Origin of the sequence: Pelagerythrobacter marensis, assembly GCF_001028625.1 — a bacterium.
GTDB lineage: Bacteria > Pseudomonadota > Alphaproteobacteria > Sphingomonadales > Sphingomonadaceae > Pelagerythrobacter > Pelagerythrobacter marensis.
Genome location: NZ_CP011805.1, coordinates 2469208 through 2584550 on the forward strand (window position 1 = coordinate 2469208; position 115343 = coordinate 2584550).

Genomic DNA, 115343 nt, shown 5'->3' on the forward strand with positions numbered 1-115343 from the left:
CTATCTGGGCGTGACCGCCGCGCCGGTGTTCTGCACCAAGATCGCGAGCAAGCTGACGCGGACGTATACCGACCGACACGGGCTCAAGAATCTGGTGCAGGAACTGCTCGGCGCCGATATTTCCAAGGCGCAGCAAAGCTCCGACTGGGGCGCCAGCGAAATCAACGAGGCGCAGCGCGACTATGCCGCGTCGGATGTGCGTTTCCTTCACCGGCTGCACGAAGTGTTCGTGACCCGGCTGGCGCGCGAAGGGCGCAGCGAACTGGCGCAGGCCTGTTTCGATTTCCTGCCCACGCGCGCGCGGCTCGACCTTGCCGGCTGGGCCGAACAGGACATATTCAGCCATGCTTAGGGTACGCGGTGGCAGGCGCGGTCGATGGTTATCAAACGACGCATAGAGACCAGCGAGGCGGCGCAGCTGAGGAGCAAGCGCCAGCATTTCGCCGCCCCCGGCGGGTCGCACGATCGGCTGGTCGGCTTCCTGGTCAAGGTGCTGCCGATGGGGGTGGGCGTGATTGCGGCGCTGATGGTCATCACCCCGCTCAGCCCGCGCGGCGAAGTCAGCTTCCTGCTCGATCGCAACAAAGTGGCGGTGATCGACGAGCGGCTGCGCGTCGATAATGCCATGTACCGGGGGCAGGACGACAAGGGGCGGCCATTCTCGCTGACCGCGGGCGAGGCGGTCCAGCGCTCCAGCGCGGAAGGGATCGTGCGGATGAACGATCTCGTCGCCCGCCTGGCGATGACCGAAGGCCCCGCGCGCCTTTCCGCGCAGGCCGGCGCTTACGACATCAGCGACGACCTCGTCACCGTGTTCGGCCCTGTGCGTCTGACTGCTGCGGATGGCTATCGCATGGTCGCACGCGGCGTCTCGGTCGATCTGGCGACCAAGCGGATGGTCGGCAGCGGCGGGGTGGAAGGGGAAATTCCCGCCGGAACGTTCTCTTCCGACAAACTGGTCGCGGACCTGCAGGCCCGCACTGTCGCGCTTGACGGCAATGCCCGTCTGCGCATGGTGCCCGGCGAATTGAGGATGCCCTGATGATTTCGCACCTTTCCACTGCCTCGCGCTGGGCGCTTGCCGGCTTTATCGGCACGGCGGCCATATTTGCCGGCATTCAGGCCGGCGCGCAGGCGATTGCGGGGCACAATTCCAACGCCCCGGTCAACTATGCGGCCGACCGGATCGAGCTGCAGGACCGGCAGAACCGCGTCGTCCTGTCGGGTAATGTCGATATTACCCAGGCCGGCCTGCGAGTGCGGGCGGCGCGCACGCTGGTCAATTACTCCGATGCCGGATCGCTGCAGATACAGCGCATCACGGCGACGGGCGGGGTGCAGGTGACGCGCGGCAGCGAATCGGCAACCGGCGATGTCGCAGTGTACGATTTCAACCGCCGGATCATCACCATGGCCGGCAATGTCCGCCTGCGCCGGGGCACCGATACGCTGAACGGCGGACGGCTGGTGATCGACCTGGCCAGCGGCGTTTCCAGCGTGGATGGCAGTGCATCGGGCTCTTCGGGCGTAACCGGCCAGACGACGAATTCCAGCGGGCGTGTATCGGGAACTTTCCAGGTCCCCGAAAACTAGGCCTGCGCCGGGCTGGGCTGGGCTGGGAGCTGGCTTTCCGGATCGTCAGCGACGGGCGGCGCGCCGGGCGATTTCGGCCAGTCCCTGGGCCAGCAGCAGTTCGGCCGACTGGCTGTTGGCCAGCAGCGCACGGTGCAGCGCGACGAGCTTCGCCACCAGCCGATCCAGCTCGCGCCCGCGCCAGCGTTGCAGCTGGGCGGCAATGTCGCGTTCGTCCTTCCAGAAGATCCCCAGCCGGGCCTTCGCCCCGCGATCGAGATCGGTCAGCCGGCGCGATCCGAGCGTGGCCGCCAGCCGGGCAAGCTGCGCCGCGCGGCGTTCGATCGCGAGCAGGACACCCACGGGGTTGAGCGACAGTTCGCGCAGCCGGTGGATCTCGCCCGGGATTTTGCGCACCTCGCCCGCCAGAACCGCGTTGACCAGCGCCATGAACCCGTCTTCCTCGGTCGTCGCCCCGATCGCTTCCAGCGCTTCGGCATCGGCGGTGCGCGGGGCCGCGGGCGACGCGTCGAGATAGAGCGAGAGCTTTTCCACTTCCGAACGCGCTAGCCGCACGTCGAGCCCGGCGGCACGCGCGATCCGTTCGGCGATGTCGCCGTTGAGCCGCAGGCCTGCCGCATCGGCCATTGTCCGCACGCTGGCGGTGACGGAGGCGAGATCGGGCGGCCAGAACATCGCAACCAGGGCGTCGTCGCGCTTCTCCAGCAGCTTGGCGGTGCGCGACTTGTCGGTGGCGGACGTGGCGACGATCAGGACCGGGCAGGCATCGCCGGTCCCGTCGAGCAGGTTGGCAACCGCGTCGTGCGCTTCGTCGCCGTTGGCGCGGACATAGATATGGCGCGCACCGCCGAACAGCGAGGACGAGCGCGCCTCGTCACCCAGCAGGACCGGGTCCTTGCGCAAGGCGGCGCCGGCCATTTCGACCCGTTCGCCGGGATCGTCCAGCAGCGCGACGATCCGGTCGGCGGCGGCGGAGGCGCCGGCTTCGTCGGGGCCGCAGAAGAAGAACACGCCGCATTGCTGCGCTGCGCGCTGCGCGGTGCCCGCAAAGTCGCGCTGGGTCGCCTTCACCGGTCCTGCTGGCGCAGCGTCAGCGACAGCTGGGTAACGATCCGGTCGGCCACGTCCTGCGCCAGGTTTTCCAGCGCGGTCTGTTCGGCGGCGATGGTCGCATATTCGCTGGAAACGACGTCGATCCCCGCGTCGGAGCCGGCCGTGGCGTCGAGCAGGATCGTATCGTCGGCAGTGTCGACGAGCTGATAGCGTGCGCGCAGCGTGCGCCGTTCACGCCCGACGGTATCGTCGCTCAGCACGCCCAGCCCTTCCAGCCGGTCGTCGAGCCGCACGTCCAGGCGATAGCGCGGGCTTTCCGGTCCTGCCGCGCCCAGCCGGTCGCGCAGGGCATTGCGCACCAGCCACCCGCCGCGCCCTTCGATCGGGGCGACTTCGACTGCGGCCAGTCCGCGCGCGACTGCGCCGCTGCCCCCGCCGGCGTACATCGGCTGCAGCCCGCAGCCGGCAAGCGCGAACAGCGCCGCGGCGAGGGCGAGGGCGCGAATCATGTAACGATGTTCACCAGCCGGTCGGGCACCACGATCACCTTGCGCACGGTTGCTCCGTCGATCGAACGCTGCACTTTCTCGCTCGCGAGGGCAAGCGCTTCGAGATCTTCGCGGGCCATGCCCTTCGGAGCGGTCAGGGTATCGCGCAGCTTGCCCATGTGCTGAACGGCGATGGTCACTTCGTCTTCCACCAGCAGCGCCGGATCGACGGTGGGCCAGGGCGCATTGGCGATCAGCCCCTCGCCGCCGATAGCGGCCCAGCCTTCTTCGGCCAGGTGCGGCATCATCGGGCTGGAAAGCAGCAGGATGGTACGGATCGCCTCGCTGCGCGTGGCCGAAGGCGCGGCCTTTTCCGCCGCACCGGTCAGCTCGTAAATCCGGGCGACCGCCTTGTTGAAAGACAGCGCCTCGACGTCTTCGGCCACCGCGGCGATGGTCTGGTGGATCTTGCGCAGCAGCGCCTTGTCCTCACCCTCGGCGGCGGCATCGTATTGCCCGAACAGGCGCCACAACCGCTGGACGAAACGCCAGCAGCCTTCGATCCCCGCTTCGGACCAGGGCAGGTCGCGCTCGGGCGGGCTGTCGGACAGCATGAACCAGCGCACCGCGTCGGCGCCGTACTGGGCAATGATCTGGTCCGGGTCGACGGTGTTCTTCTTCGACTTGGACATCTTGATCACGCGGCCGATCGCAACTTCGCCCCCGTCGGCGTTGAGCAGGGCGCGATCGGCCTCGCGGCTGATTTCGTCCGGCGCGTAATAGACCGTCTTGCCGCCTTGCTCGCGGCTATAGGTTTCGTGCGTCACCATCCCTTGCGTGAACAGGCTGGCGAACGGTTCGGCGAAGTCGAGCTGGCCCATGCGTTGCAGCGCGCGGGTCCAGAACCGGGCATAGAGCAGATGCAGGATCGCGTGCTCGATCCCGCCGATATACTGTTCCACCGGCAGCCACTTCGCCGCTTCCTCGCGGTCGAAGGGCCGGTCCGCCGGCTGGCTGGCGAAGCGCAGGAAATACCAGCTCGAATCGACGAAAGTGTCGAGCGTGTCGGTCTCCCGCTCCGCCTTGCCGCCGCATTTGGGGCAATCGACGTGCTTCCAGGTCGGGTGCCGCACCAGCGGGTTGCCCGGCGTCTGGAAATCGACGTCTTCGGGCAGGGTGATCGGCAGGCTTTCCTTGGGCGCGGGCACGACGCCGCAGGTCCGGCAATGGATGAAGGGGATCGGCGTGCCCCAGTACCGCTGGCGCGACACGCCCCAGTCGCGCAGGCGCCAGACGGTCTTGCCCTCGCCGCGCCCTTCGCCTTCGATCCGGCGGATCACTTCGCGCTTGGCGGCTTCGACTTCCATCCCGTCGAGGAAATCGGAATTGACGATCACGCCCTCGCCCGCCTCGGCCTCGCCCTCGAAGACCTTGCCGGCATCTTCCACGCTCGGGGCGACAACGCGCGGGATCGGCAGGCCGTACTTGGTCGCGAATTCGAAATCGCGCTGGTCATGGCCGGGCACGGCCATGATCGCGCCGGTGCCGTAATCCATCAGCACGAAATTGGCGATGAAGACGGGCAGATGCTCCCCGGTGAACGGGTGCCGGGCGCCGATCCCGGTATCGAAGCCGAGCTTCTCCGCCGTTTCCAGCTCCGCCGCGGTCGTGCCCCCGCGCTTGCACCGCTCGATGAACTTCGCCGCGTCGCAGTTCTGCGCGGCAACCCCCTGGGCCAGCGGGTGATCGGGCGCGACCGCCACGAAAGTCGCGCCGAAGATCGTGTCGGGCCGGGTGGTATAGACGGGCAGTGTATCCCCGTTCGAAAGGTCGAAGGCGAACTGCAGCCCGCGCGACTTGCCGATCCAGTTTTCCTGCATCAGGCGGACTTTCTCGGGCCAGTCGTCGAGCGTGCCGAGCCCTTCCAGCAGATCCTCGGCAAAGTCGGTGATCTTCAGGAACCACTGGTTGAGCTTGCGCTTCTCCACCTCGGCGCCCGAACGCCAGCCCTTGCCGTCGATCACCTGTTCGTTGGCGAGCACGGTCATGTCGACCGGGTCCCAGTTTACCTCGCTCTCCTTGCGATAAACGAGGCCTGCCTCGTACAGGTCGATGAACAGCGCCTGCTCGTGGCCGTAATATTCGGGATCGCAGGTGGCGAGTTCGCGGCTCCAGTCGAGCGCGAAGCCGATCCGCCTGAGCTGGGCCTTCATGTTGGCGATATTGTCGCGCGTCCAGCCGCCGGGGTGGACGCCCTTTTCCATCGCCGCGTTTTCCGCCGGCATTCCGAAGGCGTCCCACCCCATCGGGTGGAGCACCTCGTGCCCGGTCATCCGCTTGTAGCGCGCCAGGACGTCGCCCATCGTGTAATTGCGCACGTGGCCGATATGGATGCGCCCCGAAGGATAGGGAAACATCTCGAGCACGTAGCTCTTCGGCTTGTCGGACTGGCTGTCGGCTTCGAAGCAGCGGGCTTCGTCCCACGCGCGCTGCCAGCGCGCATCGGCTTCGGCGGGATTGAAACGGTTATCGGTCATCGCACGCCCTGTTAGGCGATTTGCGCGCTATTGGAAGGCGCGAGTTGGGACGGATCGCCGCGCTGGCGATGGCACCGGGCGCTGGTGCGCGCCGGTGCCGCAGATCAGTTGACGGTCTGGCGGCGCAAGTCGCGCGCCTTGGTCAGAATGATGCTTTCCAGCTTCTGCACGGTTGCTGCCTGAACCGGGGCATCGACCCATCCGCCGTTCTGCGCGACCTGACGGCTGGCGGCGACGCGCACCGCATCGGCGCGCAGATCCTGGTCGAGGATCGAGACGGTCAGCTTGACCCGCTCTGCCGGATTGCTCGGGTTCGCGTACCAGTCGGTCACGATCACGCCGCCGGCGCTGTCGGCCTGGAGCAGGGGGGCAAAGCTGACCGTGTCCAGCGCGGCGCGCCAGAGGTAGGAATTGACGCCGATCGTCGTCACCTGGCTGGCGGCGAGATCTGCCGTCGGACGGTCGCGACCGCCGCAGGCCGCAAGGCTTGCCAGCGCCAGCGTGGCGAAAACGGCGCGGGACGCGATCGGGGTTAGGCGGGTGACGTTCATGATAATCCGGTGATGTCCTGTCGCTATGCTCGTCGGTCTCTATAACCGCCCGCACGCGGGCGGCAAGCGCAGCGTGGAATGCCGCCGCCGCGCCCGATTGAGCTTCGCGCGCTTGAACAACGCCTTAATCGCGCCGGCGCTCTGTGTGCGGCGCGCAACAGTCGGCAGGGATTCGCGCGGCGCCGCTTGTGGAAAAGCTGGCCAAGCGCGCAGATAGATCCTAGTTTACGATTCGAAGAGTGCTTGCGATTCCCGCTTGATCATCGCGCCGAAGGCGTCGAGAGCAATCCGGGGGCGCTGCGGGCGGGAAACCGCTGGCACGGCACGCGAAGTCAGGAACGGTTCAGGCGCTTTCGCGTCTGAATGGTGGGGAAGGGCAGGAAAGAGCATGGCTCGATCAGGCAGAAAGGCAGACAAGGGCGGGATCGTCCCCCTTCTGCTGTCTGCTGCGTGTCTTGCGCTTGCGCTTCCGTCCGCCGGGCTCGCGGTTGCCGGGCTCGATGGCAACAGCGCCGTTTCCGATCTCGGGCGTTTTGCCCCTTTCACTCCGGCTTCGGTCGATCCCGATCTTGCCCACCGCGTGGCGGAAATGACCGCCGCACGCGGGCAGACGCTGCGTTTCACGCCCGCCGGCCCGGCCCGTCCGCTCGATCGCACGGTGACGGTCGCGGTTCGCGTCAACGGGGATACGGCCAAGGCGATTTCCTTCCGTTCGACGCTGGCCGCCGTGGCCGGGGATGCCGGGAAGGCGCCTGCGCTCGCCTCTACACGCTACAATCTCGGCGTATCCCGCGGATATCAGAGCTTCGCGAAGACGCCCGCGCTCCCCGCCGGTGTGCGCGAGATGGAAGTTCCCGATCTGGCCAGCTTCAAGCCGTCGGAAGGCGCGCCGGACAAGCCGAGCCGCCTGCAGCCGCGCATTTCTTTCGAGCAGGATCGCAACCCCGGCCGTTCGCCCCGCACGCTGGAAGGGCTGGGCGATCAGTCGGTCGATCTTGGCGGCGCCTATCGCGTGACGCGCAATCTGGATGTCACCGCCGGTGTGCGCCTGTCGCAGGATCGCGATCGTCTCGCTCCGCTGACCGATATGGAAGAAGACAGCCAGGCGGTTTACGTCGGCACCCAGTTCCGCTTCTGATTCGTCAATGGCGGGGCGACATCGCTTCGTAACATCATTGTTCTTCGGCAAACCCCGCCCCGGACGATCCGGTGACGGGGTTTTACTTTGTAGCGGCACCCGCTTGGCATAGACTGACGCAGGGGCAGAGGAAGCTGACACTTCGGGAGAGGCAGATATGACAAAAGTGGCAATCGTGACCGGCGGCACGCGCGGTATCGGGGAGGCGATCAGCCTTGCCCTGAAGGCGCAGGGGCGCACCGTCGTGGCCAACTACGCCGGCAATGAAGAACGGGCGAAAAGCTTTTCCGAAACCCACGGGATCGCGGTCTACCGGTGGGACGTGGGCGATCACGAAGCCTGCATCGAAGGGTGCAAGCGCATCACTGCCGAGGTCGGAGATGTCGATATCGTGGTCAACAACGCCGGGATCACGCGCGACGGCACTTTACACAAGATGAGCTTCGACGACTGGAACGAAGTGATGCGGATCAACCTGGGTGGTTGCTTCAACATGGCGAAGGCCTGTTTCCCCGGCATGCGCGAACGCGGCTGGGGCCGGATCGTCAACATCGGTTCGATCAATGGCCAGGCGGGGCAATATGGCCAGGTCAATTACGCCGCGGCGAAAAGCGGCATTCACGGCTTTACCAAGGCGCTGGCGCAGGAAGGCGCACGTTGCGGGGTGACGGTGAACGCGATTGCGCCCGGCTATATCGATACCGACATGGTCGCCGCGGTGCCCGAACCGGTGCTGGAAAAGATCGTCGCCAAGATCCCCGTCGGCCGGCTGGGTCAGGCGGAGGAAATCGCGCGCGGCGTGGCCTTCCTCACCAGCGACCAGGGCGGTTTCGTCACCGGCTCGACCATGAGCATCAACGGCGGCCAGCACATGTATTGACCGGGGCCGATCGCTGCCTGTCCCCTATCATCCGCCAGTAAAGCGTTCGGTCGAAATCGCCGGGCACAAGACCTCGATCAGCCTGGAGCCGCTGTTCTGGACCATGCTGCGCGATGCCGCCGCGCGCGAAGGGGTGCCGGTCAACGCCCTGGTCGCGCGGATCGACGAAGAACGCATCCGGGCCGAGGTTCCGCCCGGGCTGGCGGGCGCGATCCGCCTGTGGCTGGTCGCCCATGCCCCCGCGCCGGACGGCTAGCGTCGCTGTCATCGAGACGGCGCCGGCCCGCTTCACCCTCGCAGGGAAACGCGTCTAGCGCACCGGCGCCGGGTCGCCCGGGGCATCGCCGGTCGCCTCGATATCGGCGATCAGCGTGTTCATCTCGCCGATTTCCTTCACCTGCGCCTCGATGATGCGGTTGGCCAGATCGCGTACGCGGGGGTCGGATATCTCCGCCCGGCGGCTGGTCATGATCGCGATCGAATGGTGCGGGATCATCGCTTTCATATAGCTGACGTCGCCCACCGTCGCCTGGCTCCGCACGAGCCAGAGCGAGCCGGCGAAGCCCGCTATGGCAAGGCCAAGGATCATCAGGTTGATCTGCAGCCGGCCATACATGCGCCACATGAAGCCGAGCATGATCACCGCCATCGTCGCGCCCATCAGCAGCGCCATCCACGCGCGCGTCTGGCTGAAGCGGACGTGATCCCATTCGTAGGTGTTGAGATACATGAGGCCGTACATCACCACCGTCCCCGTCGCGATCATGGCGAGGAAGCGGATGTAGCTCATGCCGGAATCGTTCGATGTCTGGGTCATGCACGAAAAAGCGGGCGAAACCGCGATCGGTTCCGCCCGCCTTCAGCGCCGGTTTCAGATCCGGTTTTCAGGCCTGCTCAGTAATTGGCCGGCGGGTCGCTGGCGGGGAAGCTCTGGTCGCTGGCCTCGTCGGCCTTGCTCCACCCGCGCTTGGGCTTGTCACGCATCGATTCGGGCCCGGCGTCGCGAACGTCCGCTTCGCCCTGGTTGTCCGCAAAGGCTGCGTGGTCGGCCTTCTGCTTCTCGTAGAACTTGTACCCGACGTAGCCGAGCGCGCCGAGCGCGGCGAGTTTGATCAGTGCCATGGAAACGGTCTCCTTCTTGCGCATTTGCCCGGTCAACGCCGGACAGCGCGGAAAGGTCCGCAGCGGCGTGGGCGCGCCGCCTATTCGTCGCCCACCCGTTCCACTTGCGCGCCGACCAGCGCCAGCTTTTCCTCCAGCCGCTCGTACCCCCGGTCGAGGTGGTAGAGGCGGCGCACTTCGGTCTGCCCTTCGGCGGCGAGGCCGGCGATCACCAGGCTCATCGAAGCGCGCAGGTCGGTCGCCATCACTTCGGCCCCGGTCAGCCCGCCGACCCCGTGAACGATCGCGGTGCGGCCCGATGTTTCGATATGCGCGCCCATCCGGTTCAGTTCCGGCACGTGCATGTACCGGTTTTCGAAGATCGTTTCGGTCAGCACGCTCGTCCCTTCCGCGCGGGTGAGCAGCGCCATCAATTGCGCCTGCATGTCGGTGGCGAGGCCGGGGTAGGGCGCGGTCGATAGGTTCGCCGCCTTCAGCGTGCCGTTCGCCGCGACGCGCACGCCCTTGCCTTCGCCTTCCGCATGGACGCCGATCGTGCGCAGGGCGTGGAGCGTGGCCTGCATCTCGTCCGCCTTCGCCCCGTCGAGCAGGACCTCGCCCCCGGTGATCGCCGCGGCGCAGGCGTAGGAGCCGGCCTCGATCCGGTCAGGCATGACGCGGTAAGTCGCGCCGTGCAGCCGCTTGACCCCGTGCACGGTGAGGTCGGACGTGCCGATCCCCTCGATCTCCGCCCCCATCGCCACCAGCAGGTTGCACAGGTCCACGATCTCCGGCTCGCGCGCGGCGTTGAACAGGCGGCAGGTCCCGTTTGCCAGCGCGGCGGCCATCAGCGCGTTTTCGGTCGCCCCGACCGAGACGACGGGAAAGTCGAACTCCCCGCCCGGCAGCCCGCCGTCGGGCGCATGGGCGCGGACATAGCCCTGGGCCAGCTCGATCTCCGCGCCGAAGGCTTCCAGCGCCTTCAGATGCAGGTCGATCGGGCGGTTGCCGATCGCGCAGCCGCCCGGCAGCGAGACGGTCGCTTCCCCCATCCGCGCCAGCATCGGGCCGAGCACGAGGATCGAGGCGCGCATCTTGCGCACCAGTTCGTAAGGCGCGACGGTGCCGGTGATCCGCGGCGCTTCCAGCGTCATGACCCGCCCGAAATCCTCCGGCCGCGAACCCTGGATCGAGGTGGTGACCCCGAATTGGTTCATCAGGTGCTGGAACCCGTCGATATCGGCCAGCCGCGGCAGGTTGCGCAGCGTCAGCGGCTCTTCGGTCAACAGGGCGCAGGGGATCAGGGTGAGCGCGGCGTTCTTCGCGCCCGAAATCGGAATTGTGCCGGAAAGGCGCTTGCCGCCTTCGATGATGATCTTGTCCATGGGCGAGCGTTTAGCGTGAATCGGTGCGCCCGCAAGCCGTTGCCCGCATTGCGCCCGCTGCCACACGGACGCTTGCGCCCGGCCCGCCCGCTACCTATCCACAGGGGATGACCACGCGCAAACCGATCCGCAAGGCCGTTTTCCCCGTCGCGGGGCTGGGCACCCGTTTCCTCCCCGCCACCAAGGCCATCCCCAAGGAACTGCTGCCGATCGTCGATCGCCCGCTGATCCAGTACGCGGTGGACGAAGCGCGCGAGGCGGGGATCGAACAGATGATCTTCGTCACCGGGCGCGGCAAATCGGCGATCGTCGAACATTTCGACGTCGCTTACGAACTGGAAGCGACGATGAGCGAGAGGGGCAAGGATCTCTCGATCCTCGATTCGACCCGCTTCACCCCCGGCGACATCATCACCGTGCGCCAGCAGGTGCCGCTCGGCCTCGGCCACGCGATCTGGTGCGCGCGCGCGATCGTGGGCGACGAGCCTTTCGCCATCCTCCTGCCGGACGAGCTGATGGTCGGCAACCAGGGTGCCGGTTCGGGCACCGGCGGCACCGGCTGCATGAAACAGATGGTGGAAGCTTACGAGCAAGTGGGCGGCAACCTCGTCTCCGTGCTCGAGGTCCCGCGCGAGGACGTGTCGAGTTACGGCGTGATCACCCCGGGCGAAAGCCGCGGCACGCTGACCGAAGTGCGCGGCCTGGTGGAAAAACCGCCGGTGGAACAAGCGCCCTCGAACAAGATCGTCTCGGGCCGCTACATCCTCCAGCCCGAAGTCATGCGCACGCTGGAAGGGCAGGAGAAAGGCGCGGGCGGCGAAATCCAGCTGACCGACGCCATGGCCCGCATGATCGGCACCCAGCCGTTCCACGCCGTAACCTTCAACGGCCGCCGCTTCGACTGCGGCAGCAAGACCGGCTTCGTCGAAGCCACCCTGGCCCTGGCGCTGGAGCGCGAGGACATGGGCGAAGAAGTGCGGGCGATGGCGCGGAGGTTGCTGGGGTAGGGCGGTTGTTGGGGGTCAAGTCGGCGCCGCGATCAGCGGACCGTCCTCGATCTCTTCCAGCAGCTTTGCCTGCTCGGGCTCCAGCTCGATCAGCATGGCAAGCACGTTGAGCACGTTAATCAGCTCGCTGGTATATTCGGGCAGCCAGTGGTCCGGTTGTATTTTCGTCAGCTCGGATGGCGGACGCTTGTCGCCGATCAGCGGGCGGCTGCGGTCTTTCTTGCGATAGCTGAACCACTGGCGCAGCACGTTCTTGCCCGAAACCTCGTATTCCCACACCGCCAGCGGGACATTCTCGATCCGGCCCGTGCCGATCTTGAGCGTCTGCGTGTCGGCATCGTAATCGAGCGTATCGGGGAAATTGTCGGGATCGGTCGGGATCGGATGCGCGGGCGGAATGGTGGGCTGGCGATCCTTCGGCAGGCGCGGCTCGCCCGCAGGCTTGCCCTCGTTCATCCGCTCCCCGAACGTGTGGAGCCAGATGACTTCGCGGCCCAGCTTGGTAGCGCGCTCGAACAGCGCCTTGTCGGCGGTCAGCGGCACGCGCAGGCCGGGGCGGACCAGATCGTCGCGATGGCTCGCGGTGAAGGCCGGATGCGCGAGGACGCCCGCGACATAGGCGAACAGATCGACCGGATCGACCGGCGCACCATAGGCAGTCGAGAGCGCCTTGACCGCAGCGGGCGAGACATTGGACTCGGTCCCGGCGGCGTCCTTGTAGAGGGCGAAGACGTGGCCACCGCGTCCATTATAGTGGTGCAAGTCAGGTATCAGAGAGGTCATGGATACGGCAGGCCCAGAAGTTTGCGGCTGGTCCATTACCCCTGTTATGAAGACTTGCTTTGGACCGAGTGTTGGCCAAAGAGAGGGGCGATAATCGTTGATTAGACGGATATCCGTAGGGAGATACTGCCTGTCGAATGAGCGAAATCCGAAGCGAATGACGCCAAGGAGGGACTCTTTGTCATCTATTACTGCCACTTTCCTTGTAGGGAGATCGCCCAGACTTTCGTAGACAACTTTTCTAATATGGCGAGCGGCCACCTTTCCTTTTCGTAGCTGCGGATGGAAAAGAAGTTCTTTGGTTGTCTCGTTGCTTTCACTGACTAGCTTAGTCCAGCGAGCCTCTAAAGTACGAGCATCAGGCGAAATAACCCAAGTCCGACCGGTCATTATTCCCGAACCTAAGTTCCCGACCACCTTGTCGAGAGGCCAGAAATCCCCCCAGCTACCGCCACGCGCGGGCAGGAACGGCGCGCGCCAGTTGGGCGAGCAGTCCGCCCAACCCTTTCCGCCTAGCGTAACCTTGGCCAATTCCTCAAACTTGGCTTCCCGTCGCCCCTTGCCCAGCGCCCGATAGCGGACCGTCGCAGGCACCGCCTCGTCCGTATCGGGGGAGCGCGAGGCGATCACGATGCAGACAGGCTGCTGCACGCCCTGAAAAATACGCGTCGCCACCTCCGGCTGATGCCCCTCGGGCGAACAGTCGATCACCCAGATCTCGTCGCACTTGGCGCGAAGGTCCGCGCGCATCTTCTGAAAGCCGGGGCCGTTCAGGAAACCGGCCACGGTAATATAGCTGACGATCCCGTCGGGCTCGCCCGCGTTGCCTGCACCCTGTTCGAAAACCTTCCATGCCGCCCAGCGCCAGAAATAGACGTAGAGATTGCGCAGGTGTTTCGTATGCGCACCGACGCCCCAGTCCGCCGGAGGCTGCCAATCGTCGAGCTTGGCGGCGTCGTTTGCGCTGCCGTTCTCGATCCACGCGCCTTTGCCATTCGCCTTGTCCTTGTAGGGCGGATTGCCGATGACCACGGTGATCGGGGCTTCGCGCTTGATCTTGGCGGCCGCGAGCCGGGACTTGCTGATTTCCTTGTAGATGCCCTGCCCGGTCTCCTTGTCGGCGAAGGGATCGGCCAGCGTATCGGTGACGAACAGCTGCGGAGAACCGCTCGCGCCCAGCGCCTGCATTTCCGCCAGCAGCCGCAGCTGCGCCACGGCATAGGGGCCGAACTGCAGTTCGAAGCCGTAGAGCCGCTTCGCCGCCTCGGTGATCGCGCCGCCCACCGCGCCCGCCGTATCGAAGTGCTCGACCGTCTCGGCGATGTTTCTCAGGATCGCGAGCGGGAAAGTGCCCGACCCCACCGCCGGATCGGCGATATGCACCTTGGGATCGGCCAGACCGCGCGCGAGGCCATAGCGGCCCGGCGCTTTCAGCGCTTCGTCGGTCAGCCGGACCATTGCCTGCACCACTTCGGGCGGGGTGTAATACGATCCGGTTTTGCGCCGCAGGGCCTTGTCGTAGACCTGCAGAAAATTCTCGTAGAAATTGATCCACGCCTCGGCATCGCCTTTCGATACCTGTGCCCACGATACCGCGTCGAGCACGCGTGCCAGGGTCTTGAGCGCGGGGCTGTTGCGCAGCGTCTGTTCGGTCAGCAGCCGCAGCGCGGTGCCGATCAGCGTGGCCGACTGGCTCAGTTCCTTGGCCGCATCGTCGAGATCGGGCGTCAGCGCGATGTCCTTCGATCGCGCCATCAGCAGGCCGAACGTCACCGCCTGGGCATAGCCGTCGGCAAAGGTGGGATCGTCGGCATCGGGGAACAGCAAGGTGCGCCAGTCTTCTCTCAGGCTGGCGAGCGCCGCATTGTCCTGGTCCAGTTGCTCGACCACTTCGTCGCGTAAAAAGCGGCACAGGCGCGCGGCGGTTTCGGCCAGTTGCCCCGGGGTCTTCGGAGCGATCGGCTCCCACGACAGGAAGTCGCCGAGAAGGGGTAGCAGGGTGGATGGGGCCGCCAGCTTGGCGCCGGACGTTTCGACATCGCCGTCAAGCCGGACCAGTGGCCCTTCGCGTTCTCCGTTGCGATAGAGGCCGAAGCTGTTGCCGTCGGTATAGAGCAGGTTGGGCAGCGATTTGAGCCGTTCCCATTGCTCCTTGTCGTGCCTGTCCGAAAAGTGACGCGGATCGGCGCCCTTGCCCGGCGCCTTGACCTCGATAAATCCGATCAGCGCATTGTGCAGCGAGACCGCGTAATCGGGCCGGGTCCGCAAGTCGGCGAGCGATTTTTCGCCCGTCAGGGTGAGCGCGCCCCTGGCCTTGCCCGTGGCCTGAGCGATCCCATGCAGCAGGTTTTCCAGCGGGCCCCGCAACTGGTCTTCCGGTTGTCCGCCGCCCGCCAGCTTCGGCTTTACCGCAGCGCCGAATTCGCCCACAAGTTTCTGCACAGTCACGACTTGAGTAACGCCCCCTCGTTCGAATACCACTCTGGTATCGCGGTTGTCCGGCAATGCAAATGCCGTTGCCTCCGAACGGGATGGTCATGGTCGAAAACTCAACATCTTCGGGACAGCTGGGCTTCGGGTTCGTTGACGAAGCCCCCGTCGAAAGCTGGACTCCCGATCCCGACGAAGTGCGCGAGGATGCGCAGGCGATTCTCGCCTCGGCGCGCGCGGTGACGGCGGGGAACCTGTGGGACACGCGCACCTATCGCTACAACAAGGTCGTGTTTCCGCAGATGACCCGCTGGCTGCCCGACGACGAGCGCGACCAGTTGTGCTTCGAATTCTTTCGCGAGCTCGAGCGGATCGAACACCTGATGGCGGCGTAGCTGTGCTCGCTTGCCACGGCAGTGGCGTGAACCTTGCGAATTTCGTCCAGATAAGCGGCGATATCCATCGTCGTGCCGGTTCCCCCTGTCGCCGCTTCCTATCGCCCGGCGGGGCGCGGTTGCGCAAATGATTTTCCTACACCTGCCCCCTTGTGCTTCAATGCCCGCCATGCGCGGATTTGCGGGGCATTGCTGGCGGCCTGGGGGCGGGTTTCGGGCCTGTGGGGGCGCGGGCGGGTGTGGAAGGTCACGAGGGGTGGTGGCGGTGAAAGGTCACACTCGCGCGGTGCGGAGCCGCGTGGCGCGGGCGGACCGGGCGATGGTATGACGGCGGTGGTTGTGCGGATTGGTGCAGCGGTTTCAGTGGGTTGTGCCCGCACGCCGGCAGTGGCGGCGTGGCCGCCCGGCGGTGCGGGGGCGCGGAAGGTCACGCTTTCAACCCGTGCGGCAAGCGTAACGGGCCGGCGTGACCTTTGGCGGAGCGGCGAGTGGGCCGGCGGCGGTCAGGCCTCGGCCCGGGCGCGGGCGGCGAACTCCTCGCGCAGCTCGCGCTTGTACAGCTTGCCGTTCGCCTCGCGCGGCAGCTCGGGGCGGAAGTCGAACAGGCGCGGCATCTTGATCCGCGCGAGCTGGGGGGCGAGGAAATCGCGCAGCTCCTGCTCCAGCGCGGCGGCGCCCTCGCCCCGTGCCGCGTCCATGTCGCGCGGCTGGACGACCGCGACGACCTGTTCGCCCAGGTCCGGTTCGGGCGCGCCGATGACCGCCGCGTCCATCACTTTCTCGTGGGTGATCAGCAGGTTCTCGATCTCCTGCGGGTAGATGTTGACCCCGCCGGAGATGATCATGTGGCTCTTGCGGTCGGTCAGGTAGAGGAAGCCGTCCTCGTCCACGTGGCCGATGTCGCCCAGGGTCATCCAGCCTTGCGGATGCATCGCCTCCGCCGTCTTGGCCGGATCGTTGTGATAGGTGGGGATCGTGTCGTTCTCGAAGTAGATCAGCCCGTCGGCGCCTGCGGGCAGCTCCTCCCCCTCGGGCCCGCAGACGTGGACCTTGCCGTGGATCGCCGGGCCGACGGAGCCGGGGTGGGTCAGCCACTGATCGCTGCGGATCAGGGTCATCCCCACGCCTTCGGAGCCGGCGTAGTATTCGGTGACGATCGGCCCCCACCAGTCGATCATCGCCTGCTTGACCGGGATCGGGCAGGGCGCGGCGGCGTGGATCGCGCGCTGGTGGCTGGACAGGTCGTGGCGGCTGCGCGCCGCCTCGTCCAGCTTGAGCATGCGGACGAAATGGGTCGGGACCCACTGGCTGTCGGTCACGCGGTAGCGCTCGATCGCGGCGAGCGCGCCTTCGGGATCGAACTTCTCCATCACCACGACCGTGCCGCCGAGCCGGTGGACCGTGCAGCACCAGCCAAGCGGCGCGGCGTGGTAGAGCGGGGCAGGGGAGAGATAGACCATCTCGCCGTCGGCCGGCATCCCGGCGCCCATCGTGGCGAGCATGACCAGCGGATTGCTGGCCTGAACGTCCGGCTCCTTCGGCGGGGCCGGGCGAATGCCCTTCGGCCGGCCGGTCGTGCCGGAGGAATAGAGCATGTAGAGGCCCGGCCAGGGATCGTCGATCGGTCCGTCCGGCAGCGCGGCCAGCGCAGCCTCCAGCCCGCCATCGGCATCGGTATCGTCGCCGACGATGTGCACGGCGAGATCGGGCCGCTCGCGGCGCAGCGCCTCCACCACCCCGGCATAGCGGGTCGAGGCGACGAGGCACTTCGCCCCGCTGTCTTCCAGGATATAGGCGATCTCGGGCGCGGTCAGGCGGGTGGAAACGGGCACCATCATCGTGCCCGCCCGCTGCGAGCCCCAGACGAGCTGGAGATAGAGCGCGTTGTTCTCCATCAGCAGGGCGAAGGCATCGTCACGGCCCAGCCCCTGCGCGCGCAGGAACCGGGCGAAGCGGTTGGCCGTGCGGTCGAGCTGGGCATATGTGACGGACTCGCCCGACCCGGCCATGACGATGGCGGGGCGGTCGGGGCGCGTCTGGGCATGGGTTATCGGATGCATTGCCGGTCTCTCTCCACTCGCTGCGCCCCCTTGTGTTGCGCCGGCCCGGATCTGTCCGGTGCCGGCGGGGGCGTCTGGTTGTGATTAGAAACCTAGCTTGCGCAGCCCTTGCGGCAAGCAAAAAGGCGGCAGGTCGAAACCCGCCGCCTTCTCAGGCATCCTCCCCGAATGCCGGCCCCGCCCGAAGGCGAGGCGCGAAAGGGTTATTCGTCCCCGCCGCCCTGGCCACCTTCGCCGGTAGCGAGCGCGAAGGCCTGCTGCGCTTCGCTCTCGATCATATAGGGCATCGGGTTCACGGCCTTGCCGTCCACGCGCACTTCGTAATGGAGGTGCGGGCCGGTCGAACGGCCGGTCGAGCCGACGTAGCCGATAAGGTCGCCCTTCTTCACCCGCTGGCCATCGGCCACGGCGAGCTTGGACAAGTGGGCGTAGCGCGTCTGCAGGTTGGCGCCGTGTTCGATCTGAATGAACAGGCCGTAGCTGCTGAACCAGTTGGCGCGGCCGATGATACCGTCAGCCGTGGCATAGACCGGAGTGCCGGTCGGCGCGGCGAGATCGATCCCGCTGTGCGCCCGGCGGCCGCCCAGAACCGGGTGGTTGCGCATCCCGTATCCACTGGTCAGGCGCGAATCTTCCAGAGGCATCCGCGAGGGGACCGAAATCCCCGGCGTGGCGACCGGCTGTTTGTCGTTGCCGTCCAGCGAGCGCCAGCTGGCGAAAAGTTCGCGGAATTGCGCGTCGCCGCCCATCGGGCTTGCCTGGGCATCCTGAACCGGGGCAGCCATATCGACGGCAGCGGCACTGGAATTGGCGAGCGCCGGAGTGGCAGTAAGCGTGGCGGCGGCGGCGGCGGCGGCGGCGGCGGCGGCAATTGCCGCGACGCGAGCGATCCGCCGGCTGAAAGGAGTTGCGACCAAAGTCCCGTCCTCTTTAGTTCGCGGCGCAGGCGCCGCAGCGATCCGTATCCGCAATCGAAGGCCGAAAAGCCCCGTGCGGCATTTTTTCTGGAGACTTGGGAACCCCCCGTCGTCTCAGGAATTGTGAGCTAACCGGGCATTCGTTTCGGAAGCAACACTGTCATAGAAGTCTCGCGACAAACCGGCTGCCGAACGCGCCGAGTCGTTGAATGGCGGTTTCAACGCCCCCCGAAAGTGTCGTTTAACCAGTGTTTTCCAGGATTCCGGGGGATTCGCGCCCGTCGCTTCGCACTGTGCGACGAAATGCCTTGTGCCGAATCGGACATGGCGGATTTCGTCGTCAAGGATTCGTTGCAGGATTCGCGCGCCATCTTCGTCCCCCTGCGCGCGCACGCGCTCGCGGGTCGCCGGGGTCACGTCGAGCCCGCGCGCTTCCAGCACCATCGGCACCACGGCAAGCCGCGCCAGCACGTCGTGGCGTGTTTCGTGCGCCGCCTGCCACAGCCCGCCGTGCGCCGGCAGAGCGCCGTAGTGGCACCCAAGCCGGCGCAGCTTGCGATCGAGCAGGGCGAAATGCATCGCCTCGTCCGCCGCGACCGACAGAAAGTCGTCGACGAACCCGCGCCCCATCTGCGCGCCGAACCGTCCGGCCATGTCGAGCGCCAGATCGATTGCGACAAATTCGATATGCGCCAGCGCGTGCCACAGCGCGATCCGTCCCCGTTCCGAGCCGGCCTTGCCCCGCTTGGGCATGCGATTGGGGGGCAGCAGTTCCGGTTCGGCGGGCCAAGCCGGTTCTTCGGGCATCGGCTCATCGAACTGCCATTCGAGCCGTCCGAGGCGCCAGCGGCGGGCGACGTCGCGCGCGGCGAAGACTTTCGCCTTCGGTTCGGGCGTCAGCAAGGCGCGGCGAATGGCCGACGCGACCGATTCGCGCGGGGCCGTCAAAGCGCGCGCGCGGCTTCGAGCACGCTGCGGGCGTGATCTTTCACCTTCACCTTGTTCCATACTTGCGCGATCCGCCCTTCGGCATCGACCAGATAAGTCGTGCGGATCATGCCCATGAAGGTCTTGCCGTACATTTTCTTCTCGCCCCACACGCCCAGCGTGTCGGACAGGCCGCCTTCCTCCGCATCGGTGGCCAGCGGCACCTTGAGATCGTGTTTGGCGATGAAGTTTCGGTGCTTCTGCGGCGAATCCTTGCTCACACCCAGGATCGCGGTGCCGGCCTGTTCGAATTCGCCGGCAAGCTCGGTAAAGTCCTTCGCTTCCGTGGTGCAGCCGGGGGTATTGTCCTTCGGATAGAAGAACAGCACCAGTTTGCGCCCGCGAAAATCGGAAGGGCGAACGGTGTCGCCGTCCGGGGTTTCCATTGCCACGTCGGGCATCGGGTCGCCGGCTTGTGCAGGTTCGCTCATCGGTCGGTCTCCAGTCGTTCTTCGAATGTGTCGTACCAGGCAGATGCGACGCATTGCCGCGCCCCGCCCAGCCTGTGCAAGACTTCGTCCATGTCCGCGCAGCCGCAGGCCCCTGCCAGCGCGCGTGTCGCTGCCGGCGGCGGAGCGACCAGATCGGGGGCAAGCAGCCGCCCGGCCACCAGCAGGCGCGTCATCATCGCTTCCGCTGCACGCATCGCTTCGGGCAGGAGGCCGCGTTCCACGAGACAGGCCACCGCCTGCCCCAGATCGGGAAAGATGCAGCCGCCCTGACGGGTGCTTTCGCGCAGCTGCAGGAAATGGGCGAGAAATTCCAGATCGACCAGTCCGCCGCGCAGGAGCTTGGCATCCAGCGGCCCGCGCGGCGGCTTGTTCGCCGCCATTTCCGCACGCATCCGCAGGACATCGTGCCGCAACTGGTCGGGGTCGCGCGGGCGGATCAGGACATCGGCGATGGCGCTTTCAAGGGCAGACCGCGCGTCCGGCGATCCCAGCAGCGGCCGTGCACGGGTCAACGCCATGTGTTCCCAGGTCCAGGCATCTTCGCGCTGGTAACGGGCGAAACTGTCCAGGCTGACCGCCAGCGGCCCCTGCGCGCCCTGCGGCCGCAAACGGGTATCGACTTCGTACAGCGCACCTTGCGCGGTCGGCACACTGAGCGCGCCGCTCACACGCTGGGCGAGGCGATTGAAATAGAGCGTCGCACCCAGCGGCCGCTCACCATCCGATTCCGCGCCGTGATCGCCAGTGAAAAGATAGATGATGTCGAGATCGGAGGCATGGGTCAGCGCACCCCCGCCGAGCCGGCCGAGGCCGAGGACCAGCAGTTCGCCGCCCGGCACCGTGCCATGCCGGGCAGCGAAATCCTGCTCTGTCGTGCGGGCCGCGATATCGAGCGCCGCCTCTGCCGTGCGCGAGAGAGCGGCGGCAATGTCGAGCGGATCGTGCACCCGCTCGATCAGTTGCACGCCGAGTGCGAAGCGCGTTTCGGCAGTGACCACGCGAATGCGGTCCAGCGCTGCCTCGTAATCGTCGCCCGCTTCCCCGCGGGCCATTCTGGCGGCGAGTTCCGGGACATCGCCCGGCAGGTCGAGCGCGCTACGGTCGATCAGCGTGTCGAGCAGGTCGGGCCGGCGCGCCAGTTCTTCCGCCAGCGGCGGGGCCAGCGTGAGCACGCCGACAAGCTGGTCGAGCAGGGCCGGCCGGGCATCGAGCAGGCGGAACAGATTGATCGCGCTCGATGCCTTGGTGATCAGGTCTTCCCACAGGATCAGTGCGCGGCGCGGATCGGGCGCTTCGGCGAGCGCTTCCAGCAAGCGCGGGAGCAGGGCATCGAACGATGCGCGCGCTGCCTCGCTGCGCAGCGACCGGATGCGCCCGTCGCTCCATCCGGCGATTCGTTCGGCCAGCGCTTCGGGATCGGCAAAGCCGAGCCGCAGCAGGCGTGCCGGCAGGCTCTCGCCCGCAGCAGCCGGGGCCCCGGGCGTTTGTGCGTTCTTGCCGAGCAGGCGGGCGTAGCGAGCGGCAATGTCGGCGCAGAGCGGCTGCAGCTCCGCCAGCAGGGCAGCACCGTCGGCCAGACCGTCGAGCCGGGCGACGCGATCGAGCGCCTCGCCTTCGGGCAGGGTGTGGGTCTGGTGATCCTCGATCATCTGCAGGCGATGTTCGACCGTTCGAAGCCGGTCGTACCCTTCGCCCATGTGCACGGCATCTTCCGCCCGGATATGGCCCGCGGCGGCCAGGGCATCCAGCGCATCGCGGGTGCCGCGTTCACGCAAGCCGCGATCGCGCCCGCCGTGGATCAACTGATGCGCCTGGGCGAAGAATTCGATCTCGCGTATCCCGCCGCGCCCCTGCTTCAGGTTGAAGCCCGGCCCGGGTTCGAGCGGCCCGGAATACTGCTCGCGTATGCGCGAGGTCAGCCGACCGATATCCTCGATAGCCCCGAAATCGAGGCTCCGCCGCCAGACGAACGGGCGGATCGCGGCCAGAAAATCTTCGGCTGCCGCAACATCGCCGGCAGCGGCGCGCGCACGGATGAAGGCGGCGCGTTCCCATGCCAGGGCCGAACTTTCATAGTGGCTCAGCGCCGCATCGAACGAAATCGCCAGCGGGCTGACTTCGGAGGCCGGGCGCAGCCGCAAATCGACCCGGAAAACGTAGCCTTCTGCGCTATTGGCGGAAAGCATCTGGACGATGTCGCGCGCGTAGCGCTGCGCCGCCTCGCCCGGTTCGTCCCGCTCCCGCCGGGGTAGCGTTTCGGGATCGTAGAGCAGGATCGGATCGATGTCGGAGCTGTAATTGAGTTCGCCCGCCCCGTGCTTGCCCAGGGCCAGGGCGGCGAAACCCGCCGGCGCGGCCCCTTCCACGCGGCGAGAGACAGCTTCGCCGATCGCGCGGTCCAGCGCACGATCGGCCAGCTGCGAGAGTTCCGTCATCACTCGCGCCAGCGGGAAGGCGCCGGCAAGGTCTCCGATCGCCAGCGCCGTAGCGAGAGCGAGCCGTTCGCGCCGCAGCGCGGTTTCGCAGTTGGGCGCGTCTTCGCCTGCCCGGCGCGCCATCTCCAGCGCGTCTTCGCCCTGGCCCTGCATCAGCAGTTCTTCCAGTGCGGGCTGCCTGTCGAGCGCGCGCGCGAGGAACGGTGCATTGGCGCGTGCGCGCGCGATCGCGTCTGGCCAGTCGAAGCTCATTCGCGCTCCCTGCCCACTCGCCGCCGCGGGCACAAGCGTGTGCTTTACCCACGGCTTGCGGCGAGGCCTGCGACCTGCCAAGCATGGGCAGTCGCAGACGTTGAGAGAGTACCCATCATGATCCGCCGCATTCTTGCCGCCACTGCCGTGTTGACGCTCGCCGCGTGCAACGGCGCCGTCGACGAAACCCAGGGCGATGCCGCGCTCGACATTCCCGAAGTCGAAGTGCCGGAAATTTCCGTTGAAACCGTACGCGAGGCAACGCGCATATTGTCCTCCGACGAATTCGAAGGCCGCCTGCCGGGCACCGCTGGCGAGGAGAAGACCCTCACCTATCTGGTCGAACAGTTCGAAAAGGCCGGGCTGCAGCCGGGCAACGATGGCAGCTGGTTTCAGGATGTGCCGCTGGTCGAGATCACCGGGCGCGATTTCGCGCCGCTGACGGTGAAGGCCGGGGGCCAGACGATGGCGTTCGATTACGCTGACGACTGGGTGGGCGTTTCCTACCGCGAAACCCCCTCTACCACGGTCGAGGATAGCGAACTGGTCTTCGTCGGATACGGCATCAACGCGCCGGAGAAGGACTGGAACGATTACGACGGCGTCGACATGACCGGGAAGACCGCAGTGATCCTGGTCAACGACCCCGATTACGAATCCGAAACGCTGGATGGCACGTTCAACGGCAAGGCGATGACGTACTACGGCCGCTGGACGTACAAGTACGAAGAGGCCGCGCGTCAGGGTGCGACGGGTGCGATCATCGTGCACGACACCTATCCCGCCTCGTATGGCTGGACGACGGTGCGCAACTCCTGGTCCGGCCCGCAGGCTTATGCCCAGCGCGAAGATGGCGGTGCGGATCAGACCGTGATGAACGGCTGGATGCAGAAACCCGTGGCCGAACGGATTCTGGAAGCGACCGGCAATAGCCTGGCCGATCTGTCGGCGGCGGCGAAGAAGAAAGGCTTCACGCCGGTGCCGCTGGGCGCCACGATTTCCACGTCGTTCGAAAACGACACCCGCAGCTTCGCCTCGAAGAACGTGATCGGCGTGCTTCCCGGTGCCGAGCGGCCCGACGAATATGTGCTTCACACCGCGCACTGGGATCATCTGGGCAAGTGCGCGCCGGGCGAAGAAGATGAAATCTGCAACGGCGCGATCGACAATGCCACGGGCACTGCGGCGCTGATCGCTCTGGCCGAAGCGCATGCCAAGGCCGGCGCTGCCGCGCGCAGCCTCGTGTTCCTGGCCGTTACGGCGGAGGAGCAGGGTCTGCTGGGTTCGGAATATTACAGCGCGAACCCGGTGTTCCCGCTCGAACAGACGGTCGGCGGGGTCAATATGGACGCCCTGTCGCTCGCCGGCCCGGCGAAAGACGTGACCGTGGTTGGCCCGGGCAAGTCGCAGCTCGACGATTTCCTCACCGCCGCGCTGACGGCTGAAAATCGTGTGGGCACGCCCAATCCCTCGCCCGAGGCGGGCTATTACTATCGTTCCGACCATTTCAGCATGGCCAAGCGCGGGCTGCCGATGCTCTATGTCGATGGCGGGCAGGATCTCGTCGACGGCGGAACGGAAGCGGGCAAGGCTTACGAAGACCGCTATCGCGACACGGCCTATCACGCCGTCAGCGACGAGTTCGACGAGAATTGGGACTGGTCGGGCGTGGAGCAGGACTTGCGCCTCTATTACCGCCTTGGCCGGATGCTCGCGATGTCGACTGCGTGGCCCAACTGGCGCGAAGGCGACGAATTCCGCCGCACTCGCGACGACGCCTGCACGGCGGCAGAGAGCGGCTGCTGAACCGGCCCGGCTGACGGCGAAGATCATGGCGATGCCCTCGATGCCGCCCGAATGGGCGCCGCAGGAGTGGCTGTGGATCGGCTTCCCGCACGATGCCGACGAATGGCCCGGCTATCTGGAGCGGGCGCAGGAACAGATCGCGGCCTTCGCCAATGCTGTGGCCGAAAGCGGGCAGGGCGTGCGCCTGCTGGTGCGCGACGCCGCGAACGAGGCGCGTGCGCGGGCGCTCGTCTCTGCTGGAGTCCGCCTGGAACGGCGCGTGTTCGGCGATATCTGGCTACGCGACACAGGGCCGCTGGTGCGCGCCGACGGATCGGCGCTGCGCTGCGGCTTCAACGGCTGGGGCGGCAAGTACGAAATGCCCGGCGATCGCGAGATCGGGGCGGCGCTGGCGCGCGATGCGAACCTGCCGCTCGCCGTGTCGGACTGGATTCTCGAAGGGGGCGCGATTGACGGGGACGGCACCCGCCTCGTGGTCACGACCGAGCAGTGCCTGCTGAACCCCAATCGCAATCCCTCGTTGTCGCGCGCGGAGATCGAGGCGCGGCTGGCGCGCGATCTCGGCTTCGACCGCGTGCTGTGGCTGGGGGACGGGCTGGTCAACGACCATACCGATGGGCACGTCGATAACCTCGCCCGCTTCGTCGGGCCCGGCCGGCTGGCCTTGCCGCGCGCGACCGGATCTGGCGATCCCAATGCCGCGATCTATGCCGATGCCCGGGACCGGGCCGAGGCGTTCGGGGTGGAGGTGTGCGACATCCCCTCCCCCGGCCTGATAACGCGGGGCGACTTCGTCGAACCAGCGAGTTACGCCAATTTCGCGATCACCACGAACCTCGTCGTCGTGCCGACCTTCGGCTCAGTTCATGACGCGGACGGGGTCGCCGCCATCGCCGCACTTTTCCCCGATCGCGCGACCATCGGCCTTCCCGCCGATGCCGTTCTGGCCGGCGGCGGCGGGTTCCACTGCGCCAGCCAGCAGATGCCCCGACTGTAGAGCCGATTTAACCTTTCGTTAGCCAGGGCGGCGCATATCGTCCGACATGGCTGCAACTCTCACCATTTTCGGTGCATTCGAACTGCGCGCGCTTGCGCTGCTGCGCACGATGGCCGTGGGGGGCTGCGCCCTCGCGCTGATCGCCGCCGGCCCGTTCGTTCCCGCGCTAGCCCTGTAACAGCTTCACCAGCGCTGCGAGGGCGGAGGCCGCCAGCACCAGCGCCACAAACCCGCGCCAGGCCGTGTCGCCGATGCGCGCCGATGCGGCGTTGCCCAATGCGTTGCCCAGCAGGACGGCGGGGAACAGCAGCAGCCCCAGCAATGCCAGCCGCCAATGCATCACACCCAGCGCCGCGCCCGATGCCAGCCCGGCAAGCGCCGCCACGGTGAAAATCAGCAACATCGACGCTTTCGCTGTGGTTCGCGGGACGGCGCGGCCGACATAGTACGGCACGACCGGCGGGCCGGGCATTCCGGCAAATCCGGTCAAAAGCCCGCTCGACAGGCCCGTGAACACGGTCGTTGCCGGGCCCGGTGGGGCGGCTGCGCGGCCCGAACGCAGTATCGCGAAGAAGGCAGAGATTGCCACCAGAGCGATCAGCATGCGTGCCATCGGGGCGGGTGTGATGGCGAGCAGCGCGAGGCCGGGCGCGGTGGCGATCGCGACAAGTACGGAGATCGCCACGGCCGACCGTTCGGCATCGCGCAGCAGCCGCGGCGCTTCGCTCAGCCCGACAAGTAGGGCGACCGCGTTGGTCACAAGAACCGCCTCCACCGGCGTCAGCGCGAGCGCCAGCACCGGGACGAGGATGATCGCCATTCCGAAGCCCGCCACCCCGCGCACGAACGCCCCGGCAAATGTGATCGCCAGCGCGATCGCGATCTCCGGCCAGGTAAATCCTGCGAGCAGATCCACTGCGCGATCTAGCGCAGATCGGGCGGTGTGGCTTCCTCCGCCAGCATGGAAAGCGCCTCGTCCAGCGACATCACTTTCTGCTGCTGCTGGCCCAGGGTGCGCACGGCGACCGTGCCTTCCTCCGCCTCGCGCTTGCCCACCACCAGCAGGTGCGGAACCTTGGCCAGCGAATGCTCGCGCACCTTGTAGTTGATCTTCTCGTTCCTCAGGTCGCTTTCGGCCCGGATATCGGTGGCAGTCAGCTTCTCGAGGACTTCGCCGGCATAGCCGTCGGCATCCGAAACGATCGTCGCGACGACGGCCTGCGTCGGGGCGAGCCAGACCGGCAGGCGCCCGGCGTAGTGTTCGATCAGGATGCCGATGAACCGTTCGTAGGAGCCGAAGATCGCGCGGTGCAGCATGACCGGGCGATGCTTCTCCCCATCTTCGCCGACATATGTCGCGTCGAGCCGTTCGGGCAGGACGCGGTCGGACTGGATCGTGCCGACCTGCCAGGTGCGGCCGATCGCGTCGGTCAGGTGCCATTCCAGCTTGGGGGCATAGAACGCGCCTTCGCCGGGCAGTTCCTCCCACCCGTATTCCTCGGTCGCCATGCCGGCATCGACCACCGCCTGGCGCAGCTCCGCTTCGGCCTTGTCCCAGTCGGCGTCGGAGCCGAAGCGCTGCTCGGGCCGCAGGGCGAGCTTGATTTCGTAGGTGAAGCCGAAATCCTTGTAGATCCGGTCGGCCAGCTCGCAGAACTTGCGCACTTCGTCGACGATCTGCGCCTCGGTGCAGAAGATGTGGGCGTCGTCCTGTGTGAACTGGCGCACCCGCATCAGGCCGTGCAGCGCCCCGTGCGGCTCGTTGCGATGGCAGCAGCCGTTCTCGTAGAGGCGCAGCGGCAGGTCGCGATAGCTGGTGATGCCCTGTTTGAAGACGAGCACGTGGGCCGGGCAGTTCATCGGCTTGAGCGCCATCCAGTCGGCGGCGTCAGACACCAGCGGCCCCTCGTCCTCGACATTGGGAACCTCGTCCGGGATCACGAACATGTTTTCGCGATACTTGCCCCAGTGGCCGGACTGTTCCCACTGGCGCGCGTCCATCACCTGCGGCGTCTTGATCTCGCGATAGCCGGCATCGTCGATCGCCCGCCGCATGTAGGATTCCAGCGCCCGCCAGATGCGATAGCCCTGCGGGTGCCAGAAGACGCTGCCGTGGGCTTCTTCCTGCAGGTGGAACAGGTCCATCTCGCGGCCCAGCTTGCGATGGTCGCGCTTGGCGGCTTCCTCCAGCCGCAACAGGTGGGCGTTGAGCTGTTTCTTGTTGAGCCAGCCGGTGCCGTAGATCCGCGTGAGCTGCGCGTTTTTCTGGTCGCCGCGCCAGTAGGCGCCGGCCACCCGCATCAGCTTGAACGCCTGGGGGTCGAGCTTGCCGGTGCTGGCCAGGTGCGGGCCGCGGCACATGTCGAGCCAGGCCCCGTCGCTGCCGGGCTGGCCCGACCAGTAGACGGTCAGTTCCTCGTCTTCGGGCAGTTCCTTCGCCCATTCGGCCTTGAACGTCTCGCCTTCGGATTCCCACTTCTCGATCAGCTGCTCGCGGCTCCAGGCTTCGCGCACCAGCGGCTTGTCGGCGCGGATGATCTCGCGCATCTTCTCCTCGATCGCCGGCAGATCGTCCATCGAGAACGGATCGCGGCTGTCGGGGGCCTTCACGTCGTAATAGAACCCGTCGTCGGTTGCCGGGCCGAACGTGATCTGCGTGCCCGGCCACAGGGCCTGGACCGCCTCCGCCAGGACGTGGGCGTAATCGTGGCGGACCAGCTCCAGCGCCTCGTCCTCGTCGCGCGCGGTGATCAGTGCCAGCTCGGCATCGCCTTCGAACGCGCGGTTGAGATCGCGCACCTCGCCCCCGTCGCCGTGATCGACCCGCGCGGCCAGTGCGGCCTTGGCCAGGCCCGGCCCGATTGCGGCGGCAACATCGGCCGGGGTCGTTCCCGGCTCGACTTCGCGCACCGATCCGTCGGGCAGGCTGATCTTGAGCAGTTCCGTCATCGTTTTCCGTTACCGTTGTTCGCATGCGGCGCCCCCGTCGACACCGATTGAGGTGCCATGGCACAGGCGCGCGCGCGCTTGAAGTGCGACGTTGGCTGGATGGCGATTTCGGGGAGGAACGCCGCACCACCCGAAACCGGGCGGCGGCGGTTCGCGTCAACGCGCGACCGACCGCACCCGGACACGCGGGGTAGTGGTAGTCGTCGTGAAGAAGCGTGTCGCGTTCATGCCAGGCGCGATAGCGGGCCGAACCTGACGGATCAAGTCGTCCGCGAGTGTGGTCAAATCGAGAGCGCCCTGTCGCTGCCGCTGGCCTTTCGAATTGCGGCATTGTTCGAAATGCCGATCGAGGATATATTCACGCCCGATTGAGAGGGAGCCATGAAGCACGTCGCTACATTGTTGCTTGCCTGCCTGCTGGTTGCCGGATGCAACGGGCGGACGGAGGAGCCATCGTACTTCGAGTACGCGCCTCCGCTGTACTGACGCGGGTTGCCACGGCCCCCGCCGGGCGGGCATGGCCGGGGCATGACCGACGAGATCGACTTCTACGAACTGGGCGACGGCCGCCGTATCGCCTTCCGTCACTTCGCGGGTGAGGATGAGGGCGCGCACGACGATGCGCTGCGCCCAACGCTGGTGTTCCTGCCCGGCTACATGTCCGACATGGCCGGGGGGAAAGCCACGGCGATCCATGACTGGGCCGTGGCCCGCGGCCAGCCCTGCTTGCTGCTCGATTATTCGGGCTGCGGGCGCAGCACCGGCGATTTTGCCGATGGTACGCTGTCGCGCTGGTGTGAAGAAGTGCTCGCGCTGGTTCGCGAGCGGGTCGGCGGGCCGGTGATCCTGATCGGTTCGTCGATGGGCGGCTGGCTGATGCTGCTGGCCGGCGAAGCGCTCGGCCCGCGGCTTGCCGGAATGGTCGGGATCGCGGCCGCGCCGGACTTTTCCGACTGGGGCTACAGCGACAGCCAGAAGGCGGAACTCGCCGCCGGGCGCACGGTGCTGGAAGACAACCCCTACGGGCCCGAACCGACGCCGACCCATCCCGGTTTCTGGCAGGATGCGCAGCGCCAGCGCCTTCTCGGGCGAGAGATCGCGATCGATTGCCCGGTGCGTCTGCTGCACGGCCAGGCCGACCCCGACGTTCCGTGGGAAATCAGCCTGCGCACCGCGGCGGCCCTGCGTTCGGATGAGGTACAGGTGACCCTTGTGAAAGGCGGCGATCACCGCCTGTCGCGCGAACAGGATATCGCCCTGCTGTTGCGAACGCTGGACGCACTCCCCATCCAATAGCAGGCAGTAACGATCAGGAGCCTGCCAGATGACCCCGTTTCTTGCTCTTCTGCTTCAGGTCGGCCCTGCGCCGGCGGCGGAGCCGATTTCGCCCCTTCCGCCAGAGATGGAGCAGCAGCGCGCCGACCGAGCGCGTCGCAACGCTGAGGCCGAGGCGGTGCAGCCTGCCAGTCAGCTCGCCCAATGCCTCGCCCGCACCCGGCGCGATCCCGGCGGCGCGGTGGAGGAGGCTGAGGTCTGGCTGGAGGGCGCGCAGGGCGGAGAGCGTGGCGATGCGGGCCAGTGTCTGGGTGTTGCCCAGGCGCAATTGGGGCAAAGTGCGGCGTCGGCCGAAACCTTCCTCGCGGCGCGCGATGCGACCCCGGCGGACGATCGTCGTCTGCGGGCGCTGCGGGGCGCACTGGCCGGCGGAGCATTGCTGGGCGAAGGCGATCCCGCTTCGGCACTGGCGCTTCTCGACAGCGCTCGCGACGATGCCGTGGCCGCCGGTGAAGGCGCGATCGCGGGGCAGATCGCTCTCGATCGCGCGATTGCTCTCGTCGCTCTCGACCGTCCGGCCGATGCGGCGGATGCTCTGGCAGCGGCCCGCGCCGCCTTGCCCGACAATGCGCAGGCCTGGCTGTTGTCGGCGACGCTGTCGCGCCGCTCGGGCGAACTGGCAGAGGCCCAGACCCGGATCGAGCGGGCGGCAGAACTTGCCCCTCTCGATCCGGCGATCGGGTTGGAAGCGGGCGTTATCGCGGCAATGACCGGGCGTGACGAGGCCGCCCGGCGCAGCTGGCGATCGGTGATCGAGATGGCGCCCGACAGCCCGATGGCGGCAACCGCCCAAACCTATCTCGACCGACTGGATGCTGCATGACCGATTTTTCCGTTCTCGACCTCGTTCCCGTGCGCGAAGGCGGCACGCTGGAAGAAGCCTATGCCGCCTCCGCCGCGCTGGCCCGCACGGCCGAAGCAACGGGCTGCAAACGGTTCTGGATCGCCGAACATCACGCGATGGAAGGAATCGGGGGCGGTGCGACTTCGGTCGTCATCGGTCATATCGGCAATGCGACATCGACCATTCGGATCGGCGCGGGCGGGATCATGCTGCCCAACCACAACCCGTTCGTGATCGCCGAACAGTTCGGCACGCTGGCGGCGCTGTTTCCGGGGCGGATCGACCTCGGCCTCGGTCGGGCGCCGGGTGCAGGGCCGGAGCTGCAACGCGCCTTGCGCAAGGATCTCCACCGCGCGGCAGAGCTGTTCCCGCAGGACGTGGCCGAATTGCAGGCCATTCTCGCGGGCGATCCGGAACTGCCGATCCGGCCGACACCGGGATATGGCGCACACGTCGAAATGTGGATGCTCGGCTCCAGCCTCTTCGGCGCGCAGCTCGCGGCGCGGCTGGGTCTGCCCTATGCCTTCGCGAGCCATTTTGCGCCGACGCATCTCGATGCCGCACTCGCGCTCTATCGACGGGATTTTCAACCGTCGGAAACGCTGGAGAAGCCGCATGTCATGGCAGCGATGACGGTGTTCGCTGCCGAAACCGCAGAAGAGGCCGAACTGATCGCTTCGTCGCAGGCGCAAAGCTTCGTCAGGCTGCGTACCGGCAAGCCGGGGCGCCTGCCACCGCCGGTTCCCGGCTATCGCGACAGCCTGCCGCCCCAGGCCCGCGCTATCCTCGACCATATCGGGGAGGCTTCGGCAATCGGCACCCCGGCCGAAATCAAGACGAAGATCGAGGCGTTCATTGCCAGAACCGGAGCGGATGAGATCATGCTGTCGGGCGCAACTTATGCTCCCGAAGCGCGCATCCGTACGCTGGAACTGGTGCATGAGGCGATGGGCTGAACGCCGCGTTCTCGGGCTCGCTCCAGAACGCCGATGTAAACTGGAGCGGGCCGTTGTGAGCCTTTGATGATACGCCCGCCGTAAGGGAAATGCGCTGCGGAAACGCGGCTTGCGGTGCGAACGACTTGGGCGTAGTCGCGCAAGATTATTGCCGCATCGGCGGCGTCTTTGTGCGGGCGTCCAATGCCCGGTGGAGCGATTTCGATGGGTTCCAGTTCAACCGCGCCTTCGGGTAAGTCCCGCCGCGGAAAGGCCGATTCTTCCCCTCTCGTCAAGGCGTTGACCGACCGGATCTGCGATTCGCTGCTGCCCGGCGACACGCCGTTCGCGACCGACAAAGTGCGCGATGCCGCCACGTTCATGCTCGACGCTGCGACGCGCCGCGAACGGGGCGAAGCCTCGATTGCCCTTGCCTCCGACACGGACGAGCGGCGCTTCATGCGGATCGCGCTGGTCAACGACGACATGCCGTTCCTGGTCGATTCGGTCGCAGCGACGATTGCCGCGCAAGGTCTTGCAATCGATCGCCTGGTTCACCCTGTGGTTCACACCCGGCGGGACGAGGATGGAACGCTGCGCGAGATCGCAGCGCAGCGCAGCGACGATACCCGGCGCGAATCGATGATCTACGTCGAAACGGTGCGGATCGACGCGCGCCAGCGGCGCACGCTGGAGCGCGAATTGCGCACGACATTGGCCGACGTCCATGCCGCGGTGGCCGACTGGCCGAAAATGCGCGAAGCGATGCGCGCCGATGCCGGGCGGATCGACGATGCCGAAGGCGCGGAGCTGTTGCGCTGGCTGGAAGGTGGAATGCTGACGCAGCTCGGCCATCTCCGGCGCCATCGCGACGGCAGCCATTCGGGCCTGCTGGGCATTTGCCGCAAGAGCGCGAAGCAGATCCTCGCCGATGCATCATACGATCGCGCGTTCGATTGGTTTGGCGCGGCCGACGAAGGGCGCGAGCTGCTGATCATCAAGGCCAATCGTCTTTCCAACGTCCATCGCCGGGTGCCGCTCGATCTGTTCATCACGCCGATCCGCGAAGGCGGCGAGGTCGTGGCGCTTTCCATCCACGCGGGCGTGTGGACCAGCGCGGCGCTCGCTGCCGTGCCCACGCAAGTGCCGCGCCTGCGTGCGCGCGTTTCCGGTTTGATGGAGAAGTTCGAATTCGACGCCGGCGGCCACGCGGGCAAGGCGCTGGTTCATGCCCTGACGTCCTTGCCGCACGATCTGGTGATCGGGTTTGCGGACGACGATATCGAACGTGTGTCGACCGCGATGATGAGCCTGGTCGACCGTCCGCGCCCCCGGCTGGCGCTGGTCGAGGCGCCGCTGGCCCGGCATCTGTTCGCATTCGTGTGGATGCCGCGCGACATGCTTTCCACCCAGGTGCGCCATCGGATCGAAGGGCTGCTGGAACAAGGCGCCGGGGCGACCATGCTGGACTGGAGCCTGCAGGTCGAAGGCGGCAACCTCGCCATGCTGCGCTTCGTGCTCGATTTGCGCGGTGGCCAGGTTTCCACGCCGGAAGCGGAGCTGGAACGCCAGTTGCAGAAAATGCTGCGCGGCTGGGCCGAAGCGGTCGAGGGCGAACTGGCCGAGCAGATGGAGCCCGGGCGCGCCGCGGCCATCGCGACTCGCTTCGCCGACGCGTTCCCCCCTGCGTACCGGGCAGACTACGGCCCGGCGGAAGCCGCCCTGGACATTGCCCGCATGCGCCATCTCTCGGCGCTGGAATCGGAGTCGACCGGGGGTGCGGCCCTGCAACGCGACGCGCGGCTTTACGCGTTCGATCGCGAAGGCGAGACCGAACTGCGCCTCAAGGTTTACGAGCACGAAGGGGCGTTGCCGCTTTCCGATGCCGTGCCGGCGCTGGAGAATTTCGGTTTCCGCGTGCTGGCGGAAATTCCCACCCCACTCGATGAAGGGCGCCTGGGCACGATCCACGACTTCACGCTCGCCTTGCCGGACGGAGATGCGATCGCACCGCTTCTGAAGCGCGTCGATGCGATAGAGGAAGCGATCGCCGCCGTGCTTAATGGCTGGGCGGAAGACGATCCGTTCAACCGGCTCGTGATCGGCGCCGCGTTGAGCGCGGATCAGGCCAATTGGCTGCGGGCCTTCTATCGCTATCTGCGCCAGGCCGGCGTTAGCTTCACGATCTACACCGTGGTCGATGCGCTCGATCGGGCGCCGGAAGTGACGCGGGCGCTGGCGGATCTGTTCGCCGCGCGCAACGATCCCGATTTTTCGGGCAACCGCGAGGCAGCGACCGCGCAGTGCGAGGATGCGATCAAGCAGGGCCTCGCCAAAGTCGCTGCGATCAACGACGATCGCCTGCTGCGGCTGTACCACGCCGTTATCGGGGCGATCCTGCGGACCAACGCCTTCGCCCCTGCGGGTCAGGAAGCGCTGGCGTTCAAGATCGATTCGCAACTGGTCCCGAACCTGCCCAGGCCAATCCCCTGGCGCGAGATCTTCGTCTATTCGCGCCGCGTCGAAGGCATCCACCTGCGCGCCGGCCCGGTTGCGCGCGGCGGCCTGCGCTGGTCCGACCGGCGAGACGACTTCCGCACCGAAATCCTTGGTCTGATGAAGGCGCAGCGGGTCAAGAACGCGGTGATCGTCCCGACCGGGGCGAAGGGCGGTTTCTATCCCAAGCAGCTTCCCGCCCCCGACAGGGATCGCGCCGCCTGGGCGGCCGAAGGGCAGGCAAGCTACGAGATATTCATCCGCACCCTTCTGTCGGTGACCGACAATCTGGAAGGCGACAAGGTCATCCACCCCCCACGCGTGGTGATCCGGGACGGTGACGATCCCTATTTCGTGGTTGCCGCCGACAAGGGCACGGCACGCTTTTCGGACGTTGCCAACGCACTCGCGGAAAAGCGGGACTTCTGGCTTGGCGATGCTTTCGCAAGCGGCGGTTCGAACGGATACGATCACAAGGCGATGGGCATTACCGCCCGCGGTGCCTGGGTTTCGGTGCAGCGCCATTTCCTCGAAATGGGCATCGACGTGCAAAGCGATTCGGTGCGCGTTGCCGGCTGCGGCGACATGTCGGGCGATGTCTTCGGCAACGGAATGCTGCTGTCGAAGGCGATCCGGCTGGTCGCCGCGTTCGACCATCGGCATATCTTCATCGATCCCGACCCCGATCCCGCGGCGAGCTGGAACGAGCGCAAGCGTCTGTTCGACCTGCCGGCATCGAGCTGGGAAGATTACGACAAGGCCCTGATCTCGAAGGGCGGCGGCGTATGGCCGCGCTCGATGAAGCGCATTCCGCTTTCCGCCGCGATGCGCAAGATGCTGGGCACCGAAGCGAAAGAGATGGAGCCGGAGGCGCTGATCTCCGCCATTCTTCGGGCGGAACTGGATCTCATCTGGTTCGGCGGCATCGGGACGTATGTGAAGAGCCGCGCCGAAAACAACGTTCAGGTCGGCGATCCGGCCAACGATCCCCTGCGCGTCGACGCTGCCGATCTGCGTGCGAAAGTGATCGGCGAAGGGGCGAATCTGGGCGTGACCCAGGCCGCGCGCATCGAATTTGCGCTGCGCGGCGGGCGGATCAACACCGACTTCATCGACAACTCGGCAGGCGTCGACTGTTCGGATAACGAGGTCAACATCAAGATCGCACTGGCCGGCGCGCGTCGGGCAGGGCGGCTTGCCGAGCCGCGCCGAAACGCGCTGCTGGTCGAGATGACGGACGAGGTTGCCGAGCTTGTTCTGGAAGACAACCGTCTTCAGGCGCTGGCCCTGTCGGTTGCCGAACTGGGCGGCGCGAAGGCGACCGCATCGCAGCTGCGCCTGATCGAGACCCTGGAAGACCGCGGCTATCTCGATCGCCGCACGGAAGGGCTGGCCGATGGCGAAGCCCTGGCGCGCCGGGCCAGCGACGGTGCCGGCCTGACGAGACCGGAACTTGCGGTGCTGCTGTCGTCGACCAAGCTGGTGTTGCAGGACGCCATCGAACAGTCGGCATTGCCCGACGATCCCGCGCTCGAAGCCGACCTGCTGGAATATTTCCCGGCACCCATGCGCGGCAAGTTCAAGGCGCAGATCCTCGATCACAGGCTCCGCCGCGAGATTATCGCGACAAGTCTGGCGAACCGGATCGTCAACCGTCTCGGCCTCGTCAATCCGTTCGAGCTGGCCGAGGAAGAGGGGGCCGAACTGGCGCAGGTCGCGGCGGCATTCGTCGCTGCGGAAAAGCTGTTCGGTATTGAGACCCTGTGGGATCGGCTCGATCGCGCCGCCATGCCCGAAACCGCGCGCATCGTCCTGTTCGACCGGGTTGCCACTGCAATGCGCAGCCAGATGGCCGATCTGTTGCGGGCCGGCGTGGGCCGCAGCGGTCCGTCGCAGGTGGTGGAGGAGCTGTCCCGCGGAATTGGCGAACTGGCCGCAGGTACCGAAGGGTTGCTGGCGGCCGAAACGCGCCAGCAATCGGCCAAGATGCGCGCTGCCTTTACCGATAAGGGCGCCCCGGACGACATCGCTGCCGACGTCGCGCACTTGTTCGACATGGATGGCGGCGTTGGCCTTGCCCGTCTCGCGCGGGATGCGGAGATTGGCGCGCGCGCGCTTACCGGTGCCTTCACCGATCTCGGTGCGCGGCTCGGCCTTGACTGGGCGCAGGGCACCGCCGCGCTGATGGACCCGTCGGACGTGTGGGAGCGCCTGCTGGTGGCCGGGCTTGCGCGCGATTTCCAGCAGATGCGGCTCGATTTCCTTCGGCGGCTGTCGCGGCGCAAGGATGCGAAGTCGGATCCGGCGGGCGCGGTTGCGACCTGGGCGGAGGAGAACGCCACCGCGATCCGTCAGTTCCGCGCCATGATCGGGCGCGCGCAGGCACAATCGCCGGTCGCGCCGGCAATGCTCGCGCAGATTGCCAGCCAGGCGCGGAACCTGCTCGGACGGTAGCGTTCCCGGCGGGGCGGGCTTGACCCGGCGGCGGATTTGCCCAAACCCCGCCGCATGGATAGCGCCGATATCGTGATCGTGGGCACAGGGCATGGCGGCGCACAGGCCGCCATCGCCCTGCGCCAGAACGGATTTGCCGGCTCGATCATTATGATCGGGCGCGACAGCGAGCCTCCTTACGAGCGGCCGCCACTGTCGAAAGAGTATCTCGCCGGCGACAAGCCGTTCGAGCGTATCTATATCCGCCCGCCGCAGTTCTGGGCCGACAAGGACGTTACGCTCCGGCTGCGAACGTCCGTGGTGGAAGTCGACGCGCAGGCACACGAACTGGTGCTCTCGGACGAGAGCCGCATTCGATATGGCAAGCTGATCTGGGCCGCTGGCGGCGATCCGCGCCGGCTCCCCTGTCCGGGGGCGGACCTGCCGGGCGTGCACTCGGTCCGCAACCGCGCCGACGTGGACCGGATAATGGCCGAACTCGAGGGCGGGGCACGCCGCGCCGTCGTGATCGGCGGCGGCTATATCGGGCTGGAAGCCGCCGCGGTGCTGCGCAAGCTGGGCTGCGAGGTCACCCTGCTCGAAGCGCTACCCCGCGTCCTTGCCCGTGTCGCTGGGGAAGAACTGTCGCGGTTCTACGAGCAAGAGCACCGCCGCCAGGGCGTCGACATCCGGCTGGAGGCGGCCGTTGAGCGGATCGAGGGGGATGGCAAGGTTGGCGGTGTCGCCCTGGCCGATGGCGAGATCATACCGGCCGATCTGGTCGTCGTCGGGATCGGGATCGTGCCATCGATTGGCCCACTGATCGCTGGCGGCGCGGCGGGGGCAAACGGGGTCGATGTCGATGAATTCTGCCGCACCTCGCTGGATGACGTTTATGCGATCGGAGACTGCGCTGCGCATGCCAACCTCTTTGCCGAAGGTGCTGTGATCCGCCTGGAATCGGTTCAGAACGCGACCGACATGGCCAATGTCGCGGCGAAATCGATCTGCGGCGATGCCTTGCCCTACAAGGCCGTGCCGTGGTTCTGGTCGAACCAGTATGACCTGCGCTTGCAGACCGTCGGCCTGTCGCTCGACTACGACGAGACGGTGCTGCGCGGTGACCCGGAGGCGCGCAAATTTTCAGTGGTCTATCTGCGCGAAGGGCGAGTGATTGCGCTCGATTGCGTCAATGCGACAAGGGACTATGCCCAGGGGCGCAAGCTGGTGGAGGCCGGAACGAGGCCCGAGCGCGAGGCGCTGGCCGACCCGGAGATTTCGCTCAAGGCGCTGGTGTAAGCTCTCGCGCAGCCCATTCGGCTGCTTCGGCGACCACTGGATCGGGATCGTCGGCCAGGGCGCGAACTGCCCCGGCCAGCGCCGGATTGCCGCTGTTGCCCGCCGCGATCAGGCAATTGCGCACGAACCGGTTGCGTCCGATCCGCTTGATCGGAGAGCCGGAAAAAAGCTGCCGGAAGCCCGGATCGTCGAGCGCGAGAAGTTCGGCGAGCCGGGGCGCGACCAGTTCGGCGCGCGGCAGGAAGGCCCGATTGCGCGCCGCCGAATCGGCAAACTTGTTCCACGGGCACACAGCCAGGCAATCGTCGCAGCCGTAGATCCGATTGCCGATTGCCTTGCGGAATTCGTGCGGGATCGGCCCCTTGTGCTCGATCGTGAGGTAGGAAATGCAGCGCCGCGCATCGAGGCGATAGGGTTCGGGAAAGGCATCGGTCGGGCAGGCATCCTGACACGCGCGGCACGATCCGCAGTTGTCGCCATGCGGCTCCGCCGGATCGAGCTCGAGCGTGGTGTAGATCGCGGCAAGGAACAGCCACGATCCGTGTTCGCGGCTGACGAGGTTGGTGTGCTTGCCTTGCCAGCCGATGCCCGCCGCTTCCCCCAGTGGCTTTTCCATCACCGGCGCAGTGTCGACGAAAACCTTGAGCCGGGCATCCGGCGCGCGCGAGGCGAGCCACCGTGCCAGCGCCTTCGCCGCTTTCTTGACCGTATCGTGATAGTCGCGCCCCTGGGCATAGACCGATATGCGCGCGCGTTCCGCATCGCCTTCCAGCGCCAGCGGGTCGTGTGCGGGGGCATAGCTCATGCCCAGCGCGATGACGCTTTTTGCTTCGGGCCACATCGCCTGCGGCCCCTGACGGACCTCGGCCCGGTCTTCCATCCAGCCCATTGTGCCGTGATGTCCGGCGGCGATCCATTCGCGCAGACGCCGGGCGCGCTCGGGATCGTCCGTCGCCGGGGCAATATCGACCGCGACGAAGCCCAGCCGCCGCGCTTCGGCGAGCAGGTCGCCGCGCAATGCCGCATTTTCTCGGGCGTTGGACACGCTAACGGGTTGCTCCCTGCAATGCGCAGCGGCTACCGCGCCAGAATGGAAACCGCGCTAAGCGATCCGCCCCGCGCGGGCAACGATACCGCGCCGCCTGCACCGCTTGCAATCGAGGCGCGCGGCCTGGTCAAGCGATTCGGCGATACCACGGCGGTCGACGGGGTCGATCTGGCCGTGCCCGAAGGGGCGATCTACGGCGTGCTGGGCCCCAATGGTGCGGGGAAAACGACCACGCTGCGGATGCTGTTGGGCATTATCGATCCTGACCAGGGCGTGCGCCGGATGTTCGGGCATGACGATCCGCACGATATCGCCGGGTTGATCGGATACCTGCCCGAGGAACGCGGCCTCTACCCGGCGATGAAGGCCTGCGATGCCATCGCCTTCATGGGCGCGCTGCGCGGAATGGCCCTGTCGGATGCGCGCGAGCGGGGACGTGTGCTGCTGGAAGATCACGGCCTTGGCCATGCGGCGGAAAAGCAGATCCGCCAGCTTTCGAAAGGCATGGCGCAGACGGTGCAATTACTGGGGACGCTGGTCCACAATCCGCGTCTGGTCATTCTGGACGAGCCGTTTTCCGGGCTCGATGCAATCAATCAGGGCAAGCTGGAAGTGCTGATCCGCGGCCTGGCCGCGCGCGGCACCACCGTGATCTTCTCGACCCATGTCATTGCCCATGCGGAGCGCCTTTGCGAAGGCGTGGCGATCATTGCCGGGGGCAGAGTGCCTTATGCCGGATCGGTCGATGCGGCGCGCGATCGCATTCCGGCGCAAGTCCGGCTCGAAACCCGCGCGCGCGAAGGGCGCTGGCGCGAGGCCCTGCCGGCCGATGCCCGGCGCGAGGGGGACTTCTGGCATTTCTCCCTCCCCGATACGGGTATCGAACCGCTGCTGCGCGCGCTGATCGAGGGGGAGGCGGGCATACTTTCGCTTTCTATCGAGCGCGCCGGGCTGCACGATGCCTTCGTCCACATCGCGGGCGAAGCGGCGGCCCGTGCGCTTGAAGAAGAAGGCGCGGCGGAGGCTGCAGCATGACTGCCCCCCTTCCTGCCAACCGCTCGCGCTTGCCGCTCTGGCGCGCTGCATGGGTAATCGCACGGCGCGATTTCACCGCGATCTTGTTTTCCAAGGCCTTCCTGTTCTTCCTGATCGGGCCGTTGTTCTTTATCGGCATCAGCGGCGCGGCCGGTGCGCTCAGCGCCCAGGCGGTCGGCAATGCGCAGAATCCGCGCCTCGCAGTGGCGCTCTCGGTTGCCGAAGGGCGCGCTTTTGCCGCAGCACACGCCCGCCTGACCGACCTGGTGCGTCTGCCTGAGATCGAGGTTGTCGATCCGGCCGAGGCTGACGATCCCGATGGTCTGCTGGACGATGGCGAGCGCAATTTTGGCGCCGTTCTCGACGGAACGCTGGCCGAACCGCGCCTGATCGGAACCGAAGAGCGGATCGAGGACTGGAGCGGCCGTGTGGCACTGATCGCGGCGGAGGCGAGCGGCGCCGGAGCGGCTGACTATCCACCGGTGGCGCTGGCCCCGACGGCCGTGACCGTCGCAAGCAAGCGCAGCGCCAATTCCGCCACCGCGACCGCCGGGCTGACGCTGCTGTTCCTGCTCACGATGTTGCTGGCCGGAATGGTCATGTCGAACCTGGTGGAGGAGAAAGGCAACAAGATCATCGAAATCCTGGCCGCAGCGATACCGATGGATGCGGTGTTCTTCGGGAAGCTGTTTGCCATGCTCGCCGTCAGTTTCGTCGGGATCGCAATCTGGGGTTCCGCGGCAGGGGCGATCGTCGTCGTTACCGGGGCGCTTGACGGGTTCGCCCCGCCGGCGGTGGGCTGGCCCGCGTTCGGCGCACTGTTTCTCGCCTATTTCGCGATGGCCTACCTCCTGATCGGCTCGATCTTTCTCGCCATCGGTTCGATGGCGCCAACCGTGCGCGACGTGCAGACGATGTCGATGCCCGCCACAATCCTGCAGCTTCTGGTGTTCTTCCTCGCCAGTTTCGCCATGACCGACATCGGTTCTGCCGTCGAGCTGTTCGCCGTGGCGTTCCCGCTCAGCTCGCCTTACGCGATGGTCGCACGCGCCGCGCAGGAACCGGCGCTGTGGCCCCATGCCCTCGCGCTGGCCTGGCAAGTGCTCGCCGTGATCGCGTTCGTGCGTTTCGGGGCGCGTCTGTTCCGCAGGCGCGTGATGAAATCCGGTCCTGCGCCGGCCAGGGGTGGCCGGGCGCTGCTGGCCCGGCTTGCACGGCGGCGATAGCCGCGGCCTGCCCTAGCGCGCGAAACGATCGGACAGGCCGCGGTCCGTGCCGCAGAGCCGGTCCCAGAACCGGAAATAGAGGCCGTAGTTGCAGCCATAGTGTTCGTGGTGGCGCTGGTGATGACTGGCGGTGATGAGCCAGCCGCCGGCGCGCGAGCGGAGGAGCGCGCGGGGAAACATCTCCCACCCCATGTGGTTCGTCACGCCCATTACGGTCATGATCGCGAGGACGAGGCCGAGCACGGCCACGTGGATCGGGACGAGGAAGACCAGCACCGGAATCACCACTGCGCCCGTTATCGCCTCTATCGGGTGGAAGCTCATCGCGGCCCATGCGGTCGGCGGTCGGCTGGCGTGATGAACCGCATGGGCGAGGCGAAACAGGCGCGGTCGGTGCATCCAGCGATGGGTCCAGTAAAACCAGGTATCGTGCGCGAAGAGGTAGGCGAACAGCGAAAGCGGCAGGACCCACAAGGGGTAATCCAGCGGGTCGGTGTAGATCAGTGTCCACCCATGTTCGTGCCAGCCCCAGGCGACTATCCCGGCGGGCAGCCCGTAAATCGCAGCCGAGAGCAGCGACCAGCCGATCTCTCGCCTGATCTGCGGGCCGAGCGAGGCGTAGAGACCGGGGCGCCGGCGCATTGTTGCCCATGCGAACAGACCGCTCGTCGCGAGATAGCGCAGGGCCACGATGGCGATCATCGCCAGCGCGGAAAGAAGGGCGGCCACGATCATGGTGGGCGCACTATGCCCGAACACGCCTTGCCCGGCGACAGGTTTCGGACATGGCCCGGTTTCGGCGCCGGCCGTCAGGCGGCTTCGCGCTCGATATATTCGGGATAGAACGCGGGGGCGCGGTCCGACCAGCCGGGCGCAGTGGCGGCGGCCTCGCTCAGCGATTGGAGCAGGGTCTTGCGCCGGTCGGGCCGGATCTGCGGCAACGCGCTCGCGGCGCAGAACGCGCTCGGGAGCCAGGGGCGGGCCTCGGCACCGATCAGCCGTTCGTACAGAAAGCGGAAGGCGGAAAAGCACTCGATCCGTTCCTGCGCCAGATCGAAGGCGGCAATGCGCGTAAGCTTGCCGATGAAGTCTTCCATCCCGTCCAGCCCGGTTTCGGAAGGAATGGTGTCACGCAGGACCTTCAGTTCCTGATAGGCGACGTACTGGCTGCGGATCGCGGCGCTTTCGGCGGCATCGCGTGCCCAGCGCTTGAACGCGTCCTGGCGGCTCAGGCCAATATCGAGGCTGCGCCGGATATAGCGTTGTTCGGCAGGCGTGAAGCTCGCGAATTCGCGCATTTCGGCGATAGTGAGCGACGCTGTGGCGGCCTTGGGCATGATGGCGGTTCCCTGTTGCGCCGCCTACCATCGCCCGACTTGGTTAAATTGACGTTAGCCTTGTGCCCCGCGCCACCCCTGGTTCGCCCAACCCTAGATCAAACCGGCAAGCGGGCTGGATGGGTCGGCGTACTTGCGGGTCGCCATGCGCCCGGAGAGATAGGCGTCTCGCCCCGCCTCGACCGCGCGTTTCATCGCGCGAGCCATGCGGAGCGGATCTTTCGCTTCGGCGATTGCCGTATTCATCAATACGCCGTCGCAGCCCAGTTCCATCGCGACGGCTGCGTCGCTGGCCGTACCCACGCCGGCGTCAACCAGCACCGGCACACTCGCCCCTTCGACGATGAGGCGGATCGTCACCCGATTCTGGATGCCCAGGCCCGACCCGATCGGTGCGCCCAGCGGCATGACCGCGACGGCGCCTGCGTCTTCCAGCTGCTTGGCCGCAATCGGATCGTCGACGCAGTAGACCATGGGAAGGAACCCCTCCTTCGCCAGAACTTCGGTCGCCTTCAGGGTTTCCCGCATATCGGGATAGAGAGTCCGCGCTTCGCCCAGGACTTCCAGTTTCACGAGGTCCCAGCCCCCGGCTTCGCGTGCCAGTCGCAGCGTTCGGATCGCTTCGTCCGCAGTGAAGCATCCGGCGGTATTGGGGAGATAGGTGACCTTTTTCGGATCGATGAAATCCGTCAGCATCGGTGCCTTCGGGTCGCTCACATTGACCCGGCGCACCGCGACCGTCACGATCTCTGCCCCCGATGCTTCGAGCGCGGCGGCGTTCTGGGCGAAATCCTTGTACTTGCCGGTTCCCACGATCAGGCGCGAACGAAACGTGCGGCCGGCGACCGTCCAGCTGTCGTCCGGCGTTGGCTGGGCTCCGCCGCCGACGAAATGCACGATTTCCAGCGTGTCGCCATCGCCCAGCGGCGTATCGTCCAGCGTCGAACGCGGCACGATTTCGCCGTTGCGCTCGACCGCGACCTTTTCCGGTGCGAGGCCGAGATCGCGCACGAGGGCGGCGATCGTGGGGGCGGAAGTGCGGCGTGTTTCGCCGTTGACGGTAAGGGAGAGCATGGCAGCCATGCCCGGCGAGATAGCGCTCAATCCGCGCGGCGCAAGTTAAGCAGGTGCCCGATAGCCACCAGCGTCACCCCGATTACCGTAAGAACAGCCTCCCCCGCGCCGTGGGGCATGGCGAGGGCGCCGCCCATGAAGGTGAGGCCCATCATCGCTGTCACGAACGGGACCGGCCGGCGATGGGTCAGTGCGCCCCAGCCGATCGCAACCGCTGCGACGACCAGCGCGATGGCAAGGCCAACGCGGTGAAATGCCGGCGCAAGCAGAAATTCGGCACCGATCCCCAGCGCCGAGACGACCACGATCGATGCGATGCAGTGCACGAGGCACAGACCCGACAGCATAATGCCGGCGCGATCGAGCTTCGCACGAATCGGAGAGTGTTGCGCAACCATGGAGGGCTTCCATGTATGTGACGGTGTAACATTGCGCAAGGGCAAATCGCTCGGCAGCGTTCGCGGCAGGAGCGGAAGGTCTTGAGATTCGACGATGCCCGTCGCATCAGGCGCACCCATGGCCGTTCCTGCAAACCCCGAACCGGTCGCGTCTGCGACAATGTCCACCAACTTTCGCCCGGCCGCTCTCGTCCGCTGGCTCTGGTTCATCGCCTGGCTGATCGTGGCGATCGTGGTGGTCGGCGGGATAACCCGCCTTACCGAATCGGGATTGTCGATCACCGAATGGAAGCCGGTAACCGGCGCGATCCCTCCGCTTAGCGAGGCGCAATGGCAGGCGGAGTTCGCGGCCTACCAGCAGATCGGTGAGTATCTCCATATCACCGGCCCCGCTGGCATGACGCTGGCCGACTACAAGTTCATCTATTTCTGGGAATGGGCGCACCGATTGATCGCGCGGATCATCGGGCTCGTCTTCGCACTGCCGCTGGCGTGGTTCTGGATACGCGGTGCGATCCCGCCGGGGTACAAGGCGCGCCTTGTCGCGTTGCTTGCGCTGGGCGGCCTTCAGGGGGCGTTCGGCTGGTTCATGGTCCGTTCGGGCCTTTCGGGGGAGGTGACCGATGTCAGCCACTTCTGGCTCTCGATCCACCTGCTTACCGCACTGTTCACGCTTGCGGCCGTGGTCTGGACCGCGCTCGACCTCGGCCGGCTGGCGCGGATACCGGGCGCGCGCCCGGCGAAGTTCGGCGGCCTGGCGCTGCCGATCGCGCTGGTCGTGTTTGTCCAGCTGCTGCTTGGCGCATGGGTCGCCGGCCTTGACGCAGGCCATGCGTCCGACACCTGGCCATTGATGCAGGGCCGGCTGGTGCCCGAGTTCGACATGTCGCGCGGGTTCTGGTGGGCCCTGACGCACGATCCCTTTCTGATCCACTTCCTCCATCGCTGGTGGGCGTGGATCGCTGTGGCGGCGCTGATCGTGCTTGCGCGCAAGGTGCGTCCGTTCGAACGGCGCGCTTCGGTCGCGATCCACGCAGCATTCGGAAGTCAGATCGTGCTGGGCATTGCAACCGTATGGACCGGCGTTTCGCTGTGGGTCGCCACCGCACACCAGTTCGTGGGTGCGCTGCTGGTCATGGCCACGGCCTGGGGCCTGCACATCGTGGGGAGGCGGCGTTGAGCGCGCTGGTCTGGTGCTCCTGCCCTGACGAAGACACCGCCGTCGCGCTTGCCCGTCAGCTTGTCGGGGAAGGCCTGGCCGCATGCGGCAACGCGATTGGCCCGATGCGTTCGGTCTTTGCATGGAATGGCGGGGTGGAAGAAGCGGGCGAATGCGGCCTTCTGCTCAAGACCGATGCCCGGGTGCTGGACTGTGCGGTGAGCCGGCTGGAGGCGCTGCACCCCTACGATGCGCCGGCCGTGCTGGGCTGGCGCTGCGACGCCGCGGGCGCGGCCACTGCCGCCTGGCTCGGTGCACTGGTGCCCGATGCGCCGGGGAGTGACGGAAAATGAGTTCTGCGATGTCGACGCGCCGGTTTCTCGCCATGTTCGTGCTCTTCATCGCCGCTGGGCCGGCATCGCTCGCCGCCCAGGACTCGCAATCTGCGCAAACCGCCTTCGTCGCTCCGGCGGAGCCGATGAAGCTGACCCGCGTGCTCGAACGCCGCCTTGGGGATGGCAATGCGATCGTGGTTTCGCGTAGCTGGCGGGTCCGCTTCGTCCCCCATGCGGCGGGGTACCGGGTGGAGGGCGAACAAATCGCCGTTGCCGTGGAAGCGCCGCCGCGCCTTGCGCAACTGGCGGAAGTGGAACGCAACAAGCCGCAATCGGGCGACTTCCCAATCCTGCTTGACGATGCCGGACAGATTGTGGGCGACGAATCTGCCGACCCTTCGGCCATTCCCGGTCTTACGGAAGCAGCGCGGGCGTTTCTCTCGGACCGCCCGGAGGCGCGCCGGGGCGAAGCCTTGCAATATGTCGCCGCCGTCCAGCAGGCCGGTGCCAGGATGGCGAGCCGCTGGCCGCGCGACCTGTTCTTCCCGGTCGTCCCGCGCGAAGAGCGGCGCAAACTGCCCCTGCCCGGTGGCGGCGAGGGCGCATTGCAGGTGGGCTTTCAGGGAAGCCTCGATCCCGCCGGCCGACGGCTCGCCACGGCCCGCAGACGGATCGTCACCCAGGTCGGAGAAAGCGAGCGGGTTTCGCTCGAAACCTGGCGGCTGGAGCCGCTCGATTAGGTGGCGGTATTATTTTACCTCCCTCAAGAAGCGCGGATTTGCTTGACTTGAAGGGGGTGAAGCGACAAATGCGCCGCTCTCGCGACTGCCTGGGCAGATTCGCGGCGAACAACATTTCGAAGGAATTCAAGCCATGAAGGCGCTCCACAAGAGCACCCGGTCGATCAAGCCGGCCGAGGTCGAGAAGAAATGGCATCTGATCGATGCCGAGGGGCTGGTCGTTGGCCGCCTCGCCTCGATCGTCGCCAATATCCTGCGCGGCAAGCACAAGCCGAGCTACACTCCGCACGTCGATTGCGGCGATCACGTGATCGTGATCAACGCGGACAAAGTGCGTTTCACGGGCAAGAAGCTGGGTGACAAGGTTTACTACAAGCACACCGGCTATGCCGGCGGGATCAAGGAAACGACCCCCGCCAAGGTGCTGGAAGGGCGCTTCCCCGAGCGCGTGCTGGAGAAAGCGGTCGAACGGATGATCCCGCGCGGGCCGCTGGGCCGCCAGCAGATGAAGTCGCTGCACCTCTATGCCGGCACCGAGCATCCCCACGACGGGCAGAAGCCCGACGTGCTCGACGTCGCCTCGATGAACCGCAAGAACAAGGTGTCCGCATAATGGCTGACGAGAAGAACACCGTGTCCGACCTGTCGGACCTCAAGGACATCGCCGGCGACGCGCCTGAGGGTGACGCTGCGGTGATCGCGGAAAGCACTGCCCCGCTGCGCGAGCAGGAGCTTGACCAGCACGGCCGCGCTTACGCCACCGGCCGCCGCAAGGATGCCGTTGCGCGCGTCTGGATCAAGCCGGGCAAGGGCACGATCACGGTCAACGGCAAGGACCAGGAAACCTATTTCGCGCGTCCGACGCTGCGCCTGATCATCAACCAGCCGTTCGCGATCACCGATCGCGTTGGCCAGTTCGATGTCATCGCCACCGTCAAGGGCGGCGGGCTGTCGGGCCAGGCCGGTGCGGTGAAGCACGGCATTTCGCAGGCGCTTTCGAAGTACGAGCCGGCGCTGCGCTCCACTGTCAAGGCGGCTGGTTTTCTCACCCGCGACAGCCGCGTGGTCGAACGCAAGAAGTACGGCCGGGCCAAGGCTCGCCGCAGCTTCCAGTTCTCGAAGCGCTAATCCGCTTCGGCACGAACATCGAACCGATCGTGAAGGGCGGTCCCGCAGGGGGCCGCCTTTTTCGTATGCTCGGACGACTTTCGCGCGCCCGGCGATGCGAATTCGCAGTTCAGTCATCAAGCTGTCACGCGAACGCCATTCACTGGTAACAGTGCGGGACTAGCCGCCCTCCAGATCGGTTCTGGAGGGCAAGTTCCAATGAATATTCGCAAGCGCTATCTCGTTTCTTCCGCTGGTGCCGCCCTTGCGGCGGCTATCGCAACGCCGGTTATGGCCGGCGACGTCGTCGGCACTGTGCTGGATGCCAGCGAAACGATTGCTCTTCAGGCCGCGCAGGTTCGCATCGTCGAACTCGACCGGGTTGCCTCGACGGAACGCGACGGCAGCTTCCTGTTCGCCGATGTCCCCGCGGGCGAATATACGCTGGAAGTTTCATATGTCGGGGCGCCCAGCGTGCGCCAGGCGGTCACCGTACCGGCCGACAGGTTCGTGCGCGCCGATATCCTTGTTGGCGGTGACAACGCGCGCGAAATTCTGGTTCTCGGGCAGAGTGCCAATCTCGCCAGCGCTCTTTCGCGCAAGCGGGCGAACGATGGGATCAGCGACGTTCTGACGCGCGACGCGATCGGGCAGTTCCCCGATCAGAACGTGGCGGAATCGATGCGCCGCATGCCGGGCGTGAACGTGCTGAACGACCAGGGCGAGGGGCGCTTCGTCACGGTCCGGGGCCTCGATCCCGAGCTTAATGCGACATCGCTCAACGGCGTGCGCCTGCCGGCACCCGAATCCGATGTGCGCTCGGTCGCGCTCGATGTGATTTCCAGCGACATCATCGAATCGATCGAAATCAAGAAGTCGCTCACGCCCGATATGGATGCGGATACCATCGGCGCGTCGATCGAAATCGAAACCACCAGCGCCTTCGACCGCCGGAAGGACCTGCTGACCGCCAAGATCGAAGGCAGCTACAACGAACTCGCCGATCACCTCTCGCCCAAGGGCAGCGTCGATTTCGCGACCAAGCTCAGCGACAATTTCGGCATCTCCGGCGGCGCATCGTACTACAAGCGCAAGTTCGAAACCGACAATGTCGAGGCCGACGGATGGGACGAGGACGATGGCGTGCTCTTCCCCGAAGAGGTCAACTATCGCGACTACAATGTCGAGCGGGAGCGGATCAGCGCCAACCTGAACTTCGATGTTCGTCTGAGCGATACGACGGCGCTCTACCTGCGCGGGCTCTATAGCCAGTTCGAAGACCAGGAATATCGCCGCGAGGTCAGCTTCAAGCTGGAAGATGCCGGCGAGATCACGGGCAGCGGCACCAATGTCGAATTTTCGGACGACGGCGGCGAGCTGGCGTTGCAGCGTTCGATCAAGGATCGACTCGAAACGCAGAAGATCCGGTCGGTGGTGTTCGGCGGTGAAACCGACACGGGCGCGTGGAAAGCCGATTACTCGGTCAGCTGGGCCAAGAGTTCCGAACGGGAAAACGGTTCGGTCGACCCGGCAAACTTCGAACAGACATTTGAAGACAGTGGCCTGGTCGCCGGCTTCGATTTCAGCAATCCGCGTGTGCCGCTCTACACCATTTCGGGCGCGGCGACGGACGATTTCTTCGACGCTGCAGGCTATGAACTGGACGACATCACGATCACGGCGCTGTCGGATTCGGTGGACGAGGAATATGCTGCCAAGTTCGATCTCGGCCGCGAGTTCGTCGCCGGTGCGGGGACGTTCACCGTCCAGGCCGGTTTCAAGGGCCGCTGGCGCGACAAGTCATACAACATGGAGGCCGAGTACTGGGAGAACGACGCCTTCACCCTGGCTGACGTGCTGGGCGAACAGGATTATCGCCTGACCGATATCTCGCCGGTGCCGAACTTCAGCGGGGCCCGCGACTACTTCTACGCCAATCGCGATGCGTTCGAGCTCAATGCGGTGGACACGGCCTTCGATTCGGCGGTCGAGGATTACACGATCTCTGAAGACATCATGGCCGGTTACCTGCTCGGCCGCTGGGACAGCGCCACGCTGCGCGTAATCGGCGGCGTGCGGTACGAGCACACGAAGAACGATATCGAAGGCAACAACGTCCTGCTGGTGGAGGAAGGCGGCGAGCTGCCCGGGGGCGGTGAGGCGGAAGAGGATACCGTCCTCGTGACGCCGGTAACTGCCGAACGCGATTACGGTCACTGGCTGCCCAGCCTCACGGTCCGTTACGAACCGCAAGCCGACCTTGTTCTGCGCGCAGCCGCCTACCGCAGCCTGGTGCGGCCGAAACTGTCGAAACTGCCGCCGCGTTTCGTGGTCGAGGAAAACGATGAGGGTGAGCGCGAAGGCGAATTCGGCAACCCCGATCTCCTCCCTTACGAAGCGTGGAACTTCGATGCTTCCGCCGAATACTATTTCTCCGGCAACGGCGCGATATCCGCTGCGGTCTTCTACAAGGATATCAAGAACTTCATCGTCGACACCGTGCGTGAAGGCGGCGAGTACCGGGGCATTGCCTTCACCGAAGCGGAAATCCCGATCAACGGCGAAAGCGCCGAGGTTTTCGGGGCCGAGTTCTCGATCTCGCAGAAGCTCGACATGTTGCCTTCGCCGTTCGACGGGCTGATCGCCCAGGCGAATTATACTTATACCGATGCGACCGGGCTCGTGCCGATCGACGGCGATCCTGACGATCTGCGCGAGATCATGTTGCCGACCACGTCGAAGCACACGGCCAACTTTTCGCTTGGCTACGAGAAGGGGCCGATCAGCCTGCGCCTGGCCGGGACCTATCGCGACAAGTATCTCGACGAGCTGGGTGACGAGGCGGTGGAAGACCGGCTGGTCGACAACCATTTCCAGCTGGACCTGAGCGCCAAGTATCGCGTGAACGACAACATCCAGCTGTTCTACGAATGGGTGAACATCAACAACGCCAAATATTTCGCCTACAATCGTCTGGGCGCGCGCAAGAACCTCTATCAGTACGAGGAATACAACTGGACGATGAAGTTCGGCGCGCGGGTGAACTTCTGATGCGCCGGGCGGGTTCCTTCGTCTCGCTGGCCGCGTTGCTCGCCGCCGGTTGTGCGACCGCCCCGATCATGGGCGATCCGGCGGTTGAGGTCACCGCGACGGCGGAGACCGATCCGGTCGGCACGGCCAATGCCGACGCCGCCGACGATCCGGCGATCTGGCGCAACGCCGCCGATCCTGCGGCGAGCCTGATTGTCGCGACCGACAAGAAGGCGGGCCTCTACGTCTACGATCTGAACGGCAAGGTGCGGCACTTCCTGGCCGGCGGACTGCTCAACAATGTCGATCTGTTCGAGCTGGCCGATGGAACCGTGATCGTGGGGGCCAGTGACCGGACTGATCCTGCCAATGCCAAAATCGCGCTGTTCACGCTCGATACCGGGCGCGGTGCACTGACACGGATCGACACGATCGTGGTCGGGCCGGGCGAGGGCTATGGCTTCTGCATGGGGCCGGGTCGCGATGGCGCGGATGCGATGCTCTATTCGCCGGTCAAGGACGGATCGCTGCATGGCCAGGCTCTGCGCTGGAACGAGGGGCAGCCAAGCGTCGAGACGGTGTTCCGCCACAAGCTGGCCACCCAACCCGAAGGGTGTGTCGTCGATCCGCGCGACGGTACGCTCTACGTGGGCGAGGAAATGGCCGGTGTCTGGCGCTTCCGCATGGACGGCACGCCGGGCGAGCTGGTGGCGCGCATCGATAACGCCATGCTGGTGGCCGACGTCGAAGGTCTGGCGATTGCGCCCGAGGGTCGTGAGGGCGGGCTGCTGATCGCGTCGAGCCAGGGCGACAACGCCTATGCCGCCTATCGCCTGCCGGACATGGAGCCGGTTGGCCGTTTCCGCATCGCCGCCGGGGCCTTCGGCGCTGCCGAAGAAACCGACGGGATCGATCTCGTGCTCGGCGATTTCGGGCCGGCGTTTCCAGCGGGTCTGTTCGTGGCGCAGGACGGCATGAACGCCCCGGCCGCGCAGAACTTCAAGCTCGTTCGATGGGACAGCATTCGCGACGCGCTGGCGCGCGGCGTCGACGGGGGCCAGCCATAAGCCGGCCCGACCCGCAATGAGTTGACCCGTGGTTCCGCGTGCCCGAAAGCGTGCGCAACCACGGAGACGCTCATTGCCCCATCATACACCCCTGATCGGGACCATCGTTGCTGGCTTCGTCGCCGCGTTCCTTATGGGCGCGCTGGCCCACAAGCTGCGCATTTCGCCCGTTGCCGGCTATCTGTTCGCCGGCGTTCTGGTGGGCCCGTTCACGCCCGGTTTCGTTGCCGACACCGCGCTGGCAAACGAGCTGGCGGAAATCGGCGTAATGCTCCTGATGTTCGGGGTGGGGCTTCATTTCTCGCTGCGCGACCTGTTGTCGGTCAAACATATCGCGCTGCCCGGCGCTGTGTTGCAGATCGCGGTCGCAACGGCGCTTGGGCTTGGCCTGGCGCAGTATCTCGGATGGTCGATTGCGGCCGGCCTGATCTTCGGTCTGGCGCTCTCGGTCGCGAGCACGGTGGTGCTGCTGCGGGCGCTCGAGACGCGCAATCTGGTCGAAAGCAATCGGGGGCGGATCGCGGTCGGCTGGCTGATCGTGGAAGACCTCGCGATGATCCTCGCGCTGGTGCTGCTACCCGCGGTTGCAGGGATGCTGTCGGGCGAAACGGACGGCAGCGGGCTGCCGGCAATTCTGGGGATGACCCTGCTGAAGGTGGGCGGCTTCGTCGCCTTCATGCTGATCGTTGCGCGGCGCGTGATCCCGGCGGCGCTGCACTGGACAGCGCATACCGGCTCGCGCGAACTGTTTCGTCTGGCGGTGCTTTCGATCGCGCTGGGGGTGGCGCTTGGCGCGGCTTACATTTTCGACGTGTCGTTCGCGCTGGGTGCGTTCTTTGCCGGGATGATCCTGGGCGAAACGCAATTGAGCCGCCGCGCGGCAGAAGAAACGCTGCCCCTGCGCGATGCGTTCGCGGTGCTGTTTTTCGTTTCGGTCGGAATGCTGTTCGACCCCTCGGTGGTGCTCGAACAGCCCGGGCCATTGGTTGCGACGGTCCTGATCATCGTGGTCGGAAAGTCGCTGGCTGCCTACGCCATCGTGCGCGCGTTCGGGCACGACAACGGCTCCGCGTTGACGGTCGCGGCGAGCCTGGCCCAAATCGGTGAATTCTCGTTCATCCTGGCAGGATTGGGCACGCAAGTGGGCGTGTTGCCGTCCGAAGGGCGGGACCTGATCCTGGCAGGTGCGATTTTCTCGATCCTGGTGAACCCGGTTATTTTCGCCCTCGTCGCCGGGCGTCTGGGGCAGGTTCGCCAGCGCGAGGCGGCCGATGCCGAAGAACGCGAACGCACCCGCCAGCGCGAGCGGCGCGAACACGTGATCCTGGTCGGCCACGGCCGCGTCGGCCGCCTGATCGCGGAGGGAGCGGCCCATCGCGGCCGGGCCCTCGTGGTGATAGAAGATCAGGCGGATTTCGCACTCCGGGCGCAGGAGGCCGGGCGCGAGGTGGTGATCGGCAATGCGAGCAACCCCCACGTTCTCGACGAAGCCGGCATCCGGTCCGCCTCAAAGCTGATCATTGCCATCCCCGAAGGTTTCGAGGGCGGCGCGATTGCCGAACATGCTCGCCGACTGAACCCCGATATCGTGATCTTCGCCCGGGCCCATTCGGACGAGGAAGTGGACTATCTGGAGAAACTGGGGGTCGATCACGTGATCATGGGTGAACGCGAAATCGCGCGGACGATTCTGGGGCTTGCCGCTACTGGCCCCGCCCCCGCCTGAACACATCGGTCAATGGACCGGGGGATCGGTTCGCGGAATCTGCCGCACCGGGGCCACGGGTTCGCCGGGCTCGCGCGGGGGTCGTGCGTCTTCGGGCACATCGTCGATCTGCATGTCGCGCGTGCGGACGCTTTCCAGATTGCGGACCCGCACGCGCAGCGTCTCGCCATCCCAGGTCAGTTCGTTGAAGCTGGGCGGCGTCGATCGCGTGCGCTTCGACAGGGTGCCTGCGCCGATCATGCGCACCGGGCCGTTCTTCGTGTCCTCGACGATGTCGAAAGCATCATGGACATGACCCGACAGCACGGCGAGCACGGGGCGTTTCGCCAGTTCGGCCAGTGCCCGGTTGCCCCCGTGCGTAAGCGCGGTTCCTGCCGTCCCGACCTCGCGCAAGGGATGATGGCAGGCGACGAGGGCCTGCACCCCATCGGGCAGGGTATCGATCGCTGTCAGGCACTTGTCCAGCGCGCGTGAGCTTATCCAGCCCTTCGACCAGTTGAGGCGCGGCTGGGCGCGCACCGCGGTCTTGAGCGGCACGATCGCGAGGCCGGGCAGGTCGATCTCTCGCTCCACCCGATCGGCGATCCCGCGAAACCGGCGATAGGGTTGGAAGAACCGTTCGATCAGGTTGAAATAGGGCAGATCGTGATTTCCGACTTCCACCGTCACCGGCACGTCGAGCGAACGGATCCAGTGCCGGGCCGCGTCGAATTCGCGATGGCGCGCACGCATCGTCAGATCGCCGGTGATCGCAACCGCTGCGGGACGCTGTTCCGCGATTTCCTGCCTGAGCCAGTCGAGCGCGCGATTATCCTCCAGCCCGAAGTGGATATCGCTGATGTGGAAGAGGAGAGTCGTGTCAGCCGCCATGCCCGGTCGCTAGCAGATCGACCTCGCACGCGGCCATGACGAATTCTTCCTGTGCGCGCCCCTGCGCCGGTTCGCCGTCGATCAGCAGGCCGACGGGTTCGCCCGCGCTGTTTGCCACCGCGATCCGGTCGAGCAGCCCGAGCCGGTCGTGCGGTCCGTCCCGAAACTGACGGCGGAGCAGGGCCCAGCCCTGCTGCAGGAACTCGCCGGCATTTTCCGCATAATAGGCATCGATCTGCATTCCCCATGGGCCGGGGGTCAGTTCGATCAGCGGATAGCCTTCGCTGCGTCCGATCTGCGGATCGCGGCAGCGAAGCATTGCACCATTGGTCGTTTCCGCGAAGGCCTCGCCGGCGCTGTCCGCCATGGCGGCAATATCCGCCTCGCGCATTGCCTCGCGCACTGCGTACCAGCTGGTTCCCGGCCCGGCGAGAAGACCGGCCAGGGCATCGCCGTGCGCCGTGCGAATGACCTCGGGGCGAACCCGCCGCGCCGCACCGCTACCGAAGCGGGAGAGAATGTCCTGCGCATCGGCATCGCCATGCAACCGTTGCGCCAGGAGGTTCATCGTCCCACCGGGCAGGACCAGGATCGTGCCGCCCCAGCCGTAGAGAGCGGTCACCGCTGCATTGATCGTGCCGTCGCCGGCATAGACTGCCAGTGTCTCGACGCCGGCTTCGTCGAGGGTCGTGGCATTGGGCAGCGGATCGTCGGGAAAGTCGATCCGGCGGGCGAGCGTCAGGCCATGATCGTTGCAGCAGTCTTCCAGCGCGTCGATCGCGGCGGGGGTGTTGCTACCGCTTGCGGAATTGACCACCAGCCAGAGAGGACCCATCGCGCTCATGCAAGCGAAGCGCCGGAAGGTCTTCGCGGTTCCCGCATTTACACCCGCCCTGTGAGGATGAGCCACGCGGAGGCGATGTTGAGCGCGGTGTAGCCGAGATAGGCCCAGACGATTGCGGGCCAGCCGTTCCCGACCAGCAGCATCGCCGCGAGCAGAACGAGAAATTCGGTCACCAGCGTGATGCGCCCGCCGAGCATGTGGACGAACCAGGGCATACGGCCCAGCAGGGGATGGCCGCTTTCAAGCACGGCCTTGTGCATCGCGAAATTCCCGATGCCCATGAGGAAGACGAAGATTACAGCCACGGTGCCCACCATGCACTCGCGCCCGTCGGTTGCCAAACGCGGTTCGTCGGGCGGTTCGTTCCGTCCGTCAGGTGGCGCGCGCGCCGGTCGACACAAGGCGATCTGTGGTCGAGCCGGGAATGCGGCGGCGGCCGGGCGGGCGTATCAACGGAACTGCGCGGTGCCTCCCCCCAATCCCCCCAAAGGGCACGCGCAAATGGAGGAGAACCCATGAAACGCCCCCTGATTGCCCTTGCCGCCATCGCCACCTTTGGCGCCACTGCCGCGCCCGCTTACGCGGATTCGCTTTCCATCCCCTATCGCGATCTCGACCTTTCGACGGCGGAAGGCCAGAAGGCCCTCGATCGCCGGATCGATGTGGCCGCTCGCGAATTCTGCGCGCTCGATCAGCAGCGCACCGGCACGCGGATCGCATCTTCGGGATCGCGTCGGTGCTACGTTGAAACCAAACGTCAGGCGAAGAAGCATTTCGCTGCCATCCTTGATGAGCAGCGGGTCGGCGGCTGATCACTCCGGTCGCGACCTCGGCCCGGACCGGTTCAGTCCCCCGGTCCGGGCCGAATTTCTGTTGGGACTGCAGGCTGCGGACAATCGCGCGCAGGCCTGACTGTATCGCCGGGCCCTATCGCCCGGCCATTGCCTTGACCTTGGGCAGATAAGTGCGCCCGATCCGCACGGCTTCACCGTCTTCCAGTTCGGCCGACCAGACGCCCAGCCCGTCATGGCGAAGGCCCCGAATACGATCCCTTCTCAAAATCGTCGACCGATGGACGCGGATGAACTCCGCAGGATCGAGCCGTTCTTCGAGCCCGGCGATCGTTTGCAGCAGAAGATAGCTGCGATCGTCCAGGTGCAGGCGGACATAATCGCGTTCCGCGTCGATGCGGTCGATCTGGTCGATCTCGATCCGCAGCAGTTCGGAACGATGCGGCACCCACAATTCGGCGAGCCACTTGCTTTCGCTTCGGACCGGCTTGCTGCGCCGCGACACGGCGCGTTCGATAGCGCGCGCGAGACGCTCATGCGCCACGGGCTTGAGCACGTAATCGACTGCATCGAGATCGAACGCCTCGACCGCGAAGTTGTCGTGCGCAGTGACGAAGATCACCGCAGGCCTCTGCGCACGCTTCGCCAGTTTGCGGGCGACCGAAAGCCCGTCGACTTCGGGCATAGTCATGTCGAGCAGGACGAGATCGGGGCTGAGAGCCTCCACCAGTCGCAGCGCGGCTGCGCCATCGCTGGCGGTTCCTACCACCGCGAGTTCGGGCAGCTTGGCGCAGATGACCTGCATCCGTTCGACCGCCAGCGGTTCGTCATCGACGATCAGGGTGCGAAAGGGTTTGTCGTCGTCTTCAGCCATGTTTCACCAGAGGGATGCGAATTTCAGTCAGATAACCGCCTTCGACCGGGCCGGAGGTGAGCGACGCCTCGCGCCCGAAGCGGGCCTGCAGGCGATCGCGCACGTTGGCGAGGCCGATCCCGAACCCCTGGCCGGCAGACGATGACGTTCCGGGGCCGTCGTCCTCCACCGTGATTGCGAGCCGTCCGTAGTCTTCGCGCGCGGCGACCCGGATGGTGACCGGCTTCTTGTGCGGGGCGACGGCGTAGCGCACCGAGTTTTCGACCAGCGGCTGAAGGATCATGCCCGGCACCCGCGCTTCGGCAAGATCGGCCGGCAGATCGAAGACCGCTTCCAGCCGGTCGGGGAACCGCACCGCTTCGATGGCGAGATACTGACGCTGAAGTTCGAATTCGTCCTCTATCGCCACATCGTTCGTCGGGTCTTCCGCCAGGCTGTGACGGTAGAAGCCGGCGATCGACTGGATCATGGTTTCGGCCCGGTCGGTCCTGCCGGTCATGACCAGCGACGACAGCGAATTGAGCGTGTTGAACAGGAAATGCGGGTTTACCTGGTAGCGCAAAGATCGCAGTTCGGCGGCTTTGGCGGCGCTGCGGAAACGGTCTTCGCGCCGTTCGGCTGCGCGCGCCTGCGCCCCTGCCAGCATCGCGAAATAGAGCGATGCCCAGGCAAGCAGCAGGAAATAGCGGCCGAGTGCGATATCGACCACCTGCAGCCATTGGTCGAGCCGCGATGGGGCCGGCGCGATCATCACGCTGGCCGGTGCGCCCGCCGTCGCCGCTTCGTTGCTTACCCCCAGCCCGGTCAGGTCCCGGAACCGTTCGGGCGGGATATCGACCAGCAGATTCCCGGCCTCGTCGCGGCGGATGTTGATTCCGCGATCGCGGCCGAAATTTTCTTCGACCTTGCGCTGCATGTCGGCAAAGACCCACTGATTGGTCTGTGCGATGGGGATTGCGATGGGGACTGCGATCAGCACCGCCGCCAGGATCTTGGCCCACAGCGGGCGATTGTCGAACAGTCGCAGGATCGCCCAGAGCAGCACGGTCATGCCGATGCCGACCAGTGTGACCAGCCCGCGCCGCCAGAGCATTTCGACCTGAGGCTCGAATCCGACGATTGCGGCGCGAACGGTGGTAAGCAGAAAATAGCACAGCCACAGCCCCGCCATGGAGGCGAGGACGGTGACGACCGGCACGCGGGCGCGCTCGTCGGCGGGAGCGGTTTCGACCATGTTCAACTTCCCGCTCTAGCCCTGATTGAAGGTCTCTCGCCAGCGCAGCGGTCGGAGCGCCTTGGCGCTTCGTCGAACGCCTTCACGCACCCTCGAGCAGCTTTTCGCGCGCGATCCGCTCTTTCCATTGCGCCGGGGCGAGCGTGTGCACGTTGTTGCCCTGCGCATCGACGGCCACCGTCACGGGCATGTCCTCCACCGTGAATTCGTAGATCGCTTCCATGCCCAGATCTTCGAATGCAACGACTTCAGCCTGCTTGATCGCGCGCGCGACGAGATAGGCCGCGCCCCCGGTCGCCATCAGATAGGCGACCTTGAAGCGGCTGATCACCTCGACCGCGTCGGCGCCGCGTTCCGCCTTGCCGATCATGGCCAGCAGGCCAAGATCCAGCATCGTTTCGGTGAACTTGTCCATCCTGGTGGCGGTGGTCGGGCCTGCCGGGCCGACGACTTCGCCCATCACGGGATCGACCGGGCCGACGTAATAGATCGCACGGCCGCGGAAATCGACCGGCAGGTCCTCACCCCGCGACAGCATGTCCTGGATCCGCTTGTGCGCCGCATCGCGGCCGGTCAGCATCTTGCCCGAGAGCAGCAGACGATCGCCATGCTGCCAGCTTTCCACTTCCTCTTTGGTCAGGTTGTCGAGATCGACCCGCCGGGCGGAGGCGTCGGGCTGCCAGTGAACATCGGGCCATTCATCCAGCTTCGGCGGTTCGAGATAAGTCGGGCCCGATCCGTCGAGCGTGAAATGCGCATGGCGCGTCGCCGCGCAATTGGGGATCATCGCCACCGGCTTGCCCGCCGCGTGGCAGGGCGCGTCGAAAATCTTGACGTCGAGCACGGTCGACAGGCCGCCCAGCCCCTGTGCGCCCACGCCCTGGGCATTGACCGCGTCGTAGATGTCGATCCGCAGCTTCTCGATATCGCTTTGCGGGCCGCGCGCCTTCAGCTGCGCCATGTCGATCGGGTCCATCAGGCTCTGCTTGGCGAGCTTGACGCAATGTTCGGCAGTGCCGCCGATGCCAATGCCGAGCATTCCGGGCGGGCACCATCCTGCGCCCATCGAAGGGATCTGTTCCAGCACCCAGTCGACGATATTGTCGCTCGGGTTCATCATCTTGAACTTGGACTTGTTCTCGCTGCCGCCGCCTTTCGCAGCCACGTCGATCTCCACCTTGTCGCCCGGAACCATTTCCACCGACAGGACGCACGGCGTATTGTCGCGCGTGTTGCGGCGCGTGAACGCGGGATCGGCCAGGATCGAGGCGCGCAGCTTGTTGTCGGGGTGATTGTAGGCCCGGCGCACCCCCTCATCGACCACGTCCTGCAGGCTGCGGGACGAATCGAGCCGGCAGTCCTGCCCCCATTTGACGAAGACGTTCACGATTCCGGTGTCCTGACAGATCGGCCGGTGCCCTTCGGCGCACATCCTGCTGTTGGTCAGGATCTGCGCGATCGCGTCCTTCGCCGCAGGCCCCTGCTCCGCCTCGTAGGCAGCGCCGAGCGCGCGGATATAGTCCATCGGGTGATAGTAAGAGATATACTGCAGCGCGTCGGCCACGCTCTCGATCAGGTCCGCTTCACGGATCGCTACTACAGGTCGTCCTTCAAAGTCGCTCATCGAAGCCAAGTTCCTTCCCATCGATTGGCGAATCCCATAGGCGCGGGGAATGCCTAGCGTCAAAGCGCTTGGCCGGGCGGGGCGATACGCCTAAAGCCATGCCCGATTGACCAACTGTGTTAAGCATGTAATACAGCGCGCCGAGGCTCCTAATGACACTTGCTGAAACCCGCCCCCCCGAAACCGATTTCGCCGCCGCACGGCGCGCCATGATCGACAGCCAGCTTCGCACGAGCGGCGTCAACGATGCGTTCGTGCTCGAACGGATGATTGCGGTTCCGCGCGAAGACCACGTGCCGGATTCCGCGCGCCGGGTGGCCTATATGGACCGCGCGATCGCGTTCGACGATGGCGGACATATCGCGGCACCGCTGTTTTACGGCGCCATGCTGAACGAAGCGCGGCCTGTGGCGGATGACGGCGTGCTCGTGGTCGATGGTGGCAGCGGCTATCTGCCCGCGCTGCTCGAACCGCTAGTCGCATTGGTCAAGACGGTCACGCCGGAAGGGGCGCAGGGGACGCTGCGCGGAACCTATTCGCTGATTCTGGTCGATGGTGCGGTCGAGGTGTTTCCCGCCACCCTCACCCGCCGCCTGGCCGAAGGCGGCCGGATCGTCACGGGTCTGATCGAAAACGGCGTGACGCGCCTTGCCGCGGGCCGCGCCGCAGGCAACGGGATCGGTTGGCTGCGTCTGGCCGAAATGGGCATTCCGCGCTTGCCGATCTTCGACGCGCCGAAGCGATGGAGCTTCTGAGATGAAGGGGAGGCGCGCATTGCCGGCCATGCCGGCACTGGTGGTCGGTGCAGCACTGTTTGCGGTGCCCGCCAGCGCCGATACCCTGCGCGAGGCATTGGTCGAAGCCTATCGCACCAATCCGAACCTTCAGGCTGCGCGCGCCGATCAGCGCGCGGTTGACGAAGGCGTGCCAATCGAAAAATCGGCGGGGCGGCCCAGCGTCGATGCCACTGGCCGATATTCCGAGTTTCTCAACCAGAGCTCCACCAGTTTCACAGCGCCCGAACGCGCCGTCACCGCCAATATCGATCTGGGCGTCCCGATCTATTCCGGGGGCGCGGTCAAGAACGCGGTTCGCGCCGCCAAAGAGCGTGTACAAGCCGGGCAGGCCGACCTGCGAGCTACCGAATCGGCCGTTTTCAGCCAGGTTGTCGCGGCCTATATGGACGTGATCCGCAACGAGGCGATCGTCGGATTGGCCGCCAACCAGGTCGATGTTCTTTCGACCAATCTCCAGGCCACCAGCGACCGTTTCGAGATCGGGGACCTGACTCGCACCGACGTTGCCCAGTCCGAATCGCGGCTTGCCGTTGCGCAGAGCGATTTTCGTTCCGCACAGGCAAATCTGGTCACCGCGCGGGAAAACTATATCGCGCTGGTTGGCGAGGCGCCGACCGATCTGCAACCGCCTCCGCCCCTGCCGGGCCTGCCCGCCAGTCCGGAGGCTGCGGTCGACGCCGCGCTTGAGAACAATCCCGATTTGATCGCTGCGCGCGAGCGGGCGCAGGCGGCCGGTTACGATATCGATGTCGCCGGTGCCGGACGGCTGCCGCGGGTCTCGCTGTTCACCGGCTACGGGTATGAAAACTACCTGGGTACGCTTGGCGGCGCGGTGACCGATGATCCGACTCTGCCCGATGCCGACGTATCGCAGACATCGGCCAGTGTCACGGCGGGCGTTTCCCTCAGCATTCCGATTTTCCAGGGCGGGCGTCCGGCTGCGCTGCAACGACAGGCCCAGGCGCGTGCTTCGGCCGCGCTCGAAGGCGTCATCGCGACCGAGCGTGACGTGATTGCGCAAGTGCGCGCTGCCTATTCCAGCTGGCAGGCCTCGCTTGCGATTATCGAAAGCTCGCAATCGGCGGTCGCCGCCGCCGAATTGAGCCTGGAGGGTGTGCGCGCCGAAAACTCGATCGGCAACCGCACGATTCTCGACGTGCTCAACGCAGAGCAGGAATTGCTCAACGCGCAAGTCGAACTCGTGACTGCGCGGCGTAACGCTTACGTCGCCGGGTTCAGCCTGCTTGCCGCGATGGGCCGCGCCGAAGCGCGCGATCTCGGCCTCGACGGAGACGGTCTGCTCTACGATCCGCAGCTCAATTTCGAGCGGGTCGAAGGCAAGTGGTTCGATTGGGACCGGGACCCGGAGCCAGTCGCGCAATCGACAAGAACCGTTGACATCCCGGCGCAGGACGCTGACATTCCAGAGCAATGAACGCATTCGGGTCGGCCTGTGCCGATCCTGCATCAATCGAGGGCCAGACGGGGGGCCGGGAACTTGCACCAGCAGAACGAAGCATCGGTCGAGGAGATTCTCGAATCGATCAAGAAGGTCATTGCGCGCGATAACCGCGCGAGCGCCGCCGAAACGCGCCGCCGGCGCGAGGAAGAGGGCGTTCCCGCATCGGACGTCCAATCGGATAATGAGCACGAAGGGGTGCTCGACCTTGGCTCTGCCGCTTTCGTTGAGGAAGCGCGGGACGAAGACACCGCCGAAGAAGAGGCGGGCGAGGATTCGCCGCTGACCACCGATGCGGTACGCGATTCGCTGCGTGAGAATCTCGCCGCGCTCGCCATGCTGGCTGAACCGGGTGCGCAGCCGCAGATCGTGCGTTCCGGCGAAACTTCGCTGGAAGGTCTGGTCCGCGACATGCTGCGGCCGATGCTTGCCGAATGGCTTGACCGGAATCTGCCCGCGATGGTCGAGCGGCTGGTCAAGGCCGAGATTTCGCGCATAGCGGGCAAGCGCGGCTAAGGCGGAATTGCCTTCGGGGCCAGGGCCGCGTCCGCTGGCACAGGCAGGCTGGCCGACAGCGTTGCAGGTTGCGGTGCCGGACGCTAGGCCAGCGTTCATGATAAGGATCGCAGGCTTCGCAGCCGTTCTCTGCGCGCTGACAATCGCAGCGCCCGCCCTTTCCCGCGAAACCGCGCCGATGACGGCGCAGGATCTGGTGACGATGCCGCGCCTGGGGGCGCCGGTCGCTTCGCACGATGGCCGATATGCGGTCTATCCCGTCACCACGACCGATTCCGACAGTTATGCCCGCACGACGCAGTTCTACTTGCGCGATCTGTCGGGCACCGATGCGCAGGCCGTGGCGCTTGACCTTGGCGGGGCAGCGGGCAGCCCCGCATTCGGAGCGGACGGCTGGCTCTACTTCCTTTCCGATCGCGCCGGCGCCGATGGGGCGGAGCGCAGCCGGGTCTGGCGCATTGCGGTCGGGCCGGCCGGCGCGGCTTCTGCGCCGGAACAGGTTACGCAAGTCAGCGCCGCAGTGACCGGCTTCGCGCTTTCGCCCGATGGCCAGCGCATTGCGCTGTTCGGCGACATCGCCCGCGATTGCCCGACATTCGGCTGCGACACTGAGAACGGCGGCGCGCGGCATCTTCCGGGACCGGGCGATGGCAGACTGTACGATGCCGATGACGGCTTCGTCCGGCACTGGGATACCTGGGAAACACCGGGCGTTTTCGCGCGCGTGTTCGCGTTCGATCTGATCGACGGCAAGGTCACGGGCGAAGGCATCCCGCTCGACGGCCCGGCGGGGGCAGACAGTCTGGTGGGTGACACGCCGACCCGCCCCTTCGGTGGGGGAGAGGATGTCGCGTGGGCACCGGACGGGTCGGGCGTCTATTTCGCCGCGCGCCGCTCCGACGCGAGCGAGCCGACCTCGACCAATATCGATATCTGGTGGAACGGCCTGTCGGGCATGTCGCCGGTCAACCTCACCGCAGCCAACGCGGCGACCGATACGCTTCCTGCCCCGTCGCCCGATGGCAAGTGGCTTGCCTGGGCCGCCATGGCGCGCCCTGGTTACGAAGCCGATCGGCTGGTGATCCACTTGCGCGATCTGGCCAGCGGCGAAACGCGAACGCTGACGCAGGATTTCGACCGCTCGTTCGGCTCGCTCGCCTGGACGCCCGATTCGCGCTGGCTTGTCGCAACCGCGCAGGACGTGCTCGACACTCCGGCCTTTCGGATCGATCCGGCGACGGGTCAGGTGGAAGAGTTGGACCTGATGGCGGGCAATGAAGCGCACATCGGCAATCTCGTGCCGCTATCCGGCGACCGCCTGCTGTTCACCCGCGATTCGATCGGCGCGCCGCCAGAATTGTTCCTGTCGCAAGATTGGCAGCAGGCCATGCCGCTGACCGAAATCGCCGGGCGTCACCTGGGCCGGCTCGTGCCTATCGTCACCCGCCGCTTCAGCTTTGCCGGGGCCGACGGGGCCACAGTCTGGGGCCAGATCACCAAGCTCGATGGGCACGATGGACCGATGCCCGCAATCCTCTATGTCCACGGCGGTCCGCAGGGTTCGTTCAACGATGGCTGGTCGACCCGGTGGAATCCTCGCGTGGTCGCGAGTCAGGGCTATGCAGTGGTGTCCGTCGATTTTCACGGGTCCACGGGTTACGGCCAGGCCTTCACCGACGCGATCAATCGCGACTGGGGCGGCAAGCCGCTCGAAGATCTGCAGACGGGGCTGGCGGCGGCCCTGGCGCTCGATCCTCAGATCGACGGCACGCGCGCCTGTGCCATGGGCGCCAGCTATGGCGGTTACATGATGAACTGGATCGCCGGGCAATGGCCCGACCGGTTCGACTGTCTGGTTCAGCACGACGGCCTGTTCGACATGCGCAGTTTCTACTACGCGACCGAGGAACTGTGGTTTCCGCGCTGGGATTTCGGCGGGTCCTATTCCGCGAATCCGCAGGCCTATGAAAAATGGAACCCCGTGCATCACGTGGACAAGTGGAAGACCCCGATGCTGGTCGTGACCGGCCAGAAGGATTTCCGCGTTCCCTATACTCAGGCACTGGGCGCGTTCACCGCACTTCAGGAGCGCGGCGTACCGGCTCAACTGCTGGTCTTCCCGGAAGAAAATCACTGGGTGCTGGGGGCGAAGAATTCGCTGCAATGGCACGAAACGGTTTTCGACTGGCTCGACCGGTGGCTGGGCGAGGAATGACGAGCCCCAGGGATCTGGCCAGGGCGCAAAGGGCACTGGGTGCGATCGGCGGCGAAACGGTCGCCCGCCATATTTTCCTGTGCGCAGTATCGGAAAAGCAGAAATGCTGCCGCCGGGAAGAGGGGGAGCGTGCCTGGAAATACCTCAAGAAAAGGCTGAAGGACTTGCGCCTCGCCGGGACGACGGTTCAGCGGACGAAAGCCGATTGCCTGCAGGTGTGCGAGACAGGGCCGATCGCGGTCGTATGGCCTGACCAGGTCTGGTATCATTCCTGCACCGAGGATGTCCTCGAACGGATTATCCAGCAACACCTGATCGGCGGGGTGCCGGTGGAAGACTATCGTCTCCACAGCGCACCCGGCGGCTGAACGGCCTTACGCCGACGGAATGGCTCACGCCGTCGCCAGCGGGGCACATTGCGGATCGAGCGCGATTGCCCCGCGGCGCAGCGCCGCCCGTGCGAGCCGCTCCACCTCCACCTTTCGCCGGGCGGGAGCGAGCGATTGCGACGGGGCCGGGCGGACGATTTCGGCATCGTATCCGTCGGCGACGATAACCCCGCAGCATTCGGGCCGAAAATCGGCAAGGTCGAGCGGTGCCCGATCGAGCGCGAGCGGAAGCCCCCAGTAAAACCGATCGCAGAAATCCAGATAATCGGGCCACTTGCCATCGCCCAGCAAGTCCGCGCGGCTCACCTTGATCTCGACGATAACGATGCGCCCCTTCGCATCGATACCCATCAGATCGGCGCGCCTGCCATTGCGCAAGGGCATTTCGCCGAGGCACCAGATATCGTTGCGCGCGAACAACCGGGTAATCCCGCGCGCGACATCGGCGGCGCTGGCATTGTCGAGGGCAGACGCGGTCGGCAGGACATCGATCATCCCCCATCTGTTGGAACAGATAGGGAACTCAGTCAAGTGCGGCGACGGTTATCGAGGGTGTCAGGCGCTGCGACGCGGGCCGAGGGCGCCTGCCTCCGGCGCGAGGGCCAGCAGGGCATCGCGACGCATGCGGTATTCTTCCCACAACGCCTTCGCCGGTTCGCTGGCGTCGCATCCGCGCGCCTTCACTGCGAGAAGCGCCGCGAGTCCGGGGCGAAGCATCGCCGCCAGATCGCAAAGCCCATCGCGAGCAAGGTCGAGATGCCATCCGCCCATGTCGCGAATCGCCGCGGCGAAGTTGCGCTCCGCCGGGGCGGGGCGTTCTGTCGCAACCCCGGCGATCAGCCCGATTGCCGCCCCTGCCTCGCGCAGGGCGGACCATTGCGCGCTCAGCGACGCTTCGCCAGTCGGGGCCTCTGCTGCCGCCGGGTTGATGGACATTGGCGCATTCATGATTCGGGCATATCCCCGATTCGCTTGCCAAATCGCTAATCGCCGATCAGTTGCGGGCTGCGGCCAAATTCAACTGGCACGCGGCTCCCCCCTTTGCTAAGCGCCCCGCTCGCGCCAGCACCCGTAGCTCAGCTGGATAGAGCGCTGCCCTCCGAAGGCAGAGGCCACAGGTTCGAATCCTGTCGGGTGCGCCAGCATTTCCGCCGTTTTTGCCCGTTAGACCGATTTTGCCTTCCGGTGTGTTTCCGGCGAAATGGGGGGAACAGTCGCAAATTATCGCGTCGCTCAAGTAGGATGCGTGCCGAGTCACCACACTTGGTTCGCTCTCGACCCGAAAGCAGACATTCCCGCAGTGTCAGCTTTGCGCCCTCCTCTCCGCCATTAGTTCAGTCACGCGCAGTTCCTGAAAGCGGTCGTCGCTAATAGCCTTCCTCGACTACCAACTTATCTCTCGGTTCAGGCTAGCATGAACATAGTGAATCGATAGCCCGCGCAGAAAAGCCTGCCAAGGTCGCGGACCCATGAAATGGGAATGGCGGCCATGCTGCCACATAATTACGGCGCGGCCAGCGAGCCCAGCGGCACGAGCACGCATTTGAAGCTCACTGAGAATATCCTCTTTTTCGCTATCCGGCTTATTGTGTATTGCCGGATCAAGCGGAAAGATAATCATATCTTGACCTTGCCGACGAATGTGAGCGACCTTGAAGCGAGGCATAATCACACCTTTCTTTCTGACTTACTTTGTTCGGAATACGTTGGCCTGAACCGACATGGTCGAAGAAATGTCTAAGGTGCAGGAGTTACACCCGTCTATTTGGACCAATGGCCGGTGACCCATTCCCACGCGTGACGATCATAGTCCCAGCGCCAATGTGCCCTGACCCACTTTGTTTTTCCTAAAGGACGGATCGTCCGCATGTTTTGCATGCGATCCATGGGTTTTGGGGGGCGAGGCGGACGAAAACGTTTTATTGAACTGCGCATTATCTTCACCTTACTGATAGGCCGGCCGCGCCGTCACCGAACGCGCCCTGCTTTGATTAACCCTTGGGCGGGAAGGGATCATTCCCGTAGCTGTCACGCTCGCGGATTTGGCCGTTACGACCATGGATCAGCAGTTCACTTTGCTGACGTTGCGCTGTGCTGCGTGCCGCCTGCGCCGCTTCGGCTTGGGTCGAGTGGATCGATGACACTCGGCTATTGCCGGCGCCGCGAACGGCCCAACCACCGGAATGCGGGACAACATGTTGATTCTTACCTGCCATTGGACAAACCTTTTCGTTCTGTTAGTGACGCACCGTTGCGAGTCTGCAACGTATGTAGGATAATTCCGTATGTCGAACAAAATTGCAAGAGTCGAACGGTGACGGCCGTTCATTTCGATGGGGAAAAGTTCGTGGCGGCTCTGGATAGCACCAGACGGGCGCGGAACATGACATGGCGTAAGGTTGCCGATGAAGCGCAGGTGAGCGCATCGACATTGACCCGTTTGTCACAAGGAAAGCGGCCGGATGTCGATAGCCTTGGTGCTCTGACACATTGGGCCGGCCTAGATACCGATGCGTTCTATAGAACCGACACCCCTGCCCAAATCACTGAACCTCTCGCTAAGGTGACAGCCTATTTGAGGGCCGACCCGAACCTCAGCGACGACGGAGCAAAAGCATTGGAAGCAATTCTCCACGCAACCTACGAACAGTTTCGGAAAAAATAAAATGGCACTTCGGCGAGGTTTCAAGACAGAAGCGAACGCTACTTCTCGCGAGATTCGTGCGGAACTCGGCCTCGCCAACGATGCGCCACTTTGCCCATTTGTGACAGCCAAGCATCTGGAGGTTGAAGTCGTAAAGCTGTCAGCTTTTACGGCTCAACACCCCGAAGCTGTCGACTATCTTATCGGATCGATGGGGCAAACTGAGTTTTCAGCGATCACCGTCTGTATCGGAACGCAGCGCGTCGTCATCTACAACGATGGGCATTCGCCAGCGCGGTGCGCTGCCAATATCATGCATGAGCTGAGCCATCTGCTGTTGCTGCACCCGCCGCACCCCCTGTGTGGGGAGAACGGCAAACGGCATTTCGACGCCTCCCTTGAAGACGAAGCCAACTGGCTCGGTCCTGCATTGCTGGTTTCGGACGAAGCAGCAGTAGCAGTAGCGAAGCGCAATATAGCTTTGAGTAGCGCCGCTAATGAATATGGGGTGAGCAGGCAGCTGATGCAGATGCGACTTAACGTAACTGGCGCCCATCGGCGCGCGTCCCGGGCAGCATAGTGGTGTCAAAACCGAGCCGTTATGACACGGCTTGAATGGCGGCTATTCGCTCATCTCGAACAGAAAGCTGCCATTCAGCAATCGGCCCAATAGAAGACCTTACAGTGGGATTAGCCCCTTTGCTAACCGCTCAGTTGCAGTATTATTTCGATTGCGAGATGCTCGTTGCATCCAGAATCACGCGAACGGTTTCCTCTGGCTGATCCCACATCGGGAAGTGTCCGCTACGCTCGAACCAGTGCAGCGTCGCTTCGGGGAAGGCTTCCATCGCGCGACCCGCCTGCTGCGGTAGGCACAGCCGATCCTTGCGTCCCCAGCCGATGACGACCGGCGCAGCCGTGTTTGCGGGGCCCTTTTGCATTGCGCCGTTGACGAGGTCCTTCACGAGCGAATTGACGGTGCGCGTATCAGCCAATGATTTCAGCTCGCGCGCGACGAATGCGGGGTCGAGCGCCCAAGGCCTCGCTGAGAGCTGGGCCATCAGCGCTGTTCGCCCTGCGACATTTCCGGTGATGGCAGAAAGCGCAGGTCGCAGCGCGCGAACCAGGGCAATCGATGGCGTTATGGTGGCTTTGAAGAACGTCCTCTCCCACCCATGCCAGAATCCGCCCGGGTCCAGTGCGACGACCGCACCCGATTGGCCGCGACGCGCCATCTCAAGCACCAGGCGAGCGCCCAACGAGCTACCCGCCATATCGACCCCGATGAGATTTTCGGTGCGGAGCCAGCTGTCCAGACTGCGCGCAAGTCCGTCGAACGTGCCGCTATCGGTCTCTTCGGGTGTCTGTCCGTGGCCGGGCAGGTCCACGGCGATTACCTCCCTGGCCCGGGAAAGCGCAGGCGAGATCGTGTCCCACGAGCCGCAGGTTGCCCCGAGTCCGTGGACAAGGAGAAGGGGTTTTCCGCGCCCCGTGCGCGTGTAGTGCATGGTCATGTAGTGGTAACGTCTCGCACCGGCTTATGGGCCCGTGGACGCCTACATTGCCGAAGGTAAAGCCAAGAGCGGACGGTCCGCTATCGGCCCATAAACTGACTTTCGGGTGGGCTGAGCAGAATGTCCGCTTCCCACCCCAGAACCCGCTATCCGCGTTCCTTTTCTGTGGCGGTGAATGCCAACGGAGCCAGCGAGATAATCTCGTCGATGATCTCTTCGGTGACTTTGAGCGCGAGCGGATAGTCCCCCGGCGAATCGATGCCGTAGAGGTCCGATGGGTCCGGGCGGTGGTGCCCCAGCATATATTTGCCTTCGATCCATGCGGTGCGCCCGAGGCGATCGCGGCCCAGCTGTGCCATGGACCGGCGGATCAGTTTCAACCCAGCCTCCCGATCGCCCGGAAGTCCGAGTGCATCCTGCATGGCTTCGAACGCCTTCCGGACCGAAGCGACGGTCACGAAGAAACCGTGGGTCTCGTCCAACAGCGAAGCCACCTGACGGGCAATCGGAACTGTCGGACGATACTTGCGGGTTTGAGTGCGACCCTTAGGGTTGAGGTTGAGCAACTGGCGCTTCGACTGCCACTGACCGCGCTTTTTGCTGGTCGATACGTCATGCGCTGCATCCGGGCGCGCCCACGTGGCTACGCTGATCTGTAGAAAGCGCAGAAGGTTGCGACGGTCCGCGACCCGTTTCGCATAGTTCTTGTCGCTTTCTCCATCCTTCCTGGGCGGCTCGGTGCAATAGCGGAACATATCAGCGAGTTCGGATACCGACGCCCGGTAGGTTGGAGTATGACTTACCTCGGTGTGCTTCTTCGGTTTGAATTGGGCGCCCTTTTGAATGTGCTCCTTCTTTTTTGCGAAATTGATGGCCGCCGCCAGCTGCCTGACGCTCGCTTCGACTGTGCCGGGCGCACGTTCCCGTGTTGAACCATTGCCCTCCTCGACAGGGATCAAGATATTCCATTCGCGAAAGTCCTCGATCCATTCTTCGTTCACCTCGTTACAGAGCGTTGCTAACGCGTCGTTCTGCGTGAGGTAATCCAAGACATGAGCGAGCCGTGGCCTTATAGAACTGATGCTTGGTTTGCTCTTTTTGGCAGCCAAGTATGCTTCGATGGCTTCGGTAAGCAGATAGCTGCCGTCGGTCGTGATGGGTTGACCACATGCGTAACATACGGCCCGCCCCTTTTCGTTTGCTAGGTAAAGCGTGTCGAGTTGTAGTTCAGCTACATCAATATCGGCCGTGCCCGTCGACTTGCTTCGTTGACGTCCTGCGGCTGCGTCATACCAGACGATCTGGAGGTAGGGGGATCGGAGGGTGCCGTCGCGCTTCCGATCGTAGACGAGCTTATAGTCTCCCCGTTCGTAGAGGGGCTTCTCCGTTTTACGCATTCTAGCCTCTGTTTTTTTGCAACCTCGGCTTGGATGAGTTCGCCGACGCCAATCTCGTTGAGCAGGTCGAGCGCGACGGGATCGAGCCGAAGCCCTTTTCCCTTCTCACTGTTCCTCGACCACTTCCGGGCGATCTCACCCAAAGACTGCTCCACGCTTCGCTCCTGCAAATTCAGTCGCCAAATCGACTAATTGGACTTGTAGGATCTTGTGGAAACTGTTTGTGCAAACTCGACCCATGCCAGCCGAAGGACCCCCTCGATTTTCACGCAGCGACCTCGACGCCGGGGTCGCCAAGCGTTTGAAGGAAATTCGCCAATCGAAGCAGATGACGCGGCAGGAACTAGCGGTCGCAGCACGAATCTCAGCCAAGACGCTGGCTAGACATGAGCAGGGAAGGCAACGCCCCAGCGAACCCGCGCTTCGTCGCTTGGCGACGGCGCTAGGAGTTCAAATTTCAGATTTGGCTCCGGGCTGGAAGAACGATGATCTTAACAGACCTACGACTGGCACCGAGCATCCTGGGATTGGATTGAGATTGCTACGGAAGGAATGGGGTGTGTCTCTAGAAGCTGCCGCAAAAGCAGCTGGAGTAAATGCAGGCACGCTATCTAGGTTCGAGCGCGGCATGCACGCATCTCGTAAGCTAGCTAAACGGGTCGAAGGTCGAATAGGCGATCGACTCGTGTTGACCTCGGACGCGCTCGCTCGCCTTCTTCGTTTTGAAGATGCTGAAACATTGACTTTTGCGTGCGAGGAAATGGCCAATGACGGCAAACCATCGATCAGTTAGCCTCCAACCCGTTCTATGGCCGGCTTGATGTGCGCTTTGCGCCCCCACTTTGGTCATTCGCGACGCGTTCGGGCACGCTTGAAAGCGAACGTTCCTCAGGGCTTATGCCAAGCCATGGGTAAGCGCCTAATCACCTTGGCGACCAGACGACTTCGGTGTCAGGTCTTCGTGATTTTTGGCCCGAGGTAGACGACCGCCAACTTCTCACGTCCAGCTTCGAGAGGCCACTCGAAATGGAGTCGGAACGTGCGGTGCGAGATCTTCCCGTGCCAATGGGCCAGAATCTGCTCACCGTCCGCCCGATCGAAGGTCAGTTCCTTGTCGAACGTCCTACGGTTCGTCTCGGACTCGCCGGAGAACGGCGCCCGGTCTCCTTTAAAATACTGATCGACGACTTCTCTTGCGACTATACCCTCAGCACCGTCCTCGCTCCGGTCTCCTGCGTAAGTGTCGAGGAGCGCGAGAAGCGACATGGCCCTCTTGGCGATCGAAGCCTCGAACGGCTCGCGGGCTAGAACTGCATCCCTATGGAGATCGCCGATGTCGAGATTGGCAAAACGCTCCCGCGCCGTGTCGACTAGTTCTTCCCAGCTGGTGATCGGCGGGGCGGCGCGGGCAACGTCACGCTCCAGCGCCTCGAGCTCCCAAAGATTGCGCACTTCGTAGCGCCCATATCGCTCCTCGGGCAAGCCGTGGTCGACCGCCAGCGGATCGCGGGCGAAATCCTTCCCGCCACCTTCGAAGCTGAAGGTCGAGCATTCTTCTTGCTTCTTAGTCCGGCGGGCCGCCTCGCCGAGACCGCTGGACGTAACCTCCAAGCCTTCGAACTCGAAGAAGTCGTCAGGCTCGGGTGCCCGGTCGTCGTCGATGAAGGGTCCGGTCCTGTCGATCCAAGTGAGCAGCGCACGTTGAAGGTCCCGGTCGCCGTATCGCGTAATCAGCGCCCTCACGTCGGCATCTCGGGCGACCTGTGCCTGGGGTAGCATCCGCGTAACGCGCAGGTTGTTCTTGAGAGTTCCGCTACTATGCCGCAGGTCCAGCAGCCCACGCAGGACAGCAAGAAAGTCGGCATCGTCGACGAACTGCCCCTGCAGCGAGGACTCGTTCACGAACCATAGCATTCACGACCACCCGGCCAGCTTGCCGACGTCGTTGTCGCTCTGGTCGAAGAAGCCTTCCGGCCAAGAGCTGACACGTCCGTGTCTGTCTACCTGCGGGGTAGTCACTCCGTGCCCGGCTTCACTTGCTCCGGCGAAGAAAGTCAGGCCCGCGTCGGCTGGCGGGAGCACGCCCTCGGCAACTGCAAGCCGGATGCCGTTCAGCACGTGGTCGCTATGGGTTTCGACTAGGAGCTGAACCCCAGCGGTCGCGAAGCAGGCGAGCATACGGCCCGCGCGCGACTGGGCCTGAGGGTGGAGATGGGCTTCCGGACTATCAATCACGACGACATCGCCGGGCTCCGCCGCGAGCAGGGCGACAACGATCGGGAAGACGTAGGTGAGACCGTAGCCAACGTTGGCGGGTCGCTTCCACTCGCCGACCTCTGAGAGCCTGAACCTGAGCACAAGCGACGACGCAGTCGGCACAGCCTGCACATCGGCGGCGGCGCCAGGCGCCAAGAAGTCCAGCCACGCGTCCACCTGGCGGCGGAAGGTCGTGCCAATGCTGTCGGGGCATTTGGCTTCCACCCGTACCTCCTCGTCGGCAAGCTCGTGATACCAGTGACTTGCGTAGCGACCGTCTACCCCGACGTCTGCCTGACCGGAGTACGACCGGTCCGGTATCGGGAAGGAATCAGCAGGTCCTCCGCGGACCGCGCTTATGTGAACGAGGCGGTCGATCTTTCGAGACAACTCGCGGGCGCCGCCCTCCGATGCCGTAGTCACGGTGCTAAGCACCCTGTCACCGGCCTTGGCCGACACGGTTACCTCCAGGTCGTCATCGCCCGAAGCGAGCGCAAACCTCGTCGCCCGGTCGCCACGACTAGACCTTAGGACGTCACCGGCAGAGCCCAGACGCACAACCTCGCCATTGAGCGGAAGCTTACCCGTCTTGCCCGTCGAACCCCACGCGCCGAGCCGCGCCGCTTGCGCTAATAGGAGCAGCGGCTGGAGCGCAGTCGACTTGCCCGCCCCGTTGAAGCCAGTGAAGAGGGTGAGAGGTTTCAGTGGAAGACGCAGGTCCTCGAAGCACTTGAAGTGTTCGACTGTGAGCGTGTCTAGCATCCCATTCAAAGCTCGAACCGCCTGAGCGCCTCCTTCATCATCGCGAAGCGCGTCCTCACGGCCTGCGTGCTGTTGGTCGAGTAGGTGATTGCACGGGAGAAGTCCTCATTCGTCACCAGGTTCTCGATCGTCTCGCGGAGTTCTTCGTGCTCCGCTTCGACAATTTGGTCGACTATTGCGGCTAGCAGCACGGCGCTTACTTCGAAAAGCGAGATGTTGATAACGCTGCGGGGCGCTTCGGCGAGATCAGATGCCAGCGACTTGCGGAACGCGTGGTGACCGAAGAGCACGCGGCTGAGGTTCATCGCCGCGTCGAAACGGCGTCTCAGCTCGTTGCGCTCCTCCTCGTCGAGGGCCGCGAGACGCTTGAGGCCTTTGGCGAGGAAGACGTCCATATCCCCGGCGGTATATTCCTCCCAACCCATCAACGCGAAGGCACAGAAGCGGTTGATGGCTTCGCGGTCGCGCATCGCTTTGCTGTCCAACGACCCGGCAGTCGCGTCCTGGAAAGCCTGACCCTCGGCGGCGGACTTGAGCCAGCGCGTCGCCGGGCCGTTGTAGAGTGCGTTGCGCATCTGCTGCCGCGTCAGCGTCGCGCCGCTGTTGACCCGCTCAAAAATGTCGAGCCGAGCCTGCTCCGGCGCCTTCGCGTCGAGGATGTACATGGTGAGCTGAGTGTCGCTGACCCGTTCCTGCAGGTTGATTGGCAGGTCGTCGAAATAGCGTCCCTCCAGCTCATGCGATCCGGTAATCTCTCCCGATGTGAGCCCGGTGAGGCGCAGCTGATTTCCGAGAAACCGGGCGAACGTCGTAAGTCGCTGGAGTCCGTCGACAACGATGATGCGTCCATCGGGTGCCTCCGCGACATAGAACACTGGAAGCGGAATGCGCATCACGCAGCTCTCGATGAGCTTCGACTGCTTGGCGTTCGACCATACGAAATCACGCTGAAAATCCGGGTCGAGGACGTAGCGCTCCTTCTCGATCCGCGAGACCACCTCTCCGACCGTGCGCTGCTCGGTCCGCACGAAGACGGCGTCGAGAGGGTAGTCCCCCCATCCATCGCCGCTCGTAGAATCGTAGCCTTCGATCTCCTCGCCTTCGAGAAGGATTGGCTCTACCCCATCCGTCTCGGTTTCGCTCGGCGTCTCGTCCACCTTTGTATTTCCTTGTTCGATATGCATTCCCATATGTTTAGGGTCAAAGTCGCTCGCGGCAACTGTGTACGAAGCGCGTAACCGTAGTTGCCACCATCAGAGTTGCAATCTGTGTGATCGCCGAACATGCCCGTCCTTGTGGCACGCCGAGTAAGGTCATGCATAGCCGCCCGCTCATCGACAGGCGTTTTGACGATCATAGCTCAACCGCAGAACGACCGGCTGGACGTCTTGACGACCTAGCTGAACAGACGAACGAGTGTCCGTTCCTCGGGGTCGCTTACCCACAAGCGGCCAGTCAGCAGGCGGCCCCGCTTCAGACGGTAGCATCTCATCCATTCGCTTTAATTCCTATGCGGCCAAATCCAGATCCTTGAATTCGTCCCACACCTTCGCAGCGCGCCTTTTGATTAGGCGGCGAGTCGTCGCCAATTCGGCCTGATCCATCCCCCCAAAATCTGCGAGGGCTTTCCCGCACAGGCCTTGGCCAATACCGTCAATCACTCCCTCGGTCTTTGGCGAGTTTCCGGCTACATCCTCCAGGGCTTTTCGACAGGCCTCGGCGCGCACGGCGATTTCGTAGGCCTCGTCTGGCGCGTAAGGAGTCGCCGATTGATTGCAGGCCTCGCGGAGAAGCGGCTCATCCCTTTCGCGCTTGGCGATGACCGCGCTCGCGAGCGAGCGCATGACAGCCATCAAAAAGTGTTCGATCTTCAGCCCGACGGGGCAACTGCGAGAGGTCAGCGCGCGCAGAATCGCTTCCTGCAGCATGTCGTCCGGGTCGATACCGGCAGTGAAGGCACGGAACCGCGCCACGCTCATCAGCTTCGAGCTAGCGCTCGTGTCAATTGCTGCGATCGCGGCGCGAACTTGCGCTTTCGTGAGATACGAGCTTGCCGCGGTACTCGATGATGTGTGCGCGCCACTACCCGAATTCGGACAGCCGTTCGTCGATTTTTTGATTTTGGTGCCGTTTCCGGCGGGAGCCTTTGCCATGGTTTCCTCGCTGGGCGAGCGAGACCACGGGCGTGGACAGCAATGTCGAAGATGTCATTTCGTGACCTCGAGCGCCATTCGAACGCGCACGGGTTGCGTGCGGGTTCACAGGGTTAGCGCGACTCGAATCAAGGTCTCCGGCTCGGGGTACTATCCCGGCACGCTGCATCGCGACCCTGCTTTGCCATGGGATGATTTAAGAAGTGGTTACCGTCGCCTTCCCGCATCGGCGGCGGTTGGTTCTTCTATGTGCCGGACCGGTGGTGTCTGAATTTCACCGGTCCGACGTATATAGGATTGTGGCTTAGGCCGCGTCGTCGAACCCTGCGGCAATCCCGTCGTGCAGGCTATTGGCGTAGGTTCGCAATTCTCCTGCGAACGTATGGTCCGGGCGCCGCCGCAGGAAGCCCTCGACCAGCGCGATGATCGCGGGCTCGAGCCGCAGTCCATTCGTGCCCTGGGCGACGAGCCAGCCGATCTTCGCAATGGCAAGCAGCGGGCAGTCGAGTTCGACGTGATCGCGCAAGCTCTGCCAAGCGGCGTCGCTGGCCGGCCGGGGCACGCTCGGTTTCGCTGCGACGACGTCAAACGGCACGCCCATACGCAACAGCATTTGGGAAAGGTGAGTCCAGGTGCGGCCGCCGCCCTTCAGCTGCAGCCCCAGATCGATGTGAGGCCGAGGGCCTTTCCGACCGGGTTGGTCAATGAGCTGCGGCGGTAGTCGTAGTCCGTGGGCCATGCTCGCTTGCAAGAGAATGGGAACATCCATGGCAAGTCCGCCATAGGTTAGCACCGGCTTGTCTTCGTTCGCGCGTAGATAGTCGAAGGCTTGGCGTATCACGCCTTCTTCGTCCCCCCAGTCCCGTTCACTCCAGCTGCCGATTTCGCCGGTGCTAACCCTGCCCTCATCGTCGATGGTGAACTGGAACACTCCAGCTGCCATGACGCGTTTCACCGCAACCGCGCGGCGCTGCGATGCAGGGTCCATGGCCCGATGCAGCTCGTGCAATTCCCGGTCCCAGAAGAATTCCGCGTCGAGTGCAATATACGTTTTTGCCATTGTGCTTTTTCCTTTCTCTAGCTGTTGGCATCATGACGCTTCGTCAGAAGGGGAGCGGGCGGGCCCGCTCGATTGCTCTCCAAGCTTCCCATGCGGTCGAGAGCGAGTTTCGCTCGTCCGGAGAGAACTGCGACCACAGGAAAGCGGCCCAGAGGCATTGGGCCTCGTCTGGCGCCTTGCGCGACCGGGATAGGATGTTCGCGCCGGGTCCGGCGCGTTCGATCCGATACGCCGCGGCGATTTCCTCCAGCACTCTGTTGGCGCACTCGAGCGGAAGGATGTCGAGATCCGCGCGCTCGCGCTGCAGCAGTTGCAGGTCAGCCGGAGGAAGTGGGCCACCTGCAGCAAAGCTGTGCCGCAGATAATGTTGCGCGGTGCGCGAGGCCCTCGCGATCACCGTCGCGTGTCTAGGGATGCGCGCGGCAATTCCGTCGAGGATCGAGGCGCGCGTGGCCGTCCGATCAAACGCAGCGTGATCGATGGTGAACCGGGCGCCGGCCTTTCGGCACCGGGTGACGGTGAAGAGCGCGGTCGAACGGATTGCCGAGCGTGCGGCGTGCTCGCTGGCATCGCGGATGATGACAAGCGAGCATAGGGTGTCTGGGTGCCGCCTGGAATTGGTGGTCATGGAAATGGTCCCTTGCTGGTGAACGAAAGAGGGCGGCGCTCCCGCTGGAAGCGCCGCCCTCTCGTGGTTGGTGAATGTAGACGCGGTCAGGCTGCGGCGGTGTCGACCGGGACTGCGGTGCCATCGGCATGGAAGGCGAAAGTGGTTTCTTCCCACGCACCGGATTCGAGCAGAGGACCGACCGCTTCGACCGCAGCTGCGATGCGGCTCTCGGCACGGATGCGCGCCTTCCGGCGCGTCGCAGCCTTCTCGACGGCGACCTCCCGCAGCACGCCCCGTTCGTCGATGTCGAACTGACGGCTGCGATCCATGGTCACGAGTACCAACGGCTTCTCGGCGCCGACGCAGGCCGGCTCGACCCGCACTAGGCCGATGCCGTCCAGCATTCGGAAGACCAGGAAATACCAGGCGGGGGAGGTGTCGCTCGGCGAGCTGTAAACCGCGAACACCGCATCTTGGCGATCTTCGGCGGCCTTGCAGGCTAACGCCTCCATAACAGGCAGGGTCGCGGCGCTCACGCAGCCGAACGTAATTGCCGAGGTGCCGGTGCTTGTTTCCGGCAATCCGAGCTCAAGACGGAGGGCGAGCGCGTTCGCCCGGTGGGCTCGGAGCCCACCGACTTGGGTATTGTTCATTATTCTGTTCCTTGTTTTCGGTGACGGCCATGCTGGCCGGAGCTTTTCCCTCACCCGGGAGGCTCGTAATCAGCGCCTCCAGGACACCACTTCGACCTTCCGCTCTACCGGCTCCCAGGTCCAATCTGCTCGATACCGTTCGACCCAATCGACGGGGACGATGGTAGGATTGCGGCCCACCAGTTCGCGGTACCACGCGACCTCGGAGTCATAGTCCGCTTCGCGCACGAGCTTGTGATTCACGCCGCGGTCCGCATATCGATATCCACGGCGATGCACGTCTTTTCGCAGGCGATACGGCAGATCGCTCGCCTCGAAGCGCCAGGTTGGCGATCGCGCACCGGCAAGCGCATGTGCCATCACCGTACGTCTGTCGCGGCATTCGTGTGCGAGCAAATGGATCAGGCTTGCGACGTCGTCGGCCGCGCGATGCGCGGTCGGATTGAACATCCCAGCCTGCATCAGAAGATACCCCTGCGCGCGACCGTCGAAGCCCAAAGCGTGCCAATCGACATCCGCCATGGCGCAAATCCACGGCATCTCGCCGACCTCCGGGACGAGCATTTCGAGGTGCTGACGGTCGAATTTGGAGTGAAAGGCGAGGCATGCATCAGCTGTCTTGAGATGCTCGGCGATCTTCTGCGGCACGAGCCGTTTGCCCGCGACCATGGTGTCGGTAATGCCAGTGATCTTTTCAATCTGTGGCTCAATCGGCCGTGAGGGCTGCTGTAGACCGCATTTCACGCGTTCCACCTCAAGGATATGCCCCTGCAGATCGACGACGATCATCGCGACGGCGATTTCGAGGATTTCGTGATACTGGGGATCAAGGCCATCGGTCTCGAGATCGATCACCGCGATCTTCATGAAGGGCGGCCCCGCATTGGTGGGTGGTCGCCATTTCTGCAGCGGTGTTATCCGGTGCAGGACGCGGGTCTGGCCGTCGTTGCCGCGCGCGGCCGGAGTGGTTGGGGTATTCATGTGTCGTTCCTCGTTGTTGATGAACGAGGACAGCCGTAGGCATTTTTCCTTCACCCCGCTGTCCTCCCGGACAGCGTCGTTTCCCGGTTCTCATACGGCCGAGCATGCCGAACTTTTCCTAATGTGGTTGCGCGAGGGCCACTGCGCAAAGTCGCATCAGAAGCCTTGGCCAAAGCCGTTTGCGATTGCCGCCTGCAGGTTGTGCCTGCTTGGAGGCTTATTGGCTTTAGATGCCATGAGAGCGATTTCCCCGCTGAGCGCAATCGCCATAAATTCGCGTCGCCGACTTGCGGCATCATTGCGCGCCGCACCTTTGGTGGGCGTGAGAGGCTGTGCAGCGAATTGAAGGGCTTTGGCGACATTTGGCTCGACTGACCATTTTTTCAACAGGCGGTCGACGCCGCTTCCGCGCGACCCCGCCAGCGTCCACTCGCCATGGACACCTTCCAGTTCGGCCGATCTCGAGGTCGCAGCAGTAGCAAGCCACGCCAGTTCTACCTTTTGATCGAAATCGATGATCCCGAGTGCCCGTTGAAGCCGAGGATCAGCAATGTCGCGATCTGTGAGCGCATATTTCTCCCGGAAGGGCGCTGGCACATCGTAGCCCGATCCGAGCTTCTCGACTAAGAACGGTCCGTCCATCAGCGCTCTCAAGAACGCAAAGTGTCGCGAACTTTCCGTCGCAGGCCCACTCTCTTCGCGGCGGCTCGTCTCTTCACTATTGCCGGAGCTTGTTTCTCCTCTCGATGGGGCGTTAGCAGATGAGGAAGCAGGGTTCGATTGCGCATCGTTCTGCACCAAGCGCCGCTTGGAATGATTCGCTTGTGCAACCGGACCAATAGTGACCTCCCTTTGTTTGGCCCCAGAAACTCTAGGCATTGCGGGGCCGCTTTCGCCCTCAAGTTCGTCGTCAGTGGGAGCGACGGAACGGCTCTGCGTGTTCTTGCTTAAGCCGCGCTTTAAACCGTCGGCCGCCAGCTGCTTTTCACTGGGTGTATTGTCACGACTATTCCCTGATGGCGGACTACCCTTGCTCGTGACTCTTGGTGCGCCAGCTCCAATACGGATGTTGGCGGCCTCTCCCGGGATGATGCTGGGCTTCTTACTTGAGCTAGCGCTCTCGACCTCTTCAGGGTGGTCAGGAACCTTTCGCGTTTTCGCCGGATACTGGTCATGCTGAAAAACGCGGCCCGCGAGATCAGCAGGAGAGGCCACCGACTGGCCCGTTTTGATCATCTTAGCATCGGCAGTTTGGGTACGGGTCGAGTTTTGCTGTTGCGCTTGCGCCGATAGGGTATTCGGATCATCGCTTGGCCCCTCGGCCAATTTACCCTCGTTGTCGGCTGATACCGGGCTTTTCTTTCCGGAATTCCCGCTGGGCTCCGAATCTGCTTGTTGGGCGAGCCGCTCAAGCATGGTCGTCACCCGCTGCCGTTCAATAGCATTGGGATCCAGTGTTCTCGCATCATTTCTCGCCGCCTCTTTCGTTGCGGCAGTATCGGCAAGCGACGGATCGGCTGTGCGCGGGTGGGTATCGTCCCTCCCCTGGGTCGATGCCTCTTGGATTGTTTCCGTTTCGTTGGTGGAAGCAATGGCCACAGGTGGCTGAACACGTGCGAGGGGGGACAACGTCAGGGCCGCGTCAATTTCAGGAAGCCAGGAACCGTAGTCATCGAACAGGATCTCGGCGCACCGTAGGTGCTCCTGCGCATCCTCCATCAAGTCGTAGGTGCGCTTGAACTCTTTGCCGGAAAGCTTCTTCGGATGTTGAGGCAGGCGTTCGCTATCGGCGGTAATCCTGCGCGCGGCATGAAAATGAATATGACGAGCGCGCGATGTCAATCTTGCCTTGAGCATGGCTGCAGCGTCTCGCACGAAGCGCAGGGTCTGCGTGGGGGCATCCGTCGGATGCATCGCAAGAGGGTGCTGACGTAAGAGTTCGCCGACTTGATGATCCCACTGACGCTGCTCGTTATCGTTCCCGTCGAGAGTGGGGTACCCCTGTTTCTCGCGCCAGTTCTGCCGGGGCCCAAGGTGGACGTCAGATTCCTTGTCGATGCCGATTTCGGATAGCTTGCCAGGGTGAAAGCGCGTCTCGCTACCAACAGCGCGTAGCTCCTCGTTCACAACACTTGCGTACTTCTCCTTGAGATCGAAGATCCACCCATCGTTACGCGTATCCTGGTGAACGTTGCGGTCGAAGGGGCAAGTGGTTTTCTTCTTTCCGGAGTCGGTCTTGTAGTGGAGCACGATATCCGGCTCCCACATACCCTCCCATTCTGGTTGCGGATTGGCCGCAGCTTCCTCCCACAGCTCGATTTGCCGTTTTAGCTTCCCGTTTTTGGGATAAGGCTTCCCTCTGGCAGCATAGTCGGCTTTGCTTTTTTCGAAGGCATCCATAAGCGACTGTGGTACCGCCGGGGGCGATGCGCTAGAAAGTCGCCGCATGGGTCGTGGGTGATAATCAAGGTGGTAGTGACCGTTCAGCGGATTGTTGTTCTCGTCGGCTTCGTGAAACACGCAAACGAAGGGTAGATCGCGCCTGCGGAATTCATTCGTGAATTTTTCCAAGACGCGTCGTTTGGCTGCGGCATCCAGTTCCTTGGGTATCTCGCCCACGATGCGGCGCTGAAGTTCAGCGAACTCCCCGCATAGTATCTGATTTGATCGGCGCGGCTTCGGGGTTTCTGTCCGTTTGATGTTTGGGCGGCGCTGCGTTCATGCCACCCGCACCCCCGGAGCGCAGCCAACGTCGCTTCAATCTCGTCCTTCTCGACGTCGATCCACTCGCTGCCGCCCGCAAGAATTTGCTCGCGCACCTTGGATGGCAAAAAGTTGCGCTGCAGAACCGACTGCCAGAACGGGTCGTCGCGGACCGGTCGAACTTTGAGCCATGGCTTTTTCTCTGGACCGGCTGCCCTGATCGCCGTCTTGGCGACGATTTTCCATGCCGGTGCGAAATCTTGCACTGCGCCCAGATTGGGAAAAATCATCGGCCCGACCTCGTCGGCAGGGACCACATCCCGCGCCACATAGTCGGTACGGTCTTGTGCTTCCTTGGCGAGCAGGGCCTCTAACCCCGGCACTTTGTCCGCATCCTGCAAGTAATGGTCATGCTGAGCGACCGACGCGATGGCCTCCTTCGTCGAACCGCTGATTGTCTCGTGCGCAAAATGAAATGTGCGCTTACCGCTAGGTGCTTGATACGTCCGGGGGCGCGTAATCGGTGGTGCAAAGCGCTGGGCTGAAGCAATCCCCGGTTCGGCACCCCAGAGCGTGCGGGCGGGCCCACGCCTATCAAGGCCGCCGACCCTTCCGGTAATGTCTATGTCTTTCGACATGCCGTCGCTGAAGAAGTGCTTCGTTGCCAGGATGCGTGCGTCGGTCTGGATTCGGATTTTCAGTTCGGCACGACCTGCCTTTCCTTGATAGCGATAAAGCTGACCCGCGGTCAGGTTGGGTCCGTGCATGAGCCTGACGCAATCGCTCTCCAGCGCCTTGAGGTGCTCAAGTGCTCGTCTAGCCAGCAAGCGTTTGGCTTCCATTTCCATAAATGGAAGTATGGCGAAGCACAGGGATCGATCACAATCGGCTAAACGCCCATTTTTGGTTGCGTATGCGGAAATGTATTCTTACACTTTCACATACGCAAATGAGAGCTGTTCGCAATTTACTATCGCTTCGGCTTCCCTTGATTTGCGCAAGCATACAGGTCTTAGGCGCCAGCCGGACCTTTATGCCCTATTGCGCCTAAAAGAATTAGGGCCGCCAGCCCTTGCCAGCCCTCGAATTGGGGTGAGGCGGTTGGTCTGCTAGGATTCCCGAAAACTATGCGAGAGCATCGGGTCTTTGGACACGTATATTCCGGCCGATGTATAGCAAGCAGGACACCCTCCGGTCAGGTGGCTGGTGTGGGCGTCGGCACCTTACAGCTGATCGAGCGGCAAGAGGTTAATTCGCTTAGAGGCGGGCTTCTGGCGTTGCGCGAACCGTCGCCGGGCGGCCGTCGAAGCAAGTGCGCCGACTAAGGCGCCGGGTGCTCCTTGTAGGGCGGCTTCGAGTGTCCGAGCGAAGTAGGCCAGCGCTTGGGTCAGCGGCGAGGGCGGCAAACCGCGTGCCACTACGCAAGACGGGATCAATTCAAATAGAAAAATTGCTGGATCGCAAATCCATTGACTTCAGTCACCGATCATCTAGATCGACGATCCATGAGAAAAAATTTTAGCCTTGATTCGATCTCGCGCGTCAGCAGTGGCGTCGCAGTCGATCGCTCTGGCGGGGGCGCGTTTGCAGTCATGGTAGGCGACGTCGGTACCAACGTGCTGATCCCTGCAGGGCTGGGTGAAGTGGGTTTTGCAGGTGAGGATGCGCGTCTGAAGGATTTCGACATCCTCATCTCTCTCCGCGGCAAGCGGAACGGCTCGTCGGTCTTCAAGGATGATAGGTTTGAGGGACGCCCCGTCCATGCCTCGCTCGATGTAGCCGTGATCAGGTTGCATCAGCCGGACCATATGGCTGCACTTGCGCTGTCGTTCTGGTTCAATCTCGAGAGCACCCAGCACCTGCTGGCAGTGCATCGAGTTGGTAGTCATGCGTTCAGGCTCCCGCTGCCAGCACTCCGGAAATTTCAGGTTCCGCATTTCACCCCGCAGTCGGCCGACCTGTTCGTCCGTGCAGCAGTGGCAGGCCGACAGGCAATGAAACTCGAGCGTTACATCACCGCTCGCAGAGAACTCGTATTCGAAGAAATGATGACCCAAGCCGCCGCGCAGTTTCAAGGTGGCGCAGGACGAGAGGATTAGTCGTGACCGCAGTTAAGCAATCGGATGTCAACAAGGCGGCATGGGATGCCTGCGATACGTTCCGCGGGACGATCGATCCTGCCGCCTACAAGGACTACATCCTGGTATTCCTGTTCTGGAAGTTTCTGAGCGACTTGTGGGCCGACGAGCGAAAGGCGGCGGAGGCGCAGTATGACGGAGACAGCGAACGCGTTGCGCGCCGTCTTTCCCGATTCCGGTTTCAGATTCCGGAGGGCGCGAGCTTTCACGACCTCTATCCGAACCGAAACGCCGATAATATCGGCGAGCAGGTCAATGTTGCACTTGAGGCCATCGAGCAGGCCAATATTGCGAAGCTGGAAGGCGTGCTGAGCGAGACAGACTACAACAGCCGCAACAACCTTGGTGAGACGGCGGACCGTAATCGGCGGATAAAGGACCTGTTCGACAACTTTGCGCGTCCCGCTCTCGATTTCTCGCCTTCGCGCTTCGGTGGTGAGGACAATGCCGAGGACGTTATTGGCGAAACCTACATCTACCTGATCTCCCGGTTCGCATCCGACGCGGGCAAGAAGGCCGGCGAGTTCTTCACGCCGCGCAAGGTTTCGGAATTGCTGGTGCGGCTGGCCGATCCGCAGCCCGGCAACAAGATCCTCGATCCAGCTTGCGGATCGTCCACCTTGCTCGTCCGCGCGGCTGAGTATGTCGCCGGCGTTGAGGGCAAGGACCACGCCAGCGAAGCCGATGCTCAGGTCTTCGGACAGGAGGCGACCAACCAGACCCAGGCGCTCGCCCGGATGAACATGTTCCTCCACGGGCTCGACAATGCACGGATCGAATGGGGCGATACGCTTACCAATCCGAAGTTCGTGAACGGCGATGCGCTGATGCGGTTCGACAGGGTTATCGCCAACCCGCCCTTCTCCTTGAAAAAGTGGGGGCATGAGGTCGCGGGCGATGACCGCTTCAATCGCTATCATCGCGGTGTCCCGCCGAAGTCCCGCGGGGACTATGCCTTCATCAGCCACATGGTCGAGAGCGCCAAGCCGCGCGAAGGCCGCGTGGCTGTCATCGCTCCGCATGGTGTGCTGTTCCGCGGCGGGGCTGAAGGCAAGATCAGACAGGCGCTGATCGAGGAGAACCTTCTCGATGGCGTGGTCGGTCTCCCGGCACAGCTTTTCCCCTCGACCGGCATCCCGGTCTGCATGGTCATTTTCGACCGCGCGCGTGAAGAGGGCGGGGCGCGAGAGGATGCCGATGATGTCTTCTTCATCGATGCCAGCCGCGAGTTCGTGCCAGGCAAGAAGCAGAACGAGCTGTCGAAGGATCACCTGAACAAGATCGTCGATACGTGGCGCGCGCGTGAGGATGTCGAACGCTACGCCAGCTTGGTCACGCGCGAGCAAATCGCAGAGAACGGCTACAACCTCAACATTCCGCGCTACGTAGATACCTTCGAACCTGAAGAGGAAATCGACATCGCAGCGGTGCAAGCCGAGATCGAGGAGCTGGAAAAGAAGCTGGCCGAGACGCGCAAGAAGATGAACGGCTATCTCAAGGAGCTGGGCGTCCTCTGATGGCAGACCGGAAATCCAGTGGAGAGCTGATCCAGTATCAGACCGAGGACGGGGAAACCGTCATCAGGCTGCAGGCGCGGGACGGCAATGTCTGGCTCAGCCAGGCGGAAATGGCTGAACTATTCCAGACGACGGTGTCCAACGTAAACAAACATATCAAGGGGATACTAAACGACGGAGAGCAGGACGAGGCAACCATTGAGGATTACTCAATAGTTCAAACCGAAGGCCAGCGCGAAGTGACGCGCACCGTCTCGCACTACAGTCTGCCAATGATCCTGGCGGTAGGCTTCCGGGTGCGCAGCCCGCGGGGCGCGCAGTTCCGGCGGTGGGCGGCGGATGCTCTGTCGGAGTATCTGGTCAAGGGCTTCGTCATGGATGACGAGCGGTTGAAAGATCCTGAGGCCGACTATTTCGACGAGCTGCTCGCCCGCATCCGCGACATCCGTTCGTCGGAGAAGGTGTTTTACCGCAAGGTGCTCGATATCTACGCGCTAAGTGTGGATTACGACCCGAAGGCGGAGACCAGCCAGACCTTCTTCCAGACGGTGCAGAACAAGATGCACTGGGCGGCGCACGGCCACACCGCAGCCGAAGTCATCCACGCGCGCGCCGACGCGCAGAAAGACCATATGGGTCTTACCAGCTGGGCGGGCGAAACGCGGGGGAACCTGCCGCGCAAGGACGATGCGCGGGTTGCGAAGAACTATCTCGAGGAAGACGAGATCAAGGCGCTCAACCGCATCGTCACCGCCTACCTCGAATTTGCCGAACTGCAGGCGGAGAACCGCAAGCCGATGTATATGAAGGATTGGATCGCCAAGCTCGACCAGTTCCTCTCTCTGTCCGACCGCGAGATCCTGACCAACGCCGGACGCATTTCGGCGAAGCTCGCCAAGAAGAAGGCCGACGCCGAATACGACAAGTGGCACACCCGCGCTATCGAAGCGCCGAGCGCTGTCGAACGGCATTTCCTCGAAGCGACACAGGCCGTGAAAGAGATCGGCGCACAGCGAAAGAAGGGGGGCGGCAATGACTAAACCCCAAACCCGAGAACTGTGCGACCTTGTAGACTTCTATTCCGGAGGAACCCCGGCGCGTTCCAATGAAAAATTTTGGGACGGTGACGTGCCTTGGGTCAGCGGGAAAGACATGAAGCAGTTCCGGCTAAATGGCAGCCAAGAGCACATCACCAGTCATGCGGTAGAACAGGGTGCTCGCTGCCTAGACCCGGGCGCGATCCTTGTGCTGGTCCGAGGGATGGCCCTTTTTAAAGGCGTGCCTACCGGTATTTTGACCTGCCGGGCCGCTTTCAACCAAGATATTAAAGCGTTGAGGGCTCGGAATGGGGTTAACCCAACTTTCTTGGCTTATGCGGTTGCTGCTCGTCAGAATATATTACAGTCATTCGTGACAGCTGCCGGGCACGGCACTGGCCGCCTGATAACGGAGGCTCTTGAAACACTCCCGATTTGGATCCCGGAAGAGGATTTGCAGGCCGAAATTGTGGAGGCGTTGCGCACTTGGGACGATGCAATCATCATCGCCGAGAAGCTCGTGGCAGAAAAAAAGGCTCGATTAACTTGGCTGACAGATCGTCTCATTTTTGAGATCGATCATCGGCGACCAATCCGAGAAGTCGCCGAACAGACATCGATGCGCGCAGGCGCAAAATTCGAAGGGTTTGATGTCTTTTCATGCACGAAGCATGACGGCCTTGTGCTGTCGGACGAGTATTTTTCCAAACAAGTCTATGGCGAAGATCGAGCGAATTACAAAATTGTTCGACCACTCGAGCTCGCTTACGCAACAAACCATATAGAGGAGGGTTCGATTGGCCTGAACAACCATGGTCGGGCTGGCATCGTGAGCCCAATGTATACGGTATTCCGAGCCACCGATATTGACCCAAAGTTTTTGATCTCCGTTCTCAAGACTGAACGGATGCGTCGGGAGTTTGAACGTAGAACTCCAGCGTCGGTTAATAGACGTGGCGGATTGCGTTGGGATGACTTCTCTGAAATCGAAATCCCATCTCCGGATCCTCTTCAACAGGAGAACATTCAGACAGTCCTTGAAACTGCGCGACTTGAGGTTGAGGCTTCGGAAGTAGCCGTAACGAAATTGCGAGAACAACAAAGCGGTCTGTTGCAGCGACTGCTCAAGGGTAATTGGCGTGGCTGCGAGAACCAAGATTGGTCAATTGGTCGGAAGGACCGCACACAATTTGATGGGGTGGAAAAATGACATCGCCCCGCTTCTCCACCAGCGAAGAAGGCGGCGTGCAACTCCCCGCCGTCATGACTCTGGCGCGGCTGGGCTGGCGCTACGTCAGCCGGGCTGAAGGAGAAGCGCAGCGACGCGGTCGGCTGGAGCAGGTCATACTTGAGGACGTGCTTGCCGAGCGCATGGTGGCTATCAACCGCATCCGCCAGCGGGGCAAGACGCATGCCGTGCCCGACGAGGCGGCGCGCGAGCTGATCGAGAAACTGAAGGAAGCGGCCAGCGATCGCGCCATCGGCCTGATGCCCGCCAACGAGCGGGTGACGAACCTGCTCAAGCTGGGCGAGAGCGTCGACGTGGAGGTCGATGGGGAAAAGCGCGGGCGGCAGCTCAAGTTCATCGACTGGGACAATCCCGAGAACAACCTGTTCCATATGACTGCCGAGTTTCCCGTCCGCCGCGAGCGGCGTGAGGATACACGGCGGCCCGATATCGTGCTGTTCGTCAACGGCATCCCGCTGGTGGTGATCGAGGTGAAGTGCTCCGCCATCGAAACGCAGCAGGGCATCAGCCAGCAATTGCGCAACCAGGCGCCTGACGAAATCCCGCGCCTCTTCACTGTCTCGCAAATGCTGATCGCCGCCAACGACAGCGATCCGCGCTACGCCACTAGCGGCACCCCATCGAAGTTCTGGTCGCTCTGGCGCGAGGAGGAAATCGCCGACAGCCAGGTTGAGCGGATCGTAAACGCCGGCCTTGACCCCGACGAAGCATCGAAGATCTGGATAGATTTTGACCGACATCGGCGGACCCATGACGGCCTGATGGATCCCGGCGCGGGCGGACGGCTGCCCAACCAGCTCGACCGCTTGCTCATCAGCCTGTGCCGCCCCGACCGCCTGCTCGATATCGTCCGCGGCTTCACGCTATTCGACAATGGCGTGAAGAAGGTCGCGCGCTATCAGCAGTATTTTGGCGTGCGCCGTTCGCTCGAACGGGTCCGCCAACACGACGACGATGGTCACCGCAAGGGCGGTGTGATCTGGCACACGCAGGGTTCGGGCAAATCGCTGACCATGGTGATGCTCGCCGGCGCGATCGAACGCGAGTTCGGCAAGGCGCGCTTCGTGTTGGTAACGGACCGTGTCGATCTCGACCGTCAGCTTACACAGACCTTCCGAAACGCCGGCAAGCAACCGCAGCAGGCAACGCGGGGCAGCGACCTGATCCGCATGCTGAAGGACAAGCGGCCGGTCATCACGACGCTGATCCACAAATTCAAGGCGGGGCTGGCTTCGGCGGGCAGCTTCACCGATCCCGATACCGACATTTTTGTGCTGGTCGACGAAAGCCACCGCAGCCAGACGGTCAAGGATATCGACAGCCTCCATCGCCAAATGCGGAAGGTGCTGCCCGGTGCGGCCTATATCGGCTTCACCGGCACCCCGCTGCTGAAGCGCGAGAAGAGCACCTTCGACCGCTTCGGTGGGCTGATCCACGATTACAAGATCGATCAGGCTGTGGCGGACAAGGCGGTGGTGCCGCTGCTCTACGAAGGCCGCCACGTCGAGATGGAGGCGCAACAGGCGAACCTCGACAAGTGGTTCGAGCGCAAGACGCGCAACCTGACGGACGGTCAGAAGGCCGACCTGAAGAAGCGCATCGCCCGCGCACAGGTCGTTCAGGGCGTGGAGCCGTGGCTGAACGAAGTCGCCCAGGACGTGAGCGAGGATTTCGAGCGGACGATGTTGGGCACGCCCTACAAGGCGCAGCTCGTCGCCCCCTTCAAGCGCGAGGCGGTGCTGTTGCACAAGATGCTCGAGGAGATAGGCATCGTCGAAAGCGCTGTGATCATTTCGAAGAGCGACGACCGTGAGGGTCACGAGGACGTCGGCGACGATGACGACGATATCGTTCAGTCCTTCATCAAGAAGGTCGAGGCGAAGCAGCCCTTGGCCAAATACGAGGAAGACACAATCCGCGCCTTCAAGAGTGGCGTGGGGGTGGATGTTTTGATCGTCGTCGACAAGCTGCTCACCGGCTTCGATGCGCCGCGCAACCAGACGCTCTACATTGCCAAGAACCTGCGGGATCATAAGCTGCTGCAGGCAATCGCACGGGTTAATCGGCTGTTCTCCAGCGAGGAGAAGGACGAGGATGGCGACGCGCTCTATGACAAGGAGCACGGCCGTATCGTCGATTACGTCGGCATACTCGAGGACCTTGATCAGGCGCTTACTGCTTACAGCGCGTTCGAGGGATACGACGAGGGCGACGTGGCGCAGGCTCTGGTGTCGATCCGCGAGGAGGTCGACACCTTGCCGGACAAGCACGCAGCCTTGCTCGACCTCTTCACGGGGGTGGGCAATCACTACGATCCGGAAGCCTATGCGCTTCACCTGCGCGACGAGCTTCGCCGGAAGCGCTTCTACGATCGGCTGTCCGATTTTGCCCGCACGCTCCAGACGGCCTTCGGCTCCGACCAGTTCGTAGAGAATACGGAGCCCCGGGTGATCGCAAACTACAAGCAGGACCTGAAGCGCTTCGAGGCGCTGCGCCGCGCGGTTCGCCTGCGTTATGGCGACGCCGAAGAGGACTACGACTACAAGCGCTATCAGGCTTCGATCCGGGCGCTGCTCGACAAGCATATTGACGCGACGGAGCTGGTGGCGATCGTGCCGCCGGTCGACATCTTCGACGAAGAGAATTTCAAGCGCACTGTCGAGGAGCAGACGGGGACGGCGGCCAGCGTTGCCGACGCGATTGCGTCGGCCACCCAGCGCTCGATCACAGAACGGATGGATGAGGACCCGGCGATGTATCGGCGGTTCGCCAAGATGGTGCAGGACATCATCGACGGTTTTCGCGAGGGTCGCCTGAGCGAGAAGGATTATCTGACCAAGGCCCACGAAATCCGGGAGCAGGTCTTCGCAGGATCGCGGGCGAAAACGGAGGAAACGCCCGCATCGCTCCGCGGAGATCCGTTGGGCAGTGCCATCTACGGTCAAGCGCGGGCTTCGGTTGAAGAGATGGCGGGCGAGCAGTCTGCCAAGATTTCCGAAGAGATTGCCGTCGAGTTTGCTTCGATCATCGAGCGTCACAAGCGGGTGGGCTGGACGACGGACCCGAATGCTGAAAACGCGATGCGGCAGGATATGGACGACTATCTGTTTGACCACATCAAGGGCGCGCGAGGCCTTTACGGTTTGTCTGTCGAAGCGATCGACAGCCTGATGGACGCCGCCATCGCTATCGCGAAACGGCAGGCGGCTCGCTGATCAATGGAACAGCACGCAATTGAGATTGGTGGGGAACTGATACGTTTCCAGCTGCGTCGCTCGCAGCGAAAAACCATGGGTATCTCGGTTTCGCCCGATCAAGCGGTTTTGGTCAGCGCACCCGACAAGGCGGATTTCGCCGACATCGAAAGTCGCGTTCGAAAAAAGGCCGGTTGGATACTCGACAAGCAGGCCGAGTTCTCGACTAGGAGTGTCGAGGCAACTCCGAGGCAGTTCAAGCCAGGTGAGACATTCCTTCATCTTGGCCAGCAATATCGGCTGCGGGTGGATCCAGACAGGGTGGGTGTAGTGCGCGAAGGGTCGCGCATAATCGTCGGCGCGATCCAACCGAACGAAGCCGATCGCATCCGCAACCGCTTGGTTAGATGGTATATGAAGGAGGCTCGACAGCACTTGCCTGCCGCGCTCGAAAGATGCCTGCCCGTTTTCCGCAAGGAGGTAGAGCGAAAGCCCAAACTTCTCATCAGGCCGATCAAGATGCGCTGGGGTTCTTATATCTCGGCGACCCATACGTTGATTCTCAACCGATCACTCGTGCAGGTCTCGCCACCGCTGATCGATTACGTTGTCGCTCACGAGCTCGCGCACGTTGGATATGGCGATCATGGACCGGCCTTCACCGCTAACCTTACCGAGAAAATGCCCGACTGGAGGACGCGTAAGAGGGCTCTGGAGAAGCTAGGACTAGAGCTTTTTGATGCTCCCATTCTCCGGTGAAACTCCGGTGAAATTAGCCGATATTCACGTTGTATTCCCGCATTGTTCCGCGAATCGGAAAAGCAGAATCCCCAGTTTTGCGCCATTTCCGAAAATAGGCGCTGCCCTCCGAAGGCAGAGGTCACAGGTTCGAATCCTGTCGGGTGCGCCATCGATTCAAACATCGGCAGAGCGCAATGATGAGGCGCAGGGCCGTTGCCTGCTCGTTGCGGTGTGCGGGGGCCGTTCTCGCACGGCCCCCGTCGGTGCAGCGTCAGCGCTGGGCGGGTCGCACGTCCGACAGAGGGACGTGGCGCCATAGCTTTTCGATTTCGTCGTCGTATCCGGTCAGGTCGTAACGGAGCAGCGATACCGGCAGCCGCCCGGTTCCCATCAGGTAATCGTGGAAGTCCTTGATCGAAAACGCGTCGCCCAGCTGGCGTTTGCGATCGACCAGAAGCTGCTGCAGCTGCATCGCGCCAATGGTATAGGTCATGCCGTATCCCGGGGGGCGGCGAATGTAGATGCCGGCGTCGACGCGCGCCACGTTGTCGTCGAGGTAGGGCGTCCAATCCTTCCAGTACGCCATCGTTTCTTCCACCGACATCTCGTTGCGCTGCATCTTCACGTCGCCGATCGTTCGGGCGGCGCGGAACAGGCCGAAGATATAGATCAGCTCGCGCGTGCGCGGGCGATCGTCGAACAGGCCGAGCTGGAGGGCGGTTTCCTCCAGATAGAAACCCCATCCTTCGGTACGGCCGCTGTCGCTTATGTTGCGCCGGACCGGGTGCGATACGCGCCTGGCGGTCATGCCGTCGAAGCGATGGCCGGGGAATGTAGCGTGCAGGTGGTCCGGTGCGGCGTCGCGGAACTGGATCTGCTCCCAGAACATCGGCCCTTCCGGGCGCACTATCCAGGGCGCGTTATATCCTACTTCCTGATAGCTGTCGGGAATGTAATCGGGGATGGAGATGATCTCCTCGTCCGCCAGCCATTCGCGAATCTTGGCGTCGGTTCCGGCGAGCTGAGCTTCGTACTCTTGGGCCGACTGCGGAAGTTCGAGTTCGGGCAGATTGCGGTTGCGATGGCGCTCCGTCGTATAATTCGCCCAATGGCGCTGCAGCTCGCGCTCTGCCAGCGTCACGATCTGGTCCGAATCGTAGGGCATCAGCCGCACGTTGGTGAGAAACCAGTCGTACGCCTCTCGCCCGACACCGGCCGGGGCCGTCATCTGCGGGCGGGACGCAATCAGCCAGTCGCGAAACCCGGCGATTGCCTGCTGCGCGGCTTCGATATCGGACAGCAGATCTGGTTGCTGCGCGGCGGCGCGGGAATGGAGATCGGCATACCAGCCGATCGCACCTTCGGGTTCCACCGCGCGATAAGGCATGCCGTGCCCGACGCCATCACCGTGCGACAAACTGTGTATCGCGAGATCCGCATAGTCCGCGGCTACCGAATCGAGATTGATCTGCGCTTGCGCGAGATAGCCCGGTATCGCCTGCAATCTGGCGCGAAAGGCTGTCAGATCGTCTCCCTGCAGCGGCAACTCGGTGTAAGCCAGGCGCTGCAGATCATCGACGTACATGCCTGGATCGCGAGCCCAGGGCTTCGTGACGTTCAAGGTGAAGTCGGCCAGATCCATCTGTGCCCGGATTGCCAGATAATCGACCTGCCGATGGCGATCCCATTGCGCCACCGCGAAGTCCGGCAGTTTCGCCTGAAAGGCGCGAAGCTGCTTCCTACGCTTCGCGACGGTGGCTGGGCTGTAATCGACTACGCCGTCGATCGCTTCCGGTTTGCGCCATTGGTCGAATGCGGTGAAGAGATCGACCAGTTCCTCATAAGCCCGATCGCCGTTGGGGATGTTGGCCGCAGATCGCTCAGCCGCCGCTTGCCCCGTTTCCGCCGCTGCGCCGGTGGCTGTCGAAATGGCGGCACCGGCCAGCAGAGCTGCTGCGGCTGTCATAGTGAACTTTCGCATGGACTTGTCCCCTCCCAAAGGCGCCGAACCGACTTCGGTCGCTTGTATATTGAAACAAAAAACGCGTGATTTTCGACACAATGTGGAATCGGGACAGGTAGGTCAAGCAAGTATTCCGGGGGCAGAAGCGTGGCTGGTAAGCGTTCAGTGCCCACCAACCGCTACTGGCTTCGCGAAGCGCTCGCATGCGCTCCGCTCAGTAGCTGTTGACAAGAAGTTATTTATTATCAGCAGCATAAGCGCATTTCATCGCCATATTGATCGCCCCGATGTGCCATCGTTGTTCGACCATCGGTCATCGAAACGACGCGAATGTCAAAAATCTGACAAGAGGCAATTGACGCGTTCCGGAAAATATGCTGAAAATCACGCAAATGTTCACAAGAATGATCGGCGGGAAGGCCGGCACCAACGCCGCAGGTGGACGATCAGAGCTTCAGGGAGGTATGAAATGGGAACTAAGCAGATTACAGGTCTTGGCGCTGCGTTGAAGGGCACTTCGGCGCTATTTCTGTCGATGGCAGTGGTGAGCACCGCGGCGGCGCAGGAAATGCCGGCGGAAGGTGAGCCGATCATCGTCACGGGGTCACGCATTCCCCGGCCGGACGTCGAATCGAACAGCCCGGTCAACGTCATCGGCGGGGAGGAAATCAAGCTAGCGGTCACCAGCGAGACCGAGCAGCTCCTCAACGCGCTGCCGCAGGCGGTGGCTGGCGCGGGCGCGCAGTCCAACAGCGGGAACGGATCGGCGACAGTCAATCTGCGCGGTCTGGGCACCGTTCGCACGCTCGTGCTGCAGAACGGCCGCCGGGTCGTGGGCGCATCGCAGGATGGCGTTGTCGACCTCAACATGATCCCGCCGTCCCTGGTTGCCCGGGTCGAGGTGGTGACCGGCGGTGCATCGGCCGTTTACGGTTCCGACGCGATGGCCGGTGTCGTCAACTTCGTCATGAAGGACGACTTCGAAGGGCTTGAGATCGGCGGGTCTTACGGGATCAGCGACGAAGGCGATGCCGCGCGCTACAATCTCGATATGACGGTCGGCGGAAACTTCGCTGACGGCCGCGGCAATATCGTGTTTCACGGCAGCTACTACGACCGGGCCCAGGTCAAGGGCGTGGCGCGCGACCACGCGCTCGATTATCTCGCCGACGCGGTTGTCGACGGCAAGCCGGTGCTGGTCGAATCCGGCAATGGCGTTACCCCGCAGGGCACGATCTTCTCGCCGCAGCTGGTCGGTCTGACCGACCCTTACGGCAACACGATCGGCACGGCGGGTATCTTCTTCGCGGATGAAGGCTGGCGCGCCTACCAGCCCAGCGACGGGTTCAACGATCGCCCGTACACCAATCTCCAGATGCCGATGGAACGCTGGCAGGGTTCGGTCCTGGGTCACTACGACGTTACCGATGGCGTCACCGCTTTCTGGGAAGGCTCTTACGTCCACAGCAAGATCAATTCGACGCTGGGTGCGGTTCCGATGAGCAGCTCCGGCTTCATCCCGGGCTTCCAGCTCGACTTGCGCAACCCCTATCTCGATCCGACGCTGCGCGATTTCCTCAGCGCCAACATGGATGGCGACGGCGACAGTCTGGTCCCGGTCAACATCAACCGTCGTTTGCTGGATGGCGGTTCGCGCACCAGCGATCAGACGCGTGATTTCTGGCGCTTCGTGGTCGGTCTGAAGGGCGACCTTACCGATCGCCTGTCGTGGGAAGTCTTCTTCAACCAGGGCCAGACGAAAGTGACCGACGTGCAGGGCGGCGGCGTCCTGGTCGACAACTTCGCCAATGGCTTCCTGACGGACCCGAACGACCCGTACAAGTGCGCCACCGATGACGCGAACTGCGTCGTGCTTGATCCCTTCGGCCTCTATTCCATGACGCCGGACATGATCGATTATATCTACACCGATCTCACCAATATCACGACGATCAAGCAGAAGCAGGTTGGTGCCAGCCTTACCGGATCGCTGTTCACGCTTCCGGCCGGTGATGTCGGCATCTCGCTCGGCACGGAGTATCGCAAGGAAAGCTCCGCGTTCGATCCCGATCAGCTCTATGTCATGGGCAAGGCGCTTTCGCGCTCTGCCGGGCTCAGCCCGACTGCCGGTTCGTTCGATGTGGTCGAAGGGTATGGGGAGCTCTACGTCCCGATCCTGGCCGACATGCCCGGCGTGCGGCTGCTGGCGTTCGAAGGGGGTGTGCGCTTCTCCGACTATTCGACAGCCGGTTCGGTCTGGTCCTACAAGCTGGGCGGCGAGTATTCACCGTTCGACGGATTGAAGTTCCGCGGTCTTTATCAGCGCGCGGTGCGCGCGCCGAACGTGGTCGAGCTCTATTCGGGTGCGACCAACACGGCACCGCAAGCGGTCGATTTCTGCAACGCGAATGCGGATCGCACCACTGCCGAGCGTGACTTCTGCGTCAATGCGCTGGGCGTGCCGTCTGCCGTCATCGACGTTTTCCAGCAGGAAAATCAGCAGATCCGTGCAATCACTGGCGGCAATCCGAATCTGCAGGAAGAAACGTCCGATACGTGGTCGGTCGGTGCGGTGATCCGGCCGGACTTCCTCCCGGGTCTTCAGCTCACCGTCGATTACTACAACATCAAGATCCAGGACGCGATCGGATCGTTCGGCGGCGGCCTGCAGTCGGTGATCACCGCCTGCAACGCCGACATGTCGCTGGACAACGTGTTCTGCGTCCCGCTGCAGAACCGCACGCCCGATGGCCAGCTCTATGACGTGCCGCTCCTCAATGCCAACATCGCCAAGATGGAGGCGCGCGGGATCGACTATCGTCTGGACTACCGCCACAATCTGGGCGCCTCGTCGCTCAACTACTACATTGCCGGCACGTATCTGCTCGACAACATCTCGCAGGGCAGCCCGATCGTGAACCCGGTCAACTGCGCCGGCTACATCGGTGGTGGCAGCTGCGGTACGGCAAGTCCGAAATGGCGTTTCACCCAGCGGCTGACCTGGGAAGCGGACAAGCTGCAGCTTTCGCTGCGCCATCGCTTCATCGGTTCGGCCAAGGATGGGCGGATCGCCGGTGCGAAGGCATCGGGTGCGGACGCCCCGGCGCTGGCCGTGCCTGAAACCGGTGCGGTGCACTACTTCGATCTCAGCGCCTATTACGATGTGGTCGATAACTTCACCCTCTTCGCCGGGGTGGACAACGTGCTCGACGAAGATCCGCCGTTCTACCTGTATGAGCGTGAGACGTACGACGCCATCGGACGCCGGTTCACCATCGGCTTCACGGCAAACTTCTGAGTGGTGTCGTCCCGGTCGTGTCGGCAAGATGCCGGCGCGACCGGGCGATCGCTTGGATCGAGGGTAGAGAGTGGAGTTTCCCGAAATGGGCATGTTTGGTTTTTTCCGATCGGCCGGAATGGCAGCGGTGCTGTTCCTCGCCACTGCTTCTCCTGCGGCGGCTGAGGGGGCTACGGCAACCGATGCCGGGGCGGTCGCGGGCACGACGCTGTCGATCGGGGAGCTTTACCGTGACAAGAGCCTGATCGGGACCACTCCGGAAGGCTATAGCTGGGCGCCGGACAACGACACCGTCCTGTTTCTGTGGAACGACGAAGGATACAGCTTTCGCGATGTCTGGGCCTATTCCGCGCGGACCGGCGAGAAGACCCGGCTGACTTTCCTAGGCCGCGATAGCGATCCCGAAGTGCAGCAGGCCGGCATCGCCCAGGCGGTTATGCTGGGCGAGGGCCGGGTGGCCTTCACCCTGGGCGGGCAGCTCCACATTCGGGAAGCCGACGGATCGATCTCGCCAGTCGAAACCGACAAGCGGGCGATCCGCAAGCTGGCCGTGTCGCCCGATGGCAAGTGGCTTGCGTTCGTTTCGGGGAACCCGGTTGATACCCGCAATCGTGTCACGCTGGGCGGGGTGCTGTGGGTTCGCAGCATCGGCGAGAGGAGCGATATCGCAGCGCGCCGGCTTGTCAGCAGCGACGATCCGAAAGTTTACGTCCAGGATTACGAATGGGCGAGCGATGGCAAGGCCATCACCTTTCAGCAGTCCGACGACCGGGCGATGCCGGAACGCGACATCTATTTTTATGCAGACGGCGAGCTTCAGAACAATCGTGTAATCCGTGCCTTCCCCGGCGACGAAACGACGCGGGCGCTTGTCGGTATGGTCTCTATCGCCTCGGGCGAGATTCGCTTCTTCGACCGGCCGGACCCCAAGCACCATGTCTGGGACTATGGCCTTTCGGGGGATGGTGAGCGGCTGTTTATCAGCGGCTCCGATCTGGAGGCGAAAGAGCACACCATATATCTCTACGATACCGCGACCGGTGAGCGCGAAACGTTCTATCAGTTGCGTGAACCGCGCCACTTGCGGCCTGACTGGCAAGTGGACTGGGCGCCGGGTGACGATGGCCTGATCATACTGACCGATCGCGATGGCTGGCTGCAGCTCTATCACCAGCGCCAGGCAGGCGAGACCCCGCGCCAGATCACGCAGGGCGAATGGGAAATCGAAGGCTTCGCCGTCGATCGGGCGACGAACTCGCTCTACTTCACGGCGAACAAGTCGCACCTGGCCGATCGTCAGATCTATCGTGTGCCTTTCACCGGGGGCGAGGTGGAGCGCGTTTCGGGCGCTGCACCGGGAACGCATCAGCCGGTCTATTCTCCCGACTTCAGCCGTATCGCCGACTGGTACAGCAGCGATACGATGCCGCCGGAACTGTTCGTGATCGACACTGCCCGGCCGGGAACGGCGGAACGTGTCACCCGTTCGCCCCAGCCGGATTTCTATGAACAGACGTGGGCGGATACCCGCTATGTCGAATTCCCGAGCCATGTGGACGGGATGAATCTGGTCGCCCGGCTCAGCGTGCCGGCGAATTTCGATCCCAACCGGCGCTATCCGGTGATCGTCGGTTCGGTCTATTCGGATGCCGTCCGCAATCAGTGGGGCGGGCGCCGATCCCACCCGACCTGGGGCCTGGATCAGTATCTTGTCAGCCAGGGCTATCTCGTGATCAGCGTCAATGTTCGCGGATCGTGGGGGCAGGGGCGCGACCATAATCAGACGCAGCTGCACAGCTACGGCGAAACCGACATCAACGATCTGGAAAGCGGCGTGCGCTATCTGATCGCGGAAGGTCATGCCGACCCGGACCGGATCGGTATCTGGGGATCAAGCTACGGCGGGCTGATGACGATCATGTCGCTGGCCAAGAAGCCCGGCGTCTATGCCGCGGGCATAGCCGGCGCACCGGCCACCAACGTCTGGCATGCCTACCCCTCTCAGATGTGGATCATGGGACCGCCGGAAGGCGATGACATGCCCGAACGGTACGAGGCGCAATCAGCGCTCTACCAGTCCGCGGGGATAGAAGATCCGCTGATGATCATCCACGGCTCGCGCGACCCGGTGGTGCTCTATTCCGACACCATCGCACTGGCCGAAGCCATGATCGAGCGGGAGCAGATGTTCGAACTGGTCACCCTGCCGGGCGCGCATCACGGCTGGGATCTCGAAGGTTTGCCGCAGACCCGCTTTTCGTTCCGCAAGATGGTCGAATTCTTCGATCGCAACGTGAAGAACAGGAAGTAGGATGCTGCGCGCGATAATGGCCTTTATCGTCGGTGGAGCCGCAATGCTGGCAACGGCGAGTGCGGCGAATGAACCGGCCGTCCAGGACCTGGGTGCGGAGTTCTGGGCGTGGCGGGCCACGACCCAGCCGGCGACGAGCGACGACATCCCCCGCATCGAGCGGCCGGATCGCTGGGTGCCCGACTGGTCGCCTGCAGCGGTCGAGCGACAGAAGGAGGCATTGCGCCAGTTCGAAGCGCGCTGGCAGCGCCTTGCAGACGAACCGCGGAATGTCAGCCAGTCGGTCGATTACCGCCTTGTCGGTTCAGCGCTTGCCCGGGTGCGGTGGGAACTCGATCACGTCGCCGCATGGCGGCGGCAGCCGCATTTCTATGTCGCGCAAGCCTTCACCCCGGTGTTCGAAACGCTCCTGCCCCCGCCGCCGGTCGAGAGTGCGCGGATCGAACAGGTCGTTCGCCTGCTGGACAATGCACCCTCGGTTTTCGCCGCAGGGCAGCAGAACCTGGACGATATGCGCGGCCCGTTCGTCGACGCCGCGCTATCGCAACTGGATCAGGTGCCCGCCAGCCTGCGGGGCATGGTCGCAGGGCTCGACCCCCACGCTACGCCTGCGCAACGTTCAGCACTGGCGGCATCGGCTGAAAGAGCGATCGCATCGGCTGAACAGTTTGCGCGTTTCCTTGAGAACAATCGCGCTGGCCTGCCCGACAGCACGGCCGTGGGTGCCGACAGCTATCGCTTCTTCCTGAACGAAGTGGCGCTCTATCCCTATTCGCCGGCGGACTTGCTGGTCATGGGCCGGCAGGAATGGGCCCGTTCGGTCCTGTTCGAGGAACTCGAGCGCAATCGCAATGCGGGCGTGTCCGAGCTGCCGATCGGACGCTCGATAGATGCCGTCACCGCGCAGCTCGACGCCGATGAGCTGGAGGTTCGCAAGTTCCTGCGCGAACGGGGGCTGCTGACCGTTCCCGACTGGGCAGGGCATTACAATGCGCAGCCTTTCCCCGATTACCTGGCACCTATCGGCTGGCTGGGCAGAACGTTCGATCTGACCAGTCAGAGTCGGGTCGGGCAGGACGCCACCGTTTACCTGCCCGATCCGTCGCCCGATCTGGGTTACTTCAACCTGTCGATCACGCGCGATCCCAAGCCGATTATCGTTCACGAAGGTGTGCCGGGCCACTTCTTTCAGCTTGCTTTGGGCTGGAAGCACCCCAATCCGCTGCGCCGGCATTATTACGACAGCGGCGCGAACGAAGGGACCGGCTTCTACGCTGAGGAGATGATGCTCCAGGCCGGATTGTGGTCGGATGCACCCAAATCTCGCGAGATCATCTACAACTTCGCACGGGCGCGGGCGCTGCGGGTAGAGGTGGACGTTAAGCTCGCGATGGGCGAGTTCACAATAGCCGAAGCGGCCGATTACCTCGAAGCGATGGTGCCGATGGATCGCCCCACGGCCGAGCACGAAGCGGTATTCTTCGCGGCCGCGCCGGGGCAGGCCATCAGCTACCAGATCGGAAAGATGCAGACGGCGGAATTCCTGGCCGAAGCGCGTGTGCGCGAAGGGGATGCTTTCGATCTGAAACGATTCCACGACTTTCTGTGGCTGAACGGCAATGTGCCGATCGCGCTGCAGAAAGAAGAATACTTTGCAACGACTGGCGAGGATTGAGGGGCGATATGCGGATCATTCGATTGGTAGAACCGGAATCCGGCCTGTCTGCTCGCTGCCAGTTGCTGGACGATGCGGCGCCCGTGTCGGCGCAGTTCCTCTGGGATCTTGCCGAACGCAAGGCCGGCTTCGACGCGATGCACGCGATCTGGACCGGCCCGGAAATTTCAGTTCCGATGCCCGCCGGGGTCCTGCCCGGCGATATGGACCAGCCCGCCGTTCCGCCCGAGAACGCTACATCGTATCCGGATGCCGGTGACATCGTCCTGGCCTATCTTGCAGCGGGCAGCACCAAAGGTCTGCCGCCGGGCGACTTTTACGACATCGGGCTGTTCTATGGCGGCGGTGGGCGCCTGATGATGCCGTTCGGCTGGATCCAGGCGAACGTGTGCGCACGTATCCTGGATGAGGATCTGGCCAAGGCTCAGGCCGATTGCCGTACGATCCGCCGCAACGGCGCCTGCACCCTGTCGCTCGAAACGGTCTGAAGGGGCGGGTATGGCGTACGATGATCTGATGGCGCTGCTGGGCGACTGGCTCCTGCCGGGTTCGCTGGTCGCCATCATGGCCTCTATGGGGCTGTCGCTGACGGCGGACGATTTCCGGCAGGTGTTTCGCAACAAGCGGGCGCTGATACTCGGCGTATGTTCGATGCTGGTGGTGCCACCCTTGATCGGCGTGACCATGGCGCTGACCGTCGCCCCCACCGCCGCCCTGGCGGTCGGGTTCGTGTTGCTGGCGACGACACCGGGCGGCATGCTGTCGAACCTGTTTACCGACATGGCGAAAGGCGATCTGGCGCTGTCGATGTCGATGACGCTGATCATCAGCATGATCTACATCGTGGTCGTGCCATTCTATGCGCATTTTGCGCTGCTGCACTTCATGGGGCTGGACGCGGAAGTGAACATTCCGCTGGGCCAGTTCTTCTGGGATATCTTCTCGATCACGCTGTTGCCCGTGGCGACCGGTTTCGCCGTGCGGGCCTGGCGCCCCGCGCTGGCGCTGAGCATCAAGCCCTATGTGAAGAACATCGCGACGATCGTGCTGTTCGCCTCGTTCGGGCTGATCCTGTTCGATCAGGTCCCGGTCCTGCGCGAGAACCTGGGCGCGCTGTTCTGGATAACTGTTGCGATCAATCTCGCCGTCGTTCTGGTCGTCATGGGCATAGTGCGGTTCGCGGGATTCTCGCGGCGCGAAAATACCGCCATCGGGATAGAACACCTTATGCGGCAGGAAGGAACGGCGATCTTTATCGCCGTATCCATCGTGGGAAATAACGAAATGTCCCTGCCGATGATCATGAATACGCCGGTTGCCCTGTGCTTCGTTCTCATTTTTGTTGCTGCGGCAAGACGAATGGGGCGCGACAGTTCGTCATTTGGCCGTGCGGCAACCTGAAAACAGAACAATGTCAAAGCCCGAACGACGGGTGAGCAGGAAAGTTACAGAGATGAAGTTGTCCCCGCTTCCGGGCAGCGTTGAGAGCACACATCCTCTCGCGCAAGTGCTCCTTTCGCTTGAGAGTGAGCGGTAAATGCCACGCACAGGTGCGTCAGATGCCCACGGCGCCCAGGCGCCGGACCAGTCGTTGTGGCTCTCCACAGCGCCTGCCGGTGCGACCCTGCCGCCGCTGCGGGGACACGTGGAGACGGAGGTTCTCGTGATCGGGGCCGGTGTGGCAGGGGCCACCACTGCCCTCCATCTTGCCGAGCGCGGCATACAGGTGGCGGTGGTCGAAGCCGGCGAACCGGGTTGCGGCGCCACCGGGCAGAGCGGCGGGCTGATCGCGCCCGATTACATTCGCCATTCGCCTGAAACGATTTGCACGGCCCTGGGGACCGAGGCTGGCGAGCGATTGACGCGCATGATCGGTCGTTCGGCGCAGACCGTGTTCGATCTTGTCGAAAGACATGCGATAGATTGCGATCCGCGGCAGGACGGGTTCTACACCCCCGCCCATACGGAGGCACTGGCCCAGGACCAGCGCCAATATGCCGAGCAGTGGCGGACGCGGGGCTACGATGTCGACTTTGTCGAGGCGGAGGCAAGTGCACGCCTGTTCGGAAGCCCGCGCTATGCCGGTGCGCTGCAGTTCCGGACAGGCGGCAGCCTAAATCCCCTGGCCTATGTTCGCGGTCTGATACGCTCAGCGCTCGATAGTGGTGCGAAAGTGTTTGCCAACAGCCGGGTGAAGTCTCTGACGCGCCAGGCCGGCGGCTGGATCTGTCGCACCCGCGAAGGCACGATCCGCGCCCGGCGGCTGGTACTGGCGGCCAATGGCGGCAACGCAGCCCTGCATCCGGCGATGGAGCGCACCAGTCTGCCGCTCCATGTGGTGCAGTTCGCCACCTCACCGCTTTCTTCGGATCAGCGGCAGGCGACTTTGCCCGAAGGCGGCGCTTTCACCGACAAGCGTCCGTACCTGTTTACCGCCCGAACCGATCGGCACGGTCATCTGATTTCCGGTTATCCGACGACTTTTTTCGTACGGGGAGATCGGGCGCGCCGGCGCGAGGCGGAACGGCGGCTGCGGCAGAATTTCGCGGCCCTGCCCGCCCCCGATATCGGCCACATCTGGCGCGGGCTTGCCTGGGTCAACACTTCGTTCCTGCCCGAGATTTACGATCTTGGCGATGATGCAATCGCGATCCAGGCCTGCAACGGGCGCGGCATCGCCACCAACACCGCATTGGGCGTGGAACTGGCGGAGATGCTCGCGACCGGCGAGCGTGAGGCTTTGTCGGTGCAGCCGCGCAGCCCGCAACCCATTCGCTTTCACGCTGCCGCGGCGATGATGCCCAAGTTGCTCATGTCCCTCGCATACCTGTCGGACTGATCGGGATGCGGGCTTCAGGGAACGAGCGGTTCCAGGTTGTCGTGAAGCTGATTGAGCAAGCCGATCAGCTGCTCGAACTCGTCGGGGGCAAGTCCGTTGACGAGGTGTTCGTAAATCGGCGCCGTGGCCTGCCGCGCCGTCGCCAGACGTTTCTCCCCTTCCGGCGCCAGCGCGACCATCGAAACACGCGCGTCGGTATTGCTTTGGGTCTTGGTAATCAGACCCGCGGCGATCATCCGCTGCATGATCCGCGTCATGGTGGACAGATTGATGACGGCCGTATCGGAAATATCGCGCGCGCTTCGCGGCGACTTTTCGCCCAGGATCATCAGCACTCGCCAACTGGGGATATCCAGATCGATCGCGCGCAACCGCGTATCGATGATCGTGTTGTACCGGCTCACCAGCCGGGTGAGCAGATAGAATGGATAGCGTTCGACCTGAAATGCAGGCGTGCGCGGATTTCCGGATCGGAAGGCGTCCATGAACGGCAACTAGGCGGAACCATTTTTCAGCGCAATGTGCCTCGCGCCTTTCTGCCGAACCCGTTGCCAGCGCCCAATCTCAAAGGATAGCCGATATGCCCGCTTCCGCTTCGTCTATGAACGCCCGGCTGCCGCGTCTCGCGGCATTGTGCCTGGCTGCTGTATTCGTGGTGGCGGCGCGGGCCCCGGACTTGCCCGAACTGATCGCAGAATACGAAGACTTCGCGGCCGAGTATCCGATGGAAGCCGGCCGGTCCGACCCCACGAGTTCGCGCGAAGGATGGCCTGCAGAATCGCCAAAAGACATGGCATGGCGCCGGGCCGAACTGGAACGGCTGGCGGATGCGCTCGATCGGCTACCCGATCGCTCGCTGGAGCAGGAAGACCGCATCAATCGCGATCATCTGCGCGCGTTGATCGGCTGGCGGATCGAGGGCATCGATTTCGACGAGCGCCGTTTCGCCTTCGTGGCCCACGAAGGATTCTACAACACACCGTATTCCGTGGCTCGCAGGATCGATCTTCAGAACGAAGATCAGGCGCGCGCGTGGTTGGCGCGGATGCGCGGGATACCGGCATACTTCGCGCAACAGCGGGCGAACCTGGAACGCGGCGTGGCGACGGGGTGGACCCACCCGGAACTGGTTGCCGATGTCGCCGTGGCGGTTTTGCGCAAGCAGATCGCGCGCGCGCCTGAACAAGACCCGATGGTCGAAGCGCTGGCGGCGTTCCCTGCGGTCGCGGCACAGGCCCGCGGCCTGATCGCGAACGAAATTCGGCCCGCGCAACGCGCCATGCTGAGCTATATCGACGGTCCGTATCGCGAGGCGGCGCGGCAGGAACTCGGCATCGCGGCGGTTCCGAATGGCCGGGCCTACTACGATTTCCTGCTCCGTTACTACACCACGACCGATCTTTCGGCAGAGGATATTCACGCGCTGGGCCTGTCCGAAGTGCGCCGAATCCGGGCGGAGATGGATGCCGTAATCGCGTCGACCGGGTTCGAGGGTGATTTTGCCGAATGGCTGCATTTCCTGCGGACCGATCCGCAGTTCTACGCCACCAGCCGCGAAGAGCTGATCGAAAAGTACGCAGCAGCCGCGAAACGGATCGACGGCGTTCTACCGCGGTATTTTTCCCATCTTCCGCGTCAGCCCTTCACGATCGTTCCCGTCCCGCGGGAGCTGGAGGAAGGCTACACCACTGCCCGTGGCGGCGGCGGCGGGGACATGGAGAAGGGTTTCGCCGGTACGTTCGTCGTCAACACATCGCACCTCGATCAGCGTCCCCTGTACGAAGTCCCGGCGCTGAGCCTGCACGAAGCTGCGCCGGGGCATCATACGCACGGGGCGCTGAACCGCGAAAACAGGAACCTCCCCGGCTTCCGCCGCGCGCGCGATCTGCTCGCATTCCGCGAAGGCTGGGCGCTCTATGCCGAGCGGCTTGGGCATGAAATGGGCGTTTACCGCAATGCCTATGAGAAGTTCGGCAGCCTATCGACCGAGATGTGGCGCGCCTGCCGCATGGTCGTCGACACCGGCATTCACGTGATGGGCTGGGACTATGCACGGGCGCGGAAGTGCTTTGAGGACAATACCGCGCTGGCGGACGTCAATATCGATACCGAGCTGGCCCGTTATATTGGCGCGCCTGCCGGTGCGGTCGCCTACAAGGTCGGTGAACTGAAGATCGTCGCCCTACGGCAGCGCGCCGAGGAGGCCCTGGGGGATCGCTTCGACATTCGCGCCTTTCACGATCTCGTGCTGGCGCAAGGCCAGTTGCCGATGACTCTGCTGGAAACGCAGGTCGATGCCTGGATCGAAGCCAACCGCGAATAGAACTGCGGAAGACCGCCAGGGGTCAGGCGGCAAGGGCCGCCGCCAGCGCCTTCCCGTCTTCATCCGCCAGCGCGGCTTCGCGCAGGCGCGCAATCCCGGCGGCATCGATTCCGCCCTGGCGGTAACGGTCGACGATCAGCCCGAAACTGCGCAGGCCGCGTTCGAACGTATCGCCATATCCCTTGATCAGGCGCTGGCATTTGACGAGTTCCAGCGCGCTCGCCGGTTCGGCCGCTCGCACCAGGGCAAGCCAGTCTTCAATCCGTGCCTGTTCGATTGCGTAGCGCAGCGTCCCCCGCCGCCAGCGCCGCCAACCCGCGAGCGCTTGCAATGCCAGGAACCAGCGCAGGCTGGTCGTTTCGACATGACGCCCCTTGGCGAAGAGCGGCTTCAAAAGACGCTGCATGCGCTTGCTGGCGAGGACCCGGCGGCCGATCGCTGCGGGCAGGGTTTCGCAGATTTCCTCCAGCCGGGGATGGAGATACTCGGTCAGTTGCACGATCTGGTCGTCCTGCGCCTTCACCTCTTCCCTGACGCGCGCAAAGCGCGAGCGCCGGATCTTCAGCGCGGCGACCCTGATCGTGTCCTCGTACGACATCCACAGCGCCAGATGGCGTGCGGCCTCGGCCACAAATTCGCCGGTCCCGGCCAGAGCTTCCAGCCGATCGAGATAGAGTTCGGCGTAGCGCCGATCCTGATAGTCGATCAGCCGCCGAACGCCCTCGAACGCAAAGGCATGGGCTTCTTGCGGGAGCGCGCGCTCAATCCGCTGTGCCAGTGCGCGACCGGCTTCGCTGGTTGGTTCCGGGCGTTCGGTGTCCGACGTTTCGGCAGCATCCAGCTTGCCCTGGGCGGCATCGAACCCAGCGGCAAAACCGCGCAAGTTCGCATCGATGGCTTTCCCGCCCGCCCGGATCGCGTTTTCGAACGCTTCCCGCTGGAAAGGCAGGCCGCCGCTGCCGGCAAGCGCACCGAACATGATCGAGCTGATCACACTGCCATTCGCATCGGCGGTGGATTCCATATCGAAGCCGATGAAGCGTCCGGCGCGCTCCTGCGCTGCGGCAAGAATGCGGTCGTTGCTGGCGCGGCCATCACCCATCGCGGTCTTCTCGCTAATGGCGTAGACACGGTGCGTCGATCCGATGAGAAGCGTGTCTTTCGAGACGAAGCCGCGCAGGATCGCGCGCCCGGCTTCCATCAGTTCGGATGCGACGACGATATCGACATCCCCCGGCACGGGCATCAGCGCCAGAACGGGGGCGTCCGCAGTGTCGGCCGGAATCATTTCGACATAATAGACGGTTGCGCCGGTGCGCTGGGCCACGCCGGGCACCGATGTGCCCTGTGCGATATAGCCGCACGCCTCGGCCAGTTGAACGATCCAGTTGGCCAGAACGCCGCCGCCCTGGCCGCCCAGCCCGAGCACTGCGATCGTGATTCTTTCGCGCCCGGTCATCAGAATGCCCTCGCCGCCAGTTTGCGTTCGTCGTGCCGCTGCAGAAAGCCGATCACCCACTGGCGCATCCGGTGGCGAATACGGTCGCCCCGGCTGGGGTTGCTGATGATCCGGGCCTTGTAGAACGAAGGACACAGGATCGCCGCGTGGCTCACTTCGCCGCACACACCGCAACCCACGCAGCTGTTTTCGACGTGGGCGACCGGGTCCTGCCGCAGCGGATCCGGATTTGTGCGGATCGACAGGGAGGGGCAGCCCGACAGGCGGATGCAGCTGTGGTCGCCGGTGCAGGTATCGGGATCGACGCCGAAACGTTCGCGCACGACGCGCTGCCCGCTCTTCAGTGCGCGGGCAATCTGCGGTTTCAGCCGGCGCTGCCGGTTGAGCTGGCATTCGGACTGGGCGATCAGCACCTTTGGCCCTTTTTCGGGCGAGGTTAGCGCTTCGCGGATGGTATCGCGCATGCCGGCGACATCGTATGTCCGGGTGCGTGTCCTGGCCCAGGCGATCCCGACGCCGCGCACGGCGCGCTCGATAGGATTGTTGGTCTTGCGATGGGGCGGCTTCGCACGCGACGAGAGGATATCCTGCCCGCCAGTCGCCGCAGAATAGCCGTTGTCGACGATAATCGTCAGGTTGTCGTCCTGGTTGAAGACGGCGTTGCCGATCCCAGACGTCAGCCCGTTATGCCAGAAACCGCCGTCGCCCATGATCGCCACGGCGCGCTTGCCTTCCGGCTTGAACGCGGAAGCGCCAGCCGTGCCGAGGCCGTAGCCCATCGTCGTGTTGCCGATATGAAACGGCGGCAGGATCGAAAACAGGTGGCAGCCGATATCGGCGGACACGTGGAGTTCGCCGATTTCCTTCTGCACCAGTTTCATGGCGGAAAAGATCGGGCGTTCGGGGCAGCCGGTGCAGAAGCCTGCCGGCCGCTGGGGCACGCTGGCGGGCGAGAGGGCGGGCGGCGGCGCGGACTGCGCGGCCGGGGCGCGGCCGGGTGCGTGCTGGCGCAGGAACTTGGACACCCCTTCACGGATCGCGTCGGCAGTATATTCGCCCGCTCGCGGAAGAACGTCCTTCCCGCAAACGGTCGTGTCCAGACCGGCGCGGCGGATCAGGGTGTTGAGTTCGTGCTCGATGAATTCGGGCTGGCCTTCCTCAACCACCAGCACGGCACGCTTGCCGGCGCAGAAATCGCGAACCTCGTCGGGGATCAGCGGATAAGTAACGTTGAGCACGTAGATCGGCAGCGACGCATTGCCATAGGCATCGGACAGATCCAGCAGTTCGAGCCCGCGGTTCAGCGAGTTGAATATGCCCCCCTGAACGATGATGCCGATGTCATCGTCTTCGGTGCCGAAGTGTTCGTTCAGTGCATTGCGGCGGATGAAATCGATTCCCGCGGGCCAGCGCTTCTCGATCTTTTCGACTTCGTGCAGGAAATTTGCCGGGGGCAGCACGATTCGATCGGTATCGCGTACCGGTGCGTCTGCCGCCTCGGCGACCGTGAGCGGCGGACGGCGATTGTCGCGCGCGGTAAAGCTGCCGGTGACGTGGCACGCCCGGACGCGCAGTTCCAGCATAACGGGAGTGTTCGACGCTTCGGAAAGCTCGAAGCCCTTCTGCACCATATCCACGATAACGGGCAGGCTGGGTCGCGGATCGAGCAGCCACATCTGCGATTTCATCGCGAAGGCATGGGTGCGTTCCTGCATGATCGAGGAACCTTCGCCGTAATCTTCGCCAAGGATGATCAGCGCGCCGCCGGTAACCCCACCCGACGCGACATTGGACAGGGCATCGGATGCCACATTCGTGCCGACAACCGACTTCCAGGCGACGGCACCGCGCAACGGATAGTTGACCGAAGCGGCCAGCATGGCGGCGGCGGTGGCTTCGCTGGCCGAGCTTTCGAAATGGACGCCAAGCCCCGCCATCAGTTCGCTGGCGTCGGAGAACACATCCATTAGATGGCTGATCGGCGACCCCTGATATCCCCCGACGTAGGCGACGCCGCTTTCGAGCAGAGCCTTGGTAACGGCGAGAATACCTTCGCCATGGAAGGTTTCGCCCTCGCCGAGCTTCAGCCGCTCGATTTCCGCCTTGAAGGAGCGTTCGGCCATGCGTTTATTCCGCGACCAGCGCGAGGACGCGCAGCGGGCTTCCCGAACCGTCTTCAATCTTGAGCGGCGCGGCGACAATCACGCTGCCCGTCGCAGGCAGCAGGTCGAGATTTTCGAGGCATTGCAATCCATAGCGCCCTGCGCCGTGGATGAGGGTGTGCGCGGGATATGCCGGCTCCAGCAGATGCGCCTGCCCGGCATCTGTGCCGATCGTTTCGACGCCCAGGCCTTGAATGTCGCGTTGTTCCAGCAGGAAGCGAACTGCCTCGGTCGTGGGCCCGGGTGTATGCGCACCCTTGTCGTCGCGGTTGGTATAGGCATCGCCTTCACGCTTCGACCAATCGGTGCGCAGCAGGACCCAGCTGCGCGGCGGGATGGGGCCATGGGTCGCTTCCCACGCCTCGATATCGGCAACGGTCAGCAGGTAATCAGGGTCAGCCGCGGATTGCTGCGAAATGTCGATCACCACGGCCGGGGCAATGAAATCTGCCGGGGGAATCGTATCGGCCGAATTGTTCGGCAGGTCTTTCCCCGATGCCCAGTGAATCGGAGCGTCGAAATGCGTGCCGGTGTGCTCGCTGACCGTAAAGTTGTTCCAGTACCAGCCGACGCCCCGTTCGTCGTAGCGCGAGATCTCTTCCTTGCTGAAACCGGCGCACTGATTGAATTCGGGCGGCAGGACGAGGGTGGGGGTGTCGGGCGACAGCGTCTGGGTGAGATCGATCGTGCGGATCGTACCCGAAGCGATCCCGCTGGCGAGCTGCTGGAGAACGTTGGTCATCGATTGGTTCCTCTCGTGCTGCGATTCTAATGATAAAACTTGCAAATGCAACTATTGTGGATGCGCGTCTGCGGGGACGGCATCGAATGCGATCGTCAGGCGGTGAGCTTCGGCAGAGAACGGGATCGTCCCGTGGTAGAAATACGATGGGAACAGGACGAGCATCCCCGGTTCCGGGCGTATCGTGCGCAGGATCCGCTCGTTCGCACCCAGATGAAGGCCGGTCTCCCCGAACTTCAGCCAGCCTTCCCGGTCGTTCATTTCCGGGGGCACGGCGACGTAGTAGACGGCGCTGATCCATCCGGCGGGGTGGATGTGGTTGGTGTGATGCCCGCCCGCATCGAGCCGCGCCGACCATGAACCGGAGAACGAAAAGCCACTGCCTTTCCGGCGCAGGAAGGGATGCGCCGGATCGTCGGGCAGATCGGCGATGTACTGCATGACTGCGTCTTCGATCATGGTGCGGACGGCTTCGATCTCGCGGATATCGCGACTGAAGAGATCGTCGGACGTTTGCGTGCCGCCGCGCAGCGTCTGCTCCAGCGGTGCGTTCCGACCACCATGGAGTGCCTGAAGAGCGCGCCCGAGATCGCTATTGAAACTCCCCGCATCGCCAGTGGCCGGCTTCAGCTGGAACGTGCGGATGAGGGCCGGGTCTTCGAGCCAGCGCGTTCTACCGTCTCCGGTCAATCGCCAGGCAATGGCTTGCAGCGCCAGTGCCTGCTGATCGAACGGATCGGCGGCAAGTCTGCGCTCGATCCGGGGCAGGGCATCGCCGTAACGTTCCAGGATCACCAAGGCGCGGGCATACTCGCGCAAGGTCGGCGCGTGATCAGGATCCAGTTTCAGGGCGGCATCGAACGTCTGAACCGCCCGATCCGGCTGGCCCGAAGACCATTGCGCCTGGGCCAGCAGGCTTTGCAGGTCGGTACCGCCAATGGTTTGTGCGACGGCCGGGCTCAGCAGCGCCGCCGCCTCTCCCGGTTCGCCGGCCAGGATCAGGCGCCTGGCGAGGCCCGCCAGAAGCCGGGGGTGACCGGGATGAGAGGCCAGCGCTTCGCGATAGCTGCGCAGATGGTCCCCGCTCTTGCCCTGATGCCACAGCATTCGGCTCAGCGATTCGTGGATATCCGCATCGGTGGGCGTCAGCCTGATTGCATGGCGGTAAGCCTCTGCCGCCTCGTCGAAACGGCCGAGATCCTGCAGGCAGTGGCCGAGGTTGTAGGGAATCTTCGCCTGCGCCGGTGACTTTGCGGCGCAATCGAGCAGGATCGGCAGCGCCTCGCGGGCGCGTCCGATCTGGCGCAGTGCCACGGCAAGGTTGTGCAGCCACGGCAAATGCCCAGGGCTCGTTTCCAACGCTGTGCGATATGCGGTGACAGCGCGGGCGTGGTGGCCCGCCGCGCTCCGGATCTCTCCGACGGCGGCCCAGGCACGGCCGTTTATCGGCCGTCGGTCGAGCAAGGGGCGCACGGTGCGTTCCGCTTCGTCGAGCAGGTCGAGCCGTATCAATGACAGCGCCAGATTGATCCGTGCGTCGTCATAGGTCGGAACCTGCCGCAGCGCCTCGCGATAGGCCTCGCTCGCATCGAATGGCCTGCCAAGGTCGAGCAGGCTGTTGCCCAGATTATTGAGCACGTGAGGCTGGTCGGGGCGGGCGGCCAGCGATCGGTTGAAGAGTTCGATCGCTTGGTCGTGATCGTTCCGTTGCCGTGCAACCATCCCGAGCAGCTGAAGCGCGTCGGGCTGGTTCGGATTCTCTCCCAGCACGCGCCGCAGCTTCCGCGCCGCGTCGTCGAGCTTGCCGGACCGGGCGAGGTTCATCGCGTCGCTGAGCAACGTGTCCTGCGCCGGTTGCGATGGTGCTTGCATCTAGCGCTCCCCATGCGGGCCGGACGCTCTGCCGGCCTGACGCGAATGTGAAACAAATCGTGCTTGCCCCGTCAAGCAATTCACGCTTTAATTCATATGTAATTGCACATTATGGGGGACGCGTCGATGAGACTGATTGGGGCATGTGGCGGAATTCGTGGTCGGACGCATCGCACACTGGCCGGGGCGGCGCTGGTCGCGGCGATAGCGGCATGGCCCGCAACTTCGGCGAAGGCGGCGCCCTATCCCGTCCCGGAAACGTCGGACGATGTCCGGCGTGTGCCGATTCCCCCGGTCGACCGCAGCGAGGAGCCGGTCATCGTCGTAGCCGGGGGCACGCTGATCGATGGCCGCGGCGGTGCCCCCGTGGAAAACGCTGTACTGGTGATGCAGGGCGACCGCATTCTGGCCGCCGGACCTTTATCGAACACGCCGCTTCCCACGGATGCGGACAGGACCATCGATGCAACCGGGCTGTTCATCATGCCCGGATTGATCGATCTCCATATCCATTTCACGCAGCAACGCTGCCACGATTTCGGACACTATTCCGACAGTCCGGCCGCAGCAGCGATCCGGGGCACGGTGCTGGCCGGGCAACTGGTCGATGCCGGCATTACCGCGGCGCGCGATGTGGGGACGGTTGATGACGTCGCCCTGCGGATAAAGGAAGCGGTCGACCGCGGCCTCATCGCCGGGCCGCGCGTCCTGTGGAGTGGCCGCCTGATTGCCAGCACCGGCGGCCATGGCGATGAAGTCACGTCGACTGCAACCGGACGACAGAAGCCCGGCCTGGGCGGCCCTTCGCGCGGCTTCAACGGCCCGTGGGAATGGCGCACGGCAGTCCGGCAGCAGGTTCGCCGGCTGGCCGACTGGATCAAGCTTGGTGCGCCGGCGGACCGCGCGGAGATAGCAGCGGCGATCGAGGAAGCGCATTCGCTGGACGTGCCCGTGGCGATCGACAGCTACGACAAATACACCGATTGGGCGATCGAGGCGGGCGTCGATACGCTTGAGCATCCACTGGCGATGACCGACGATACGGTTCCGCTGATGAAGAAGCATGGCACGGCGTTCGTGCCCACGATCGGGGCCTTCGACAACCTGTTGAACGGCGGCTACCCGACTGCGGGCATTCCGTCCGGCGGGTTCTACTACACCCATTCACGCCGCTTCGTGATCGACCAGCAGGATCATCTGGCTCGGGTATCGGAAGCCTATCGCGCGGGGGTGCCCATCGGCGTCGGCACCGATATTCCGTTCGAGAACGAAGAACGTTATCCCGACGCCTATTTTCGCGAACTGGCTTATCTTAGCGAAGCCGGGATGACCAATGCCGACGTGCTCGCATCGGCGACCCGCGTCGGGGCGGAGATCATGCGGATGGGCGACAAGCTGGGCACGATCGAACCAGGCAAAATCGCCGATGTTCTGATCGTGGGCGCGAACCCTCTCGATAGGCTCGATAACCTGCGTGATGTCCGTTACGTTATCGCGGATGGCGAGATCGTACGATCGCCGGACTAGCGCCGATTACTCGATCGGCAGCTTGCTGAGGTTCGCGCCGATTTTCTGCAACGTGCGCAGAAGATGGGCGATGTCGCGGTTGCTGATTCCATCCATTGCCCGCATGAACTGACGCCCGACGATTGGCGTCAGCTTGCGCAGCATCTGCTCGCCGGCGGCAGTCAGGGTCACCTCGGTTACGCGGTTGTCTTCCGCATTGGGCTCAGCGGTAACCAGGTTCTGTTCGATCATGCGGTCGATGATCCGGCTGATGGTCGACCGTTTGGTCAGCGCAGCCTCTGCGATCGCCCCGATGCTCGCCGGCTGGCGTTCGCGAAGAACCGTCATCACACGATATATCGGCTTCGAGACACCGTGCTTGTGCAGCACTTTGTCCATATCCTCGTGATACTTAAAATCGGCGTGGGCCATCAGATAGAATGGCGAATTGGCCAGCCGGAACGTCGCACTGCTGGGGTCATAATCGCCGCGGTCTTCTATCTGGCCCTTAGCATCCCCTGTCGTCTTTTTGCTCGACACTGCTTTCATATCGTCCTCAAACGCCTTTCCCGCCACACGCATCCACCGACAAGGCCGCTTCAATCGAGCACAGGTTCGGCTTGTCCGCAATCCCGCATCGCGTTCCGTTCGACCGCGCGGCAGAACCCGGATGCTTACGATTTTTGCGTGAATTTGATCATATCGTCGTTAGCGATCTTGTCCGCAAAATAAAGCGGTTTCAAGACGAACGAGTTGGCAGGCGTGCGATTGTCGGCGGGACGGGCGGCAAAATGGCGGAACCGGGCGACGTGAAGATTGCCCGATTCCGGCGTCAGAATGCGGCGATTCCGGTGATGGCGCGGCCCAGGATCAGCGCATGGACATCGTGTGTCCCCTCGTAGGTGTTCACCGTTTCGAGGTTCATGGCGTGGCGCATCACCTGATATTCGCCGCTGATGCCATTGCCGCCGTGCATGTCGCGTGCCGCGCGGGCGATGTCGAGAGCCTTGCCCACGTTGTTGCGCTTGACGATCGAAATCATTTCGGGCGCGAAATCGCCCTCGTCGATCAATCGGCCCACGCGCAAGCTGGCCTGGAGGCCCAGGGCGATTTCGCTTTCCATATCCGCGAGCTTTTTCTGATAGAGCTGCGTCGCGGCGAGCGGGCGGCCGAACTGATGCCGGTCGAGCCCGTACTGGCGCGCTGCGTGGAAACAGTATTCGGCCGCGCCCAGGGCACCCCAGCTGATCCCGTAGCGTGCGCGATTCAGGCACGAAAACGGCCCCTTGAGGCCGGACACTTCAGGCAGAATCGCCGTTTCGGGCACTTCCACATCGTCCATTACAATCATGCCGGTGATCGATGTGCGCAGGCTGAGCTTGCCGTCGATCTTCGGCGCGGACAGGCCTGCCATGCCTTTGTCCAGCACGAAGCCACGGATCGCGCCATCGTGTGCTTCCGACCGGGCCCAGACGACGAACACGTCGGCGATCGGGGCGTTCGAGATCCACGTCTTGGCGCCGCTCAGCCGATAGCCATCATCGGTCTTGATCGCCCTGGTACGCATGCCGCCGGGGTCGGAACCGGCGTCGGGCTCGGTCAGGCCGAAGCAGCCGATCGATTCCCCTCGGGCAAGGGCGGGCAGATAGCGTTCCTTCTGTTCCTGCGAGCCGAAGGCGTGGATCGGATACATGACCAGGCTGGACTGCACGCTCATCATCGAACGGTAGCCTGAATCGATCCGTTCGACCTCTCGTGCGATCAGGCCATAGGCGACATAGGATGCCTCGACCCCTCCGTATGCTTCGGGCAGGGTCGGGCCGAGCAGGCCGAGAGCACCCATCTCGCGAAAGATCTCAGGGTCGGTCTGCTCGCCGGCGAATGCGTCGATCACCCGCGGGGCGAGGCGATCCTGGGCATAGGCCCTGGCCACATCGCGGATCATCCGTTCTTCGTCGCTGAGCTGCCCATCTAGCAGGAAAGCATCGGACCAGTCGAATTTCTGCACGGCGTTCGTCCTTCTTACGGCGCGGGGATCACGGCGGTGGTTTCAATCTCGATCCTGGCCGCAGCTTCCACCAGCGCGGAAACCTCGACCACCGCCATTGCGGGGAAATTGCGCCCGATGAGCTCGCGGTAGGCGGCGCCAAT

The 115343-nt window shown here is 63.9% G+C and carries 100 protein-coding genes and 1 tRNA gene (2 of these 101 only partly in view); 51 read left to right on the top strand and 50 right to left on the bottom strand.

Annotated elements, in window-relative coordinates; translation table 11 throughout:
* The 3 genes in view from AM2010_RS11720 to AM2010_RS11730 are tightly spaced (at most 24 nt apart) and all read left to right on the top strand, a layout consistent with a single transcriptional unit that may run on beyond the window.
* Positions 1–352 carry the 3' portion of a ribonuclease D gene (locus AM2010_RS11720; RefSeq protein WP_047807220.1) on the top strand. The gene continues 266 nt to the left of window position 1, outside the view, so only the last 352 of its 618 coding nucleotides appear in the window; its start codon lies off the left edge, out of view; it ends in the stop codon at positions 350–352.
* Positions 353–376: 24 nt separating this feature from the next.
* Positions 377–1042 (top strand): hypothetical protein, encoded by a 666-nt coding sequence (locus AM2010_RS11725; RefSeq protein WP_047807221.1) that lies wholly within the window; start codon positions 377–379, stop codon positions 1040–1042.
* Positions 1042–1593, top strand: a complete 552-nt coding sequence (locus AM2010_RS11730) for an LptA/OstA family protein (RefSeq protein ID WP_047807222.1) — start codon at positions 1042–1044, stop codon at positions 1591–1593. The genes AM2010_RS11725 and AM2010_RS11730 overlap by 1 nt, the downstream gene beginning before the upstream one ends.
* Positions 1594–1638: 45 nt before the next feature.
* Here AM2010_RS11730 and holA read toward each other — a convergent pair whose 3' ends face one another.
* The 4 genes from holA to AM2010_RS11750 all read right to left on the bottom strand — a co-directional run bounded on the left by holA (position 1639) and on the right by AM2010_RS11750 (position 6222).
* Positions 1639–2664 carry a DNA polymerase III subunit delta gene (gene holA, locus AM2010_RS11735; RefSeq protein ID WP_047807223.1) on the bottom strand — a complete coding sequence of 342 codons (1026 nt, stop codon included), beginning with the start codon at positions 2662–2664 and terminating at the stop codon, positions 1639–1641.
* Positions 2661–3155 (bottom strand): LPS assembly lipoprotein LptE, encoded by a 495-nt coding sequence (lptE, locus tag AM2010_RS11740; RefSeq protein ID WP_047807224.1) that lies wholly within the window; start codon positions 3153–3155, stop codon positions 2661–2663. Before lptE ends, holA begins: the two co-directional genes overlap by 4 nt.
* Complete coding sequence (leuS, locus tag AM2010_RS11745) at positions 3152–5671, bottom strand: leucine--tRNA ligase (RefSeq protein ID WP_047807225.1); 2520 nt, start codon at positions 5669–5671, stop codon at positions 3152–3154. The genes lptE and leuS overlap by 4 nt, the downstream gene beginning before the upstream one ends.
* 104 nt (positions 5672–5775) lie before the next feature.
* Positions 5776–6222: a DUF3576 domain-containing protein gene (locus AM2010_RS11750; RefSeq protein ID WP_047807226.1), complete on the bottom strand. Its 447-nt coding sequence runs from the start codon at positions 6220–6222 to the stop codon at positions 5776–5778.
* A 388-nt stretch (positions 6223–6610) separates the two neighbouring features.
* On the opposite strand from AM2010_RS11750, the gene AM2010_RS11755 reads away from it, so the two are divergent.
* From AM2010_RS11755 to AM2010_RS11765, 3 genes are all read left to right on the top strand, one after another.
* Complete coding sequence (locus AM2010_RS11755; RefSeq protein ID WP_047807227.1) at positions 6611–7360, top strand: hypothetical protein; 750 nt, start codon at positions 6611–6613, stop codon at positions 7358–7360.
* Positions 7361–7517: 157 nt separating this feature from the next.
* Positions 7518–8240 carry an acetoacetyl-CoA reductase gene (phbB, locus tag AM2010_RS11760; protein ID WP_047807228.1) on the top strand — a complete coding sequence of 241 codons (723 nt, stop codon included), beginning with the start codon at positions 7518–7520 and terminating at the stop codon, positions 8238–8240.
* Between the two features lie 13 nt (positions 8241–8253).
* Positions 8254–8496: a ribbon-helix-helix domain-containing protein gene (locus AM2010_RS11765; protein ID WP_047807229.1), complete on the top strand. Its 243-nt coding sequence runs from the start codon at positions 8254–8256 to the stop codon at positions 8494–8496.
* A 54-nt stretch (positions 8497–8550) separates the two neighbouring features.
* On the opposite strand, the gene AM2010_RS11770 is transcribed toward AM2010_RS11765, so the two are convergent.
* The 3 genes from AM2010_RS11770 to murA form a co-directional block, all read right to left on the bottom strand.
* A complete protein-coding gene (locus tag AM2010_RS11770; RefSeq protein ID WP_201784052.1) occupies positions 8551–9057 on the bottom strand; it encodes a DUF305 domain-containing protein in 507 nt (168 codons plus the stop codon).
* A gap of 77 nt (positions 9058–9134) precedes the next feature.
* Positions 9135–9362 carry a hypothetical protein gene (locus AM2010_RS11775; RefSeq protein WP_047807948.1) on the bottom strand — a complete coding sequence of 76 codons (228 nt, stop codon included), beginning with the start codon at positions 9360–9362 and terminating at the stop codon, positions 9135–9137.
* A gap of 80 nt (positions 9363–9442) precedes the next feature.
* Entirely contained in the window at positions 9443–10726 is a 1284-nt protein-coding gene (murA, locus tag AM2010_RS11780; protein ID WP_047807230.1) for a UDP-N-acetylglucosamine 1-carboxyvinyltransferase, read from the bottom strand.
* Between the two features lie 107 nt (positions 10727–10833).
* Between murA and AM2010_RS11785 the strand changes: the two genes are divergently transcribed.
* The gene (locus AM2010_RS11785) at positions 10834–11733 is read left to right on the top strand and encodes a UTP--glucose-1-phosphate uridylyltransferase (protein ID WP_047807231.1); all 900 of its coding nucleotides are present in this window, start codon (positions 10834–10836) and stop codon (positions 11731–11733) included.
* 15 nt (positions 11734–11748) lie between these two features.
* Here the strand turns inward: AM2010_RS11785 and AM2010_RS11790 are convergent, their stop codons facing one another.
* Positions 11749–14964 carry a type ISP restriction/modification enzyme gene (locus AM2010_RS11790; RefSeq protein WP_201784053.1) on the bottom strand — a complete coding sequence of 1072 codons (3216 nt, stop codon included), beginning with the start codon at positions 14962–14964 and terminating at the stop codon, positions 11749–11751.
* A gap of 62 nt (positions 14965–15026) precedes the next feature.
* Here AM2010_RS11790 and AM2010_RS11795 point away from each other — a divergent pair, with 62 nt between their 5' ends.
* Entirely contained in the window at positions 15027–15341 is a 315-nt protein-coding gene (locus tag AM2010_RS11795) for a hypothetical protein (protein WP_150115283.1), read from the top strand.
* 503 nt (positions 15342–15844) lie between these two features.
* On the opposite strand, the gene AM2010_RS11800 is transcribed toward AM2010_RS11795, so the two are convergent.
* From AM2010_RS11800 to glnE, 5 genes are all read right to left on the bottom strand, one after another.
* Entirely contained in the window at positions 15845–17401 is a 1557-nt protein-coding gene (locus AM2010_RS11800; RefSeq protein WP_047807233.1) for an acyl-CoA synthetase, read from the bottom strand.
* A 203-nt stretch (positions 17402–17604) separates the two neighbouring features.
* The gene (locus tag AM2010_RS11805; protein ID WP_420834961.1) at positions 17605–18318 is read right to left on the bottom strand and encodes a M23 family metallopeptidase; all 714 of its coding nucleotides are present in this window, start codon (positions 18316–18318) and stop codon (positions 17605–17607) included.
* Between the two features lie 114 nt (positions 18319–18432).
* Positions 18433–19266: a ferritin-like domain-containing protein gene (locus AM2010_RS11810; RefSeq protein ID WP_047807234.1), complete on the bottom strand. Its 834-nt coding sequence runs from the start codon at positions 19264–19266 to the stop codon at positions 18433–18435.
* On the bottom strand, positions 19263–19736 hold the full coding sequence (locus AM2010_RS11815) for a peroxiredoxin (protein WP_047807235.1): 474 nt from the start codon (positions 19734–19736) through the stop codon (positions 19263–19265). The genes AM2010_RS11810 and AM2010_RS11815 overlap by 4 nt, the downstream gene beginning before the upstream one ends.
* Entirely contained in the window at positions 19733–22444 is a 2712-nt protein-coding gene (gene glnE / locus AM2010_RS11820) for a bifunctional [glutamate--ammonia ligase]-adenylyl-L-tyrosine phosphorylase/[glutamate--ammonia-ligase] adenylyltransferase (RefSeq protein ID WP_047807236.1), read from the bottom strand. The genes AM2010_RS11815 and glnE overlap by 4 nt, the downstream gene beginning before the upstream one ends.
* A gap of 117 nt (positions 22445–22561) precedes the next feature.
* On the opposite strand from glnE, the gene AM2010_RS11825 reads away from it, so the two are divergent.
* The 3 genes from AM2010_RS11825 to AM2010_RS14475 are packed head-to-tail and all read left to right on the top strand — an operon-like array spanning position 22562 to position 25425.
* Complete coding sequence (locus tag AM2010_RS11825) at positions 22562–24250, top strand: M28 family metallopeptidase (RefSeq protein WP_047807237.1); 1689 nt, start codon at positions 22562–22564, stop codon at positions 24248–24250.
* A 25-nt stretch (positions 24251–24275) separates the two neighbouring features.
* Complete coding sequence (locus AM2010_RS11830; protein WP_047807238.1) at positions 24276–25247, top strand: agmatine deiminase family protein; 972 nt, start codon at positions 24276–24278, stop codon at positions 25245–25247.
* Between the two features lie 46 nt (positions 25248–25293).
* Entirely contained in the window at positions 25294–25425 is a 132-nt protein-coding gene (locus tag AM2010_RS14475; protein WP_269084051.1) for a hypothetical protein, read from the top strand.
* Here the strand turns inward: AM2010_RS14475 and AM2010_RS11835 are convergent.
* A complete protein-coding gene (locus AM2010_RS11835; RefSeq protein WP_047807239.1) occupies positions 25414–26163 on the bottom strand; it encodes a sulfite exporter TauE/SafE family protein in 750 nt (249 codons plus the stop codon). The genes AM2010_RS14475 and AM2010_RS11835 overlap by 12 nt on opposite strands.
* A gap of 8 nt (positions 26164–26171) precedes the next feature.
* Complete coding sequence (gene thrS / locus AM2010_RS11840) at positions 26172–28196, bottom strand: threonine--tRNA ligase (protein ID WP_047807240.1); 2025 nt, start codon at positions 28194–28196, stop codon at positions 26172–26174.
* A gap of 57 nt (positions 28197–28253) precedes the next feature.
* On the opposite strand from thrS, the gene AM2010_RS14315 reads away from it, so the two are divergent.
* The 6 genes from AM2010_RS14315 (at position 28254) to AM2010_RS11865 (ending at position 37538) form a co-directional block, all read left to right on the top strand.
* Positions 28254–28568 (top strand): hypothetical protein, encoded by a 315-nt coding sequence (locus AM2010_RS14315; protein WP_160325575.1) that lies wholly within the window; start codon positions 28254–28256, stop codon positions 28566–28568.
* Between the two features lie 156 nt (positions 28569–28724).
* Positions 28725–29492 (top strand): alpha/beta hydrolase, encoded by a 768-nt coding sequence (locus tag AM2010_RS11845; RefSeq protein ID WP_047807241.1) that lies wholly within the window; start codon positions 28725–28727, stop codon positions 29490–29492.
* 28 nt (positions 29493–29520) lie between these two features.
* Positions 29521–30354, top strand: coding sequence for a tetratricopeptide repeat protein (locus AM2010_RS11850; protein WP_047807242.1), 834 nt, complete (start codon positions 29521–29523; stop codon positions 30352–30354).
* Positions 30351–31331 (top strand): LLM class flavin-dependent oxidoreductase, encoded by a 981-nt coding sequence (locus AM2010_RS11855; RefSeq protein ID WP_047807243.1) that lies wholly within the window; start codon positions 30351–30353, stop codon positions 31329–31331. Before AM2010_RS11850 ends, AM2010_RS11855 begins: the two co-directional genes overlap by 4 nt.
* Positions 31332–31535: 204 nt before the next feature.
* Positions 31536–36260, top strand: a complete 4725-nt coding sequence (locus AM2010_RS11860) for an NAD-glutamate dehydrogenase (protein WP_047807951.1) — start codon at positions 31536–31538, stop codon at positions 36258–36260.
* Positions 36261–36314: 54 nt separating this feature from the next.
* Positions 36315–37538 carry an NAD(P)/FAD-dependent oxidoreductase gene (locus tag AM2010_RS11865; protein ID WP_047807244.1) on the top strand — a complete coding sequence of 408 codons (1224 nt, stop codon included), beginning with the start codon at positions 36315–36317 and terminating at the stop codon, positions 37536–37538.
* Here the strand turns inward: AM2010_RS11865 and queG are convergent.
* Positions 37522–38583: a tRNA epoxyqueuosine(34) reductase QueG gene (gene queG, locus AM2010_RS11870; protein ID WP_047807245.1), complete on the bottom strand. Its 1062-nt coding sequence runs from the start codon at positions 38581–38583 to the stop codon at positions 37522–37524. The two genes, AM2010_RS11865 and queG, sit on opposite strands and share 17 nt — an antisense overlap.
* Positions 38584–38628: 45 nt before the next feature.
* Here queG and AM2010_RS11875 point away from each other — a divergent pair, with 45 nt between their 5' ends.
* The gene (locus tag AM2010_RS11875) at positions 38629–39621 is read left to right on the top strand and encodes an ABC transporter ATP-binding protein (RefSeq protein WP_047807246.1); all 993 of its coding nucleotides are present in this window, start codon (positions 38629–38631) and stop codon (positions 39619–39621) included.
* Positions 39618–40847 carry an ABC transporter permease gene (locus AM2010_RS11880; protein WP_047807247.1) on the top strand — a complete coding sequence of 410 codons (1230 nt, stop codon included), beginning with the start codon at positions 39618–39620 and terminating at the stop codon, positions 40845–40847. Before AM2010_RS11875 ends, AM2010_RS11880 begins: the two co-directional genes overlap by 4 nt.
* A 12-nt stretch (positions 40848–40859) precedes the next feature.
* Here the strand turns inward: AM2010_RS11880 and AM2010_RS11885 are convergent, their stop codons facing one another.
* From AM2010_RS11885 to AM2010_RS11900, 4 genes are all read right to left on the bottom strand, one after another.
* Positions 40860–41582, bottom strand: coding sequence for a sterol desaturase family protein (locus AM2010_RS11885; protein ID WP_047807248.1), 723 nt, complete (start codon positions 41580–41582; stop codon positions 40860–40862).
* A gap of 74 nt (positions 41583–41656) precedes the next feature.
* The gene (locus AM2010_RS11890) at positions 41657–42184 is read right to left on the bottom strand and encodes a hypothetical protein (RefSeq protein WP_047807249.1); all 528 of its coding nucleotides are present in this window, start codon (positions 42182–42184) and stop codon (positions 41657–41659) included.
* 93 nt (positions 42185–42277) lie between these two features.
* Complete coding sequence (thiS, locus tag AM2010_RS11895; RefSeq protein ID WP_082132904.1) at positions 42278–43267, bottom strand: sulfur carrier protein ThiS; 990 nt, start codon at positions 43265–43267, stop codon at positions 42278–42280.
* Positions 43268–43284: 17 nt separating this feature from the next.
* The gene (locus tag AM2010_RS11900; protein WP_047807250.1) at positions 43285–43656 is read right to left on the bottom strand and encodes a MerC domain-containing protein; all 372 of its coding nucleotides are present in this window, start codon (positions 43654–43656) and stop codon (positions 43285–43287) included.
* A 160-nt stretch (positions 43657–43816) separates the two neighbouring features.
* Between AM2010_RS11900 and AM2010_RS11905 the strand changes: the two genes are divergently transcribed.
* The 8 genes from AM2010_RS11905 (at position 43817) to ybaL (ending at position 52820) form a co-directional block, all read left to right on the top strand.
* The gene (locus AM2010_RS11905; protein WP_047807953.1) at positions 43817–44836 is read left to right on the top strand and encodes a COX15/CtaA family protein; all 1020 of its coding nucleotides are present in this window, start codon (positions 43817–43819) and stop codon (positions 44834–44836) included.
* A complete protein-coding gene (gene cutA / locus AM2010_RS11910) occupies positions 44833–45168 on the top strand; it encodes a divalent-cation tolerance protein CutA (RefSeq protein ID WP_047807251.1) in 336 nt (111 codons plus the stop codon). Before AM2010_RS11905 ends, cutA begins: the two co-directional genes overlap by 4 nt.
* Positions 45165–45890: a hypothetical protein gene (locus AM2010_RS11915; protein WP_160325576.1), complete on the top strand. Its 726-nt coding sequence runs from the start codon at positions 45165–45167 to the stop codon at positions 45888–45890. Before cutA ends, AM2010_RS11915 begins: the two co-directional genes overlap by 4 nt.
* Before the next feature lie 133 nt (positions 45891–46023).
* The gene (gene rplM, locus AM2010_RS11920; protein ID WP_047807253.1) at positions 46024–46503 is read left to right on the top strand and encodes a 50S ribosomal protein L13; all 480 of its coding nucleotides are present in this window, start codon (positions 46024–46026) and stop codon (positions 46501–46503) included.
* Positions 46503–47018 (top strand): 30S ribosomal protein S9, encoded by a 516-nt coding sequence (gene rpsI / locus AM2010_RS11925; protein ID WP_047807254.1) that lies wholly within the window; start codon positions 46503–46505, stop codon positions 47016–47018. The genes rplM and rpsI overlap by 1 nt, the downstream gene beginning before the upstream one ends.
* Positions 47019–47216: 198 nt before the next feature.
* The gene (locus tag AM2010_RS11930; protein WP_047807255.1) at positions 47217–50048 is read left to right on the top strand and encodes a TonB-dependent receptor; all 2832 of its coding nucleotides are present in this window, start codon (positions 47217–47219) and stop codon (positions 50046–50048) included.
* Complete coding sequence (locus AM2010_RS11935) at positions 50048–51094, top strand: phytase (protein WP_047807256.1); 1047 nt, start codon at positions 50048–50050, stop codon at positions 51092–51094. The genes AM2010_RS11930 and AM2010_RS11935 overlap by 1 nt, the downstream gene beginning before the upstream one ends.
* Before the next feature lie 73 nt (positions 51095–51167).
* Positions 51168–52820, top strand: coding sequence for a YbaL family putative K(+) efflux transporter (gene ybaL / locus AM2010_RS11940; RefSeq protein WP_047807257.1), 1653 nt, complete (start codon positions 51168–51170; stop codon positions 52818–52820).
* Positions 52821–52829: 9 nt separating this feature from the next.
* On the opposite strand, the gene AM2010_RS11945 is transcribed toward ybaL, so the two are convergent.
* From AM2010_RS11945 to AM2010_RS11955, 3 genes are read right to left on the bottom strand one after another with little or no spacing between them, the layout of a single operon-like run.
* Complete coding sequence (locus tag AM2010_RS11945; protein ID WP_047807258.1) at positions 52830–53690, bottom strand: metallophosphoesterase family protein; 861 nt, start codon at positions 53688–53690, stop codon at positions 52830–52832.
* Positions 53680–54525, bottom strand: a complete 846-nt coding sequence (locus AM2010_RS11950) for a diacylglycerol/lipid kinase family protein (RefSeq protein ID WP_047807954.1) — start codon at positions 54523–54525, stop codon at positions 53680–53682. The genes AM2010_RS11945 and AM2010_RS11950 overlap by 11 nt, the downstream gene beginning before the upstream one ends.
* A 47-nt stretch (positions 54526–54572) precedes the next feature.
* Positions 54573–54839, bottom strand: coding sequence for a hypothetical protein (locus AM2010_RS11955; protein ID WP_082133003.1), 267 nt, complete (start codon positions 54837–54839; stop codon positions 54573–54575).
* A gap of 210 nt (positions 54840–55049) precedes the next feature.
* Here AM2010_RS11955 and AM2010_RS11960 point away from each other — a divergent pair, with 210 nt between their 5' ends.
* Entirely contained in the window at positions 55050–55346 is a 297-nt protein-coding gene (locus tag AM2010_RS11960) for a UrcA family protein (protein WP_047807260.1), read from the top strand.
* 115 nt (positions 55347–55461) lie between these two features.
* Here the strand turns inward: AM2010_RS11960 and AM2010_RS11965 are convergent, their stop codons facing one another.
* From AM2010_RS11965 to AM2010_RS11975, 3 genes are all read right to left on the bottom strand, one after another.
* A complete protein-coding gene (locus tag AM2010_RS11965; RefSeq protein WP_047807261.1) occupies positions 55462–56199 on the bottom strand; it encodes a LytR/AlgR family response regulator transcription factor in 738 nt (245 codons plus the stop codon).
* Positions 56192–57433, bottom strand: coding sequence for a sensor histidine kinase (locus AM2010_RS11970; RefSeq protein WP_047807262.1), 1242 nt, complete (start codon positions 57431–57433; stop codon positions 56192–56194). Before AM2010_RS11970 ends, AM2010_RS11965 begins: the two co-directional genes overlap by 8 nt.
* 82 nt (positions 57434–57515) lie before the next feature.
* Positions 57516–59057, bottom strand: coding sequence for a fumarate hydratase (locus AM2010_RS11975; protein ID WP_047807263.1), 1542 nt, complete (start codon positions 59055–59057; stop codon positions 57516–57518).
* Between the two features lie 152 nt (positions 59058–59209).
* On the opposite strand from AM2010_RS11975, the gene AM2010_RS11980 reads away from it, so the two are divergent.
* The 5 genes from AM2010_RS11980 (at position 59210) to AM2010_RS12000 (ending at position 64412) form a co-directional block, all read left to right on the top strand.
* A complete protein-coding gene (locus AM2010_RS11980) occupies positions 59210–59812 on the top strand; it encodes a protein-L-isoaspartate O-methyltransferase family protein (RefSeq protein WP_047807264.1) in 603 nt (200 codons plus the stop codon).
* A gap of 1 nt (position 59813) precedes the next feature.
* Complete coding sequence (locus AM2010_RS11985; RefSeq protein WP_047807265.1) at positions 59814–61289, top strand: TolC family outer membrane protein; 1476 nt, start codon at positions 59814–59816, stop codon at positions 61287–61289.
* Between the two features lie 63 nt (positions 61290–61352).
* Positions 61353–61829 carry a DUF2497 domain-containing protein gene (locus AM2010_RS11990; RefSeq protein WP_047807266.1) on the top strand — a complete coding sequence of 159 codons (477 nt, stop codon included), beginning with the start codon at positions 61353–61355 and terminating at the stop codon, positions 61827–61829.
* Between the two features lie 97 nt (positions 61830–61926).
* Positions 61927–64044, top strand: a complete 2118-nt coding sequence (locus AM2010_RS11995) for a S9 family peptidase (protein WP_047807267.1) — start codon at positions 61927–61929, stop codon at positions 64042–64044.
* Complete coding sequence (locus AM2010_RS12000) at positions 64041–64412, top strand: (2Fe-2S) ferredoxin domain-containing protein (RefSeq protein WP_047807268.1); 372 nt, start codon at positions 64041–64043, stop codon at positions 64410–64412. Before AM2010_RS11995 ends, AM2010_RS12000 begins: the two co-directional genes overlap by 4 nt.
* Before the next feature lie 24 nt (positions 64413–64436).
* Here the strand turns inward: AM2010_RS12000 and AM2010_RS12005 are convergent, their stop codons facing one another.
* A complete protein-coding gene (locus AM2010_RS12005; RefSeq protein WP_047807269.1) occupies positions 64437–64928 on the bottom strand; it encodes an MmcB family DNA repair protein in 492 nt (163 codons plus the stop codon).
* Positions 64929–64988: 60 nt separating this feature from the next.
* On the bottom strand, positions 64989–65369 hold the full coding sequence (locus tag AM2010_RS12010) for a hypothetical protein (protein ID WP_236699459.1): 381 nt from the start codon (positions 65367–65369) through the stop codon (positions 64989–64991).
* Positions 65370–65498: 129 nt separating this feature from the next.
* Here AM2010_RS12010 and AM2010_RS12015 point away from each other — a divergent pair.
* Positions 65499–65575, top strand: a tRNA-Arg gene (locus AM2010_RS12015).
* Positions 65576–66424: 849 nt separating this feature from the next.
* On the opposite strand, the gene AM2010_RS14050 is transcribed toward AM2010_RS12015, so the two are convergent.
* A complete protein-coding gene (locus AM2010_RS14050; RefSeq protein ID WP_082132908.1) occupies positions 66425–66649 on the bottom strand; it encodes a DUF2188 domain-containing protein in 225 nt (74 codons plus the stop codon).
* A gap of 98 nt (positions 66650–66747) precedes the next feature.
* Here AM2010_RS14050 and AM2010_RS12020 point away from each other — a divergent pair, with 98 nt between their 5' ends.
* The gene (locus AM2010_RS12020; RefSeq protein WP_047807271.1) at positions 66748–67098 is read left to right on the top strand and encodes a helix-turn-helix domain-containing protein; all 351 of its coding nucleotides are present in this window, start codon (positions 66748–66750) and stop codon (positions 67096–67098) included.
* A 1-nt stretch (position 67099) separates the two neighbouring features.
* Positions 67100–67657, top strand: a complete 558-nt coding sequence (locus AM2010_RS14055; protein ID WP_082132909.1) for an ImmA/IrrE family metallo-endopeptidase — start codon at positions 67100–67102, stop codon at positions 67655–67657.
* 142 nt (positions 67658–67799) lie between these two features.
* Here AM2010_RS14055 and AM2010_RS12030 read toward each other — a convergent pair whose 3' ends face one another.
* Both AM2010_RS12030 and AM2010_RS12035 read right to left on the bottom strand, forming a co-directional pair.
* Positions 67800–68591, bottom strand: a complete 792-nt coding sequence (locus AM2010_RS12030) for an alpha/beta fold hydrolase (protein ID WP_047807273.1) — start codon at positions 68589–68591, stop codon at positions 67800–67802.
* Between the two features lie 146 nt (positions 68592–68737).
* Positions 68738–69988 (bottom strand): hypothetical protein, encoded by a 1251-nt coding sequence (locus AM2010_RS12035; RefSeq protein ID WP_236699460.1) that lies wholly within the window; start codon positions 69986–69988, stop codon positions 68738–68740.
* 208 nt (positions 69989–70196) lie between these two features.
* On the opposite strand from AM2010_RS12035, the gene AM2010_RS14060 reads away from it, so the two are divergent.
* Complete coding sequence (locus tag AM2010_RS14060) at positions 70197–70781, top strand: helix-turn-helix domain-containing protein (RefSeq protein ID WP_150115284.1); 585 nt, start codon at positions 70197–70199, stop codon at positions 70779–70781.
* A 158-nt stretch (positions 70782–70939) separates the two neighbouring features.
* On the opposite strand, the gene AM2010_RS12040 is transcribed toward AM2010_RS14060, so the two are convergent.
* The 10 genes from AM2010_RS12040 to AM2010_RS12085 all read right to left on the bottom strand — a co-directional run bounded on the left by AM2010_RS12040 (position 70940) and on the right by AM2010_RS12085 (position 82014).
* Entirely contained in the window at positions 70940–71890 is a 951-nt protein-coding gene (locus tag AM2010_RS12040) for a hypothetical protein (protein ID WP_201784054.1), read from the bottom strand.
* Positions 71891–71902: 12 nt separating this feature from the next.
* Positions 71903–73006, bottom strand: a complete 1104-nt coding sequence (locus tag AM2010_RS12045; protein WP_047807275.1) for an AAA family ATPase — start codon at positions 73004–73006, stop codon at positions 71903–71905.
* Between the two features lie 5 nt (positions 73007–73011).
* On the bottom strand, positions 73012–74163 hold the full coding sequence (locus AM2010_RS12050) for a DUF262 domain-containing protein (protein WP_236699461.1): 1152 nt from the start codon (positions 74161–74163) through the stop codon (positions 73012–73014).
* A 351-nt stretch (positions 74164–74514) separates the two neighbouring features.
* Positions 74515–75159 carry a sigma-70 RNA polymerase sigma factor region 4 domain-containing protein gene (locus AM2010_RS12055; RefSeq protein WP_150115285.1) on the bottom strand — a complete coding sequence of 215 codons (645 nt, stop codon included), beginning with the start codon at positions 75157–75159 and terminating at the stop codon, positions 74515–74517.
* Between the two features lie 304 nt (positions 75160–75463).
* The gene (locus AM2010_RS12060) at positions 75464–76219 is read right to left on the bottom strand and encodes a 3'-5' exonuclease family protein (RefSeq protein WP_047807277.1); all 756 of its coding nucleotides are present in this window, start codon (positions 76217–76219) and stop codon (positions 75464–75466) included.
* A 43-nt stretch (positions 76220–76262) separates the two neighbouring features.
* On the bottom strand, positions 76263–76847 hold the full coding sequence (locus AM2010_RS12065; RefSeq protein WP_047807278.1) for a hypothetical protein: 585 nt from the start codon (positions 76845–76847) through the stop codon (positions 76263–76265).
* Positions 76848–76933: 86 nt separating this feature from the next.
* Complete coding sequence (locus tag AM2010_RS12070; RefSeq protein ID WP_150115286.1) at positions 76934–77482, bottom strand: hypothetical protein; 549 nt, start codon at positions 77480–77482, stop codon at positions 76934–76936.
* Positions 77483–77551: 69 nt separating this feature from the next.
* Positions 77552–78463 (bottom strand): exonuclease domain-containing protein, encoded by a 912-nt coding sequence (locus AM2010_RS12075; protein WP_082132912.1) that lies wholly within the window; start codon positions 78461–78463, stop codon positions 77552–77554.
* Positions 78464–78619: 156 nt separating this feature from the next.
* Complete coding sequence (locus AM2010_RS12080; protein ID WP_150115287.1) at positions 78620–81034, bottom strand: hypothetical protein; 2415 nt, start codon at positions 81032–81034, stop codon at positions 78620–78622.
* On the bottom strand, positions 80947–82014 hold the full coding sequence (locus tag AM2010_RS12085; RefSeq protein ID WP_047807281.1) for a hypothetical protein: 1068 nt from the start codon (positions 82012–82014) through the stop codon (positions 80947–80949). The genes AM2010_RS12080 and AM2010_RS12085 overlap by 88 nt, the downstream gene beginning before the upstream one ends.
* A gap of 657 nt (positions 82015–82671) precedes the next feature.
* Here AM2010_RS12085 and AM2010_RS12090 point away from each other — a divergent pair.
* From AM2010_RS12090 to AM2010_RS12115, 6 genes are read left to right on the top strand one after another with little or no spacing between them, the layout of a single operon-like run.
* Complete coding sequence (locus AM2010_RS12090; protein WP_047807282.1) at positions 82672–83265, top strand: hypothetical protein; 594 nt, start codon at positions 82672–82674, stop codon at positions 83263–83265.
* Between the two features lie 2 nt (positions 83266–83267).
* The gene (locus tag AM2010_RS12095) at positions 83268–84821 is read left to right on the top strand and encodes a type I restriction-modification system subunit M (RefSeq protein ID WP_047807283.1); all 1554 of its coding nucleotides are present in this window, start codon (positions 83268–83270) and stop codon (positions 84819–84821) included.
* Positions 84821–85861 (top strand): virulence RhuM family protein, encoded by a 1041-nt coding sequence (locus tag AM2010_RS12100; protein ID WP_047807284.1) that lies wholly within the window; start codon positions 84821–84823, stop codon positions 85859–85861. Before AM2010_RS12095 ends, AM2010_RS12100 begins: the two co-directional genes overlap by 1 nt.
* Complete coding sequence (locus AM2010_RS13825; protein ID WP_082132913.1) at positions 85854–87068, top strand: restriction endonuclease subunit S; 1215 nt, start codon at positions 85854–85856, stop codon at positions 87066–87068. The genes AM2010_RS12100 and AM2010_RS13825 overlap by 8 nt, the downstream gene beginning before the upstream one ends.
* Complete coding sequence (locus AM2010_RS12110) at positions 87065–90322, top strand: type I restriction endonuclease subunit R (protein WP_047807285.1); 3258 nt, start codon at positions 87065–87067, stop codon at positions 90320–90322. The genes AM2010_RS13825 and AM2010_RS12110 overlap by 4 nt, the downstream gene beginning before the upstream one ends.
* 3 nt (positions 90323–90325) lie before the next feature.
* On the top strand, positions 90326–91060 hold the full coding sequence (locus AM2010_RS12115) for a M48 family metallopeptidase (RefSeq protein WP_047807286.1): 735 nt from the start codon (positions 90326–90328) through the stop codon (positions 91058–91060).
* A gap of 253 nt (positions 91061–91313) precedes the next feature.
* Here AM2010_RS12115 and AM2010_RS12120 read toward each other — a convergent pair whose 3' ends face one another.
* Positions 91314–93023, bottom strand: a complete 1710-nt coding sequence (locus AM2010_RS12120; RefSeq protein ID WP_082133005.1) for a DUF885 family protein — start codon at positions 93021–93023, stop codon at positions 91314–91316.
* Positions 93024–93474: 451 nt separating this feature from the next.
* On the opposite strand from AM2010_RS12120, the gene AM2010_RS12125 reads away from it, so the two are divergent.
* From AM2010_RS12125 to AM2010_RS12150, 6 genes are all read left to right on the top strand, one after another.
* Positions 93475–96303 carry a TonB-dependent receptor plug domain-containing protein gene (locus AM2010_RS12125; protein ID WP_160325577.1) on the top strand — a complete coding sequence of 943 codons (2829 nt, stop codon included), beginning with the start codon at positions 93475–93477 and terminating at the stop codon, positions 96301–96303.
* 118 nt (positions 96304–96421) lie between these two features.
* The gene (locus AM2010_RS12130; protein ID WP_160325578.1) at positions 96422–98614 is read left to right on the top strand and encodes a S9 family peptidase; all 2193 of its coding nucleotides are present in this window, start codon (positions 96422–96424) and stop codon (positions 98612–98614) included.
* Between the two features lies 1 nt (position 98615).
* Positions 98616–100289: a DUF885 family protein gene (locus AM2010_RS12135; protein ID WP_053044078.1), complete on the top strand. Its 1674-nt coding sequence runs from the start codon at positions 98616–98618 to the stop codon at positions 100287–100289.
* Between the two features lie 8 nt (positions 100290–100297).
* Positions 100298–100777, top strand: coding sequence for a DUF3830 family protein (locus tag AM2010_RS12140; RefSeq protein ID WP_047807290.1), 480 nt, complete (start codon positions 100298–100300; stop codon positions 100775–100777).
* Positions 100778–100787: 10 nt separating this feature from the next.
* Complete coding sequence (locus tag AM2010_RS13830) at positions 100788–101690, top strand: bile acid:sodium symporter family protein (protein ID WP_053044079.1); 903 nt, start codon at positions 100788–100790, stop codon at positions 101688–101690.
* A 136-nt stretch (positions 101691–101826) separates the two neighbouring features.
* Positions 101827–103128: an NAD(P)/FAD-dependent oxidoreductase gene (locus tag AM2010_RS12150; RefSeq protein WP_053044080.1), complete on the top strand. Its 1302-nt coding sequence runs from the start codon at positions 101827–101829 to the stop codon at positions 103126–103128.
* Positions 103129–103142: 14 nt separating this feature from the next.
* Here the strand turns inward: AM2010_RS12150 and AM2010_RS12155 are convergent, their stop codons facing one another.
* Positions 103143–103613, bottom strand: a complete 471-nt coding sequence (locus AM2010_RS12155) for a MarR family winged helix-turn-helix transcriptional regulator (protein ID WP_047807291.1) — start codon at positions 103611–103613, stop codon at positions 103143–103145.
* Positions 103614–103729: 116 nt separating this feature from the next.
* On the opposite strand from AM2010_RS12155, the gene AM2010_RS12160 reads away from it, so the two are divergent.
* Positions 103730–105451: a DUF885 domain-containing protein gene (locus AM2010_RS12160; protein WP_047807292.1), complete on the top strand. Its 1722-nt coding sequence runs from the start codon at positions 103730–103732 to the stop codon at positions 105449–105451.
* A gap of 22 nt (positions 105452–105473) precedes the next feature.
* Here AM2010_RS12160 and AM2010_RS12165 read toward each other — a convergent pair whose 3' ends face one another.
* From AM2010_RS12165 to AM2010_RS12180, 4 genes are read right to left on the bottom strand one after another with little or no spacing between them, the layout of a single operon-like run.
* On the bottom strand, positions 105474–106910 hold the full coding sequence (locus tag AM2010_RS12165; protein WP_047807293.1) for an indolepyruvate oxidoreductase subunit beta family protein: 1437 nt from the start codon (positions 106908–106910) through the stop codon (positions 105474–105476).
* A complete protein-coding gene (locus AM2010_RS12170; RefSeq protein ID WP_047807294.1) occupies positions 106910–109033 on the bottom strand; it encodes an indolepyruvate ferredoxin oxidoreductase subunit alpha in 2124 nt (707 codons plus the stop codon). Before AM2010_RS12170 ends, AM2010_RS12165 begins: the two co-directional genes overlap by 1 nt.
* 4 nt (positions 109034–109037) lie before the next feature.
* Positions 109038–109814, bottom strand: a complete 777-nt coding sequence (locus AM2010_RS12175; protein WP_047807295.1) for a cyclase family protein — start codon at positions 109812–109814, stop codon at positions 109038–109040.
* Between the two features lie 51 nt (positions 109815–109865).
* Entirely contained in the window at positions 109866–111686 is a 1821-nt protein-coding gene (locus AM2010_RS12180; RefSeq protein WP_058350922.1) for a tetratricopeptide repeat protein, read from the bottom strand.
* 126 nt (positions 111687–111812) lie between these two features.
* Between AM2010_RS12180 and AM2010_RS12185 the strand changes: the two genes are divergently transcribed.
* Positions 111813–113213, top strand: a complete 1401-nt coding sequence (locus AM2010_RS12185; protein WP_047807297.1) for an amidohydrolase family protein — start codon at positions 111813–111815, stop codon at positions 113211–113213.
* Between the two features lie 6 nt (positions 113214–113219).
* Here the strand turns inward: AM2010_RS12185 and AM2010_RS12190 are convergent, their stop codons facing one another.
* From AM2010_RS12190 to AM2010_RS12200, 3 genes are all read right to left on the bottom strand, one after another.
* Positions 113220–113741, bottom strand: a complete 522-nt coding sequence (locus AM2010_RS12190; RefSeq protein ID WP_058350924.1) for a MarR family winged helix-turn-helix transcriptional regulator — start codon at positions 113739–113741, stop codon at positions 113220–113222.
* Positions 113742–114024: 283 nt separating this feature from the next.
* Positions 114025–115200, bottom strand: a complete 1176-nt coding sequence (locus AM2010_RS12195; protein WP_047807299.1) for an acyl-CoA dehydrogenase — start codon at positions 115198–115200, stop codon at positions 114025–114027.
* A 14-nt stretch (positions 115201–115214) separates the two neighbouring features.
* On the bottom strand, positions 115215–115343 hold the end of the coding sequence (locus AM2010_RS12200) for a RidA family protein (RefSeq protein ID WP_047807300.1). Its footprint extends 276 nt past the window's final position; the window shows 129 of its 405 coding nt (coding positions 277–405); its start codon lies beyond the right edge, outside the window — the gene reads right to left on this strand; the stop codon is at positions 115215–115217.

Coding starts and splice junctions, on each gene's coding strand:
- AM2010_RS12090 (WP_047807282.1), top strand. CDS start 82,672: ATGAGAAAAAATTTTAGCCTTGATTCGATCTCGCGCGTCAGCAGTGGC.
- AM2010_RS11900 (WP_047807250.1), bottom strand. CDS start 43,656: ATGGTTGCGCAACACTCTCCGATTCGTGCGAAGCTCGATCGCGCCGGC.
- AM2010_RS12110 (WP_047807285.1), top strand. CDS start 87,065: ATGACATCGCCCCGCTTCTCCACCAGCGAAGAAGGCGGCGTGCAACTC.
- AM2010_RS12130 (WP_160325578.1), top strand. CDS start 96,422: ATGGCAGCGGTGCTGTTCCTCGCCACTGCTTCTCCTGCGGCGGCTGAG.
- AM2010_RS11935 (WP_047807256.1), top strand. CDS start 50,048: ATGCGCCGGGCGGGTTCCTTCGTCTCGCTGGCCGCGTTGCTCGCCGCC.
- AM2010_RS11800 (WP_047807233.1), bottom strand. CDS start 17,401: ATGCATCCGATAACCCATGCCCAGACGCGCCCCGACCGCCCCGCCATC.
- AM2010_RS11785 (WP_047807231.1), top strand. CDS start 10,834: ATGACCACGCGCAAACCGATCCGCAAGGCCGTTTTCCCCGTCGCGGGG.
- rpsI (WP_047807254.1), top strand. CDS start 46,503: ATGGCTGACGAGAAGAACACCGTGTCCGACCTGTCGGACCTCAAGGAC.
- AM2010_RS11825 (WP_047807237.1), top strand. CDS start 22,562: ATGATCCGCCGCATTCTTGCCGCCACTGCCGTGTTGACGCTCGCCGCG.
- AM2010_RS12030 (WP_047807273.1), bottom strand. CDS start 68,591: ATGACCATGCACTACACGCGCACGGGGCGCGGAAAACCCCTTCTCCTT.
- AM2010_RS12150 (WP_053044080.1), top strand. CDS start 101,827: ATGCCACGCACAGGTGCGTCAGATGCCCACGGCGCCCAGGCGCCGGAC.
- AM2010_RS11865 (WP_047807244.1), top strand. CDS start 36,315: ATGGATAGCGCCGATATCGTGATCGTGGGCACAGGGCATGGCGGCGCA.
- AM2010_RS14055 (WP_082132909.1), top strand. CDS start 67,100: ATGGCACTTCGGCGAGGTTTCAAGACAGAAGCGAACGCTACTTCTCGC.
- AM2010_RS12115 (WP_047807286.1), top strand. CDS start 90,326: ATGGAACAGCACGCAATTGAGATTGGTGGGGAACTGATACGTTTCCAG.
- AM2010_RS12135 (WP_053044078.1), top strand. CDS start 98,616: ATGCTGCGCGCGATAATGGCCTTTATCGTCGGTGGAGCCGCAATGCTG.
- AM2010_RS11885 (WP_047807248.1), bottom strand. CDS start 41,582: ATGATCGTGGCCGCCCTTCTTTCCGCGCTGGCGATGATCGCCATCGTG.
- AM2010_RS12035 (WP_236699460.1), bottom strand. CDS start 69,988: ATGCGTAAAACGGAGAAGCCCCTCTACGAACGGGGAGACTATAAGCTC.
- AM2010_RS11845 (WP_047807241.1), top strand. CDS start 28,725: ATGACCGACGAGATCGACTTCTACGAACTGGGCGACGGCCGCCGTATC.
- AM2010_RS11850 (WP_047807242.1), top strand. CDS start 29,521: ATGACCCCGTTTCTTGCTCTTCTGCTTCAGGTCGGCCCTGCGCCGGCG.
- leuS (WP_047807225.1), bottom strand. CDS start 5,671: ATGACCGATAACCGTTTCAATCCCGCCGAAGCCGATGCGCGCTGGCAG.
- AM2010_RS11755 (WP_047807227.1), top strand. CDS start 6,611: ATGGCTCGATCAGGCAGAAAGGCAGACAAGGGCGGGATCGTCCCCCTT.
- AM2010_RS12070 (WP_150115286.1), bottom strand. CDS start 77,482: ATGAACAATACCCAAGTCGGTGGGCTCCGAGCCCACCGGGCGAACGCG.
- rplM (WP_047807253.1), top strand. CDS start 46,024: ATGAAGGCGCTCCACAAGAGCACCCGGTCGATCAAGCCGGCCGAGGTC.
- AM2010_RS12085 (WP_047807281.1), bottom strand. CDS start 82,014: ATGGAAATGGAAGCCAAACGCTTGCTGGCTAGACGAGCACTTGAGCAC.
- AM2010_RS11980 (WP_047807264.1), top strand. CDS start 59,210: ATGACACTTGCTGAAACCCGCCCCCCCGAAACCGATTTCGCCGCCGCA.
- thiS (WP_082132904.1), bottom strand. CDS start 43,267: ATGGCTGCCATGCTCTCCCTTACCGTCAACGGCGAAACACGCCGCACT.
- AM2010_RS12180 (WP_058350922.1), bottom strand. CDS start 111,686: ATGCAAGCACCATCGCAACCGGCGCAGGACACGTTGCTCAGCGACGCG.
- AM2010_RS11725 (WP_047807221.1), top strand. CDS start 377: ATGGTTATCAAACGACGCATAGAGACCAGCGAGGCGGCGCAGCTGAGG.
- AM2010_RS12100 (WP_047807284.1), top strand. CDS start 84,821: ATGGCAGACCGGAAATCCAGTGGAGAGCTGATCCAGTATCAGACCGAG.
- lptE (WP_047807224.1), bottom strand. CDS start 3,155: ATGATTCGCGCCCTCGCCCTCGCCGCGGCGCTGTTCGCGCTTGCCGGC.
- AM2010_RS12055 (WP_150115285.1), bottom strand. CDS start 75,159: ATGGCAAAGGCTCCCGCCGGAAACGGCACCAAAATCAAAAAATCGACG.
- AM2010_RS13825 (WP_082132913.1), top strand. CDS start 85,854: ATGACTAAACCCCAAACCCGAGAACTGTGCGACCTTGTAGACTTCTAT.
- AM2010_RS11985 (WP_047807265.1), top strand. CDS start 59,814: ATGAAGGGGAGGCGCGCATTGCCGGCCATGCCGGCACTGGTGGTCGGT.
- AM2010_RS12165 (WP_047807293.1), bottom strand. CDS start 106,910: ATGACCGGGCGCGAAAGAATCACGATCGCAGTGCTCGGGCTGGGCGGC.
- AM2010_RS11930 (WP_047807255.1), top strand. CDS start 47,217: ATGAATATTCGCAAGCGCTATCTCGTTTCTTCCGCTGGTGCCGCCCTT.
- AM2010_RS12160 (WP_047807292.1), top strand. CDS start 103,730: ATGAACGCCCGGCTGCCGCGTCTCGCGGCATTGTGCCTGGCTGCTGTA.
- AM2010_RS11860 (WP_047807951.1), top strand. CDS start 31,536: ATGGGTTCCAGTTCAACCGCGCCTTCGGGTAAGTCCCGCCGCGGAAAG.
- thrS (WP_047807240.1), bottom strand. CDS start 28,196: ATGACGGAACTGCTCAAGATCAGCCTGCCCGACGGATCGGTGCGCGAA.
- AM2010_RS12185 (WP_047807297.1), top strand. CDS start 111,813: ATGAGACTGATTGGGGCATGTGGCGGAATTCGTGGTCGGACGCATCGC.
- AM2010_RS11750 (WP_047807226.1), bottom strand. CDS start 6,222: ATGAACGTCACCCGCCTAACCCCGATCGCGTCCCGCGCCGTTTTCGCC.
- glnE (WP_047807236.1), bottom strand. CDS start 22,444: ATGAGCTTCGACTGGCCAGACGCGATCGCGCGCGCACGCGCCAATGCA.
- AM2010_RS11995 (WP_047807267.1), top strand. CDS start 61,927: ATGATAAGGATCGCAGGCTTCGCAGCCGTTCTCTGCGCGCTGACAATC.
- AM2010_RS14315 (WP_160325575.1), top strand. CDS start 28,254: ATGGCACAGGCGCGCGCGCGCTTGAAGTGCGACGTTGGCTGGATGGCG.
- AM2010_RS11815 (WP_047807235.1), bottom strand. CDS start 19,736: ATGAGCGAACCTGCACAAGCCGGCGACCCGATGCCCGACGTGGCAATG.
- AM2010_RS14050 (WP_082132908.1), bottom strand. CDS start 66,649: ATGGCAGGTAAGAATCAACATGTTGTCCCGCATTCCGGTGGTTGGGCC.
- AM2010_RS12190 (WP_058350924.1), bottom strand. CDS start 113,741: ATGAAAGCAGTGTCGAGCAAAAAGACGACAGGGGATGCTAAGGGCCAG.
- AM2010_RS11975 (WP_047807263.1), bottom strand. CDS start 59,057: ATGAGCGACTTTGAAGGACGACCTGTAGTAGCGATCCGTGAAGCGGAC.
- AM2010_RS12065 (WP_047807278.1), bottom strand. CDS start 76,847: ATGACCACCAATTCCAGGCGGCACCCAGACACCCTATGCTCGCTTGTC.
- AM2010_RS12075 (WP_082132912.1), bottom strand. CDS start 78,463: ATGAATACCCCAACCACTCCGGCCGCGCGCGGCAACGACGGCCAGACC.
- AM2010_RS11830 (WP_047807238.1), top strand. CDS start 24,276: ATGGCGATGCCCTCGATGCCGCCCGAATGGGCGCCGCAGGAGTGGCTG.
- AM2010_RS12060 (WP_047807277.1), bottom strand. CDS start 76,219: ATGGCAAAAACGTATATTGCACTCGACGCGGAATTCTTCTGGGACCGG.
- AM2010_RS12125 (WP_160325577.1), top strand. CDS start 93,475: ATGGGAACTAAGCAGATTACAGGTCTTGGCGCTGCGTTGAAGGGCACT.
- phbB (WP_047807228.1), top strand. CDS start 7,518: ATGACAAAAGTGGCAATCGTGACCGGCGGCACGCGCGGTATCGGGGAG.
- AM2010_RS11775 (WP_047807948.1), bottom strand. CDS start 9,362: ATGGCACTGATCAAACTCGCCGCGCTCGGCGCGCTCGGCTACGTCGGG.
- AM2010_RS12120 (WP_082133005.1), bottom strand. CDS start 93,023: ATGCGAAAGTTCACTATGACAGCCGCAGCAGCTCTGCTGGCCGGTGCC.
- AM2010_RS11855 (WP_047807243.1), top strand. CDS start 30,351: ATGACCGATTTTTCCGTTCTCGACCTCGTTCCCGTGCGCGAAGGCGGC.
- AM2010_RS11730 (WP_047807222.1), top strand. CDS start 1,042: ATGATTTCGCACCTTTCCACTGCCTCGCGCTGGGCGCTTGCCGGCTTT.
- AM2010_RS11875 (WP_047807246.1), top strand. CDS start 38,629: ATGGAAACCGCGCTAAGCGATCCGCCCCGCGCGGGCAACGATACCGCG.
- AM2010_RS11965 (WP_047807261.1), bottom strand. CDS start 56,199: ATGGCTGAAGACGACGACAAACCCTTTCGCACCCTGATCGTCGATGAC.
- AM2010_RS12045 (WP_047807275.1), bottom strand. CDS start 73,006: ATGCTAGACACGCTCACAGTCGAACACTTCAAGTGCTTCGAGGACCTG.
- AM2010_RS12170 (WP_047807294.1), bottom strand. CDS start 109,033: ATGGCCGAACGCTCCTTCAAGGCGGAAATCGAGCGGCTGAAGCTCGGC.
- AM2010_RS12155 (WP_047807291.1), bottom strand. CDS start 103,613: ATGGACGCCTTCCGATCCGGAAATCCGCGCACGCCTGCATTTCAGGTC.
- AM2010_RS12005 (WP_047807269.1), bottom strand. CDS start 64,928: ATGATCGATGTCCTGCCGACCGCGTCTGCCCTCGACAATGCCAGCGCC.
- AM2010_RS12175 (WP_047807295.1), bottom strand. CDS start 109,814: ATGACCAACGTTCTCCAGCAGCTCGCCAGCGGGATCGCTTCGGGTACG.
- AM2010_RS11890 (WP_047807249.1), bottom strand. CDS start 42,184: ATGCCCAAGGCCGCCACAGCGTCGCTCACTATCGCCGAAATGCGCGAA.
- AM2010_RS14475 (WP_269084051.1), top strand. CDS start 25,294: ATGGCTGCAACTCTCACCATTTTCGGTGCATTCGAACTGCGCGCGCTT.
- AM2010_RS13830 (WP_053044079.1), top strand. CDS start 100,788: ATGGCGTACGATGATCTGATGGCGCTGCTGGGCGACTGGCTCCTGCCG.
- AM2010_RS11960 (WP_047807260.1), top strand. CDS start 55,050: ATGAAACGCCCCCTGATTGCCCTTGCCGCCATCGCCACCTTTGGCGCC.
- AM2010_RS11880 (WP_047807247.1), top strand. CDS start 39,618: ATGACTGCCCCCCTTCCTGCCAACCGCTCGCGCTTGCCGCTCTGGCGC.
- AM2010_RS12000 (WP_047807268.1), top strand. CDS start 64,041: ATGACGAGCCCCAGGGATCTGGCCAGGGCGCAAAGGGCACTGGGTGCG.
- AM2010_RS11770 (WP_201784052.1), bottom strand. CDS start 9,057: ATGACCCAGACATCGAACGATTCCGGCATGAGCTACATCCGCTTCCTC.
- murA (WP_047807230.1), bottom strand. CDS start 10,726: ATGGACAAGATCATCATCGAAGGCGGCAAGCGCCTTTCCGGCACAATT.
- AM2010_RS12140 (WP_047807290.1), top strand. CDS start 100,298: ATGCGGATCATTCGATTGGTAGAACCGGAATCCGGCCTGTCTGCTCGC.
- AM2010_RS11905 (WP_047807953.1), top strand. CDS start 43,817: ATGTCCACCAACTTTCGCCCGGCCGCTCTCGTCCGCTGGCTCTGGTTC.
- AM2010_RS11795 (WP_150115283.1), top strand. CDS start 15,027: ATGCCGTTGCCTCCGAACGGGATGGTCATGGTCGAAAACTCAACATCT.
- AM2010_RS11945 (WP_047807258.1), bottom strand. CDS start 53,690: ATGGCGGCTGACACGACTCTCCTCTTCCACATCAGCGATATCCACTTC.
- AM2010_RS11950 (WP_047807954.1), bottom strand. CDS start 54,525: ATGGGTCCTCTCTGGCTGGTGGTCAATTCCGCAAGCGGTAGCAACACC.
- AM2010_RS11970 (WP_047807262.1), bottom strand. CDS start 57,433: ATGGTCGAAACCGCTCCCGCCGACGAGCGCGCCCGCGTGCCGGTCGTC.
- AM2010_RS11915 (WP_160325576.1), top strand. CDS start 45,165: ATGAGTTCTGCGATGTCGACGCGCCGGTTTCTCGCCATGTTCGTGCTC.
- AM2010_RS12010 (WP_236699459.1), bottom strand. CDS start 65,369: ATGTCCATCAACCCGGCGGCAGCAGAGGCCCCGACTGGCGAAGCGTCG.